Source organism: Allobrachymonas sp. (assembly GCF_041912815.1).
Lineage (GTDB): Bacteria > Pseudomonadota > Gammaproteobacteria > Burkholderiales > Burkholderiaceae_C > Brachymonas.
The window spans coordinates 1-115,017 of record NZ_JAYRLV010000009.1 but is presented as its reverse complement, the minus strand read 5'-3'; the positions used below and the strand labels follow the sequence as shown (position 1 = coordinate 115,017).

The window sequence follows — 115,017 nt, the reverse complement described above, 5'->3', positions numbered from 1 at the left end:
GGCTTCTTCTGCCTTGCTTGTCCAATAGAACCCCCTGTGCTTGCACAAGTGGTAAATCACACGTGCCCATTCGATGGACGATAGCAGACGATCCAGTCCTTGTCGACGCAGCTCCCACGTACTGATGACTGATTCTTTTCCTGTGCCGTCTGTACTGGTGAAGGATGGTGTGTTTAAAAAAAGTTGGGCATCATCAATCAGACCCTCCCGCTTGAGCAAACGTGCCAGCTTGGTCAACCGCCATGCACGTCGGTAAAGCCGACGTCGCATAAGGCGTGCTTGCCGACGTACGAGGTTGAGGGGATCTCCTTTTTTGGCCGTCTCTGCCTTGTCAAAACAGCGAACACCAAGATCTACCAGATGTGTGTCACCTAGCACAGCCCATCCAACGGATGCAATCCCAATGTCAAGTCCCAGCACATAGGCGGCCATAAAAATCTCCTGTATACTTCCTCGTAGATTGTAGTTATCCGGGGTGAGAGCCGTTGCTGCAATAAGGAGGAATTGAAAAATTCCGTCCGAACCCAAAACCCAGCCGGTCACACTGGCTGGGTTTTATTTTTTCATCTTCCTTGCAACAAAAAACCCGCATAGCAACCAGGTCGCCATGCGGGTGTGAATCATGCAATGGGGGCTGTGCCCCTTGTGGTGTAGTTAGGCATGCATGGTGCCTGTCTCCTCGAAACGCTGGTGCCACGAGAGGGCCTCGGGCAGGAGGTGGGGGGTGTGCTTGCCGTGGGAATCACGGAGCGCACGCTCGTAGTAGTCGCTGATCTGGTCGCGGTAGCTGGGGTGGGCGCACTTGTCGATGATGAGGCGGGCGCGTGCCTTGGGGGCGAGGCCGCGCAGGTCGGCAAGGCCCTGTTCGGTGACGAGCACCTGCACGTCGTGCTCGGTGTGGTCCACGTGGCTGACCATGGGGACGATGCAGGAGATGGTGCCACCCTTGGCGGTGGAAGGGGTCATGAACGCGGAGATGTAGGCGTTGCGGGCAAAGTCGCCGGAGCCGCCGATGCCGTTCATGATGCGGGTGCCCATGACGTGGGTGGAGTTGACGTTGCCGTAGATGTCGGCCTCGATCATGCCGTTCATGGCGAGCACGCCGAGGCGACGGATGATTTCGGGGTGGTTGCTGATTTCCTGCGGGCGCAGCATGATCTTGCTGCGCAGTTCTTCGAGGTGTTCCTTGAAGTACTGGAACTTGGGCCCGCTCAGGCTCACGGCGGTGGCCGAGGCAAAGGCGAGCTTGCCGCTGACGATCATGTCGAGCATGCCGTCCTGCAGCACCTCGGTGTAGGAGGTCATGTTGTTGAAGGGGCCCTTGTTGAGCCCGGCGAGCACGGCGTTGGCGATGTTGCCCACGCCGGACTGCAGCGGCAGCAGGCTGGGGGGCAGGCGGCCGACCTTGACTTCGTGCTGGAAGAAGTCGAGCAGGTGCTCGGCGATGCGCTCGGAGTCGGCATCGGGCTCGGAGAAGGCGGTGTTGCGGTCGCTGGCGTCGGTTTCGACCACGGCCACGACCTTGGCAGGATCGACGCGCAGGTAGGCGTCGCCGATGCGGTCGCTGGCGCGCGTCATCATGATGGGCTGGCGGTTGGGCGGAACCTGCGTGCCGTAGTAGATGTCGTGCATGCCCTGGAGCGCGAGGCTCTGGTGGCTGTTGACTTCGAGGATGACCTTGTCGGCCTGGTCGAGCCAGGTTTTGTTGTTGCCGATGGAGGTGGAGGGCACGAGTGAGCCGTCTTCCAGCACGGCGGCCACTTCGACCACGGCGACGTTGAGCTTGCCGTAGAAGCCGAACCACACATACTGCGCGACGTGCGACAGGTGGATGTCGGCGTACTGCATGGTGCCTTCGTTGATCTTGTGGCGGCAGATGGGGTCGGACTGGTAGGGCAGCCGCATCTCGATGCCGTTGACCTTGGCGAGGGCGCCGTCGAGTTCGGGGGCGGTGGAGGCCCCGGTCCAGACGCTGATGCGGAAGGGTTCGCCGCGTGCGTGGGCGCCTTCGATGCGGCGGGCGAGTTCCAGCGGAACGAGCTTGGGCGCACCGGAGCCGGTGAAGCCGCTCATGCCGACGTTGTCTCCGGGCATGATGTGGGCGGCTGCCGCTTCGGCGGACATGATTTTTTGACGGAACGCAGGGTGCAGGACGCGCGAGGAAGCTGTCATGGCATGGAACTCGGTTGCGAGAGAGAGCCGGCGACCAGAATCAGGAAGGATTGCAAGGCTGGCCAGCCGGTGCGGTGCTTGAATCTCCTAGGGGTTTCCCTCTTCGTGGAAACCCTCAAAGCCAGAAAATTCTAGGCAGGCAATCCTACCCTCTGCTTACAGATTGAACGCAACTGGACGCAAATTCCATGCGGAATTACCCCTCATCTGGCGGCATTTTTATGCTGCGATGCAGCATCTGCGCTTATCTTGCACTGCAGCACGCAAGAAAAAACCGCCGGCAAGCGGCGGTTGAGAGGGGTGGGGCGGAGGAGGTGAACCGGGCCGCCCCGGGAGAAGCGCAGGGCTTGCTCAGGCAGCGGCCACCGTGTCGCCATCGACGGCGGAGAGCCAGTACTGCGCGTTGAAGGGGCTGCTCATGCGCAGCGCCATGGGGGTGACGTCCACGATCTTGTCGGTGGGCATCTTTTCCTCGGATTCTGCTGCCTCGACTTCGGCAGCTTCTTCATGTTCGGCGTGGGCCAGGTGCGCCCGTTCTGCTTGGCCAGCGTGTGCAGAACGGGCTACTGAAAAGAATAGAAGCACCTGAAGGGGACCTTGCGGTCCGACCAGTAGTCGGCGGCATCACGGAAGATGTCGAGCAGCTGCTCGCGGCTTTCCTTGTCGAACTTGGCGTTGGTGGGGATCTGTTCGAGCACCACGATGAAGCCGGGCTGGGGGCCGGACTTGTGCAGGGGGTCGGTGATGCAGTCGTAGAGGGCGTCGAAGTTCTTGCCGTAGTGGGCAGGCAGGTTGAACTGTTCTCCGAGCAGGTCGAGCACGTCCTGCTTGGTGTGGGCCTCTCCGAGGTTGGCGTACAGGAAGTGCTGACCCAGGCGGGCCGCGGTGGCCTGCAGGTCGGGCACCCGGAATGCCCGGATGGACTGGACGATGTTGCTGCGCACATTGCCCAGGAGGTTGTCGTGCATGGTTGCTTCTGGATTCACGGTGATTTCGGGCGACCGGGTAAGAGGCCGCCCCCTTGGTTACGTTATGGCTCTATCTTCTGGAAACTCGCGTAGTGGTCGGCGCTGTAGTAGCACGCGTCCGGCTGCTGTCTGGGGCCACCGCACACGATGCGGCGCGGGCCCCGGTTGCGGGCATCGGGTTCGGCCACGGTGTATTCGCGGTAATAGCCACGCGGGTGGGCGGGCAGAATGCGTTCGCGGTTGGCAAAGATGACGCCGTCCTTGTCGAAGGCGTAGGGGCCTCCGCCAAGGATGGCGGCATAGACCTGCTGGCCGCGCGGCGGCAGCTGGGCCAGGGCGATGGTGGAGCCACCGGAGGGCAGCAGCGCACGCGCTGCAGGTGCAGCCCAGCGGCCGCGCGATGCGGCAGCGGCAGGCGCGGTGGCGTGCGCCACAGAAGAGGAAACGGGAGAGGAGGGTGCCTGCTGCTCGCGTGGAGAGCAGCCCGCCCACAGCACGGACAGGGCCGCGAGGAACGGGAGCACGAGGGCAAGGGAGACCCGGAAGCGTCCCTGCTGCGTTCTGCTGCTGCCCGGAGCCTGGCGCGGCGCGCGGCAGCCTGTGGGCAGTTCGGCAGTCTTCGGGGCGGTGGGAGCCATGGGCAGGGAGTAACGCAAAACCTGTGCAGATGACCATGGCGGCATCTGCGGATTGTTCTTTTGGAAGGCCCGCATCCGGCCCGTGAAAAGGCGGGGCGGGGCAGGTGTTTCGGGGCGCAAGTTTGCCCCAAACGTCTCGAAAGATCAATACTTTCGCTGCATTGTGGGGGCCTGTGCATGGGTTACGGCAAAAGCTTGCAGGGGGCAGGGGGATGTGCTATTGCGCCGCATCATGGCGGCCCGATCTGCAGCATGGAACGACGGGAGACACGGCCAGCGGCCGGTCTGCCGGGTGTCCGGCAAGGGCCGGGGGTGGATGGAAGGCGGAGGGTGGGCACATACTATGCACATGGCTTCCTTTTTCGTGCGGCATGGCCGCAATCTCCGGGGCACGGATTATGCGGTGGGGGATATTCACGGCTCCTTCACGGCGCTGGCCGCGATGCTGGATCGGGTCGGGTTCGATCCGGCACGCGACCGGCTGTTTTCGCTCGGCGATCTGGTCAACCGCGGACCGGATTCGGCACGGGTGCTGGAGTGGCTGGACAAGCCGTGGTTCCATGCGGTGAGCGGCAACCACGATTTCATGGTCTGGCGCGATGCGGCGGGTGATCCCTACCCCTATGTGGATCACCGCGAGCATGGCGGAGGCTGGTTCGCGCGGCTGCCGGCGAGCGAGCGCCGGCTCATTGGCCAGCGGCTGCGCGCGCTGCCGCTGGCAGCCGAGGTGGAGACGCCCGACGGGCCGGTGGGGCTGCTGCATGCCCAGTGCCCGACGGATGACTGGGACGATGTGCGCGAGGGCCGCCTCTCGCCCGAGCAGTGGCACACCTGTCTGTGGGCGCGCACGCGCTACCGGGCGCAGGACCCGGCCGTGATTGCCCATGTGCGGGCCGTGGCGCACGGCCACACCACCATTGCCGAGGCCCGCCGGCTGGGCAATCGCCACTATCTGGACACGGGGGGCTGGATGCCGGGGCAGGGGCATTTCACGCTGCTGAACTTGCACACGCTGGAGACGGTGAAGGAGCCGGATGCACCGTCCCTGAAATAAGAAGCGGGGGGGTGCGCAGGACCAAGGACAGCCCCTGTCCCGGGACGACCCGAGACGGATCAACACCAGACGAGACAGGGCCCCTGACTCCCGGAAGGTTCCGGAAGGGCAGGGGCCCTGCAAATCCGGCAACCTGTGACTGCCCGACGCCCACGATGGACGCCGGCCAGCGATCACGCTGCCGGAGGGACTGAAGCGACTCAGAGGCCGTCGGCGTAGGCGCTCACGGGCACGCAGCTGCAGAACAGGTGGCGGTCGCCGTAGACGTTGTCGATGCGTCCCACGGGCGGCCAGTACTTGGCCTGGGCGCCGACGCTGCCGGTGTGGCGTGCCGCCGCGATGTCGCGCGGGTAGGCATGGGGCCAGTCTCCGGCCAGGAGGCTGTCGGCGGTGTGCGGGGAGTGCTTGAGCGGGTTGTCGTCCTGCGGCCATTCGCCCTGTTCGACGCGGCGGATTTCGTCACGGATGGCGAGCATGGCGTCGATGAAGCGGTCCAGCTCCTCGCGGGTTTCGCTCTCGGTGGGCTCGACCATGAGGGTGTTGGGCACCGGGAAGGACAGGGTGGGGGCATGGAAGCCGTAGTCCATGAGCCGCTTGGCCACGTCCTCGGCCATGACGCCGCTGGTGTCCTTGAGCGCGCGCAGGTCCAGGATGCACTCGTGTGCCACATGGCCACTGGCGCTGGCGTACAGCGTGGGGTAGGCGTCGGCCAGCCGGGTGCTGATGTAGTTGGCACTCAGGATGGCGGCCTCGGTGGCATGGCGCAGGCCGTCGGCGCCCATCATGCGGATGTACATCCAGGAGATGGGCAGCACGGAGGCGTTGCCGTAGGGAGCGGCACTCACGGCACCACCCTGACTGGGTACGCCGCCGGTGCGATGGCCGGGCAGGTAGGGAGCCAGATCGGCCACGCAGCACACGGGACCCACGCCGGGACCGCCACCGCCGTGGGGGATGCAGAAGGTCTTGTGCAGGTTGAGGTGGCTCACGTCGCCGCCGAATTCGCCGGGAGCGGCCACGCCGACGAGTGCGTTCATGTTGGCGCCGTCGACATAGACGCGACCACCGTGGCGGTGCACCAGCTCGCACAGCTCCTTGACCTGGGTCTCGAACACGCCGTGGGTGCTGGGGTAGGTGATCATGACGCACGCAAGGCGGTCGGCGTACTCGGCGCACTTGGCGGCCAGGTCGGCCATGTCCACGTTGCCCTGGGCGTCGCACGCGACCACCACCACGTCGAGCCCTGCCATGTGCGCGCTGGCGGGGTTGGTGCCGTGGGCGCTGCTGGGAATGAGGCAGATGGTGCGGTGTGCATCGCCACGCGCGGCGTGGTAGCCACGGATGGCCAGCAGTCCGGCGTACTCGCCCTGCGAACCGGCGTTGGGCTGCAGGCTCACGGCGGCATAGCCGGTGGTCTGGGCCAGCCAGGTGCAGAGCTGGTCATTGAGCTCGGCATAGCCTGCCAGCTGGTCGGCCGGGGCGTAGGGGTGAAGGTTGGCGAACTCGGGCCAGGTGATGGGAATCATCTCGCTGGTGGCGTTGAGCTTCATGGTGCAGGAGCCGAGCGGGATCATGCTGCGGTCGAGCGCCAGGTCCTTGTCGGAGAGCATGCGCAGGTAGCGCAGCATGCCGGTCTCGGAGTGGTAGCGGTGGAACACCGGATGCGCCAGATAGCCGCTGGTGCGCAGGAGGCCTTCGGGCACGAGGGCCGGAGCGCTGGCGTCGAGGGCGTCGATGTCCGGCAGGGCGGCACCGTCCTGCCCGAAGATGCGCCACAGCAGGGCGAGGTCGTCACGGGTGGTGGTTTCGTCGAGCGACACGGCGACCAGATCGGCGGCCACGCGGCGCAGGTTGGCGCCCAGGGTCACGGCACGCGCCTGCAGGCGGTCGGCCTCGGCAGCGCCCACGCGCAGGCAGAGGGTGTCGAAGGCGCTGTCGTGGTGGTAGGCGGTCCAGCCCAGGCTCACCAGGCCGGCCTTGAGGATGGCGGTATAGCGGGCCACGCGGCTGGCGATGCGGCGCAGCCCGTCGGGGCCGTGGTAGACCGCGTACATGCTGGCAATGACGGCAGGCAGCACCTGCGCCGTGCAGATGTTGCTGGTGGCCTTTTCGCGGCGGATGTGCTGCTCGCGGGTCTGCAGGGCCAGCCGGTAGGCGGGATTGCCGTGCACGTCCTTGCTCACGCCGACCAGACGGCCCGGCATGGAGCGCTTGTAGGCATCCCGGCAGGCCAGATAGCCTGCGTGGGGGCCACCGGCGCCCATGGGCATGCCGAAGCGCTGGGTGGTGCCCACGACGATGTCGGCTCCCATCTCGCCCGGCGCCTTGAGCACGGCAAGGGCCAGCAGGTCGGCCGCGAGGATGAACGCTGCGCCCTTGGCATGGATGGCCTCGGCCGAGGCGCTCCAGTCGGCCAGCCAGCCGGTGCTGGAGGGGTACTGCTGCAGAGCTGCGAAATAATCGTCCCCGGCCAGGGCCTGCCACCATTCCTCCTGGCTGTGCAGAAGGCGCAGGGTGAGGCCCAGCGGCGCAGCGCGGGTCTGCAGCACCTCGATGGTCTGGGGATGGCAGTCGGCCGACACCAGCAGCACCTGCCCCTTGGCCTTGACGGAGCGGCGCGCCAGGGTCATGGCCTCGGCGGCGGCGGTGGCCTCGTCGAGCATGGAGGCGTTGGCGATCGGCATGGCGGTGAGATCGCTGATCATGGTCTGGAAGTTGACCAGCGCTTCCATGCGGCCCTGGCTGATTTCAGCCTGATAGGGCGTGTAGGCGGTGTACCAGGCGGGATTTTCCAGAATGTTGCGCAGGATCACGCCGGGCAGGAAGGTGCCGTAGTAGCCCTGTCCGATGAAGCTGCGGAGAACCTGGTTGCGGGCTGCGATGGTCTTGAGCTCGGCCAGGGCGGCGGCCTCGGTCGTGGCAGGCGGCAGGCCCATGGGGGCGGCACGGCGGATGGTCGCCGGCACGATGGCGTCCATCAGCGCGGCACGGCTGGCCACGCCCACGGCGGAGAGCATGTGGGACTCGTCGGTGGCGCTCAGGCCGATGTGGCGGGCGACGAATTCGGAGGGATTTTCAAGAGCGGCAAGCGTGGGGGAGGTCATGTGCGCACCGGAGAAAGGGAAGGGGCAGAGAGCGCCCCGGCACCAGGCGGGGACGTCAGGAAGAAACGGCCGTGCAGCCACAGGCCCTCCCGCAGCGGCGGAAGGAGCAGCACCTCACGGCAGGGCACAGCCAGCCGGCACCCGCGCAGGATGCCGGCGAAGGGCCCGGGAGCTGCCTCAGGCAGCGTCTGCGAGGCGGGTGTAGGCGGTGGCGTCGAGCAGGGCGTCGAGCTGGGACGGATCGGCAAGGCGCACCTTGAAGAACCAGCCGGCTTCCATGGGGTCGCTGTTGGCCAGGGAGGGGTCGTCACGCAGGGCCTCGTTGACCTCGGTGATCTCGCCGGACACCGGCATGTAGACATCGGCGGCAGCCTTGACGGACTCGACCACGCCAGCCACGGCCTTCTGGTCGTAGGACGTGCCGACTTCAGGCAGCTCGACGAACACCACGTCGCCAAGCGCATCCTGCGCGTGGTGGGTAATGCCGACGGTGGCGATATCGCCGTCGACCTTGATCCATTCGTGGTCGGGGGTGTATTTGATGGTCATGTGTAGTCTCCGCAAGACGAGGACAGGAAGAAAGGAAGAGAAGGAAGGAAAGAAAAAATTCCAAGGGGGGCCGCAACCGCAGTGGGGCTCGCAGCCCCTCCCTGCCTGTGCCGGCACGCGCGCCATGCGCCGGGCGGACACGAGGCAGGAGAGTCGGAGCGCTGGCCCAGCCGGCGCCCCTGCGGCCATCAGCCGCGGTAGTACCGGGTGGGCACGAAGGGCATGGAAGCCACCACCATGGGCACCGGCTTGCCACGCACGATGGCCAGCACCTCGGTGCCAATGGCGGCAGAGCCAGCCTGTACATATCCCATGGCAACGGGCTGGTTGAGGCTGGGGCTCAGCAGCCCGCTCGTGACATGGCCGATGGGGGTGCCGTCTGCCGCCTGCAGCGGGGCGGGCTCGCGCACCGGCACGCGCTCACGCGCCACCAGCCCCACGCGCACGCGCTCGGGCGGAATGCGGCCATCGAGCTGGTCGAGCACGATGCCGGCACCGGGGAACCCGCCTGCACGCGCGCCACCGGTGCGACGCACCTTCTGGATGGCCCAGGTCAGGGCAGCTTCCACCGGCGTGGTGGTGGTGTCGATGTCGTTGCCGTACAGGCACAGGCCCGCTTCGAGGCGCAGGCTGTTGCGGGCGCCCAGACCGGCGGGGCGCACTTCGGGCTCGGCCAGCAGCGCACGGGCAAAGGCCTCGGCCTGTTCGCCGGGCACGGAAATCTCGAATCCGTCCTCGCCGGTATACCCGCTGCGGGTGACGAACAGATCGACCACGCCCCAGCGGAAGCGCCCGCCCGTCATGAACACCAGCGATTCAACCCCGGGCACCAGGCGCGACAGGGCCGCGACGGCCTGCGGTCCCTGCAGCGCAAGCAGGGCCTGAGTGGGCAGGGGCACCACTGCGCAGCGCGCGCCGATGCGGTCCTGGATATGGGCGATGTCACCGGCCTTGCAGGCGCCGTTGACGATGACGAACAGATCCTCGCCCGTGTTGACGAACATCAGGTCGTCGATGATGCCGCCTGCATCGTTGAGCAGAAGACCATAGCGCTGGCGCCCCGGAGCCAGACCGACCACATCGACGGGCATGAGGGTTTCGAACGCGGCAGCCGCATCCGGCCCCACAAGGCGCAGCTGTCCCATGTGGGACACATCGAAGAGACTGGCCGCCTGGCGGGTGTGCTGGTGCTCGGCCAGCAGGCCGGCGGGATACTGCACCGGCATGGAATAGCCGGCAAAGGGCACCATGCGGGCACCGAGTTCGAGGTGCAGGGCATGGAGAGGGGTGAGGAGCAGGTCGGTCGAGGGAGCAGACATGGGAGATCTCCGGTGGGGACTGCGGAATCCGTCGTTGAAGGGGGCGGCCGATCCGTTGCGCCATGCAACGGCGTGCGGCAAGCCGCTCACCCCGCTGTCCACTTTACCTGAGAGATTCGCCGGCACGATGATCGGCTTGCTCCTTCGGTGGCGGTGGGGTGTCGCTCCCCACGCGCGCTCTCCAGCGAAGAACATTCCCGCCTGGGAATGGCTGCCAGTCCTGGTGCCTGAGCGTTGCTGTGCGCCTTCGGCGGCCCGGCTGATCGATGTACGCTCCCGGACGCTCTCCTGACAGGGCCCGATTATAGGGGGAGGCGCCCCTGCGGCGGCCAGCAATCTGCAGGCGGCCGTGGCGCGCCCGCCGCAGTCGCGGCCCCATCGGCCGCCCATGCCCCCACAGAATTTGTGAACGAGTGCGACGCATGTCACAGAAAGATCGTCCCCGGGGCTTGACGACAGACAGCACAGGCCACTCCACCCCACAATTTGTAGCAATCCTGCCGGCGCCCCCGGCGCGGAACTTTTACCATGGAGGCGTCTGCGATACGGGAGGACTGTCAGGAGCCTGCGTCGCAGGTTCCTGCTAGGTCTATATCCCTTTTCCAAGGAGAACGATGATGAAAAAATGGATCGCCCTGCTGGCCGTGGCCAGCCTGTCTACCCTGGCCACCGGTTGTTCCACGTGGAACGGCATGAGCCGCTCCGACAAGGGTGCCGTGATCGGTGCCGGTGCTGGCGCCGTGGTGGGTTCCAACCTGGGTGACGGCAGCCTGCTCAACACCGTCGGCGGTGCCGCAGTCGGTGGCCTGATCGGTCACGAAGTGGCCAAGTAAGCCGACTGCTGCCGCGCACGCACAGCCGGTGCCCAGATGCACCGCACAAGGCGAATCCACACGGGTTCGCCTTTTTTCATGCGCGCAGGCTGCTGTTTCTCGGCACAGAGAGGTCTTTCCCTGACACAAGATATTGTCACTTGGCGTTGCATCGGAGGGGCGAAGAAGCACCACGTACTACACCGATTGATCCATTGAATGGCGGTACTGAATCAGCTCTACCCGTCTTCCGAAGATATCTCAGGCTTAGGTGCCAGGCTCACGGACCAATTGCCACCTTCCTCTTGATGAGGAGTGAGCAGATCATAGGTTCTGACCATGTTCAGCAGTCCTGAATGCCCATAGGTTTGAGGAGAGAAAGCTGGGTCTGTACGCTTGAGATATTGCCCCAGAACACCCAGGCCAACCTTGCCTTCGGACGTATCGCTGGCCAGCAGAGAAACGGCTTCCACCAGAAACCTCGGCCTGCGCTTGACCGCTGGCTTGGACTGTTCCAGCTTTGTGGTATCCGACTTCACGGCCTCTGCCTTGGCCGCCTTTGGGAGAGTATGAGCAACAGGTTCGGCAGAGGGCTCTGGCCGCATCCATTCAAAGAACTGATCGCTGGCGTTGCGCAGTGCATCGGGAGTTTTGGGTTCTCCTACGATGCACACCGTTGCACCGCGCTCGCGCAATTTGCGACAGAGATACGAAAAGTCCGAGTCACTGGTGACGAGGCAAAACGTGTCGGCACGATGATCGAACAGCGCCTCCAATGCATCGAGCGCCAGCGCAATATCGGCGGTGTTCTTGCCAGCAGCGTACTGGTACTGAAGGCATGGAGTGAAAGCCAGACGTACCAGGGCTTCCTGCCACTTGTGAGCCAGCGTACTCTGATTGCCATACCCCCTGCGCAAAACAACACGGCCGAACTGCGCCACCATGCGCAAGGCATGTTCGAGTATTTCGGGGGACACGTTGTCGCAATCGACCAGTACGGCCACGCGAGTTTCTGGAATAAGGGACGTCGTATTGTTCACTGGACTGTGAGTTTTATGATCGATCGATGGACAACCTGTCCTTGCCGCTTCCGGTCGTATCTGGACTGCCCGTATTTTTCAGACGGCTATCCAGTTTGCCCGAACAATGGCCCGCCCTTCAAACCGTCGTTGATCAGGATAGGGCTGAGACAGTTTAGCGGAGGGGCAACAGCCGAGTTACAGAACCATTTGGGACAATTGCACCCATCTGTACCCATTCCTGTCCAGGCCAGAGAAACGGGGGGCCGACTATGCTCCTCAGCCCGCAAGCAGGCGGGCGGCCCATTCGTGGGGGAGGCCCCAGAGGAGCAGGCTGGTCATGAGCACGTAGCGCACGAACTTGCCGAGGGCCATCCAGCCCATGCAGGGCCAGCCCGGCATGCGCAGCCAGCCGGCCACGGCGCACAGGGGGTCGCCGATGACCGGGAGCCAGGCCAGAAAGCAGGCCTTGGGGCCCAGGCGATGCATCCATGCGAGTGCCCGCAGGTGCACCCGGCCATGCCGGGCTTTTTCGGCGAGCTCGTTGGCGCCCAGGCCCATCCACCAGGTGAGCATGCCACCCAGGGTGTTGCCCAGGGTTGCGACGCCGATGGCGGGCCAGAACAGGTGCGGATTGAGTGCCACCAGCCCATAGACCGCGGGTTCCGATCCCATGGGCAGCAGGGTGGCGGAAACGAATGCCACCACAAACACGGTGCTGAGACCGTACTGGGGCATGGCGAGCGCGTGCAGCAGCGACGTGAAGAAGGCGTCCATGCCGCCGGAGTATACGGGGCACGGCAGTCCCGACAGACTCGGCAGCGGAGTGCCGCGCCGGTCAGTCGGGTGTATGCCGCAGCTTGATTGCGTAAAAAACAAGCAGTACAATCGATCCCCTTTCTCCCCCGCTCGCGCCGTTCGCGCGCGTCGCTCTCCCCCGCCTTTTCCTGTTCATGCAACTCGCCCAGTTCACCCTGCCGAATCGGCTGTTTGTCGCCCCCATGGCGGGCGTGACGGACCGACCGTTCCGCCAGCTGTGCCGGCGCTTCGGCGCCGGGCATGCCGTGAGCGAAATGGTGACCTCGCGCAAGGAGCTGTGGCACAGCCTCAAGACTTCGCGCCGTGCGGACCATGACGGCGAGCCAGGCCCGGTGGCTGTGCAGATCGCCGGCGTGGATGCAGCAGAGATGGCCGAGGCCGCACGCTACAACATCGACCGGGGCGCCCAGATCATCGACATCAACATGGGTTGCCCGGCCAAGAAGGTGTGCAACAAGTGGGCCGGCTCGGCCCTGATGCAGAACGAGGCGCTTGCGCTCTCCCTCATCGAGGCGGTGGTGGCAGCCTGCGCGCCGCACGACGTGCCCGTGACGCTCAAGATGCGCACGGGCTGGCGCCATGACCAGCGCAATGCGCCCCGCCTCGCACGACTGGCGCAGGAGGCAGGGGTGGCGCTCGTGACGGTGCATGGCCGCACCCGCGAGCAGGGCTACGGTGGCGAAGCCGAATACGCCACCATCGCCGCGATCAAGTCGGCGCTGCGCATTCCGGTGGTGGCCAATGGCGACATCGACTCGCCCCGCAAGGCCGCTGCGGTGCTGCGCGCCACAGGCGCCGATGCGCTGATGATCGGTCGTGCGGCCATGGGCCAGCCCTGGATCTTCCGCGACATCGACCATTACCTTGCCACGGGCACCCTGCGGGAGCCGCCCACGGTGCGCGAGGTGGGCTCCGCACTGCTCGACCACCTGCGCGATCACTATGCGCTGCATGGCGACTGGGCCGGCGTGCGCAGTGCCCGCAAGCACATCGGCTGGTACGTGGCTGGCCTGCCCGGAGGCGATGCCCTGCGACAGACGGTGAATGCCCTGGAAGACGCCGAGGCGCAGTGGCAGGCCGTGCACGACTGGCTCGATGCCCTGGGAGAACACCACCTGCACTGGCCCTCGCCAGCCGCCGATGCCGCACGCACCGTGGAGAACTGGCGTCCCGCCACGCCGCGTGCTGCCGCCGGCCCCGATTCAAGAAATACGACAAAGGAAACCGCAATCCCATGGGACATGAACGTCTTGAAGAATGCGTGCGCAGCAACCTGCTGACGTACCTGGATGACCTGCAGGGGCAGGAACCGAGCAACATGTACGACATGCTGCTGCGCGTGGTCGAGAAGCCGCTCCTGGAGCTGGTGATGGAACAGGCACGCAACAACCAGAGCCGGGCCGCGCAATGGCTCGGCCTCAACCGCAACACCCTGCGCAAGAAGCTCGTCGAGCACGGCCTCCTGCCTACCACCGACAAGGATTGACGCCATGGAGCCCCAAGTTCCCGTTCGCCCGCATCCGCTGCCCGTGCCGGGCCCCGCCCCCGATCCGGCCCCGGAGCCCACTCCCGCACCGGACGTGCCCGATCCTGCGGCCCCGCCGGCCTGAGTGGGCGGGAATCCGTTCCGCCCTGGCCTTTTTTTCCTGGCCCTTTTTTCTGTCCGTCTGATTTTTTTCGTTGATTCGTTTCTGGAACCTGAAACATGACCCAACTGACTGCCCTGCTGTCCGTGTCCGACAAGACCGGCATCGTCGACCTCGCCCGTGAGCTGCATGCTCTGGGCATCAAGCTGCTGTCCACCGGCGGCACCGCCCGCCTGCTCGCCGACAGCGGCCTGCCCGTGACCGAGGTGGCCGATCACACCGGCTTCCCCGAGATGCTCGACGGCCGCGTCAAGACCCTGCATCCCAAGATCCACGGCGGCCTGCTGGCCCGCCGTGACCTGCCCGAGCACATGGCTGCGCTGGCCGCACACGACATCCCCACCATCGACCTGCTGGTGGTGAACCTCTACCCGTTCGAGGCCACCGTGGCCAAGACGGGCTGCACGCTGGCCGACGCCATCGAGAACATCGACATCGGCGGCCCGGCCATGGTGCGCAGTGCCGCCAAGAACTGGAAGGACGTGGCCGTGCTGACCGACGCCAACCAGTACGCAGGCGTGATCGCCGAGCTGCGCGACGCCGGCCAGGTGAGCCTGGCCACGCGCTTTGCACTGTCGGTGGCTGCGTTCAACCGCATTGCCCAGTACGACGGCGCAATCAGCAACTACCTCTCCTCGGTTGCGTTCGACGCTGCCGGCATCGAGGGTACGCCCGTGCGTGGCGAGTTCCCCGGCCAGGTCAACCTCGAATTCGCCAAGGTGCAGGACCTGCGCTATGGCGAAAACAGCCACCAGCATGCCGCGCTGTACCGCGAACCGCAGCCGCCGGTGGGCTCCATCGTCACGGCCGAGCAGCTGCAGGGCAAGGAGCTGAGCTACAACAACATCGCCGATGCCGATGCCGCCTGGGAATGCGTCAAGCAGTTCGACGTGCCCGCCTGCGTGATCGTCAAGCACGCCAACCCCTGCGGCGTGGCCATGGGCAAGGATGCCGCCGACGCCTATGCCAAGGCCTTCCAGACTGATCCCACGAGCGCCTTCGGGGGCATCATCGCTCTCAACCGCCCGCTCGACCGCGCGGCAGCCGAGCACATCGTCAAGCAGTTCGTCGAAGTGCTGATGGCCCCGGACTTCACGCCCGAAGCCCTGGAAGTCTTCAAGCCCAAGACCAATGTGCGCCTGCTGCGCATCGCGCTGCCCGCCGGCACCTCCGCCACGGCCAACGCCCACGACTACAAGCGCGTGGGCGGCGGCCTGCTGGTGCAGACCTCCGACAGCCATGAGCTCCACCTCTCCGACCTCAAGGTCGTCACCCAGCTCCAGCCCACCGAGCAGCAGCTCCAGGATCTGCTGTTTGCCTGGAAGGTGGCCAAGTTCGTCAAGAGCAACGCCATCGTCTTCTGCAAGGACGGCATGACCATGGGCGTGGGCGCCGGCCAGATGAGCCGCCTCGACTCGGCTCGCATCGCCAGCATCAAGGCCCAGGCTGCGGGCCTGAGCCTGGCCGGCACGGCCGTGGCGAGCGATGCCTTCTTCCCGTTCCGCGACGGGCTCGACGTGGTGATCGACCACGGTGCCACCTGCGTAATCCAGCCGGGCGGCTCCATGCGCGACCAGGAAGTGATCGACGCCGCCAACGAGCGCGGCGTGGCGATGGTCTTCAGCGGCGTGCGCCACTTCCGCCACTGATCTCCCTGACCGGTCCCGCTGGGCCGTGCCTTCCGGCCGGCCCTGCGGCCCTGGCCCATGCACAAAGCCGGCAGTTCCCCCTCGGGAGCTGCCGGCTTCTTTCATGGGCACACCGCCCGGACACCCCGGGCAGCACAGTGCTGCCCCGGGAACACCCTTACCGCATGGCGCGGGCCAGCAGCTGCACGTTGTGGCGCACCAGCTGCAGGTAGGTCGGGGCGGGTCCGCCTGCGCGGCTCAGGGCGTCGGAATACAGCTCGCCCTGCACCTGCACACCCGCCTCGCGACCGAGCTGCTGCACGAGACGCGGGTCCTTGATGTTTTCGACGAACACGGCCTTGATGTGCTCGCGCCGCACCTGCTGCACGATCATCGCCACCGTGCGGGCGGAGGCCTCGCTCTCGGTGCTCACCCCCTGCGGCGCGATGAAGCGCAGCTGGTAGCGGCGCGCGAAATACCCGAACGCATCATGCCCCGTGAGCACTTTGCGCTGGGCCACCGGAATCGGCGCGAACTGCTGGCGCACCCACTGGTCGAGCGCCCTGAGCTGCCCCTCGTAGGCCGTGAGGCGCTGGGCATAGTAGGCACGGCCCGCCGGATCGGTGCGCATGAGCGCAGCCGCCACATTGCGTGCATAGGTCTGCATGAGCACCGGATCGTTCCACACGTGCGGATCGAACACCGCATGTCCGTGCTCGTCGGTCATGCGCGTCGGGGTGATGCCCTGCGAGGCCACGGCCACCGGAATGTGGCTGGAGGCAAAGGCGCGCTGCATCCCCGCGCCCTCGAAACCCAGGCCGCTCAGGAGCCCGAGACGGGCAGCGCGCAGCTTGCGGATGTCGGCCGGGGTCATCTGGTAGACGTGCCCGTCCTGATCGGGACCCACGAGCGTCTGCACACTCACCCGGCTGCCCCCCACCTCGCGCGCCACATCGCCGAGAATGCTGAAGCTCGCCACCACCGGCATCGGCGCCGCCCAGGCGGCGGCCGCCCACAGACCACAGGCTGCCAGCAGCCCCTTGAACCAACTCGTTTTCTTCATGTCCATTCTCCTCGGTGACAGGGAAGACCGGAATCGCGCAGACCTGCATCCGATCCGTTTCATCGCACAATAGATGAAAATGGTTATCGTTTGCATTATCATCTGCAGCACCTCCCGATTTGTCTATAATTGCAACACAGTTGCGATAATAGCACCGTTTGTCTTTTCATTTACGACTCTGCAAGGCTCCCCATGTCCCTGACATCCCTCCGCTCGCTGTCCCGTGCACTCCTGGTTCCGCTCGCCCTTGGCGGGGCGGGGCTGGCCGCTTCGCTGCCCGCACAGGCCGCCCATCCGCTCATCACCGATGACACCGGCACCCAGGGCACCGGCCACTGGCAGTTCGAGCTCAACACCGACCAGACCCGTGTGCGCGACGAGGACGGGACTTCCACCCACACCCAGGCCGTCAATGCCACCCTGACGCGCGGCATCACCGACACCCTGGATCTGGCCATGAACCTGCCCTACCAGCACCTCCGCACGGATGGGGACGACGCGGTCAGCGGCGTGGGAGACATCACGGCCCAGGCCAAGTGGCGCTTCCACGAGGCCGGCAACTGGTCATTCGCCCTCAAGCCGGCCGTCACCCTGCCCAGCGGCAATGCCTCGAAGGGGCTCGGCACCGGCCGCAGCACCCAGGCGCTCAGCCTCATCGGCCAGTACCAGAACGGCCCCTGGACCTGGCTCACCAATGCCGGCGCCACCCACTACGACAACAACCAGGGTCTGCGCACCGGCCTGTGGAGCGCCTCTACCGCCGTGCTCTATGCCCCCAGCGAGCGCTGGAGCTTTGCTGCCGACGTCGGCGCAAGCCGCAACCCGGATGCGACCGGCCCCTCCACGCTGTCCTATGCCCTTGCCGGCGCCATCTACCACTGGGGCAAGAACGTGGACCTCGATGTGGGCTACCGCCAGAGTCTGCAGAGCGGCCCCATCGAGCGCACCCTCGGCGCCGGCGTGACCATGCGCTGGTAAGCAGCGCACGGGAACGGATACGGCCCCGCCTGCACACAAGCGCGCTGCCAGTGGCGACGCCCGGGGCCTTGGTGTAGAGTGGGGGTGATGTCTGCGATTTCCTCCGTTCCTTCCCGTTCTTCCGCTCCCGTCCTGGCGCCCGTGCCGGATGCAGGGCATGACCATGGGTGGGCCCACGTGCTGCGCGAACGCGGACTGCGCGCCACGCGGGCAGGTGTGCGGGTGCTGGAGATCGTGCACGAGGCACGCGTCCCGCTGAGCCACGACGACCTCATGCAGGCCCTGCAGGCCAGTGGCGGACAGGATTCGGTCACCGTTCCCAACAAGGTGACGCTCTACCGCCTGCTCGACCGCTTCGTGCACGCAGGGCTGCTGCGCAAACTCCAGGGCAGCGACCGCACGTGGCGTTTTGCCATGGCCGAGCTCGCGGGCGCTGGGCTGTTCGAGTGTGACAAGTGCCACCAGATTTCGGCCCTGCCCGACACCCCCGAGCTGCCCGCGCTTCTGTCCCGCATCCAGAACGTGCTGCGGCAAGAGGGGCTGGCCGGCAACGATCTTGCCCTCACCGTGCACGGACTGTGCAGGGACTGCAATCACTGACCTCTTCCCGCTGGGGGCCCTGTGCCACGGCAGGGGCAATGTGGTCCAATTCTTCCTGACGGAGACAGAGGTGCCGATGGCCTGGCTTGCCCGGGCGGTGCACGGTGCGCCTGTCTCCTCCACCGGCAGCCCCGTGTCCGGGGACTGTCTCACAGGAGATTGCCATGAAAGTCCTGCTCGCCGTCGACGGCAGCCCCTACACCAAGAAAATGCTGGCCTATCTCGTGGAAAACCGCGAGATGTTCATGTCCGGCCGCAACGACTATGTTCTGCTGACCGTCGTGCCCCAGCTGCCCAACCGGGCCACCAGCGCCATCAGCAAGGAAGTCCTGCTGCAGTACTACGCCGAGGAATCCGCCAAGGTGACGGACCCGGTGGTCAAGTTCCTGGCCATGCATGACATCCACCCACGCGTCGTGGGCAAGGTCGGCACCCCCGGATCGATCATCGCGCAGGTCGCCCAGGAAGGCGACTTCCACCTCGTGGTGATGGGCTCGCACGGCTACGGGGCGCTCGGCAGCCTGGTCATGGGCTCGGTCGCCACCAAGGTGCTAGCGGAGTGCACGGTGCCCGTGCTGCTGGTGCGCTGAGTCTTTCTGCGGCGCCTCTTCCTCATTCTGCAGCTCCTCCGTGCCCTGCGCCAGCCCCTGCCAAGCGGGGCGGGGCAGGGACGCAGAGGGGCTCGCTTGCTTGTTCAGGAGTATTCGGATGTCCTTTGTGCAATGGACGGAAAAGACCACGGCGGTGCTGCGCAACGGTGGCGTGATCGGGCCGGAGGAACGGCTCTCGTGGCCCCAGACCGGGCTGATGGGCATGCAGCACGTGGTGGCCATGTTCGGCTCCACGGTGCTGGCCCCCATCCTGATGGGCTTCGATCCCAACCTCGCCATTCTGATGAGCGGAATCGGCACGCTGATCTTCTTTGTGCTCACGGCCGGCCGCGTGCCGAGCTATCTGGGCAGCAGCTTTGCCTTCATCGGCGTGGTGATCGCCGCCACCGGCTATTCCGGCAAGGGCCCCAACACGGGCATCGCGGTGGCGCTCGGGGGCATCATCGCGTGCGGACTTGCGTATGCCCTCATCGGGGCGGTGGTGCAGGCCATCGGCACACGCTGGATCGAGACCCTGATGCCGCCGGTGGTCACCGGCGCGGTCGTGGCCGTGATCGGGCTCAACCTCGCCTCCATCCCCGTCAAGAACATGGCCCACGGCAACTTCGACAGCTGGATGCAGGCCGTCACCTTCCTGTGTGTGGCACTGGTGGCCGTGATGACGCGCGGCATGCTGCAGCGGCTGCTGATCCTGCTGGGGCTGCTGGTGGCGACAGCCGTGTATGTGCTGCTCACCAACGGATTCGGCCTCGGCACCCCCATGGATTTCTCCGGCATCGCGCGGGCCGCCTGGCTGGGCACGCCGACCTTTGCCCACCCTGTGTTCCACAGCGACGCCATGCTGCTCATCGTGCCGGTGGTGTTCATTCTGGTGGCCGAGAATCTGGGCCACATCAAGGCCGTCACGGCCATGACGGGCCGCAAGCTCGATGCCTACATGGGGCGCGCCTTCATCGGCGACGGTCTGGCCACCATGGTGAGCGGAGCCGCCGGCGGGCCCGGGGTGACCACCTATGCCGAAAACATCGGCGTGATGGCTGCCACCCGCATCTATTCCACCGCCGTGTTCGTGGCCGCAGCCTGCATTGCCATCGTGCTCGGGTTCAGCCCCAAGTTCGGGGCGGTGATCCAGGCCATTCCGCTGCCGGTGATGGGCGGTGTGAGTATCGTGGTGTTCGGCCTGATCGCCGTGTCGGGGGCCAACATCTGGGTGCGCAACCACGTGGATTTTGGCGATACCGGAAACCTCATGGTGGCAGCCATCACGCTGGTGCTGGGCACCGGGGACTTCACACTGGCGTTCGGCAACTTCCGGCTCGGCGGCATTGGCACTGCCACGTTCGGCGCCATCCTGCTGCACCAGATGCTGCGCCTGCGACGCGCAGCGGAGTGATGCATCCCCGCTCCCCCGCAGGCCAAGGCCGGCTCCTGCAGTCAGGAGCCGGCACGGTGGAGTTCAGGGCTGGACCGCCTGCTGGCGTGGGTAGACGAGGCGGTCGGTGTCGAAGCCCGCTGCCCGTGCCTGCAGCAGCAGAAGATCGAGCTCTCCTGCGGGCAGCGTGGGCGTGCGCGACAGCACCCACAGATACGACCGGTCTGCCCCGCTCACCAGGGCATAGCGGTACTGCGGATCGAGCACGAACACGCCGTAGGCCCCATAGAACGGGCCAAAGAACGAGACCTTGAGATGGGCCACATCCGGCCCCTGCACGAACCGGGCCTTGCCGGTGGCCTGCTTCCAGCTCCCGGCGCGGGGATCGAAGCCCCGGTTGACCACCTGCACGCTGCCATCGGGCTGGAGGCTGTAGGTGGCAGTGGTCTGCTCCAGCCCGCGCTCGAACGAGTGGTCGAGCCGGGCGATCTCGTACCAGGTGCCCAGATAGCGGTCGAGGGCAAAGTGGCGCACGGGCTCGATGCCCGCAGGCAGGCGGGTGGCGCAGCCCTGCAGGGCCACGGCCCCCGCCACTGCACCAGCCACGCCCAGGGCTCCCCAGGCCAGACGGCGGGCACGCATGTCAGTCCTCCAGCCAGTCGGAAAGCTCCTCGGCGTGTTCCTCTTCCTGTTCGAGGATGCCTTCGAGCATGCGCTTGGTGGTGGGGTCCTTGTCGGCCACGAGCTGGATGATCTGGCGGTAGGTTTCCACCGCGACGCGCTCGGCCACCAGGTTGGCCCGGATCATGGCCTTGAGGTCGGTGCTGTCGTCGTAGTCGGCATGGCTGCGCTTGGACAGGGTATCGGGGTTGAGATCGGGCGAACCGCCCAGCTGCACGATGCGCTCGGCCAGAAGGTCGGCATGGGCCAGCTCCTCGTTGGCATGCACCAGAAACTCCTCGGCGATCTTGGGAGAGGCCAGTCCCTTGGCGGTGCAGGCATGGCGGCGATAGCGCAGCACGCAGACCCACTCGGTCGCGAGCGAAGCATTGAGCAGCGCACAGATGTCTGCGGCCCACGGCGCAATGCTGGGGGTGACGGCACCGTCATCCAGGCTTTTCTTGGACTTCTCGATGGCCGACTGATCCAGCTTGAGGGAAGAATGACTCGTCATGACAGATTCCTTTACAAGAATTGAAAATGAAAAGATCCAACTGCCCTGAAAATATAGCGCCAAGGCACTCAGTGGAGAACGGATTGCTGCAGTTGCTGGCGTCTCTTACAAAATGACAATCCTGCCGCTGTGCCGGCAGCGGCAGAGAAGGCTGAGCCAGCAATCCCCGGACACAGGCCACGCCACACAGGCCCCGAAAGTCCCCTGCAAGGGGCATCGTCCAGGATGGGGGGAGGAGAAAGCAGGGAGGGGAAGGAGAGTGGAAGCAGCCGGGGCAGCCCTGCAGGGCGCCCGGTGCAGACGGGTATGCACCCGAGTCCCTCGTGAGGAGCTGGCCGCCTGTGGGCTCCCTCTCGTGAAGGGGGTACAGGGTGGATGCTGCCGTGTCGTGTGTCACACGGAGTGGCCGGTGGGCGATCCCTTTGGCATCGTGCGGCAGAAGCCGGAGCGGTTGCCGATGCGATATCCAATGTGTGTATGGTAGGCCGCATGCTGCGCAATATGCTGGCGTTGTGCGGGCAGATTCGCCAAAATGAGGCAGATAATTTCTCTTTTCATCGAAAGTGAGCAATTTCATGGAAATGGACCGTTACGACCGCAAGATCCTCGCCGTGCTGCAGGAGCATGGACGCCTGAGCAACCAGGAGCTCGCCGAGCAGGTGGGACTGTCTCCTTCGCCCTGTCTGCGGCGTGTGCGGGCGCTGGAGGAAAGCGGCCTGATCGCAGGCTACCGGGCCATGCTCGATGCCCACAAGATGGGGTTCACGCTCATGGCTCTGATCGGCATTTCCATGGACAAGCACACGCCCGAGCGGTTTGCCCACTTCGAGACGCTGGTGCAGGACATCCCGGAAGTGCTGGAGTGCCTGCTCATCACCGGACAGCAGTCCGACTACCAGATCAAGGTGGTGGTGCGCGACATGAAGGACTTCCAGCAGCTGCTGCTCGGCAAACTCACCCGCATCGAGGGGGTGACGGGGGTGCACACCAGCTTCGTGCTGCGTCCGGTGTTCATGCGCACCTCGCTGCCGGTGGACTGAAGAGCCTCCGTCTGCCTGAATCCGTCAGGGACGGGCTCGAACGTGGCACGCGAACCGCAACACGATCTGCAGATTTCGTGACGCAGGTCATGCACCACCGCAGAATCTGTGGCGGCCCCGTGGGAGAGGGAAGGAGCCGGCGCAAAGCCGCGTGACAGCAAAAATCCCCTCACGTATACTGCCTTGCATTCATTTGCAGTTCTCTTTCCCTCACCGTGCACATTACCCAGCATACGGATTACGCGTTGCGTGTCCTGATCTATCTGCAGGCCAATGGCCACCGGCTGGTGACCATCCAGGAAATCTCCGATCGCTTCGGCATTTCCCGCAGCCATCTCATGAAAGTCGTCAACCAGCTCATCCGCGCCGGCTACGTGGATGGCCTGCGGGGCAAGGGAGGGGGCCTGCGGCTGGCGCGGGAGGCCAGCAAGATCGTCATCGGCGATGTGGTGCGCCACATGGAGCGGGACTTCCATCTGGTCGAATGCTTTGCGGACGGCAGCCAGTGCCTGCTCACCGGCAGCTGTCACCTGCGCGAGGTGCTGGGCAAGGCCCTGCATGCCTTTCTGGTCGTGCTTGACCAGGTCACGCTGGAAAGCATCATGTCCGAGCGCGAACAGCGCATTCTGTTCATGCCCTCGATGGGCACGGGCCTGCGCAAGCCCGTGGATGCCGAGGATCCCCTCATGGCCTGTCGGCGGGTACCTGTCTCTGCCTCGCTCGACGCAGCCAACGACGTCGACGACGCCCTTTCCGGCACCTGAGGACGCGGCACCAGCCGCCTTCGTCTCCCGCCGCCGTCACACGGCGCAGCGCTCTCCTGCGGGTGGCGCCTGTGCCTATTCCATTTCGCCGATGGTCTTGCGCAGCCGGACGTTGGCGATCCAGAAGAAGACCGATCCCGTCACGCAGATGGCCAGGAGCGAGGGCCAGATGGTCTCGATCCCGGCGCCCCGGAACAGCACGCCCTGTGCGAAGCTCACGAAGTGGATGGTGGGCGTCGCCGACATGAGCAGGCGCACGGCCTCGGGCATGCTTTCGAGCGGCGTGATGGCCCCCGAGAGCACGATGAGTGGCAGCAGCACCAGGATGGCCAGCAGGCCGAACTGCGGCATGCTGCGCGCGAGCGTGCCGAGAAAGATGCCGAGCGAGGTGGTGGAGAACAGGTAGATGAGCGTGCCGAGGGCGAACAGCGCCACCGAGCCGTTGACCTGCACGCCGAGCACCCCCCGCACGATGACGGTGAGCGCCAGCAGCGCTCCCCCGAGCACCACCACGCTCATGCTCCAGACCTTGGAGAGCATGATCTCCAGCGAGGTGACGGGCATGACCAGCAGGTGCTCGATGGTGCCGTGCTCGCGCTCGCGGATGAGCGCCGCCCCTGCGAGCACGATCGACAGCAGGGTGAGGTTGTTGATGATGCTGGTCAGCCCCCCGAACCACGAGCCGTAGAGGTTGGGGTTGTACTTGACGCGCACCACCAGATCGGTGGGCAGGGGCAGATCGGCACTGCGGTGGTTCTGGGCCCAGGCGAGCACTTCCTCGACCAGGATGGTCTCGACGTAGCCGGGGCCGGAGAGGGCCTGGCTCTGCCGGGTGGCATCGACGTTGAGCTGCAGGGCCGGATGCCGCCCTGCCACCAGATCGCGCTGGAAGTTGGGCGGGATGTCGAGCACGAAGGTGTCCTCGCCCATGTCCATGACGCGGTCCATCTGCTCCCGGCCTATGAGACGCGGGGGCATGAAGTAGGGGGGACGCAGCGCGTCAATGAGCCGCTGCGAGAGGGCGGACTGGTCCTCGTCGACGACGGCGATGGCCGCGTTGCTCAGGGTGTCGGGCTTGGCGCGTGCATCGGCGAGCACGGCCCCGGTGAACATGAAGACGATCACGCCCATCATGGCCCAGTCGCGCAGCAGGCTGAAGAATTCCTTGATTCCCAGGAAGTAGATGTTCTGCAGGCTGCGCCGCACGCTGGCGCGCGCGGCCTGCAGGCGGATGGCGGTGCGGTCGTCGTCGGACATGTCAGTCGGCCTGTTTCTTGAGAAAGCGCACAGACAGCAGGGTCAGCACGGGCACCATGAGCAGCAGGGGCCACAGGGCGCTGGCGAGTTCGCCAAAGCCCAGCGCCTTGGAAAAGGCCCCCCGGCTGATGGTGAGGTAGTAGGAGGTGGGATAGATCATGCCGATGAAGCGTCCCAGCCCCTGCAGCGAGCTGACCGGGTCGATCAGCCCTGAGTACTGGATGGCCGGGATCATCGAGGCAATGGCCGTGCCGGCAATGGCAGCCACCTGGCTGCGGGTGAGCGAGGAGGCCAGCAGCCCCAGCCCCGTGGTGGCCGTGACATACACCAGCGTGCTCAGCACATAGGCCGGCAGGCTGCCGGTGAAGGCCACCCCGAACTGCAGCAGGGCCTGCAGGAACACGAGCAGGAAGCTCATCATGGCAAGGGCGATGTAGGGCAGCTGCTTGCCGAGCAGGAACTCCACCCGCGTGACCGGGGTGGTGTACATGTTCATGATGGAGCCCAGCTCCTTCTCGCGCACCACTCCGAGTGCCATGAGCATCGAGGGGATGAAGACGAGCAGGATGGGGATCATGGCGGGCACCATGGCCACAAGGCTCTGCATATCCGGGTTGTAGCGGTAGCGGGTATCGACCGACAGCGGCACCTGCATCGACTGCCCGGTGAACTCCCGGGCCCAGGTCTGCAGCGTCTGCAGATGCATGGCCTGCAGGTAGCCGGACACGGTCTCGCCACGCAGCGGCATGGAGCCGTCCACCCAGGCCCCGATCTGCGGACGGGCACCACGTTCCAGATCGCGCCCGAATCCCGGCGGGATCTGCAGCGCCAGCGCCAGCTCGCCGGTCTTCATGCGTGCATCCAGCTCCTGCAGGCTGTGCAGGGCAGGGCGCTGCCGAAAGTAGCGCGAGCCCGCGATTTGCAAGGTGTAGTCCTGGCTCAGACGGCTCTGGTCCTGGTCGAGGACGGCGTAGTTGAGGTTTTCCACATCGAGCCGGATGCCGTAGCCAAGCACCATCATCAGCAGCACGCTGCCGAGCAGCGCCATGGCGAGGCGGATGGGATCGCGGCGCAGTTCGAGCGTTTCGCGGGCGCTGTAGCTCAGCAGCCGCGCCAGGCTCCAGCGCGGCGGGGCCGCCACCGCAGCAGGCCGTGCTGCGGGCACCGGGGACGAGGCCGGGGAGGGCGGGGCTGGCACAGCTGCCTGTGCCGCTTCTTCCGGCAGGGCGGCCTCGCCGCTGCGGCCCATGGCGTCTTCCAGGTAGTCGATGAAGGCCGCCTCCAGCGTGGGCGCTCCGCGCGCGGCCACCAGCGCGGCGGGGGTGTCGCAGGCCAGCACATGGCCGGCATGCATGAGCGAGATGCGGTCGCAGCGCGCCGCCTCGTTCATGAAGTGGGTGGAGATGAAGATGGTGACCCCGTCCCGGCGGGACAGGTCGATCATGAGGGACCAGAATTCGTCGCGGGCGATCGGATCGACCCCCGAGGTCGGCTCGTCGAGGATCAGCACATCCGGATGGTGCAGGACGGCCACGGCGAGCTGCAGCCGCTGCCGCATGCCGAGCGGCAGGGCATCGGGCTGCTGGTCGAGCACGTCGTCGAGGCCAAATCGCTCGGTGAGCTCGCGCATGCGCGGCGCGATCCGCTCGGCCGGCAGGTGGAACAGCCGGGCGTGCAGCAGCAGGTTCTGCCGCACCGACAGCTCCGAATACAGCGAGAACCCCTGCGACATATAGCCCACCCGGCTGCGGGTGGCCATGTTGTCGGCGTCCATGCGCTCGCCGAACAGCAGGGCTTCTCCCCGGGTCGGCGGCAGCAGGCCGGTGAGCATCTTCATGGTGGTGGACTTGCCGCAGCCGTTGGAGCCGAGAAAGCCGAAGATCTCGCCCCGGCGCACCTGCAGCGTCACGTCATCCACAGCCACGAAGTCGCCGAAGGCCTTGCGCAGCCCCTTGGCGTCGATCACCACCGGAGCCTGTGCCACGTCGAGCGGTGGAATGACCAGGGCCTCGTGCCCCTGCAGGCGCTCGGGGGGGAGCAGGTGCAGAAAGGCCTCCTCCAGGGTGGCCGTGCCGGTGCGTGCCCTGAGCTCCCCGGGCGTGCCGGTGGCCAGCACCCGCCCGGCATCCATGGCCACGAGCCAGTCGTACTGCTCGGCTTCTTCCATGTAGGCGGTGGCAACGAGCACGCTCATCTGCGGCCGTCCCCGGCGGATGCGGTCGATGAGTTCCCAGAACTGGCGCCGCGAGAGCGGGTCGACCCCCGTGGTGGGCTCGTCGAGGATGAGCAGATCGGGATCGTGGATGAGCGCACAGCACAGCCCGAGCTTCTGCTTCATGCCCCCCGAGAGCTTCTGGGCAGGGCGATCGGCAAAGGGCGACATGCCGGTGGCCGCCAGCAGCTCGGCGATACGGCGCCGGCGCTCGGCCCGTGTCTGCCCGAACAGGCGCCCGAAGAAGTCGATGTTCTCGAACACCGACAGGGTGGGGTAGAGATTCTTGCCGAGTCCCTGCGGCATGTAGGCGATGCGTCCGCAGCTCACACGGCGGTGCTCGGCATCGGCCATGTCGCCACCGAGCACGTGCACCTGTCCTTCCTGGATCCGGCGGGCGCCCGCAATGAGCCCCAGCAGAGTGGACTTGCCCACCCCGTCTGGCCCGATCAGGCCCACCATGCACCCGGCCGGCAGGTCGAGGTCGATGTGGTCGTTGGCCCGCGTGGCGCCGTAGCGGTGGGTCACTCCGCGCAGGCTGGCCACGGACGGAGCCGCAGGCGCCCCGTCCGGAGTCGCGGGAGCAGAAGAAGCGCTCCCCACGGCAAGAGGGGCGTCGGAGGCAGCGGTCATGGCAGATGGACTTGCAGGTTCTGCGGCCAGTCATGGCGCGCATCGAGCCGCACGTGGGCCACGCCGGTCATGCCGGACTTGACCTGGTTCTGGTACTTCTGGAGCAGTGCCGGGTCCACCCGCGCCTTGACGCGGAACATGAGCTTCTGGCGCTCGTTCCGGGTCTCCACCGCCTTGGGCGTGAACTGCGCCACACCCGCCACATAGCTCACCGTGGCCGGAATCACGAACCCGGGCGCGGCATCGAGCACGATGCGCACCTCGTTGCCGAGTCCGACCTGCCCTGCCACCTCGTCGGGCAGGAAGAAGGTCATGTAGACATCGTGCAGATCGAGCATGCTGAGCACACGCCCCCCTGCACCCACCACCTCGCCGGGCTGCACCACACGGTACTGGATGCGGCCGCTGCGGGGCGCCTTGAGATCGGTGTCGTCGAGCTCGCTGCGAATGCGGGCCACCCCCGCCTGGGCCGCATCAATGCCGGCCTGCGCCTGCCGCACCTGGGCCTGGGCCACCTGCAGCCCTTCCTTGACGGCCTGAATCTGGGCACGTGCCACCGACACGGCCGATTCGGTGCTGTTCACGCGTGTGCGGTCCTCGTCGACCTGCTGCTGCGAAATGGCCCGATCGGCCAGCAGCGACTGGGTACGTCCGAGCGTGGTGCGCGCCATGCCGCGCTCTCCCTCACGCTGGCGCAGCACGGCCTCGGCGGTGACAAGGTCGGCACGGGTCTTGGACACCAGCGCCAGGGCCGACACCTTCTTGCTCTGCGCATCAAGCAGCTGGGCCTCGGCCTGGTGCAGCACCGCCTGCATGGAGGTGTTGTCCATGTGGGCCACCACCTGCCCCACCTTCACCGGATCGCCCTCATTGACCAGAATGTCTTGCACCCGTCCGGCGCCCTTGGCGGCAATATCCACCTCGGTGGCCTCAATGCGGCCGTTGCCCGACGCAAAGCCCTCTGGATCGCGGCCAGCCTGCTGGTGCTGCCAGTACCACCAGCCCCCGGCGACCACGGCGACTGTCGCCGCTGCAGCTGCCAGCCATTGTTGCTTGCGAGTGAATGTCACGGTTGGATTCCTTCCTGAACGGTGGCCGCCGGTGCGGCGGCACGCATGGATGCCGATGCAGCTGATGCAGTCAGCGCAGACGGTGCAGCGCCTGCGGGCTCCGTGGATACGAACGCAATGGCCGCATCACCGCCGAGCGCCTTGTACAGCCCCACCAGACTGCTCAGGCGGGCGCGGTGCAGCTGCACCAGCCCCTGTTCGGCCGCAAAGCGGGAACGCTCGGCATCGAGCACTTCGAAATAGCTGTTATAGCCACGGTCATAGCGCTTCAAGGCAATGCGCTCGCGATCGCCCTGCGCCGCCACCAGCTCCCGGACGTCCTTTTCCTGCTCGGCCAGCCAGTGCCGAGCCGCCATCAGCTCGGACACTTCTCGAAACGCCCCACGGATGCTGCTCTCGTACTGCGCCACCAGCTCGTTACGCCGGGCTTCGGCCAGATCGAGATGCGCCTGGGTGCGTCCGCCGTCGAACAGCGGCATGTGAATGCTCGGCACAAACAGCCACGCCCCGTAGGCATGGTCGAACAGATTGGAGAAGGAATCGCTGATGGCGCCCCCCGCCCCCGTGAGCGTGACGCTGGGCAGAAATGCAGCCCGGGCTGCCGCCACATTGGCCCGCGCGGCGCGCAGCTGCCATTCGGCCGCACGGATGTCCGGTCGCCGCGTCAGCAGCGTGGAAGGCAGCCCCGCTGGCAGCGGGCGGTCTGCCAGCCGGGTGAGCGGATGCTCGCCCTGTGCCTTGGGGGGATCGGGCAGGTGCGTGAGCTGGGTGAGCAGGGCGCGGTTCTGTGCCAGACTGCGTTCGAGTGCCGCCACATCGGCGCGGGTGCTCGCCACCAGACTCTCGGTCTGGCGCACCTCCATGTCCGAAATCAGTCCCACCGCTGCCCGGCGCCGCATGATGCGGTGGCTTTCCTCGTTGGCCGCCAGCGTGCGGTGCGCCAGCGCCAGCCGCTCCTGCAGCTCCAGCCCCTGCAGCCAGGTGTCGGTGACCAGCGCCATCAGGCTGGTGCGGAATGCCTGCTGCGCCTCGGCGCTGGCCAGATAGGTATCGCGCGCGGCCTGATTGAGCTGGCGGATCTTGCCCCAGAAGTCGATTTCATAGGGCGTGAGCACCACCCCGGCTTGGTAGGTGGAAAGAATCTGTGTGCGATCGACCGATTGCAGCATCGCCGCCCATGGCTGCGGCAGCGCCCCCGAGGGCACCTGATCGATGGGCAGATCGACCCGGCTGCGGATGCCCTGCGCTCCCATGCCGATGGCGGGCAGCGAATTGGCCCGCTGCAGCCCGGCCGAGGCGCGCGCCTCCTCCACACGGGCGACGGAAGCCCGCAGGTCGCTGTTGTAATCGAGCGCCGCCTGCAACAGCCGGTGCAGGTCCGGATCGGGAAAAAGATCGTCCCAGCGCAGCACCGTCGCAGCCGCTTCCTGCTGTTCCTGGGCTCGCACGGCCACCGGATAGGAAGAGGGCAGGGCCGCCACCGGTGGCTCGGGCCGGGGAGCGGATGCACACCCCAGAAGCCCCAGGGCCACCATGGTCCCCGCCATGATCGTGCGCAACGGACAGAAAGAATGCTCGGGCAAGTTCATGACACCTCATCATCTCAGGCCACAATACCCGCAAAGATCCCGGGCAGCCTGCAGGACACAGCCCTGCTCCGGCGCGAGGCACCACGGCAGAGGCAGGTCATGGAATCATTATGGGAGGAAACCGGGGACCCGTCTGTCAGGCGGCAGACCACAGGTCCACACCTCTTTCCACATGCACCAGCGCGCCACAGCATCTTGCACCGCAGCCCCGGACCTCCGATGATCCGCATTGTAACTCAACACATGTTGAATAAATGAGTCCGACATCCTTCCGAGCCGTTTTGCCATGACCGACGTCCTTGCTTCCTCGCCCCCTCGCACCACCCGGCGCCCGGGTCGACCGGCTGCTTCGCAGACCCCCTGTGCGGACGGCCGATCCCGGCTGCTGGAAGTGGCTGTCACCATCTTCGGCCAGCACGGATTCGATGGCGCCAGCCTGCGCACCATTGCCGAAGGTGCTGGACTCGACCCGGCCATGGTGAGTCACCACTTCGGCTCCAAGGCGCGACTCTGGCAGGCGGCCCTCGGCGCCATTGTCGAACGGCAGGAGGAGCATGCCCCCACCCTGCGCGCCATCATCGGCGGGGCAGAACCGCTCGTGGCCCGCATGCATGCCGCCATCGATTTCTTCATCGGCCTGGCCGCGCAGCGGCGCGAGGTCTTTCTCTTCTTCAGCCGCGAGCTGCACTCCCCGGGCTGGCGGCTTGATGCGCTCAACACCAGCCTGGCAGAACCTTTCTACCGCATCTGTGAACCCCTGTGGCAGGAGGCCATCGACGCCGGCATCGTGCAGAGCCAGCACCCGGCCGTCTTCCATACGCTGGTGCTGGGGGCCATCTGCATCACGCTCGATTCCAGCCCCACCATCACCCACCTGGCCGGCCAGGAGATCGACCGTCCCGCCATCACCCGGGCGCTGCGGGCCATTCTGCAGGGGCACTTTCCGGCCGCACCGGACGCGGACGGCTCTGCCATCTGACTCCTGTCCACGCCTACCGGAAGGCCGGACCTCTCCCCATGCGGGCATCGAGCGCCGTGCACAGCCGCTCCCATCCGGCCTCTCCCGGCTCCGTGTTGTCGAACATCAGCAGCTCGGGATACTCGGCCGGCTCCGGCCGAAAGAGGCGCGGATGGTACTGGTCCCAGTGGGCCAGCTTCCAGGCATCGCTGGGATGGGCACGCTGCTCGATGCGACGCCGGGCCTCCGCTTCCGCAAGCTGCACCCACACAATGCTGATCTGCACCTCGGGCCCCACCCCCAGCCATGCCCGGTCGGCAAGCCGGTGCGCCCGCACCTCGCGCGACAGCGGCCCGACCACCACCACATTCCCTCCTGTGGCCAGGTTGTCACGTGCCGTGTCCAACAGCCCCCGGTACTCGGGATCACGCAGATGCTGCAGATACACAGGGCTGTCCCGGTCGTTCGGGTCGCCCGTGAGCAGGCCCATCACCTCGGCACTGTAGGCGCCATAGAGCGTGTCCTTGTCGAGCAGGCACCACGCTCCCGCCGCCGGCTGCGCATGCCAGTGGCGCACCAGACGTCTGGCCAGCGTGGTCTTGCCCGTACCGGCATGGCCACAGAAAAAGAGAAGTTGCGACATGGGAAACGTCCTCCTGCAGGCAGGGCCACCATGGCCTGCCCGGGTGATCGGGAAACTCGACTATCCAGCCCCGAAGCATAGGCCATGGCAGCAACCGGCCCCGCTCCCAGCCTGTTCCCGCACACGGAGCCCAGGGCATACTCGGGACATCCTCCCTTTCCTGCACCTCCGCATCCTCCGGAACAGACCTGCCATGGACCTTTCTCCTCTCTCTCGGGACGCCTCGGCAGCCTCCCGCACCGATCCCCGCACCCCCTGGCTGGTGGCGGGGGGACTCCTCCTGCTGTGCATCATGATCGCCACCTGCTGGCAGACCGCCGACCGGCTCACCTGGTTCCTCGAAACCTTTCCGGTGATGGTGGTGGTGCCGCTGCTGGTGGCCACCCACAGGCGCTATCCCCTCACCACCATGCTCTACGCCCTGATCTTCGTGCATGCGCTGGTGCTGATCCACGGTGGGCTCTACACCTACGCCAAGGCTCCCCTGGGCTTCTTCATGGAACACTGGCTGGGCACCTCGCGCAACCCCTACGACAAGGTCGGGCACTTTTTCCAGGGACTGGTGCCGGCCCTGGCGGCACGCGAGATTCTGGTGCGGGCGCGCTATGGCCTGGGGCCGCGCATGCTGGCCTTTCTGTGCGTGTGCATCGTGATGGCCGTGAGCGCCTGCTATGAACTCGTCGAATGGGGCGTGGCCGAAGCCTCGGGCCAGGCGGCCGATGCCTTTCTCGGCACCCAGGGCGATCCGTGGGACACCCAGTCGGACATGGCCTTCGCACTCATCGGGGGCCTGTGCGCCATGCTGTTTCTGCGCCAGCTGCATGACCGGCAGCTCGCGCAGCTGCCCGGTGCATGCCCTGAGCGCGTGGCATCCGAGGTCTGAATCCGGGGCACGGAGGCCCCTCCTCGGCCTCAGAGCAGGTGGCGGGATTCGATCACGTATTCGATCAGCAGCTTGGCCACAAAACCGGTAAAGCCAAGGCCCAGAGCCAGAAAGAGCCAGAACGTCCCCGCCTTGCCGGCCTTGGACTTCCAGGCCAGATTGGCAATGATGAAGATCATGTAGAGCATGAAGGCACCGACCCCGAAGGTCAGGCCGAATTGGGAAATCTGGGCTTCAGTCAGTCCGAACATGGGTCAGGGTCATCCAGCAGGTCAGGGAGCGGATCAGGGGCGGTCGACAGCATAGCCGCAATCCCGGCACCCCACATCCGCGGTTGCGCCAAGTCCTTGCCCCGACACGGGAAATCACGGCGCCTCCGAGCGCACGCTGCGGCACAGTCGGCTGCCGCAGGCATGAAAAATCCGCCTCGTGGGCGGATCGGGTGCAGGCATGCCATGCACACCACCCGGTGACACCACCGGGCGGGAGGCAGATGCTTACTTGTGCTTCTTGCCCTTGGCAGGCGCAGCCGGCTGGTTGCTGGCCACGGGGGTAGCAGTCATCATGTCGAACTGCTTCTTCTGTTCGTCGTTGAGCTGGCCATAGAGCGCCACGGAAGCGTCATAGCGCTTGTTGATGAAGGCGGTTTCCTCGCCGCGCAGGCTCTTGAGGAAATCGACGCGCTGGGGAGTCTTCCAGCTGTTGAATTCCTGGGGAGAGGGGTTGCGGCTCGGCACGAAGCGGTTGGAATAGGCCGCCACGAAGTTGTTCCAGGCTCCTTCCTGCGAGGAGGAGATCTTCAGTGCGGACTTGAGCTGCATCATGGGATTGGCCTGCTTCTGGGCAGCCGGAGCAGCCTTTTCTGCAGCGAATGCGGCACCGCCGAGCAGGCCGAACATGGAAGCAGCGATCAGGGACCGCGTGAACAGTTTTTGAACAGACATGGTAATCCTCGGGTTGTCTAGCAATGCGGCGGTGCCTTTGTGGCCTGGGCCGCCTCGCGCACAGTATGCCCTGAAAGTTTGCCTCCCGACTACCCGGGGCGGTACGTTTGTAACAGAATCGCGGATTCGGCGCCTCTGGCTGCGGATCCGTTACATTCTGCCGCCCTCGCAGCAAGCAGGCTCCTGCGCGCTGCCCAGCGAATCGAGAATCGCACACTCGGGACGCTGGTCGCCATGGCAGGCATGCACCAGCGTCTCGAGTGTGGCCTGCATGGCCTGCAGGTCGGCGATGCGGCGCTCCAGGCGTTCGACCTGCGCCTGCGCAAGCGCCTTGACCTGCGCACTGCTGCGCGTGGGGTTGCGCCACAGATCGAGCAGGCTGGCCGTCTGCTCCATGTCGAATCCCACGGCACGGCTGCGCCGGATGAAGCACAGGGCCTGCACCTCCGACTGGCCATAGAGCCGGTATCCCCCCTCGCTGCGGGCAATGTCGCCCAGCAGCCCCAGACTCTCGTAGTACCGCACCATCTTCGGGCTGAGGCCCGCGAGACGCGCAGCCTGGCCGACATTCACCGGCCAGCTCACCGAAGCCAGGGAGGGGAGGGGGGCTACCGGATGGCTCACTTCTGCACGGCCTCGATCTGCGTGATGAGGTGCACGGAAGTGGGCATGCCCATCTTCACGAGGTAGTCCATGCCCCACTGGGTACGGTCGATGGTGGTCTCGAAGTCGCCGCCGCAGACTTCACGGCCATTGAACATCGGGCTCTTGTAGCAGTTGAAGTGCACAGCCTTGAGCGTGACCGGATGGGTCTTGCCCAGCAGGGTGAGCTGGCCCGGAACCGACACGAGCTTGTCGCCCTGGAACACGAAGCGGTCCGACACGAAGCGGATGGTCGGATAGCGTGCGCTGTCGAACAGGTCGGCGCTCTTGAGATGGGCATCGAAATGCTCGGTGCCGGAGCTGATGGTGTCGGTGTGGATGGAGACATCGACACGGCCGCGATGGTGGGCACGGTCGAGCTCGATGGAGCCCGTGGTCTTGTCGAAGCGCGCACGGTTGGTGGAAGTCCCGAAGTGGCCGATCTCGAACGTGGTGTGCGTATGGGCGGGATCGATTTCATAGCTGGCGGCCTGCGCCGCTGTGGCGCCCAGGGCCAGGGTGGCCGCCACGGCCATCAGGGAAAGACGAACTGTCTGCATGTCATTGCTCCTTGCATGGGGGGCAGCCCTGTCTGCATCCCCATGATGTGGACAAGGCTGTGTATAAAGTGTGCATCAGGACGGGATAACCGCCTGCCATACGGGGACAAGCCAAACTGCTCTATAGGAGAAGGGCGCATCCCCTTGCCGAATCAGGCCTGGGGCGCAGCCTGGTAGCCCTCTTCGGTGATGGCGGCACACAGGGCCTGCGGATCGGCCGAGGTCTTGACCTCGACCAGATTGGCGGCCCGGTCGATATGGACTTCGGCCTGGGCATCGAGCTGGTGAATGGCACGGGTCACGGCTTTCTCGCAGTGGCCACAGGTCATGCCGGTGACCGTCAGACGAAGGGCTTCGCTCATGGATATCTCCTCAACAGAAAACGACGAAAAATGAAAACCACGCATCAGTCTCCACCTTGCCACCATGGCAAGGTCAAGACACAGCCCGCCTCCGGGCAGGGGAGATGCCATCGGGTTGACCTTTCCCTCATGGCAAGGTCTAGCCTCTGCGCTGTCGGGGCTCGTCCCACGCCAGGAACCGGGCTTCCATTCTCCCCTTTCCGGCCGGACCCCCTCCCGCTTCCTCTTTTTCCCCCTGCATCGCCATGAACAGTTCCTCTCGTCCTCCCACCCCCGCTCCCGTCCCTGCACCGACCTCTCCAACCCACTCCCCCGACGGCGCGGCCCAGTGCACCCTGGACATCGGCATCGACGGCATGACCTGTGCCTCCTGCGTGGCCCGCGTCGAACGGGCCCTCAAGAAGGTCGACGGCGTGGCGGATGCCAATGTCAATCTCGCCACCGAAACGGCCCGGGTCACGCTCACGCCCGCCCTCGCGCATACAGCCTCCTCGCCCACGCAGGCCCCGGCCGCGCTGCTGCGGGCCATCCGCAACGCCGGCTATGTGCCCCGCGCCCACGCCGGGCTCCAGCCGCTGTCGCAGGAGCGGGTACTCGGCATTCCACGCGATTTTCTGCCTGTGCTCGCAGGCCTGATCCTGTGCATCCCGCTGGTGGCCCCCATGCTGGCCATTCCCTGGCTGGGCAGCGAGCGCGCCCACATGCTGGTCCCCGTGTGGCTGCAGTTCCTCCTCGCCACCCTGGTGCAGTTCACTCTGGGCCTGCGCTTCTACCGCGCCGCATGGCATGCCCTCCAGCAGCGCACCGGCAACATGGAACTCCTGGTTGCCCTGGGCACTTCCGCAGCCTGGCTCCTGTCCGTCTGGCTGTGGATGCGCCACGGCATCACGATGCCTGTGCACGGCGACATGCCCATGGCATCCGGCGGCCCTGCCACGGAGACGGCCCCCCATGTGTACTTCGAGAGCTCCGCCGTGGTCATCACGCTGGTACAGCTCGGCAAGTGGATGGAAGGCCGCGCCAAGCGCCAGACCACGCAGGCCATTGCAGCGCTGCAGTCGCTGCGCCCGGATGTCGCCCACTGGCTCTCGCCGCTCGACGGCGAACAGGACGTTCCCGTCGCCGAGCTCATGCTGGGCGACACCATCGTCGTCAAGCCCGGCGAACGCATCCCGGCAGACGGCCTCGTCCGAAACGGCGCAAGCCAGGTCGATGCCAGCATGCTCACGGGAGAACCGCTCCCCGTCGAGGTGTCTGCCGGAGACCGCGTGACCGGAGGCACCCTCAACGGCGATGGCGTGCTGCAGGTGGATGTCCGGGCCACCGCCTCCGAAAGCGTGCTCGCCCACATCATCCGGCTCGTCGAGGACGCACAGGCCGCCAAGCCTCCGATTCAGAAACTCGTCGACAGGGTGGCGGCCGTGTTCGTGCCCACCGTGCTTGCAGTGGCCACCATCACCTTCGTGGGCTGGCTGCTGGCAGGGTTGCCCATGGAACCGGCTCTGCTGCGTGCCGTCGCCGTGCTGGTCATCGCCTGTCCCTGCGCGCTCGGCCTGGCCACGCCCGTCGCCATCATGGCCGGCACCGGAGTCGCCGCACGCGCCGGCATTCTCATCAAGGACAGCATTGCACTCGAACGCGCCCACCAGGTCCGTATCGTCGCCTTCGACAAGACCGGCACCCTCACGGTCGGCGAGCCCCGGCTCGCCGCCACGCTGGATCTGCACGCCACTGCGCCCTCGTCCGCACCTTCCATCCTTGCCATCGCTGCGGCACTGCAGGCTGGCAGCACCCATCCTCTGGCACATGCCATCCTGCTCGAAGCCCAGAAACAGGCGGTGACGGCGGCAGAAGGAGCGCATGCGCTCCAGACCACACCGGGTCGCGGCATCGAAGGCCGCATCGGCGACACCCTCTGGCTGCTCGGCAGCCTGCGCTGGATGCAGGAACTCGGTGCAGCGCTCGATGCTCCTGCCTGCAGGGACTTCATTGCGCACTGGCAGAGCAAGGGCGCCACACTGTCTGCCCTGGCGCTGCGCTCCCATCCCGATGCTCCCGTGCAGCTGGCGGCACTCTGGGCCTTTGCCGATCACCCGAAACCCGAAGCTGCCAGCGCCGTGCACACTCTGCAGTCCCGCGGCATCCGCACGGTGCTCATCAGCGGCGACAACCGGGCCGCTGCCCTGGCATTGGCACAGCAGGTCGGCATTCCATCCGACGCGGTCCATGCCGACGTTCTTCCCGGCGACAAGGCCCACACCATTGCGCACCTGCAGCAACCTGCACGCACTGGCGATGCACCGCAGGTCGTCGCCATGGTGGGCGATGGCATCAACGACGCTCCTGCCCTTGCACAGGCAGATGTCGGAATGGCCATGGCCAATCCACAGGGAGGTACCGACGTTGCCCTCCATGCGGCCGATGTCACCCTGATGCGTGGAGATGTACGGCTCGTGGCCGCAGCACTCGATGTTTCCAGAGTCACCGTCCGCAAGATCCGCCAGAACCTGTTCTGGGCCTTTGCCTACAACGTGGTCGGCATTCCACTCGCGGCTTTCGGCTACCTCAACCCCATGCTCGCCGGTGCCGCCATGGCACTCAGTTCCGTTTCCGTTGTCAGCAATGCGCTCCTGCTTCGTCGATGGAAGCCGTTCTGACAGCCCGTTTTCTTTCAGACTCCTTCCCGAACCGGACCGAGAGGTCCGGTTTTTTTTTGCTCTCTGCTCCCGACCGTCTGCTGCGAGCGTTCTGCCTGCTCAAACGCCGTTTTTTGCCCTGAGCCCATTGTAGGCAGTCCGTTCCTTGCGGTCAGCCCCCTCGTCCTGCAGGCAGCCGGGAAAGTTGTCCAAGGTCTTTTTCTGTATTTTGATATATCAGTAGTGGTAGTAAATAGAAGCCCGACCGTTTCTGTGGATAACTTCATTTTTCTCAATTTCTGCGCGCAGTTGGAGAAAAAAAATCCCTGTGCAGCTCCGCCGTCGCGCCCTGTGCACGAACAGACCACAACCTGAGCACGTCCCCGCTTTCGGTGCACAACTCCTCATTTGCCCGCAAATTGCCCACAAGGTTGTGCCTGCACATTTTTTTGGATGTCCTGTTGTTCCTGTGGCGTGCCGGCATCGAAATGCCACAGCGAAGGGGGCGGTGCTTCCCAAGAGGTTCCCCGATCGCCCATGCGGGCAGCAGCAGGAGGGCGCGACAGGAGCAGAGGGGGCCGATAGAATCGGAAGCCTTGGGCAGGCCGTGGAACAGCCTGGGTTCTGCCGTTGTCTGTGATCCAGTGGGCAGGGGTTGTCTGATCCCTGAAGTGAGCGAAAAAACCGGTCCTGCATGGCAGGCTGTTCTGGGAACTCTGTGTGCTCTGGTCAGGAAAGGGCACTGCAGCTTTCCCGTGCCGTCATGCGCGCATTCGGCCGGCGGAACGCCAGGCGAGGCTGTGAACCAGTCCATCACATTCATATTTCGTATTGTGAAATATAAATGTGATTTTTCCACGTCTTTTCTGGATTGCCATAGCGCGCGATTGCACGCTGGGCGCTCAAGCGCGTGCATAACGCCATTTCTTTGAATTTCTTTGAATCTGTGGGAACCATGGCTTCCGGAGCCAGGTTCCCGATGCCGTTCCCGATGCCCTGTCTGTCAGGGATGCATCGCACGGCGTGAAGGGGAGTCATCCGTGATCTATCCGGAGCAATTTGACGTCATCGTGGTCGGTGGAGGCCATGCGGGGACCGAAGCGGCCCTGGCCTCGGCGCGCATGGGGTGCCGCACCCTGCTGCTGACCCACAACATCGAGACGCTGGGGCAGATGAGCTGCAATCCCAGCATCGGTGGCATCGGCAAGGGACATCTGGTCAAGGAGGTGGATGCACTGGGTGGGGCCATGGCTCTGGCCACGGACGAAGCCGGCATCCAGTTCCGCATTCTCAACAGCAGCAAGGGGCCCGCCGTGCGTGCGACCCGTGCGCAGGCAGACCGCCTGCTGTACAAGGCCGCCATTCGCCGCATGCTGGAAAACCAGCCCCATCTGCAGCTCTTTCAGCAGGCAGTCACTGATCTGGTGGTCGAAGGCGACCGGGTGACAGGCGCCGTCACCCAGGTGGGCATTACCTTCCGTGCCCGGGCGGTGGTGCTGACTGCCGGCACCTTTCTGGATGGGCGCATTCATGTGGGGCTCGACAACTACCAGGCTGGACGGGCAGGGGACCCACCGGCCGTGGCACTGTCGGCCAGGCTTAAGGAACTTCAGTTGCCCCAGGGGCGGCTCAAGACCGGCACGCCTCCGCGCATCGATGGCCGGACCATCGACTTCAGCCGCTGTGAAGAACAGCCCGGTGACGGCATGCCCGGCAGCCCCAATCCCCATATGCCTGTCTTCAGCTTCATGGGCCGGGCGCGCATGCATCCTCGGCAGCTGCCATGCTGGATCACCCACACCGACGCGCGCACCCACGAAATCATCCGCAGCGGGTTCGACCGCAGCCCGATGTTCACAGGACGCATCGAAGGGGTGGGCCCCCGGTACTGCCCGAGCATCGAGGACAAGATCAACCGTTTCGCGGACAAGGACAGTCACCAGATCTTTCTGGAGCCCGAGGGGCTGACCACCCATGAGTTCTATCCCAACGGCATTAGCACCAGCCTGCCATTCGACATTCAGCTGGCGCTGGTGCGCAGCCTGCCGGGTCTGGAACAGGCCCATATTCTGCGTCCGGGCTATGCCATCGAGTACGACTATTTCGATCCGCGCAGTCTGACCGACAGCTTCGAAACCCGCCAGATCAAGGGCCTGTTCTTTGCCGGGCAGATCAACGGGACCACAGGCTATGAAGAGGCCGCGGCCCAGGGATTGTTTGCCGGACTGAATGCCGCCCTGCAGTGCAAGGGGGAGCCGGCCTGGCTGCCGCGTCGGGATGAAGCCTATCTGGGTGTGCTGGTCGACGACCTGATCACCAAGGGAGTGACCGAACCCTATCGCATGTTCACGAGCCGCGCGGAGTTCCGTCTGCAGCTTCGTGAAGACAATGCCGACATGCGTCTCACCGAGACCGGGCGCCGGCTTGGACTGGTGGACGATGCGCGCTGGGATGCCTTCAACCGCAAGCGCGATGCGGTTTCACGTGAAACACAACGGCTTCGGTCGACCTGGGTGCATCCGCAGACCCTGCCGGCGCACGAGGCGGAAGGGGTGCTGGGCAAGGCCATCGAACGCGAATACAACCTGGCCGATTTGCTTCGTCGCCCTGAAGTCGGTTACGCTGACCTGATGCGCATGCAGGGCGGACGTCATGCGAATCCTGAGATTCCTGTCAATGTTCCACGTGAAACAGAAGAGGGGGAAGCCCTTTCCCAGCTCATCGAACAGGTGGAAATCGGCATCAAGTATGCCGGCTATATCGATCGGCAACGGACCGAGGTCGAGCGGGCTGCCAGCTACGAAACGCTGGAGCTGCCCCGTGATTTCGACTACATGCAGGTGCCAGCCCTGAGCATCGAAGTGCGGCAGAAACTCAATCGCCACCAGCCTGCCACTCTGGGGCAGGCATCCCGCATCAGTGGGGTGACGCCAGCAGCCATTTCGCTGCTGCTGATCCATCTGCGCAAGTCGCGCAAGGATTTTGGAGTCCAGGCATGACATCTCCTGTTTCGCGGAATGGTGCAGTCGTCTCTGCTTCGCAGCTCGATGCCCGGCTGCGGGCGGGGCTGGATGCCATGGGCCTCTCGCTGGAAGAGGGGGGGGTCGAACGGCTGCTCGCTTATCTGGATCTGATGGGCAAGTGGAACCGGGTCTACAACCTCACGGCTGTGCGGGACCCGCTGGAAATGCTCACCCACCACGTGCTCGACAGCCTGAGCGCAGTGCAGCCTCTTCGGCGTCATCTGGGACAGACGCAAGGTCAGACCCAGTTGCTGGATGTCGGTTCGGGCGGGGGCTTGCCAGGAGTGGTGTTTGCTGTCTGTCAGCCCGACCTGCGGGTTGACTGCGTGGACGCCGTGGGCAAGAAGGCTGCCTTTGTGCGGCAAGTGGCGTCTGCGCTGCAGTTGCGCAATCTGCGCGGTCTGCATGCACGGGTCGAGCAGGTGCGTGAGGTCTATGACGTGGTCAGCAGCAGGGCGTTTGCATCGCTGGCGGACTTCACGGCCTGGTCGCAGCAGACCGTGGCTCCTCAGGGTGTCTGGCTTGCCATGAAGGGGCGGCGACCCGACGAGGAAATGGCTGCATTGCCGCCCACGGTCGAGGTGTTTCACGTGGAACCATTGCAGGTGCCACAGCTCGATGCCGAACGCTGCATCGTCTGGATGCGCAAGAAATCCTGAAGCCGATGGCAGTCGGCAGGCGGACTGCCGGTTCCGGCATGGAGACGTGCTGGCTACAATTTCGATTTGTTTTGTGAGCGAGCAAGCATATGGCCAGAATTTTCTGTGTGGCGAATCAGAAGGGCGGAGTGGGCAAGACCACCACCGCGGTCAATCTGGCCGCCGGCTTGTCCAAGATCGGTCAGCGTGTCCTGTTGGTGGACCTGGATCCGCAGGGCAATGCCACCATGGGGTCGAGTGTCGACAAGCGCACCCTGCAGCCCAGCGTGTACGACGTGTTGCTGGAAGAGTGCAGCGTGAGCGAGGCCCGTGTGCATCCCGAGCGCTGCGGCTATGACGTGCTCGGAGCCAATCGGGAGCTGGCCGGAGCGGAAGTGGAACTGGTCGATCAGGATCGTCGCGATCGTCGTCTCAAGACAGCCCTGGAGGCTGTCGATGCCGATTACGACTTTGTGATCGTCGACTGCCCTCCGGCGCTGAGTCTGCTCACCCTCAATGGCCTGTGTGCAGCCGACGGGGTCATCGTGCCGATGCAGTGCGAATACTTTGCCCTGGAAGGGCTGACCGACCTGGTCAATACCATCAAGCAGATCCACGCCAATCTCAATCCCAAGCTCAAGGTCATTGGCCTGCTGCGGGTCATGTTCGATCCGCGCATCACCCTGCAGCAGCAGGTGAGCGAGCAGCTCTCCGAGCACTTCGGTGACAAGGTCTTTCATACCGTCATCCCTCGCAATGTGCGGCTGGCCGAGGCGCCCAGCTATGGAGTTCCGGGCGTGGTGTTCGATCCCTCGGCCAAGGGCAGCAAGGCCTTCATCGCCTTTGCCGATGAAATGGTCGAGCGCGTCCGCGCCCTCTGAAATCGGGAGCGACGGACATGCACGATACAGACTCCCCGGCCTTCCGGGTGCTGACCCTGCCAGGGTGGCAGGGCAGTGGGCCGGAGCACTGGCAGAGCCGGTGGGAACGGCTGCATGGCTGCGTGCGCGTGGCCCAGCACGATTGGCAGCATCCCCTGCGGGGTGACTGGATGATCCAGCTGGAAGAGGCCGTGCTGGCATCTCCTGTTCCGGTGGTGCTGGCAGCCCACAGTCTGGGTTGCATTCTGGTGGCGGCATGGGCCGCCCACAGCCAGCAGGTGGCGCGGGTTCGGGCGGCTCTGCTGGTGGCTCCGGGCGATGTCGAGCAGCCAGCCCTCAGCTTCCTGCATCCGAGCTGGCGTCCCATCAGTCGGCAGCGGCTGCCTTTTGCCAGTGTGCTGGTGTCGAGCCAGGATGATCCCTACTGCAGTCCTGCCCGTGCCCAGGAACTGGCGCAGGGCTGGGGCAGCCGATGGGTGGATGTGGGCGCGCGCGGACACATCAACGCCGAGAGCGGCCTGGGCGACTGGCCCGAAGGATATGCCTGGCTGCAGTGGCTCATGGGGCAGGGGCAGGAGCCCCACCCGATCAACAAGGAGTAAGCCCTCGATGGCAACGAGCAAACGCAAGAGTGGGCTGGGGCGTGGACTGGAGGCCCTGCTGGGCCCCAAGGTCATGGACACCCCGGTGAGCGAAGATTCCCATGCCACGGCCGATGCCGTGCAGCCGCCGACCGTGCTTGCGCTCGACCGGATGGTGCCCGGGCAGTATCAGCCGCGCACGCGCATGGATGAAGGCGCTCTGTACGAGCTGGCCGAGAGCATCAAGGCCCAGGGCATCATGCAGCCCATTCTGGTGCGGCAGCTGGTTCAGGGCGACATGGCAGGATGCTACGAGATCATTGCCGGGGAACGCCGGTTCCGTGCTGCCCGTCTGGCAGGGCTGGCCGAGGTGCCGGTGCTGGTGCGCGATGTGCCCGACGAAGCTGCCGCCGCCATGGCACTGATCGAGAACATCCAGCGTGAGGATCTGAATCCGCTGGAAGAGGCGCAGGGGCTGCAGCGTCTGGTGGGCGAATTCGGCCTGACCCATGAGCAGGCAGCCCAGGCTGTGGGCCGCAGCCGCAGCGCTGCCAGCAATCTGCTGCGTCTTCTGCAGCTCGCCGAACCGGTGCAGACCATGCTGATGGCTGGCGATCTGGACATGGGGCATGCACGGGCGCTTCTGAGCCTGGACAAGGCCGAGCAGATCACGGCTGCGCACCAGATTGCAGGCAAGAAGCTTTCCGTGCGAGAGGCGGAAAACCTCGTGCGCCGCATGGGCAGCATGCAGGGCGATGCTCCGGCCCGGACTGCGCCCGAAAAATCCGGTGATGTGCGCAGGGTCGAGGAGGAGTTGTCCGACCTGCTGGCGGCGCAGGTCGAGATACGCATCAGGAAGCAGGTGCGCCGCGGAGGAAAGAGCGACCAGGCCGGAGAGCTGACCATCCAGTTCGGCTCCATCGACTCGCTCAACGGGCTGATCGACCGGCTGCGCCTGCTGGCTCAGGATGCCGCCGATTGATTCATTTGAAACAAAATGTAATCAAGCGGTGAGTGAACCCATTGGCCGGTGCCTTCGAGGGGCAAGGGCTGCAGGCTGCATGGAGGGCGACCCTGCGCAGGGGGAGCTACGGCATAATCTGGAACCATTGTCTTTCCCACCGTGGTATCGCCATGCACGTTTCGGATTCTTCCGCGGGTTCTGTCAGCACTCCGCCCGGTTCTTCACGCAACGCCGCCTTTCTCGCGGCGTTTTTCTTGATCTGCGCATGCGTGCCCTGGCTCAATCCGTTTGCGGGAGGGGCCATGACGCCTGCCATTCCGCTGCTCACGGGCTGGATCTGCATTGCGATGCTGTTCACCGTGTTTCCGGCCCGGCGCTGGACGCCGGGCGCTGCGGTGCTGGCAGCAGTGCTGGTGGTGCTGTGCGCAGTCGGTGTTGCGGCGGATCAGCCCTGGCAGCTGCTGGCTTTCGGGTGCACGGCCATGGCCGCTTCCGCCGTGGTGGGGGCCCGCATGGCGCAGGATGCGGACAGCGTCCTGGATCTGCCGGAGGCGGGGGAACTGTTCATGCGCCACGGCATCACCCTGATTGCCTGGAGCTGGCTGCTTGCCGGCCTGGCCAATGCGGCCATCGGATTGCTGCAGTATTTCCAGAACACGGCCTGGCTCGGTGACTGGGTGAACCATGCGCCGCGCGGGCAGGTGTACGGCAACATCCGGCAGCGCAACCAGTACGCCACGCTGATGAACATCGCGCTCTGGGCGCTCTGGTTCGTGTGGCGGGAAGGCAGTCTGCAGCGCCTCGTGGCCCGGTGCCTGCCCCGCACTGCGCAGCAAGGCACTGCCGCTCTGGGCGCAGGGGTGCTGGCCTGGCTGTGCATGGTGCCGCTGGGCATCTGTCTGGCCCTCACGCTGTCGCGCACCGGGTTCATGCAGCTGCTGTTCCTTGCGGTGCTGCTCGCGGGCTGGACGTGGCGCTTCGATCGCGCGCGCATGGCGCGTGTCGGGTGGTGGCTGGCTGGCCTGATGGCTGTCTACGCCCTGGCCGGATATGTCATGCCGATGCTGGCGGGCATGACGGACATCTGGGTGCGCCTCGAAGGCAAGGACAGCCGCGCCTGCATCAGCCGCACGGTGCTGTGGGGCAACGTGCTGCAGCTGGTGGCGCAGAAGCCGCTGACCGGCTGGGGCTGGGGCGAGCTCGATTACGCCCATTACTATGCCGACTATCCCGGCATGCGCTTCTGCGAAATGCTCGACAACGCCCATGATCTGCCCTTGCATCTGGCCGTCGAACTGGGCGTGCCGGCCGCCCTGGCTTTCTGTGCGCTGGTGGTCTGGGGAGTGGTGCGCAACCGTCCATGGAGCGAGGCCCGGCCCGAGCGGCAGCTGATGTGGGGGGTGCTGGGAGCGATTGCCATCCACAGCCTGCTCGAATACCCCCTGTGGTACGCGCCCTTCCAGCTGGCCTGCGGACTGGCCCTGGGGGTGCTGTGGACCACGCGCAGTGCATCGCCCCGGGCGTCTGCAGCTGCCGGGGAAGCATTCTTGCTGCGGACGCGCGCCCTGCCGCAGGGACCTGTGCTCATGGCTCAGCTGCTCGTGGCATGCGCCATGACGGTGGCATTGATCTATGCCTGCTTTGATTTCGTCCGCGTCACCCAGCTCTATACCGACGCGGAAGAACGCATGCCGCCCTTCCGCCAGAACACTCTGGCCCAGGCCAGTCGCACCGTGCTGTACCAGAACGCCGTGCATTTTGCCCAGCTCACCACCGAGCCGCTCACGCCCGAGAATGCCGCCGTGCAGCTCGCACGTGCCCAGGATCTGATGCACTACAGTCCCGAGGCACGGGTGGCCGAGCGCATTGTGGAGTCCCTGCGCATGCTGGGCCGCGATGCGCAGGCCGATGCTGCCGAACGCCATCTGGCACAGGTGTACCCGCAGGAATATGCCCACTGGAAGAAGAAGATGGAGGGCGATGCAGCCGAAGAGGCATCGGGCGACGAAGGAGAGGCCCTGACCGATGACGCCAGCGCAGCGACACAGGAGTCTGGCGGCGCTTCCGGAGCGCAGGAGTAAGACGGGGCACCGGCTGCGGGAGCTCGTGGCGGCGTGCGCAGGCGTTCCGCGCGCCTGTTTCCTTGCCTTCGCTCCCACCCCTTACAATAGATTTTCTGCATGCGGGAGATACCGGCGGCACGGCACGTGTCTGGCTCGGGCTTTCGCATTGTGATGTTCACTACAGGAGTATGTCCGTGTTTCTGATTTCCGACGCGTATGCGCAGGCAGCCGCGCCTGCCGGAGCCGCTGCTGGCCCGATGGGGTCGATCATGTCGTTCCTTCCTCTCGTTGCCATGTTTGCGGTGCTGTACTTCATCATGGTGCGCCCGCAGATCAAGCAGAACAAGGAACGCCGCTCCATGATCGATGCCCTGGCGCCCGGCGATGAGGTGGCTACCCAGGGCGGTCTGATGGGTCGTGTCACCAAGGTGCGCGACGACCAGGTGGATCTGCTGCTGGCACAGAATGTCACGGTGCATGTGCAGAAGCATGCCGTCGTGCAGCTGCTGCCCAAGGGCACGCTGAGTCTGTGAGTGGTGCCGCCCCGTTTCCGGGGCGGCAGTCACATGGAGATGCCCCGTGGCCTGGTTCTCCGTGTCCGGAGGTGCGTTCGCCTGGAGGTGGATGCGCTGCAGGGGGCGGGACCATCTTCACGGTATGGTGGCCGCGCAGCGGGTGCAGAACCCATGCGCGGCATTTGTGTTTGACGGACAGGCTCGACGGGGAGGCGTCTTCTGCGGAAGCGCTCTCCGGGCCGGCCACCGTCAGTTGTTGGAAAGACGCTTGCCATGAACCGTTATCCGGTCTGGAAATACGCCATCATGCTGGTGGCGCTGCTGGTGGGGCTGATCTACACCCTGCCCAACTTCTTCGGCGAGGCGCCGGCGGTGCAGGTGTCGCCGGCCAAGTCGGTGGTCAAGGTGGATCCGTCCGTGCAGGACAAGGTGAAGGCGGCCCTGGCGGCTGCCCAGCTCAGTCCGGACATGACCACGGTCGAGGCCGATTCGATGCGGGTGCGCTTCACCTCCACCGATGCGCAGATCAAGGCGCGCGACGTGATCGAGAAGACGCTCAACACCGATCCCACCGATCCCTCCTACGTGGTGGCACTCAATCTGGTGTCCCGGTCGCCTGCCTGGCTGACGGCGCTGCATGCAGCGCCGATGTATCTGGGGCTGGACCTGCGGGGGGGCGTGCACTTCATGCTCCAGGTGGACATGAAGACTGCAGTGTCCAAGCGGCTCGACACCATTGCCGGCGACGTGAAGGCGCTGCTGCGCGACAAGAGCCTGCGCTATGACGCCGTGGCCCGTGCGGGAGACACCGTGCAGGTGAACTTCGCCGATGCCACTGCGGCCGAAAGTGCCAGGAACGCCATCGAAGACGCGATGCCCGACATGCAGGTGACGCAGGGGACGGCTCCGACCGGACAGGTGCAGCTCGTGGTGGGCTACAAGCCGCCGGCACTCGTCAAGTTCGAGGAGCAGGCTCTCAAGCAGAACATCATGACCCTGCACAACCGGATCAACGAGCTGGGCGTGGCCGAGCCGGTGATCCAGCAGCAGGGGCTCGACCGTGTGGTCGTGCAGCTGCCGGGCGTGCAGGACACGGCCAAGGCCAAGGAAATCCTCGGACGCACCGCGACCCTTGAGGTGCGCATGGTCGACGAAAGCACCGAAGGCCATGCTGCAGAAGCCGGCAGCGGACCGGTGCCCTTCGGCAGCGAGAAGTTCAATGACCGCAGCGGCCACCCGGTGATCGTCAAGAGCCAGGTGCTGCTGACGGGTGAGAACCTGACCGACGCGCAGCCCGGCTTCGACAGCCAGACGCAGGAACCCACCGTCAATCTCACGCTCGACAGCAAGGGGTCGACCATCTTCCGCAACGTCACGCGCGACAACGTGGGCAAGCGCATGGCCATTCTGCTGTTCGAGAAGGGCAAGGGCGAAGTGGTGACTGCGCCCGTGATCCGTACCGAGATCGGCGGCGGACGCGTGCAGATCAGCGGGCGCATGAGCACGCAGGAAGCAGCCGATACCTCGCTGCTGCTGCGTGCCGGTTCGCTGGCCGCTCCCATGGACATCGTCGAGGAACGGACCATCGGCCCGAGCCTTGGGGCTGACAACATCAGCAAGGGTTTCCACAGCGTGGCCTGGGGCTTCCTGGCCGTGGTGGTGTTCATGATCCTGTACTACCACCTGTTCGGGCTGTTCTCGGCGCTGTCGCTGGCCATGAACCTGCTGCTGCTCGTGGCCATCCTGTCGATGCTGCAGGCCACGCTCACGCTGCCCGGCATGGCGGCCATGGCGCTAGCGCTGGGCATGGCCATCGACTCGAACGTGCTCATCAATGAGCGCATCCGCGAGGAGCTGCGCAACGGCGTGTCGCCGCAGGGGGCCATCCAGGCCGGCTACCAGCATGCCTGGGCGACGATTCTGGACTCGAACGTCACTTCGCTCATCGCGGGTCTGGCTCTGCTGACCTGGGGCACGGGGCCGGTGCGCGGCTTTGCCGTGGTGCACTGCCTGGGCATCGTGACGTCGATGTTCTCCTCGGTGTTCTTCTCGCGCGGTCTCGTCAATCTCTGGTATGGACGCAAGCGCAAGCTCAAGAGCCTGTCGATCGGTACGGTGTGGAAGCCTGCGGCCTCGCATACCGATTCGCTGGCTGCCCTGGCCGACAAGCGCGTGGACAAGGAGTAAGCGCCATGGAATTCTTCCGCATTCACAAAGACATCCCCTTCATGCGCCATGCGCTGGTGTTCAACCTCGTCTCGGCGGTCACCTTTGCGCTGGCGGTGTTCTTCCTGGTCACCAAGGGACTGCACCTGTCGGTGGAATTCACCGGCGGGACGGTGGTCGAGGTGGCCTACAGCCAGCCCGCGCAGATCGACAAGGTGCGCGGAGCCGTGGAAAAGCTCGGCTACAAGGACGTGCTGGTGCAGAACTTCGGCTCGTCGCGTGACGTGATGATCCGCCTGCCGCTGCAGAAGGGCGTGAGCTCCTCGCAGCAGAGTGGCAACCTCATGGCAGCCCTCAAGGCGCAGTCGCCCGACGTGGCCCTGCGGCGCGTGGAGTTCGTGGGCCCGCAGGTGGGCGAGGAGCTCATGGGCAATGGCCTCAAGGCGCTTGGCTTCGTGGTGCTCGGCATCATCATCTATCTGGCCGTGCGCTTCGAGTGGAAGTACGCCGTGTCGGCCATCATCGCCAACCTGCACGACGTGGTGATCATCCTGGGCTTCTTCGCCTTCTTCCAGTGGGAGTTCTCGCTGGCGGTGCTGGCGGCGGTGCTGGCCGTGCTCGGCTATTCGGTCAACGAGTCGGTGGTGATTTTCGACCGGATCCGCGAGGCCTTCCGACGCTATCGCAAGATGAACACGGTGCAGGTCATCAACCATGCCATCACCAGCACGATCAGCCGGACCATCATCACCCACGGGTCCACGCAGATCATGGTGCTGTCCATGCTGGTGTTCGGGGGCGAGACGCTGCACTACTTTGCCATGGCCCTGACCATCGGCATTCTGTTCGGCATCTATTCGTCGGTGTTCGTGGCGGCGGCCATCGCCATGTGGCTCGGCATCCGGCGCGAGGATCTGGTCAAGGGCAATTCCCGCAAGGATGGCGGAGCCTCCAGTGACCCGAACGCCGGCGCGGTGGTCTGACGGAGCCTGCTGCAGAGAGGGGCTGCCCGGCGCCTTGTCGGGCGCTGTCTCTGCCTGAGGGGTCCCGCCGCCCGGGGAGGCGGCAGGGACTCCTGTCTTTTTGTCCTGCATCCCCGAAGGCATCATCATGGATTGGCTGCTGGTCGTGACTGCTTCGCTGTTTGCGGGCTTCGTCGATGCGATTGTGGGGGGTGGGGGACTGATTCTGGTGCCGGCGCTGTTTGCCACCTTTCATCAGATGGCGCCGGCCACCCTGCTCGGGACCAACAAGTCGGCCTCGGTGTGGGGCACGGGTTTCGCGGCCTGGCAGTTCCACCGCCGGGTGCAGATGCGCCGTGCCGCCATGCTGCCGGCCGTGGCGGGAGGATTTTTGGGATCGCTGGTCGGGGCGTGGCTGGTGACGCAGATCGATCCCGGCTATCTGCGTCGGGCCCTGCCGTTCGTGCTCACGGCCATTCTGATCTACACGGTGCTGCGCAAGGATCTGGGACAGCATCATGCACCCCGATGGCAGGGGAGGCAGGAAACCGCCATCCTGACTGGGATCGGGGTGGTCATCGGCACCTATGACGGCTTCTTCGGGCCCGGCACCGGCAGTTTCCTGGTGTTTCTGCTCGTGCGGGTGCTGGGATACGACTTCCTGCATGCCTCGCTGGGAGCCAAGCTCATCAACGTCGCCACCAATCTGGCTGCCATTGTGCTGTTCGCAAGCCAGGGCCATGTGTGGTGGCAGCTGGGGGCGGCCATGGCCGTGGCCAATGTGATGGGCAGCGTGCTGGGAGCCCGCATGGCCCTGCGGCACGGGGCGGGCTTTGTGCGGGTGATGTTCATTCTGGTGGTGGCGGCGCTGATTGCCAAGACCGGTTATGACGCCTTCCTGCGCGTCTGAAGAAGGTTCCTGCAGGTGCGCATCGGGCGGATGCGCTCACGCTCTGGCACTCCCGGGTGTCAGAGCCGCCCGGCGAGTTTCCAGTAGGGGATGAGGCGGGCGTGCTCCTCGTCGAACCGCCGGTTGGTGTTTGCCAGGGCCTGCTGCTGCTGGGCCATGTAGCGCAGGACCATCTGCTGGCTGTCGGTGTTGGCCTGGATGCGGGCCCGCAGCGAGGCGGGGGCCCGGTCCGGCTGACGGCGATAGAACGCCATTTCCTGGTCCAGCTGAACCCGTTCCTGCCGTATGCCGTTGAGGCGTCGCTGGGCATCGGCAATGAGCGTGGCGATTTCGTCTCCGGCCCGCTTGCGGGCGGCCAGGTGGCTGGCTGGAGTGGGGTAGCGCTGCAGGAGCGCCGTGCGTTCGCGGGTCTGCAGGGCCTCGTGCTCGCGGGCCGCCTGTTCCGCGCGCTGGCGCTGGGCCAGCGCGGCGCGTTCTTCGCCGGTATAGCTCGGGGGAATGATGCGCCGCAGGGTCCCGTTGCTGCCGAGCTGCCGCTGCTCGCGGTCGATGCAGGCCGCGATGGGGCGATCCGAGGTGATGCGCTTGCCGTAGCGGTCCGTGCAGGTGTAGATGCCGCCCTTGCCTTCGGCCATGACCTGTCCTGCCACAGCCAGCAGGCCCGCCAGCAGCAGGGTGGTGCGCAGTCTTCGGGCTGGAAGCTGCTGTGCGCAGCTTCTCTGAAGGGGGGATCGATCCTCGCGGTTCATGTACATGGCGGGAGAAAAGGCAAGTTCCGGGCCATCGTGTCCAGCCGTTTCCGGTCTGCCTCAGGGAGCGGCCAGGACAGGAGAATGCAGGCTCGGCCCGCTCCCTGTTGAGGGAGCATGCCACAAATCGTCACCATGTCGACAAAAATTGGCAGTCTGGCGCGGGCGGGGGGTCAGCGGGCGGTGGTGTCTCCGGCAGTCTGGGACACGCCATAGCGTTCGCGGTAGGCGAGGACCTGCGCCTTGTGGCTGGCCAGGGCGTTGTCCTGCGCAGCGGCCGGGCTGGAGAGGTAGCCCAGCAGGTCATCGAGGGTGGCAATGGCACACACGTCCATGCCCAGCTGCTGCCGCACGTACTGCACGGCGCTGTAGGGCACGTCATGGCCGTCCTCTGTGGCCATTTCCTGGCGGTCGAGTGCGACGGCCACGGCCGACGGAGTGGCACCGGCCGCACGGATGAGGGCAATGGACTCGCGCACGGCGGTGCCGGCGGACATCACGTCGTCCACGATCAGCACGCGTCCCTGCAGCGGCGCGCCGACCAGACTGCCGCCTTCGCCATGGTCCTTGGCTTCCTTGCGGTTGTAGGCAAAGGGCAGGTTGTGGCCGAGGCGGGCGAGTTCGATCGCCACGGCAGCCACCAGCGGAATGCCCTTGTAGGCGGGGCCGAAGAGCATGTCGAAGGAGGTACCGCTCGCCAGAATGCGCTGCGCATAGAATTGGGCGAGCCGGCCGAGCATGGCTCCGTCCTGGAACAGGCCGGCATTGAAGAAATAGGGCGACTGGCGGCCAGCCTTGGTGGTGAAGCTGCCGAAGCGCAGTACGCCGCAGTCGACGGCAAAAGCCACAAAATCCTGGGCGAGGGTGTCGGGGGAGGTGGTGCTCATGGAAAACGTAAGGGAGAAACAGCAGTGTTCCGGTTGACCAGCCTCAATCTCAACGGCATCCGCTCGGCCACGGCCAAGGGGCTGGAGCCATGGCTGGCCGCGCATGCCCCTGATTGTATGTGCGTGCAGGAAGTCAAGGCGCAGCAGGCCGACGTGGTGAACCGCTTCGAGGAGCTGGCAGGGCTGCGGGGCTATTTCCACTTTGCCGAGAAGAAGGGCTATTCCGGCGTGGGTGTCTACACGCGGCATGCCCCGAGCGATGTGCGGGTGGGCTTCGGATCGGCCGAGTTCGACCGCGAGGGGCGTTATCTGGAGCTGCGCTTCGATACGCCCGCGCGCAGGTTCTCGGTCATCAGCTGCTATTTTCCGAGCGGGTCCTCCGGAGAGGAGCGCCAGCAGGCCAAGTACCGGTTTCTCGGCGAGATGGCTCCGTGGCTGCAGGAGCTGCGGCAGGAGCGCGAATACATTCTGTGCGGGGACGTGAACATTGCCCATCAGGAGATCGATCTCCGCAACTGGAAGGGCAACCGCAAGAACAGTGGCTTTCTGCCCGAGGAGCGCGACTGGATGACGCAGCTGCTGACCGCAGGAGGGCTGGTCGACGTATACCGTCTCCTGCAGCCCGATGCCACCGATGCCTGCTATACCTGGTGGAGCAACAGGGGTCAGGCCTATGCCAAGAACGTGGGATGGCGCATCGACTACCATCTCGCCACGCCGGTCATGGCCCGGCATGCGCGAACCGAATCCGTCTACAAGGGCGAGAAGTTCTCCGACCATGCCCCGCTGACCGTCGATTACGACTTTGCTCTCTGAAAGGCTGCCCCGCATGCTGCGCTACCACACGATTCCCGTCACGCCGTTCCAGCAGAACTGTTCCATCGTCTGGTGCGATGCCACCATGGAGGGAGCGGTGATCGATCCGGGGGGCGATACCACGCGCCTGCAGGAGCATGCGCATGCCCACGGCATCACCCTGCGGCAGATTCTGGTCACGCATGGCCATGTGGACCACTGTGCCGGGGCGGCCACGCTGGCCGAGGCGCTGCAGATTCCCATCGTGGGCCCGCACGAGGCCGATCTGTACTGGATCGAGGCGCTGCCTGCCACGGCGGCCCGCTACGGTTTTCCACCGGCCCGGAGCTTTGTGCCGGATCGCTGGCTGCAGGACCAGGATACCGTGCAGGTGGGACAGGTGGTGCTGCAGGTGCGCCATTGCCCGGGACACACCCCTGGGCATGTCGTGTTCCATGCAGCCGAGGCGCAGCGTGCGTTCGTGGGCGATGTGCTGTTTGCGGGATCGATCGGCCGTACCGATTTTCCAGGTGGCGACCATGACCAGCTCATCGACAGCATCGTCCAGCGCCTGTGGCCCATGGGGGACGACACGGTGTTCATTCCCGGTCACGGGCCGGAAAGCACCTTTGGCCGCGAACGCCGCACCAACCCCTACGTGCGCGGGACCTGACAGCCGGGCAGGGCGCAGCTGCGGCTGTATCCTGCGGTAATCCCCCTGCCGATGGGCGGGGGTGGGTCGATAATGCACCGATGCCCGGAGCTCCTGCAGCCGGGTGCCGGGATGCGGGCCCTTGCTGCAGCAAAGGTCCGCCTTCCCTGCCTTGTTCGGGCGGATCGGTATCCTGACTGACGATCGCCCCTGATGGATGTACCCGTGACCGACACCCCCACCGAATCCCGCCCCTCTTCCGCTGCCCCCTCGTGGGCGCAGTCCATGCGCGTCTATCTGGAACCTGCGAGCGTGCGCATGCTGTTTCTGGGATTTTCCTCGGGGCTGCCCCTGCTGCTGGTGCTGGGGACGCTGGCCTTCCGGCTGCGTGAGGCGGGCATTGACCGCACCACCATTGGGCACATGTCCTGGGTGGGGTTGATGTACGGCTTCAAGTGGGTGTGGTCGCCGCTGGTGGATCGCATGCCCATTCCCCTCTTCACCCGCTGGCTGGGCCGGCGCCGGAGCTGGCTGCTTCTGGCCCAGTGCGGGCTGGTGGCAGGGCTGGTGGCCATGGCCCTCGTCGATCCCCGCCAGGGGCTGGAGCCCCTGACCTGGGCGGCGCTGCTGGTGGCCTTCTGTTCGGCCACCCAGGACATCGCGCTCGATGCCTACCGCATCGAATCGGCGTCATCCGACCGGCAGGCTGCGCTTGCCGCCACCTACCAGACCGGTTACCGGCTGGCCATGCTCTGGGCGGGAGCAGGGGTGCTGTGGCTGGCGGCCGGCGCCGAGAGCCAGGGTGCGGCGGCCATCTACCAGAACGGAGCCTGGCGTTTCGCCTATCTGACCATGGCGGCATCCATGCTGGTGGGGATGGTGACGGTGCTGCTGGCGCCCGAACCCGATCCGCGTCCCCTGCCACCGGCACGCAATGCACGCGAATGGCTCCGGGGGGCACTGATCGACCCGTTCATGGATTTCTTCGAGCGCTACAAGTGGCATGCCCTGCTTATTCTGGCCCTGATCGGCCTGTACCGCATCAGCGACATCGTGCTCGGCATCATGGCCAATCCCTTCTATGTCGACATGCACTACACCAAGACCCAGGTGGCGCTCGTGACCAAGGTGTGGGGGGTGATTTTCACGCTGGCGGGGACCTTCATCGGCGGCGTGCTGGCGGTGCGCCTGGGTGTGATGCGGGTGCTGATGCTCGGCACCACCCTGTCTGCCGGCACGCATCTGCTGTTTGCCTGGCTGAGCACCTTCATCCAGGTGCAGGGTGACTGGTGGCCGGTGACCGTGGCTGGCCATGCCTTCATGCTGCACAAGATGGTGGCGCTGACGCTCGTCATCATCGCCGACAACCTCGCCAGCGGCATCACCTCGGCGGCTTTCATCGCCTTTCTCTCCGGGCTCACCAGCGTGAGCTACTCGGCCACGCAGTACGCCCTGTTCAGCTCCCTGATGCTGCTCCTGCCCAAGTATGTGGCCGGGTACGGGGGCGCGTTTGTCGACCACTTCGGCTACACCACGTTCTTCCTCTGTGCCTCGCTGCTCGTGGTGCCGGTGCTGGCACTGGTGTGGGTGGCGGGCAGGGTGCTGGGCGTGCAGGGACAGGCGCCCCGGCCGGCCTGAACGGCTGCGTCGTCGTGACCAGCAGCCGCCGTGCTGCGGGTGGCGAGAACGGCGATCAGGAAGAAGTACAGGGCAATGGGGCCGTTGTTCCAGAACAGAATGGCCTCCGTCAAGCCGAAAATGCCGTAGGCCAGCGGGATCAGCATTCCCAGCAGCGCGAGGGTGCGCGACAGGGAATCGGGTGCGGCCCGACGCCACTGGCGTGCGAAGTAGGCCAGTGGCATGCCATAGACCAGCAGCAGAAACAGGATGCCGACCACGCCGCTTTTGGCGGCTTCGTTCAGGAACTCGTTGTGCGGGTGGTGGAACTGCTCCATCATCGGATCGACGCGCTTTTGCCGCACGGTAATGTCGCGCTGGGCCTCATACCCCTGCTGGTTCCAGCCCAGCCAGGGCTTCTCGCAGAACAGCTCCCACGCAAACTGCCACATCTGCAGCCGTGCACCTACCGAGGTGGAGGCCACCTCTCTGGTTTCGTAGAGGGTGACTTCATGCTGCGCGGCGGCAATGCGCTCATAGACCTTGTGCGTGATGCCGGAGGGGCTGAGGACCGTCAGTGCCCCGATCAATGCGGCCATGCCGGCCAGCATTTTCAACGAGGGGCGGTAGCCCCCCCGCAGCATCACGGCGGGCACGAGCAGCAGAAGCAGCCAGGCTCCCCGCGTCATCGACAGCACCGAGGCCCCCGCAAAGGCCAGCGCACTGGCCCAGGCAAGCAGCTGCAGGCGGCGCGAGGCGGGCATGCGCAGCCCGGCTACCCACAGCAGCAGGGCGAACAGGGCCGACAGATCACCGAAGTGGATATAGAAGAAATCTCCCCCCTCTGCCCGGCGGTTCAGGTGCAAGAACTGGTAGGCGGCCTCACCCAGGGCCACGGGGGCCGCGATGCAGGCGGCCAGGACCATGGGTCGCAGGGAGGGAAGGGGGTGGCGCCACGTCCAGACCAGCAGGGGCAGGGCGGCCAGGGGCAGATACAGGCGGAATGAATTGATGTACACCGGCGCACTGGCTTCCCGCTGCCACCACCAGTACAGAGTGGCCAGCAGGCACAGGCCCGCCAGGAGGGCGCGCTCCCTGAACGAGGCGCGGACAGGGGCCCATGCCAGAGCGGGAATGGACACCAGCAGGCCGATGTCCATCAGCAGGCGGTAGCCGTTGGGAATGCTCACGGCGCCGAAGATCAGCAGGAACAGACCCAGGTAGAAGGCTTCCAGGTGGCGGGAATAGAACGAATCCATGGGCGATGCAGGGGAGAGGCGGTGGCCGCAGGCAAGGGGTGCGACCGGACGGGAGATTCTCCCCCATCCCGGTTCCGGGGATCGCCGGGGACACGAATTGTCACCAGAGTGCGGCAGCAGGCCGCATGCAGGGCCTGCTGGTGGGTCAGGTCAGGTAGCGGGCCACGAAGCTGTGGGGAGCATGGCGGTGTGCTTCCAGGTCCTCGTCGAAATGGCGCCGGTCTGCGCCGCGCAGCTTGACCAGGGAGGGAACCCCTGCCGAACAATCGCCCCGGAACAGCAGCCGGTGCAGCCTTCTGCGTTTCCAGTGGGCCAGCACATGGTAGAAGTAGGGGCCATCCTCGACACGCTGCAGGGTGAGGCGATAGTGCCCCTGCGTCTGCAGGATCTGCTGGAAGGCCAGGTGCATGCTCAAGTAGTCGAGATAGAGGATCTTCTGCCGGATGCGGTCGAAGTGCCCCTGCTGCTCCAGGTGCCGGACATAGGCCGCGCCACTGTCCACGATGGCATGGCGGGTGAATTCCTCCTGCCATTCCTCGATGAGCGGGCTGTGGGCCGGTGCGGCCAGAAACCAGTTTTCCACCACCGGATAGCGGGGCAGGGAGGTGAATCCCTCCAGGTAGAACCCCACGAAGTCGCTCTGCTGTGCCTCCTGCAGCGCATGCACCCAGTCCAGCGTGCGGGTCAGAACGATGGAGGCATCCAGCCAGATGCCGCCATGGCGGCGCAGCAGTTCCAGTCGGATCCAGTCGGCCCGCTTGGCGGGAATGAGCTGCTCGACTGCGGCAGGCAGGTGGGGAATGTAGCGGGAGAGCTCCGCATCGGAGAGCACACGGATGTCGTGCTCCGGGTGCAGCCGCTTCCATCCGGCGATGCAGCGCTGTACCAGCAGGGGCGGGGTACCGCCGGTCCAGTAGGACCAGATCGTGGCGGGGATGGCTTGGGTCTGCGGCCGGGAGCCAGGGTAGTCGTAGAGCGTGAAGACCGGTTCGGGGGGAGCCGGAAGACGCGGCGAAAACGGCAGGGGGAGCCCCAGTGCTGCCGGCAGATGGGGGAGGCGATGGGAAAAGGAGGACAGCAAAGACATGATGGCGTTCAGCCTTGGGCCAGAAAGGCCAGCCAGCGGCGGAAGCGCCGGTAGCGCCCCCACCATCCCCTGCACAGACAGGCCTTGAGCCATGCGGCTGGGGCGAGGGGTGAAATGGCCTCGAAATCCTGTTCTGCACGCTGGGCCAGAGCCCGGATGTCGGAGGCCGGAAGGCTGCCATCCGTGCGGCGCTGGCGCAGGAAGGACAGGATGCCCTGCACATTGCGGGCTGCCGCCTGCGCCAGGGCCAGCCGGACCGCAGGGGTGTGGGCCCAGGGGCTGGCATCGAGCTCGGTGCGGAACGTGCGCAGGGCCCGGGACCAGTCCTGCACCTTCTGCGCGGACATGGTGGCCAGAATGCTGGAGGGATGCTGGCGGTAGGCAATCCAGGCCGAGGGCTCGTAGTAGAAGGAACGGGCGATCAGTGCCAGTCGGGGGCTGGTGGCCATGTCCTCGAAGTAGCAGCCTTCGGGAAACTGCAGCCCCTGGGTCTGCCACAGGCTGCGGCGTGCGATCTTGGACCAGACGTGGGTTTCACCTGCCTGCAGCATGCCTTGCAGCAGCCGCGCCCTGTCGCTGGACAGGGTGCGCACAGGCCCTCCCCGGAAGGTGTGGACCTGGCTTCTGCCCCCGATGCGGCGCGGTACCGGGAGGGGGCCTTCCTTCCAGGAGAGATAGTCGCACAGCACCAGATCGGGCACTTGCTGCGTGACGATGCGGTGCAGGGCCGCCATGGCGCCGGGCATGAGGCAGTCATCTGCATCCAGAAACCACAGATAGTCGCCTTGGGCCTGGTCTATGAGCGTGTTGCGGGTGGCGCCGGGCCCCCTGTTGCGGGAGTGGGTGCCGATGCGAATGCGTTGCGGATGGCGGTCGGCATAGCGCTGCAGCAGCGCCAGCGAGTCATCCGTGGAACAGTCGTCCATGGCGATCAGTTCCCAGCCATCGGTCTGCTGATTGAGCACGGAGTCGAGACAGGCCTCCAGATGCGGGGCCGAATTGAAGACCGGCACGAGGATGCTCAGCCAGGGAGAGGAGTGCTGCATGGGGCGGTGCGCTTCAGCGCAGGCTGAAATGGCGGTGAAACTTGAGCCCCCGCAGCCACCAGCCGCGCGTCACATAGGCCCGTTCGAGCTGAGCGGGAGACAGGGGCGACTGCTGCAGAAAATCATCCCGGCAGCGGGCCATGGCAGTGGTCCATTCGGCAGGCGGCATCTGCGTGCGGCAGCGCGCCAGATGGCCTGCAGCTCCGATGAAGTTGCGGGCCGCCACGTGTGCGACCGCAAACCGCACTGCCGGCTCCGCGTCCCACTCTGTGCCCTGCAGGGCATGGCGAAAAGTCGTCAGGGCGCCCGACAGGTCACGGGCCTTGGCCGGCGTCATCTGCGACAGGATGCTGCTGCCCCGCTGCCGGTAGGCGACCCATGGCAGGGGTTCGTACCAGAGGGTGCGTGCGCGCAGCGCCAGACGCGGCATGGTGGCCATGTCCTCGAAGTACGCGCCTTCGGGAAACCGCAGGTCTGCGCTCCACAGCGCACGGCGCGAAATCTTGGACCACGCGTGCAGCTGGCCCGGCAGCAGCAGGTCGGCCAGAAAGCGGGCAGGCCCGGTAAGCAGTGTGCGCGCCGGTCCCGCAAACGAGCGGCGGTGCCGTTCGCCTCGCAGCCGGTGCTTGAGACGCGGAGACTCCCGCCAGACCGCAAAGTCACACACCACCATGTCGGGATGCTGCTGCCCGACGATGCGCTGCAGTGCCGGAATGGCGCCGGGCAGCAGTTTGTCGTCGGAGTCGAGAAACCACAGATAGTCGCCGTGTGCCGCCTCGATCAGGGTATTGCGCGCGGCGCTCAGTCCCCGGTTGCGGGTGTGCTGCAGCAGCTGCAGGCGTCCCGGCCAGCGGGCTGCCAGCGCGCGCATGCGTGCGGGAGAGGCATCGGTGGAGCAGTCGTCGAGCAGGAGCACTTCCACGCCCGGGTCGGCCTGTGCCATGACCGATTCCACGCATTCGGCGAGATACGCCTCGACGTTGTAGACCGGGATGAGCACGCTCAGCCAGGGGGCCGGAGCGGAAGCGGGAGCAGGAGAGGAGGAGGAAGAAGAAGACATGGGCCGTGGGTCAGTCTTCGGGCAGGATGTCGGGGGCTTCATCGTGCTGCACCCGCATCAACAGATGGGCATACCGCCGCTGCATGAGCCTGATGTCGAAGGCGCGCAGGGCTTCCTGTCGCGCAGCCTGTGCCAGGCGGCGGGCCTCGTCAGGATGCGCGAGCAGGCGCTCCAGCGCATCGGCGAGGGCCTGGGCATCGTTCTCGGGCACCAGCAGACCGGTCTGGTCTGGCCGGATCACCTCGCGGACGCCGACCACGTTGGTACCGATGCAGGCGCAGCCGGCCGCCATGCCCTCGACGAGCGACAGCGGCATGCCCTCGTAGTGGGTGGACAGCACACAGATGCGGCTGTGCATCAGCAGATTCGGTACATCGGACACCTGCCCCAGAAAATGCACCTGCCCGGCGATGCCCAGCCTGGCAGCCAGAGCGCGATTGCGCGCGAGTAGCCTGGACTTGCCCAGGCCGGCCAGCTGCAGGGCAGGATGCCACCCCCGCTCCCCCAGCAGGGCCACGGCGCGGATCAGTGTGGCGTGATCCTTCTGGCGCGCAAAGCGGGCCGCCATGACGATGGAGACCTCCCGGTCTTCCCAGGGAACGAGGGACGCCTGCGGAAAGCGGCCGGTGTCGATGCCGTTGGGAATGGCCACGCACTGCGCGGCAGGGAATCCCAGGTCGACCAGATGGCCCCGCACCCCTTCGGACACACCGACACTCACGGCCGTCCGGCGTTCGAGCCACAGGGCCTGTCTGAGCCGCCAGGGGGTGTAGCGTTCGCGCGAATTGTGCTCCACGTGCACCATGTGCGGCACCCCTGCGAGCCATCCCGCATAGCGTCCCCACAGATGCTCGCTGAAGCCGTGCGCCACCAGAATGTCCGGTTTCCACTCCAGGGCCAGGCGGCGGACGGCCAGCACGGTGGCCAGATGGTTCCATCCCGGCACGAGACGGACATCCAGCCCCCGGGCACGGAGCGCCTCGACGCGCCGCATGTCCGTGTGGCGCTTGCGGCGCAGCACCAGCAGCACCTCCATGGAACCCGATCGCCGGGCTTCGAGGCAGAGATCCACCGCCACCTGCGTGGCGCCGGAGAACCCTCCGGTGACGAAATGCAGGACGCGCATCGGCCCGGCGGCGCGGGGGAAACCGGACGGCACCCGCTCAGTGCCCGTGCGCCACGACCTCACCCGCCGCCAGGCGGTAGACGGTGCCGCAGTAGGGGCAGCGGGCCTCGCCAGTGGCGGCCACCTGCAGGAAGACACGCGGGTGGCCGTTCCACAGCTCCATGTGAGCCAGGGGGCTGGGGCAGGCGATTTTACCCTGTTCGGTCAGGTCGCTGGCCTTGACCTCGACGGGGGCGGAGGAATGGGAGGTGCTCATGTCTGGAAACTCCGGAGAGAGGGGTGGGGGCGGGCAGGCACGCGGCGGTGCCGGTCAGACCGCATCCAACCAGTGGGCATAGCGGGGGTTCTTGCCCTGCACGATGTCGAAGAAGGCCTTCTGGATGCGTTCGGTGACCGGGCCACGGTGGCCTGCGCCGATCTGCACCCGATCATATTCGCGGATGGGGGTCACTTCGGCAGCGGTGCCGGTAAAGAACATCTCGTCGGCGATGTAGCACTCGTCGCGCGTGATGCGCTTCTGCACCAGCTCGATGCCCAGATCCTTGCAGACGTACTGGATGGTGTTGCGGGTGATGCCGTTGAGCGCACCTGCCGACAGGTCGGGGGTGTAGACCACGCCATCCTTGACGATGAAGACGTTCTCGCCGGAGCCTTCGCTCACGAATCCGGCGCTGTCGAGCAGCACGGCTTCGTCGTAGCCGTCATTGGTGGCTTCCATGTTGGCAAGGATCGAGTTGGTGTAGTTGCTCACCGCCTTGGCCTGCGTCATGGTGATGTTCACATGGTGGCGCGCATAGCTGCTGGTGCGCACGCGGATGCCGCGCGACATGCCGTCCTCGCCCAGGTAGGCGCCCCAGCCCCAGGCGGCGACCATCACGTGGGTCTTGGTGCCCTTGGGGGAGACGCCGAGCTTTTCGGAGCCGAGCCACACCAGCGGGCGCAGGTAGCAGCTTTCCAGCCCGTTGGCGCGCACGACCTCCTTCTGGGCCTCCATGACCTCTTCCTTGGTGAAAGGCATGGGAATGCGCAGGATCTTGGCGCTGTTGAACAGACGGTCGGTGTGGTCCTTGAGACGGAAAACGGCCGTGCCCTTCTCGGTCTGGTAGGCGCGCACGCCCTCGAACACCCCGCAGCCGTAGTGCAGGGTATGGGTCAGGACGTGGACCTTGGCATCGCGCCATTCCACGAGCTGGCCATCCATCCAGATTTTCCCGTCGCGGTCGGAAAGGTCGTTGGCGGCATTCATGATTTTTTCTTCCTTTGGTGTTGACGTCGGCACCTGGCGGCACGAAAGTGCCCGTCATGCCTGACGGATAACTGTCAAGTTTACGCCGTTTTCCCCGGGGCGGGGGGAGATTGGCGGCAGATGGGCACAGTTGCGCCCCGTTCGTGCCAGACGCCGTTTTGCCCTGGCCCTTCTTTCTCCCTTGTCCCTGCAGGGGGCGGAGCCGGTCAGCTCCCCTGCAGCTGGCGCACCAGATCGAGGGCCTGCTCCACGCGGTCCACGGCATGGATGGTCAGCCCCTCGACCTCCCTGCCCAGCTTGCGGGGCACGTTGGCGCGCGGAACGATGGCCGTGGTGAACCCCAGCTTGGCGGCTTCCCTGAGGCGTTCCTGTCCCCGTGTGGCCGGACGCACCTCGCCCGCGAGCCCCACTTCGCCGAACGCGAAGAAGCCCTTGGGCAGGGCCTTGCCGCGCAGGCTGCTGGCAATGGCAAGCAGCACAGCCAGATCGGCCGCCGGTTCGCTGATGCGCACGCCCCCCACCGCGTTGACGAACACGTCCTGATCTCCCGTGGCCACGCCTCCGTGGCGGTGCAGCACGGCCAGCAGCATGGCCAGCCGGTCGCGCTCCAGCCCCACGCTCAGGCGGCGGGGGTTGGCTCCCGAGCCGTCGACCAGGGCCTGGATCTCCACCAGCAGCGGGCGGCTGCCTTCGAGCGTGACCAGCACGCAGCTGCCCGGCACAGGGTCGCCGTGCGTGCTCAGGAAGATGGCACTCGGGTTGCTCACGCCCTTGAGCCCCTTGTCCGTCATGGCGAACACGCCCATCTCGTTGACGGCGCCGAAACGGTTCTTGAACGCGCGCACCAGCCGGTAGGCGCTGTGGGTATCGCCCTCGAAATAAAGCACCGTGTCCACGATGTGCTCCAGCACCCGGGGGCCGGCCAGCTGCCCGTCCTTGGTCACATGCCCCACGAGCACCACCGACGTGCCCTGGGCCTTGGCAAAGCGGGTGAGGTGTGCGGCGCACTCGCGCACCTGGGCCACGCTGCCGGGCGCGCTCGTGAGGGCGTCGCTGTACACCGTCTGGATCGAGTCGATCACGGCCACCTGGGGCCGCTCGGCCTGCAGGGTGGCCAGAATCTTTTCGAGCTGGATCTCGGCGAGCACGCGCACCTGCGAGCCCTCCAGCCCCAGCCGGCGCGACCGCAGCGCCACCTGGGAGGCACTTTCCTCGCCGGTCACGTACAGCGTGTGCAGGCCCTGCAGCTGGAGGGCATCGAGTGCCTGCAGCAGCAGGGTCGACTTGCCGATGCCGGGATCGCCGCCGATGAGCACCACGCCGCCTTCGACCATGCCGCCCCCCAGCACGCGGTCCAGCTCGGTCAGGGTGGTGGGAGTGCGCGCCACGTCCTCGGCCCGGATGTCGGCCAGCGTGGCCACTTCCGAGGCCCCTGCGAGGGACTGGTGCCCGCCGCTGAGCCGGTTCTTGCCCACCACGCCCTGGGCGGGGTTGAGGATGGTTTCCTCCAGACTGTTCCAGGTGCCGCAGGACGGGCACTTGCCCAGCCAGCGGGGACTGACGGCACCACAGGCGGTGCAGGTGTATTGGGATTTGGGGGCGGCCATGCGGGCATTGTAGGGAAGACGCCGCATCGCTCCGCGCGTGTCTCGGGGGGCAGCAGGGCCATGCAGACAGGCATCTCCGGGCACCGCCTGCAGGGTCGAGGGGGTTTGGGCCTATACAATCATTGCAATACTCCATGGGCGCATGGGGCCATGCCCTGCCCATGGAGAAATAGGCATCAACCCCTCTGTGCGATCTGAGACAATCGAACGATGTCGCCATTTCTCCTCAAACTTCTCATGCAGAAGAAAAGTCTTTGCCTTGCAGCCGTGGCGCTCCTCCTCGGGGGATGTGCCATTCCGGGGTCCCACCTCTCCCTTGCCAACAAGCATGTGGTGCCTCCGCCGGAAGCCCAGGCCGGTGGCACTCCCTTCGATCTCGACCGCCTCTTCGACGTGCACCTGCTCACTCCCGGCGTGATCGAGCAGCTGCAGGGAGAGCGCACCGCGCGGGACGACACCCCGGGCAGAGCAGGGGGCGCTGCACGCTACGAATATCGCGTGGGCCCCGGCGACATTCTCAATGTCGTGGTCTGGGATCACCCCGAGCTGGGCAGCCCCATGATCACCAATCCCACCCTGCCTTCGCAGGTGCTGAATGGCCAGAGCACGGCCACCGGAAATGAAACCGCCCGCACCGGCACCTGGGTGGACGCGCAGGGCAGCATCTTCTTCCCCTACGCGGGCAGACTGCAGGTGGCGGGGCGTACCCTGCCCGAGATCCGCTCGGCACTGGCGCGGCGGCTGGCCAAGTACATCCGCAATCCGCAGGTGGACGTGACCGTCATGGCCTTCCGGTCCCAGCGCGTCAACGTGAGCGGCGCCGTCGAAAAACCCGCCCAGCTGGCTCTCACCACCGTGCCCCTGACGCTCATGGACGCCATCAGCCAGGCCGGCGGATTCAGCAAGAATGCCGACACCACCCACGTGCGCTGGACCCATCGCGGGGTCGACCACGTGGTGTCGGTGTACGACTACATGAACCGTGGCGATGCCCGCAAGAATCCGGTCCTGGGCCCCGACGACGTGGTCTTCGTCCCGAACGGCGACCAGATGAAGGTCTACGTCATGGGCGAGGTCAAGAAGCAGAATGCCCTGCGCATGAGCGAAGGAGGCATGAGCCTGACCGATGCCCTGGCCCAGGCCGAAGGCATGAACCAGGAAATGGCCGATGCCAGCGGCGTGTTCGTCATCCGGGCACGTGCTCATGCACAGGCGGGCCAGAAGGTGGCTGACATCTACCAGCTCAATCTGCGCGACGCCTCGGCCTTTGCGCTTGGCAACCAGTTCAAGCTCGAACCCAGCGACATCGTGTACGTCACGGTGGCGCCCATGGCCAAGTGGAACCGCGTGATCAACCAGATCCTGCCGAGTCTGACCAGCGTGGGCTGGGTGGCCACCATCTACAGTTCCGTCAAGTAACCCGGGGTGCCCCGAGCCCCGCAGGGGCGAGGGGAGCCTTTCCTTCCTTCTTTCCTCGCTTCTTCCGCTTACCCATGTTCAACAGGATTCTGGTGGTCTGTATCGGCAACATCTGCCGCTCGCCCCTGGCCGAGGCGGCTCTGCGCCAGCTGGCGCCGGTCGGGGTCAGCGTGCAGTCGGCAGGGCTGGGGGCTCTGGTGGGGCAACCCGCCGATCCCGAGTCGCTGCGCCAGGGGCAGCTCCATGGGCTGGACCTGAGCCAGCACGTCGCCCGGCAGCTCACGCCTGCCCTTTGCGCCGAGAGCGACCTCATCCTGGTCATGGAAGATGAACATGTCGATGCGGTCTGTCGGCTCAGCCCCAGCGCACGCGGCAAGGTCATGCTGCTGGGCCGCTGGGAAAGCGGCAAGCAGATACCCGATCCCTACCGCAAGAGTGCCGAAGTCTTCGCCCATACCTACCAACTGATTGCAGCTTCCTCCGAGCAATGGGCCCGGAAGATGCAGTGGATCTGATTTCTCCAAGATTCCTTCCCTATGTCCTCCACGACGCATACCGCATCCCGCACGCAGGAAACCGATGACGAAATCGATCTGCGCAAGCTCTTCCACGCCATTCTGATCAACCGGTTCTGGATCGTCCTGAGCCTTCTGGTGGGGCTGGTGCTGGGCGTGATCTACGCCTTTGCCACCACGCCGGTCTACCAGGCCAATGCGCTGCTGCAGATCGAGCCCAAGAACAAGAACTCCCTGCTCGGCGATCTCAAGAATCTGCCTCTGGGTGGCGACACCAAGGGCGACGCCGATGCGGAAATCCAGATCATCCGTTCCCGCCTCGTGCTGGGCAACACGGTCTCGGGGCTGCATCTGGCTACGGAGCCGGTGTATGTGCCGCCGCCCTTCTACACGCGCATGTTTGCCGATTCCGCACCCCGGCAACCCCGGCTGGGGCTGGAGCAGTTCGTGGCGCCAGCGGCCCTGCACCATGAAAAGTTCAGCATCGTGTTCAAGGATGCGGCGGGACACTACCAGCTGACTTTGCCGTCCGGCAAGGAATACACCGGCAGCACCGGCAATGTGCTCTCCACCCCCGAAGGCGTGGTCGTGCTGCTGGCGCCCTCGGCCGTGCAGACGGGCGATGTCTTCGAGGTGCGCCCCGTGAGCGAACAGGAAGCGCTGGAGCGCCTGTCCAAGAACCTGATGGTGGGCGAAAACGGCAAGAACACCAACATCCTGGGCCTGCAGCTCAACGATTACAGCCCCGACAATGCCCGCCGCGTGCTCGACACCATCGTCGACCTCTACGTCAAGCAGAACAGGGAATATGCCGCCCAGGTGGACGGCGCCAGCCTCGGATTCCTGGAGCAGCAGCTGCCCAAGACCCGCGAGGCCCTGGACCGTGCCGAAAACGCCTACAACGCCTACCGCCACAAGAACGCCACCGTGGACGTCACCGTGGAATCCAAGGGGCTCATCGAAGGGCTCAACCAGCTCGAAATGCAGCTCACGGACCTGAAGGTCAAGGAAACCGAAGTCACCCGGCTCTACACGCCCGACCACCCCATGGCGCAGGCCATTGCCGAGAAGAAGCAGATCCTGGAGAAGGCCCGCAAGCAGCTCCTGTCCAAGATCGAGGGCATGCCCGGCACCCAGCAGGACGTCATCCGCCTCAAGCGCAATGTCGACATCCAGCAGGCCATCTATCTCCAGCTGCTCAACAAGCAGCAGGAACTGGGCATTTCCCAGGCCAGCAAGATCGGCAACGTCCGCGTCATCGACCGTGCCCAGACCCTGGACAAGCCCGTCAAGCCGCAGAAGGCTCTTGTCATTCTGGCAGCGACCCTTGGCCTTGGCTTTCTGGCCGTGCTGGTCGTGATCATGCGCACGCTCTTCCGCCAGGGCATCGACGATGCCGAGGATCTGGAGAGCATCGGCATTCCGGTGCTGGCTTCTGTGCCCTTCTCCGAGATTCAGCGCAAGCGCGACAAGATTCTCAAGTACCTGCGCAAGCGCAACAAGAATGTCCGCTCGGACTTCCTGCTGGCTGCGAGCAAGCCCGACGACATTGCCGTGGAAGCCCTGCGGGCGCTGCGCACCAGCCTGTACTTCTCCATGATGGAGGCACGCAACAACATCCTGATGGTGACCGGGGCCACCCCCAAGGTGGGCAAGACCTTCATCAGTGCCAACCTGGCCACGGTGATGGCGCAGTCCGGCAAGCGCGTGGTGCTGGTCGATGCCGACATGCGCAAGGGCTACCTCCACGAGCTCCTGCGCATGGATGTCGAGGACGGGCTGGCGGACTATCTGGCGCAGAGCGGGGAAGGCAAGCCCCACGTGCGCGCCACTGAGGTGGCCAACCTGTCGTTCCTTTCGCAGGGCCATCTCAAGGACGGCAACAATCCGGCCGAGCTGCTGGGCCATGCCCGCATACAGACCCTGCTGGAACAGCTGGCCGCAGAGTTCGACTACGTGATCCTCGACGCACCGCCCGCCATTGCCGTGGCCGATGCCAACATCCTGGGGCAGCATGCCGGAACGGTGATCGGCGTCACGCGCTTCGAGATGACCACCCTCAAGGAAGTCGAGATGATGCTCAGTCGTCTCTCCAACAACAACATCGCGCTCACGGGCACGATCCTCAACGGCATCCAGCGCACTGCCGCGACCTACCACACCTACAAGGCCTACACCCACTACAAGAAGGACGAGGCCTGAGGCGGAAGCGCCCCCATGGCAAGGCCCAGCCGAAGGGCCACCCCGCAAAGGGGCCCGCATGCGGGCCCCTTTGTCGTTCTGTCAGCCCGCGGGAATGAGGCAGGTGCCTCTCACACCATGGGGGGCAGGGCCTCGCCGCCCAGCTCCGTGGCCAGAAAGTCGATGAGCAGGCGCACCTTGGGGGCGAGGTGGCGGCGGCTGGCGTAGACGGCGTCGATGCCCAGCATGTGGTGGGTGTCGTCGGCACAGAGGGGCACCAGGGTGCCGGCCTGCAGCGCACGTTCCACGATGAAGTCCGGCTCGTAGAGAATGCCTTCGCCAGCGACGGCCATGGCCACGCAGGTGTCCCCGTTGTTGCTCCGGAAAGCCGGAGCCACGCGCACCGTCAGCGGGGCTGCGCGTGCCTCCTGGCGGCGGAACACCCATTCGTCCCGTGCGGCTCCCACCAGGTGTCCCAGCAGGCGGTGGTGCGGCAGCTCTACCGGCGATGCCGGGGTGCCTGCGCGGGCCAGGTAGGCCGGCGAGGCGCACAGCCGCATGCGGGCCTGCCCGAGGCGGCGGGCGATCAGGTGCGGGCCCGGCTGGTGGGAGATGCGGATGGCCAGATCGAGCCCCTCGTGGGCCAGGTCGGCAAACAGGTCCGAGAGCGTCACTTCCAGCTGCACCTGGGGATGCAGGGCGGCAAAGCGGGGCCACAGCGGCGCCAGCCGGCACAGGCCGTAGCTCACCGGCACACTCACGCGCAGCACGCCCATGGCCTTGCCGTGGTGTGCGCTCAGCTCGGCCTCGGCGGCGTCGAGTTCGGCCAGCAGGGTCCTGCAGCGGGCATGGAAGCGCTCGCCGTCGGCCGTGAGGGAGAGCCGGCGGGTGGTGCGGTGCAGCAGGCGCACGCCGAGCCGGGCCTCCAGCTCTGCCACCTGCCGCGACACGGCGGCCTTGGAACTGTCCAGCGCCTCGGCGGCCGCGACAAAGCTGCCGCTGTCCACCACCTGCACAAAGGCCCGCATCTGTTGGAATCTGTCGCTCATCGTTCGCATTATCGGAACAATGTGTTGAAGATTTCCATCTTTATCTCTCCTGCTGCTGCCAATACATTCAAGCCATCGCGCACCGTGCGCTGCGCCCATGCCCCCATCAAGGCGAAGGCGTCCCACGGGCATCCGTTCTGATCTCTGGAGTGATTGCCATGTCTGCTTCTTCCGTCTCTGCCCCCGTGGCTCCGGCTGCTGCCGGCACGCGCCTGCCGGTGTTCTACATTTCCCATGGCGGCGGCCCCTGGCCGTGGATGGCGGGCATGGTCCAGGGGCCCTATGCGCGGCTGGCCCAGTCGCTGGCGCGTCTGCCTGCCGATGCCGGTGGGGCGCCGCGTGCCATTCTGATGGTGTCGGCACACTGGGAGGAGCCTGCCTTCACGGTGCAGGCCCATCCGCACCCGCCCATGGTCTATGACTACTACGGCTTTCCGCAGGATACGTATGCGATCGAGTACCCCGCGCCGGGCGATGCGGCCCTGACGCGGCGCGTGGTGGAACTGCTGCAGACGGCCGGGCTGCCCGTGGCGGTCGATGCCGAGCGCGGCTTCGACCACGGCATGTTCGCCCCCATGGCCGTGGCCTATCCGCGCGCCGACATGCCCGTGGTGCAGCTCTCCCTGCGCACGGGGCTCGATTCCGCCGAGCACCTGGCGCTGGGCCGGGCGCTGGCGCCGCTGCGTGACGAGGGCATCCTCATCATCGGCAGCGGGCTGAGCTACCACAACCTGCGCGCCTTCGGGCCGGCGGCGCTGGGGGCGTCGGGTGCGTTCGACCAGTGGCTGCGTACCACCATGGCGCTGCCTGCCGCAGAGCGCGAGGCGGCCCTGCGCCACTGGGAGCAGGCCCCGGCGGCCCGGCTGGCCCATCCGCGCGAGGAGCATCTGCTGCCGCTCATGGTCGCGGCCGGAGCCGCCCCCGACGAGGTGGGCGAGCTGGTCTATCACGAAGACCGCTTCATGGGCGGCGTCACGGCGTCGAGCTTCCGGCTGGGAGCACCCGCCCGGCAGGCACCTGCCGCAGCCTGATCGGCTCCTCCCGCAGGGCACCCCGGCATCGGCGCAGTGGGGCGGGGAGGGGAGGGGCGGAAAGGTGCAGGCCCGGGCGGGACACAAATTCCGCCGCAGCCGCTCCCCCGGCCCCGCCATGTGCGGCAATGGAAATTAAGATGCATGCATCCGGCCACACCCCTGTGGCCGCCTTGCCATTTTTCCTTTTCCTTTCATTCCGCTCACGGGCCCCATGCTCGACGACATCAAGAAAACCCTCTGGGCCACCGCCGACAAGCTGCGCGCCAACATGGACGCTGCAGAGTACAAGCATCTGGTGCTTGGCCTCATCTTCGTCAAATACATCTCTGACACCTTTGCCGCCCGCCAGGCCGAGCTGCGCACCCGCCTCACCGACCCCGACGACGAATACTTCTACGGCAACGCTGCCCCCGAAGACATCGACGCCGAGCTCGAAGACCGCGACTACTACCGCGAAGTCAACGTGTTCTGGGTGCCCGAGGCCGCCCGCTGGGAAACCCTGCGCGCCGCCGCCAAGCAGCCCGCCATCGGCCTGCGCATCGACGAGGCCCTGGACCTGATCGAGACCGAAAACCCCCGGCTCAAGGGCATCCTCGACAAGCGCTACGCCCGCGCCCAGCTGCCCGACGGCAAGCTCGGCGAGCTGGTCGACCTCGTCTCCACCATCGGCTTCGGCCAAACCCCCGGCACCGCCCGCGACGTGCTCGGGCAGGTGTACGAATACTTCCTCGGCATGTTCGCCAGTGCCGAAGGCAAGCGCGGCGGGCAGTTCTACACCCCCGCCAGCATCGTTCGGACCCTTGTGGCCGTGCTCGCCCCGCATCGCGGCCAGGTGTACGACCCCTGCTGCGGCTCGGGCGGCATGTTCGTGCAGAGCGAGAAATTCATCGAAGCCCACGGCGGCCGCATGGGCGACGTGTCCATCTACGGGCAGGAAGCCAACCCCACCACCTGGCGCCTCGCCGCCATGAACCTCGCCATCCGGGGCATCGACTTCAACCTGGGCCGAGAGCCCGCCGACACCTTCACCCACGACCAGCACCCCGACCTGCGGGCCGACTACATCCTGGCCAACCCGCCCTTCAACATCAGCGACTGGTGGCACGGCAGCCTCGAAGGCGACCCCCGCTGGCAGTACGGCACCCCGCCGCAGGGCAACGCCAACTACGCCTGGCTGCAGCACATGCTCCACCACCTCAAGCCCACCGGCCGCGCTGGCATCGTGCTCGCCAACGGCAGCATGAGCAGCAGCCAGAACAGCGAGGGCGCCATCCGCGCCGCCATGGTCGACGCCGACGTCGTCGAAGTCATGGTCGCCCTGCCGGGGCAGCTCTTCTTCAACACCCAGATCCCCGCCTGCCTGTGGTTTCTGGCCAAACAGAAGCAGCGCAGGGGCGAAGTGCTGTTCATCGACGCCCGCAAGCTGGGCAAGATGATCTCCCGCGTGCAGGCCGAACTCGACGATGCCGCCATCGCCCGCATTGCCGACACCGTCGCCGCCTGGCGCGGCGAAGCCCGCCCCGGCGCAGCCCGCCCCGGCGCAGAAATGGCCGCCTATGCGGACGTGCCCGGCTTCTGCCGCAGCGTCCCCCTGGCCGAAATCGCCCAGCACGGCCACGTCCTCACTCCCGGCCGCTATGTGGGCGCTGAAGAGGTGGAAGACGACGACGAAGCCTTTGCCGAGAAGATGCAGCAGCTCACCACCCGGCTGGGTGAGCAGATGACCAAGGGCGCGGAGCTGGATGCGCTGATTCGGGAGAAACTGGGGGGGCTGGGGTATGAAGTCTGAGTGGCAGAAAACCACGCTGGGAGCGATATGTAATACTCAAGGCGGTGCAATTCAAACTGGCCCTTTTGGTAGCCAACTTCACACCTCCGACTACAAGGAGATCGGTATACCTGTAGTCATGCCGACAAACATCGGCGATGGCGGCATCGCTACTGATGCCATCGCTAGAATTAGCCAAGAAGATGTCGAACGGCTTCAGCAGCACAAGTTGCAAATCGACGATATAGTTTTTAGTCGTCGTGGTGATGTGACTAAGAATGCTTTGATTCGGCCTCATGAGGTAGGTTGGTTGTGCGGTACCGGTTGCCTCAAGGTTCGTTTGGGCAAACAGAGTCTTGCTAACGCAAAGTTTATCTCCTACTATTTGAGATTGCCTGCAGCCAAGGATTGGCTGATTCGGCATGCCGTCGGGGCAACAATGCCCAATTTGAATACGGCGATTCTTTCTGCGATACCGATCACATTGCCGCCGCTTACTGCGCAAAAGGAAATCGCTGCAGCCCTTGGTGCGCTCGACGACCGCATCACCCTCCTGCGCGAAACCAACGCCACCCTCGAAGCCATCGCCCAGGCGCTGTTCAAGTCGTGGTTCGTCGATTTCGACCCCGTGCGCGCCAAAATGGCCGGCCACCCCCCCGAAGGCATGGACGCCGCCACCGCCGCCCTGTTCCCCGATACGCTGGAAGAATCAGAGCTGGGGCTGGTGCCGAAGGGGTGGATGGTCATGCCTATTGGTGAAGCCGTGGAAACAGTGGGAGGCGCAACGCCTGACACCAAAAATGCAGCTTTCTGGAACCCGTCCTTGCATTCCTGGACCTCCCCCAAAGATTTATCTGGGGCCAGCGTACCTGTTTTGCTGCACACTGAGCGGCGCATTAGCAATCTGGGGCTGAAGCGAATCAGCTCTGGTTTGCTGCCGATCGGCACCTTGTTGATGTCGTCCAGGGCGCCTATTGGCTACTTGGCGATTACGCAAATACCAGTCGCCATCAATCAAGGATACATTGGGCTCTTGCCGGGTGGAAAGTTATCGCCTCTGTTCATGTTATTCTGGTGTCGCCACAACATGGATGCCATCAGAGGACGAGCCAATGGGTCGACCTTCATGGAGATCAGTAAAAAGGCCTTTCGACCCATTCCTGCATTGGTGCCGACACCTGAGCTGCTTGAGCGCTTCGACAACGTGGCCGGTGCCTTGTTTGCACGGCTTATTGAGAATGAGCATCAGGCAACGAGTTTGGCCGAGATCCGTGACACTTCGCTCCCCCGCCTCATCTCCGGCCAGCTCCGCCTGCCAGACGCAGAACAAACAACTGAATATCAGTAAGTACCATGAGTGACGAAAAAAAATCGACAAACACAGCGGCCAACACGCGGTGGTGGGAGTCATACCTGGTTCGCTACTTGTCCGGCGCTATCGTCGGAGCAATTTGCCTAATGACGATATTATTGTACGCAGATTGGCGGTTGTACGACAGTGCGCATATTAGTCTTTTGACCAGCAAACAACCCCTAGCGGCGCCTACAAAAATAGGTGCTGTTAATGAGATATCCTCCTCCATTTCTGGGTCATTGTCGGCGTCATTTCTGGCGTTTGTGTTGATAGCCGGAGGGTTTATGTATTCTTACATCATCAGCGCCCCCATCACGGTTATTCATTTCGGGCGTTCTGGGCGGTCAGGGCTGGAGAGGCACGTCCGTTACTTTTGGCTGGGCTGGGTCCTCACGCTGTTCGCTTTGCAACTGATTCCAGTAACCGTTGGGCTACCTGTCAGTACCGGCAGTTTGGTGATTTTTCTGATGTTATCCACGGTGTCACTGATTTATCTAATCGCGTCTTCCAAGTATGAGAGGTTCCGTGGCGCTTTGTGCAGCCAAGGACGGGCAGTCCCTGGGAGGCGCAAAACGCAGCGATCCAAAGAAGCTTGGCGCAATCGCCTCAGTCCTATTGCTTGGAGCTGCCTGTTGTTGTCGATGGTGATGCTCGCTTCACGAAGTCTTGGACTACAAGGGCGACCGGCGGTGGTGTCTCTCATGACGTTTGCCTTGCCTACCTTGTTTGTGGGCGGAATGCAGTATGTCACGCTGTTTCGAATATTTGAAACCGAGATTGCGTTGCACCGCTTCTATAGGTTGCTAACGAGAGCACGAACCTTGGAAAACTCGGGAGATGTGCGCGAAACCTACACGCACCTGCGTGAGCATTCAAACGCAATATTTATCGTCTTGCTTGAGTTGTGTTTCTCCGCCTTCTTGATTTTATGTATTGAGGTTTTTGCTGGGCATTCTGCTGGTGGTAATTCACTGGGTACCAGTGGCGTGGTGAGTGATGGCATGGTTAATGCGGTTCTCCTGCTCATCGCGTTTTGGATGGTCCCCAATCTTTTCATGTGGTCCAGGGCCAATGAACTGGAAAAGGATTTCGCTAATAGGCCGCTGCTTTACGCTGCGCGTGCGAGATTTCCGCCGGAAGTTAAGCGAGAAGCACGGATAACTGTGTCTAGGAGGATGCGTTGATGGTTGACCTCAAAACGCTTGAAGATCTGGACTCGATGCGTGAATCCTACGAACTTGAATGCAAGCTGGCCCACGGCCAGAACGGGCAAGGCGAGGTTCCCAAGGACTTCTGGCCCACGTATTCAGCCATGGCCAACGCTCACGGCGGCATTGTGCTGCTGGGTGTGCGAGAAAAAGATGGCCTATTTACTGTGGCTGGGCTACCTAACGCCGACAAGGTGCGTTCAGAGCTGTTCAACAACCTGAACAACCCCGGCAAGGTCAGTGCCAACTTGTTGACCGATGCAGAAGTCCAAAACGTGGTGATAGATGGTAAGGTGATCCTCTGCATCCAGATCCCGCAAGCCACGCGAAAACAGCGTCCTGTGTTTCTGAATGGCCATCCGCTGGGGCACACCTACAAACGATTGAACGATGGTGATCGCCTCTGCGATCAGGAAATGGTCAAGCGGATGCTAGCTGAGCAGGTGGAGGATGAGCGGGATGCCCGCATCCTTAAGGGCTTCAGCATGTTAGACATCGACATGGATAGCTTACGTATCTATCGTCAGATGCTCAAGGATGAAAAACCTAGCCACCCCTATCTGGAGCAAGACGACTTTGCATTTTTGACGAGCCTACGGGGCTGGCGCCGCGACCGTATCACGGGCGAGGAAGGCTTGACTTTGGCTGGGCTGCTCATGTTCGGGCGCTGGTCGGCCATTCAGGAGGCTGTGCCGCACTATGTCCTGGACTACCAGGAACGGCCTGAAGCCAAGACCGAATTGCGATGGGTCGACCGGCTGGTGCCAGACGGCACATGGACGGGCAATCTGTTCGAGTTTTATCGGCGGGTCTACCGCAAGCTGGTGGCCGATCTGAAAGTGCAGTTTTCGCTCAAGGGAGGACAGCGACAAGACGACACGCCGGTGCACGTGGCCTTGCGCGAAGCCTTGGTCAACACCTTGGTCCACGCAGATTACACGGGGCGCATCTCGGTATTGGTTGTGAAGCGGCCCGATATGTTTGGCTTTCGCAACCCCGGTGGATTGCGCCTGCCACTGGAACAGGTCATTCGTGGAGGGGAGAGTGATTGTCGCAATCGCATCCTCCATCAGATGTTCTTGTTGATCGGCCTGGGGGAACGGGGCGGGTCGGGTATGCCCAAGATCTACAGTGGCTGGCAGAGTCGCCACTGGCGCCAACCTCTGCTTAGGGAGAAAGCCCAGCCCGAGCAAACCCTGCTGGAATTGCACATGCTGGATTTGCTGCCCCCGGCCGTGCTGGAGGCGCTACGGGAGCGATTCGGCGCATCGTTTGATCATGTGGATTCGCTTGACCGGATGATCTTGGCCACGGCCATGATTGAGGGCGTGGTCAACCATGCTCGCATGACAGAAATATGTGTGGATCACCCGCATGACCTGAGCCTGGCGCTGGCACGGCTGGAACGCGACGGGATGCTGTTGTCTCAGGGGCAATCCCGAGGCAAGGTTTACCACCTACCGGGCGCTGCGCCCGTTTCCCCGGAGCAGGTGTTTCCGTCCGCGTTCAGCTCCGGTAGTAACGGGGCCAGCTCCGGTAGTAGCGCTATCAGCTCCGGTAGTAGCGCTATCAGCTCCGGTAGTGGCAATGGGACGCCGCTGGCTCAGCCCGTGCCGGTTGCCGTTGAGGTCGTAGGAGAGCCCACCAGCCGGGACGAGCACGGGTGCTTGCTCTCCCCATTGCTTGACGCCCCCATTTTGGACGATCTGGCTACCTTGTCCGAGGCGCTGAGGTCCGAGTTGCTGGAGCGCGCGGCCCTTCCCAGAGCCAAGGCCCGACTGGAGCGTCAGGCTATGGTCGAAGTCATTTTGGCCGTTTGCGAAGGTAGGTATGTCCGGCTGAGCGTGTTGGCCGAATTGTTGAACCGAGACCCGGATGGTTTGCGCAAGGGCTATTTAGACGCCTTGGTCAAGGAACACCGAATTCGTCGTGCGTTCCCTGGCACGCCGACCCACGAGTTGCAGTCCTACAAGAAAGCTGAAGAGGCATGAGCAATGCCTCAAAAGCGAAAAGCCCCGGTGACCCAACCGAGGCTGCAGCGCCAACCAGGAACCCTCGATCCATTTAGACTTTCAGTTTGACGGATAACCAAAATAGACCAATCAAGTAGGGGGCAGGCCATGACCGAAGACCAACTCGAACAGGAGGCCCTGGGGTGGCTGGAGGATGTGGGCTATACCGTGCGGAGCGGCTATGACATGGCTCCGGATGGGCCTGCGCCCGAGCGGGAGAGCTTTCGCCAGGCGCTGCTGCCGGAGCGCCTGCGCGATGCCATTGCCCGCCTGAATCCGCACATTCCGCCTGCGGCGCGGGAGGATGCCTTCCGGCAGGTGCAGGATCTGGGCATGCCGGCACTGCTGTCGGCCAACCGGCGTTTTCACCATCTGCTGGTGGGCGGGGTGCCGGTGCAGTACCAGAAGGACGGCGAAACGCGGGGCGACCTTGTGCGGCTGGTGGACTGGGAGCATCCGCAGGCCAATGTCTGGTGGGCGGTGAACCAGTTCTCGCTCAGGGGCCCGCACCACACCCGCCGGCCCGACATCGTGCTGTTCCTCAACGGTCTGCCCGTGGTGCTGCTGGAGCTGAAGAACCCGGCCGACGAGAACGCCGATGTCTGGAAGGCCTACGAGCAGATCCAGACCTACAAGGAGCAGATTCCCGACGTGTTCCAGTACAACGAGGTGCTGGTGGTGTCGGACGGCTCCGAGGCCCTGATGGGCGCGCTGTCGAGCACGGCCGAGCGCTACATGGCCTGGCGCACCATCGACGGCGTGACGCTCGATCCGCTGGGCGCGTTCAACGGGCTGGAGACGCTGGTGCGCGGGCTGCTGGCGCCGGCGAGCCTGCTGGAATACCTGCGCTACTTCGTGCTGTTCGAGGATGACGGCGGGCTGGTCAAGAAGATTGCGGGCTACCACCAGTTTCATGCGGTGCGTGCAGCCATCGAGCATGTGGTGGCGGCCTCCCGTCCGGGCGGCTCGCACAAGGGGGGCGTGGTGTGGCACACCCAGGGCAGCGGCAAGAGCATCACCATGACCTGCTTTGCGGCTCGGGTGATGCAGGAGCCGGCCATGCAGAACCCCACCATCGTGGTGCTCACGGATCGCAACGATCTGGACGGCCAGCTCTTTGGCGTGTTCAGTCTGGCGCAGGATCTGCTGCGCGAGCAGCCGGTGCAGGCGCACACCCGGCAGGACCTGCGCGCCAGGCTGGCCAACCGTCCTTCGGGCGGCATTGTGTTTGCCACCATCCAGAAGTTCATGCCGGGGGAGGACGAGGACACCTTCCCGCTGCTCTCGGACCGCAGCAACATCGTGGTGATTGCCGACGAGGCGCACCGCACGCAGTACGGCTTCGAGGCCCGGTTCAAGACCCTGCGGCCCCGGGCGGCTGTGGCGTCGGCCGCAGCCGATGGCCGCACGCCTGCCCTGACGACCGGCCACAGGCGCGGAGCCGGGGAGGCGCTGGCAGCCCGTCTGGCGCCGCCCGCCGCGTATGGCGTGACGCCTGTGGCAGCGCCCGAGGTGCACAGGTACCAGGCCGGCTATGCCCAGCACCTGCGCGATGCGCTGCCCCATGCGACCTTCGTGGCGTTCACCGGCACGCCCGTGTCCAGCGCGGACCGCGACACGCGGGCGGTGTTTGGCGACTACATCCATGTCTACGATATGCAGCAGGCCAAGGAAGATGGCGCCACGGTGGCCATCTACTACGAGAGCCGTCTGGCCAGGCTCAGCCTGAAGGAGGACGAGCTGCCCCATCTCGACGAGGAGGTGGACGAGCTCACCGAGGACGAGGAGGAAAGCACCCAGGCCCGCCTCAAGACCCGCTGGGCTGCGCTGGAAAAGGTGGTGGGGGCCGAGCCCCGCGTGGCGGCGGTGGCGGCCGATCTGGTCAGCCACTTCGAGGAACGCAACCGGGCGCAGAGCGGCAAGGCCATGGTCGTGGCCATGAGCCGCGACATCTGCGTGCACCTGTACGACGCCATCGTCCGGCTGCGCCCCGACTGGCACGACCCCGACCCCGCCCGGGGTGCCATCAAGATCGTGATGACGGGATCGGCCAGCGACAAGGCGCTGCTGCGCCCGCACATCTACAGCGCCCAGGTCAGAAAGCTGCTGGAACGGCGCTTCAAGGACCCGGCCGACCCGCTGCGTATGGTGATCGTGCGCGACATGTGGCTGACCGGCTTTGACGCCCCCTGCGTGCACACCCTGTATGTCGACAAGCCCATGAAGGGCCACACCCTCATGCAGGCCATTGCCCGCGTGAACCGCGTGTTCCGCGACAAGCAGGGCGGCCTGGTGGTGGACTACATCGGCATCGGCAACGAGCTGAAGGCCGCGATGAAGGAGTACACCGCCAGCCAGGGCCGTGGCAAGCCCACGCTCGATGCCCACGAAGCCTACGCCGTGCTCGAAGAAAAGCTCGACGTGCTGCGCAGCATGCTGCATGGTTTCGACTACAGCGGCTTTCTCACGGGCGGACACCGCGTGCTGGCTGGCGCGGCCAACCACATTCTGGGGCTCCGGGGAGACGGCCCGCGCGACGGCAGAAAGCGCTTTGCCGACGCGGCGCTGGCCCTGGGCAAGGCCTTCACGCTGTGCTGCACGCTCGATGAAGCCCGTGCCGTGCGCGAGGAAGTGGCCTTCATGCAGGCCGTGAAGGTGATCCTGACCAAGAAGGACACGACCCGGCAGCGCAAGACCGACGAGCAGCGCGAGCTCGCGATTCGCCAGATCATCGGCTCGGCCGTGGTCTCGGACAGCGTGGTGGACATCTTCGATGCCGTGGGGCTGGACAAGCCCGACATCGGCCTGCTCGACGACGACTTTCTGGCCCAGGTGCAGAACCTGCCGGAACGCAATCTGGCTGCGGACCTGCTGGAGCGCCTGCTGGAGGGCGAGATCAGGAGCCGGTTTGCCACCAACCTGGTGCAGGAGCGCCGGTTCTCGGAGCTGCTGGGCAACGTCATCCGGCGCTACCAGAACCGCTCCATCGAAACCGCGCAGGTTATGGAAGAGCTGGTCGACATGGCCCGCAAGTTCCGCGAGGCCGCATCACGCGGCGAGCGCCTGGGACTGAGCGAGGACGAGGTGAAGTTCTACGATGCGCTGCTCGCCAACGAGTCCGCCGTGCGCGAGATGAGCGACGAAACGCTCAAGAAGATCGCCCACGAGCTGACCCACAACCTGCGGCAGAACATCAGCGTGGACTGGGCACAGCGCGAGAGCGTGCGGGCCAAGCTGCGGCTCATGGTCAAGCGCATCCTGCGCAAGTACAAGTACCCGCCCGACCTGGCCGATGCGGCAGTGGAGCTGGTGCTGGAGCAGGCCGAGACCATTGGGGACGAGTGGATGCCCGCCTGAGAGCGCAGGGCCTGCGCCCGCCTGCCCGCCCGCACGGCAAAAAGCCCGCGTCCTTGCGGGAGCGCGGGCTTGCAGCATGTGGCCGGGAGGCGGGGCGATCAGAACGGGATGTCGTCGTCCATGTCGCCGAATCCGCCTGCGTCGGCTGCCGGGGCCGGAGCGGCGGGGGCTGCTGCGGGGCGGGGAGCCGGTGCGCGGGGGGCGGCAGCGGCGCGGGCCGGGGCGCTGTAGCCGCCGGCGGACTGGCCGCCGTAGCTGTCGTCCTCGCCATAGCCGGAGCCGCCGCCCTGGCCGCCCATGCCTTCGCGGCGGCCGAGCATCTGCATCTGGTCGACGCGGATTTCGGTGGCGTAGCGGTCCTGGCCGGTGGCCTGATCCTGCCACTTGCGGGTGCGGATGCTGCCTTCGACGTAGATCTGCGAGCCCTTGCGCAGGTACTGGCCGGCGATTTCGGCCAGGCGGCCATTGAAGACGAGGCGGTGCCACTCGGTGTGCTCGCGGCGCTCGCCGGTCTGCTTGTCCTTCCACTGGTCGGTGGTGGCCAGGGTGACGTTGGCGATCTGGTCGCCGCTGGGGAAGCTGCGCATTTCGGGGTCGCGCCCGAGGTTGCCCACCAGAATGACTTTGTTGACGGATGCCATGGAATTCGTTCCTTCCTAGTCCCTTGCCTGTCAGCCGGAGGGAGGCAAGGGGGTGATGAAAAAATAAGGACACATTCCCGCCGCAGGCGGCCGGTGCGCATGCCTGCGGGAGACGCATGGCATTGTGCAGGATGCGGAAGCCCTTGCCAATTCCCCGGACGGCGGGGGCATGGGGTGGCAGGAAAGGACCGGGATGATACCGCGTGCGGAATGCGGATCACGCCGGCGATGCCGGAAAGGAGGCTGCGGGCGTCGCCGTGGCCTCGGGCGATGCCGGGAGCAGGCGGGCGAGCAGGGCGCGGGCGGTGGGGCGGTCGAGGTAGCGGGGAATGCCGTAGGTGCCGTGGGCCTCGGCAAAGGCGCGGTCGATGAGCAGGTCGACATCCTGCGCCCGCAGCGCCTGCACGGTGGAGGGAATGCCCATGGCGGCGTTGAGCTGGCGGATGTGGGCGATGAAGGCCGTGGCGGCATCGGCATCGGCATCGGCATCGGCATCGGCATCGGCATCGGCATCGGCATCGGCGTCGGCGTCGGGCAGGGAGGCCTGGGCCACACCGGCGCAGCGGGCCAGATCGGCCAGCCGGTGCGTGCAGGCCGGCAGGGCGTGGGCGAGCACTTCGGGCAGGACGATGGCGTTGGCCAGCCCGTGCGGCACGCCATAGAGCCCGCCGAGCTGGTGGGCGAAGGCGTGCACATACCCCACGCCGGCCCGGGTGAAGGCCAGACCCGCCATGCTGGAGGCCAGAAGCATGTCCTCGCGGGCGGTCAGGTCATGCCCGTTGCGGAAGACCTGCGGCAGCGTGCGCACGAGGGTGGCGCAGGCGGTGCGGGCGAGGGTGTCCGTATCGGGCCGGGCCAGCGTGGAGAGGTAGGCCTCGATGGCGTGGGTGAGGGCATCCATGCCGGTGCAGGCGGTCAGAAAGGGCGGCAGCCCGAGCGTGAGCAGCGGGTCGAGCGCCACCATGTCGGGGGTGAGTCTGGGGTCGATCAGGGCGATCTTGGTGTGGCTGTCGCGGTCGGCGATGACGGCCGCAATGGTCACCTCGGAGCCGGTGCCTGCCGTGGTGGGCACGGCAAAGAGCGGCAGCCCCCGGCGGCGGGGGCGCGCATACAGCCACAGCCCGCGCAGCTCCGCCGGGGGGCGGTGGTTGGCATGGCACAGCACCATGGCCTTGGCGCAGTCGATGGAGGAGCCACCGCCGACCGCCAGCACGGCATCGGCGCCGGTCTGGCGCAGCCGTGCCACGCCGCGCAGCACCAGCGCATCGTCGGGATCGGGCTGCACCTCGTCGAACAGGTTCACACGGACGCCGGCATCCTCCAGCGCATGGCGCAGCGGATCGACCAGACCGAGCTGCACCAGCGGCGCATCGGTGACGAGCAGCACCTGCCGGGCACCGCTGCGGGCGATGGTGCGGCACAGGCTCAGGGCCGCATGCGGCCCGACCAGGGACAGCGGCCGGGGAAAGACGAGAAAGGGCAGGACGGCGCGGTTGATGGCCACGCGCAGGCGGCTTGCGAGGTACATGCAGGAGCTCCCGGAAGAGGGCCATCTTCGCATGGGGAGCTTCTTTTTCCGCACGGTCGTGCAGAAAACCGGGTTTTCCCCGGATGTCCGGCTTTTCGGCTTTTCGCAGGCCCCGGCGGGCCTGCTGGGGCCGAGGCCGGGATGCGGGGGCCTCAGGCCGTGCGGGCCGCTGGACGGGGCGGGCGGGCCGGCGGGCGCAGGCCCCACACGGTCACGAGCCACAGCACGGTCAGGGCCGCGCTGCCCAGGAACAGGGCCTGGGCCCCGGCCACCTTGAGCAGCACGCCGCCGAGCGCACCACCCGTGAACAGGCCGAGCGACTGCATGGTGTTGTAGACGCCCAGGGCCATGCCACGGGTCTGCGGCGTGGCCAGGCGCGACATGATGCTGGGCTGGGAGGCTTCGAGCATGTTGAAGCCGCTGAAGAACACCAGCAGCGCCAGCGCGATGCTCCACATCGAGGGTGCGATGCCGCTGGCCTGGCGGCCGGCGAGCCACCACAGCGCGAGCTGCACCAGCCCCACGAGCACGATGGAGGTCAGGAACACCTCGCGCAGCCGGCCCTGGCGCTCCATGCGGAACAGCACGCCGCCCATGACCACGAAGGAGCCGATCACGGCCGGGAGGTACACCTCCCAGTGGTGGTTCTTGTCGAGCCCGGCCTGCACCAGCAGCATGGGCACCACCATCCACATGGCCAGCTGCACGGCATGCAGCACGAACACGCTGACGTTGAGCCGCAGCATGTCGGGGTGGCGCAGCACGGCCGCGAGCGAGCCGCCGACGGCGTGGCCCTTGTGCAGCGGGGGTTCGTCCGGCACGATCAGGTACAGGCCGGCGATGGCCAGCAGGGCGAGCACGGCCACGAGCCAGAACATGCCCGACAGGCCCATGAGCGCGTCGAGCAGCGGGGAGAGGATCAGCGCCACCGAGAACACCAGGCCGATGCTGCCGCCGATGATGGCCATGGCCTTGGTGCGCACCGCATCGCGGGTGAGGTCGGCGAGCAGGGCGGTCACGGCGGCCGACACGGCTCCCGCTCCCTGCAGGGCACGGCCCCAGAGCAGGCCGTCGAGCGAAGTGGCCAGCGCAGCCACTGCGCTGCCGATGGCAAAGACCACCAGCCCCAGCGTGATCATGCGCTTGCGCCCGAAGCGGTCGGACGCCATGCCGAAGGGCAGCTGCAGCACCGCCTGGGTGAGGCCGTATACGCCCATGGCCAGGCCGATGCTCGCCGGATTGGCGCCGGGGTAGTGGCTCGCCTCGATCTCGAAGACCGGCACGACCAGAAACAGGCCCAGCATGCGCAGGGCGAAGATGAGCGCCAGGCCCAGACTGGCGTGGCGCTCGGAGGGATTCATCTTGCTGGAGGAGTCCGCGTCGCCAGTGGCGGGGACGGAGGAGGCAGGGGTGTTCACGAAGGCGGTCCTTGCAACGGAAGTGCCGCCCGGCAGCCGTCCTTCGCGGGGGGAGGGGCTGGCGTGGCGGCAGGAGCTGTGCGTGTCGCAGGACAGGGCGGCACGCAGGGCGCTGAAAACGCCATTTTCAGGGATTTTACGGATATCGGAGCACAAAGGCCCTGATCGTGCCGTGGGGGTGGCGTCAGCGGCAGCCGTGGTAGTTCTTGCGGCCGGAGGGCGTCAGGGTATAGCGACCGCCGCGTTTGCCCACCAGGCAGGGGCGCGCCTCGCCGCGTGTGCTGCGGCGGTGGGTGGTCACGCGCGTGACCTTCTGGCGGCCCGAGGCACAGGCCGACTGCTGCATGGAAGTGCGGCCGTCGGGCGTCTGGCAGTGGTAGACGTACATCTCGGTGGGGGCCGAGGGCGCGGCGGAAGCTGCCAGGGGGGCCATCAGCAGGCCAAGCACGGCAGCCAGCAGGCATCGGAACGGACGGGACGGGAGCAGGGCATGCATGTCAGAACGGAGCGGGTGAGAGAAAGGGAAGGAGGCAGGGCGCCCCCGCATGAGCGGCAGGAGGTTCAGATTTCCACCTTGGAGCCGAGTTCGACCACCGCGTTGCTCGGCAGGTGCAGGAAGTCGGCGGCGCCGCTGGCGTTGTGGTGCATCTGGGCAAAGAGCTTTTCGCGCCAGGGTGCCATGCCGTCGCCCACCGTGGGCACCACGCTGTCGCGCGAGAGGAAGTAGCTCGTGAGCATGGGGTCGAGCTGGCAGCCGTGGGCCGTGAGCACGGACAGCGCCTGGGGCAGGTTGGGCTCGTCCATGTAGCCGTAGTTCACCACCACCTGCCAGCAGTCATGCCCGAGCGACTCCACCGTCACGCGCTCGGCCGGGTCGATCCAGGGCGACTCGTGGTTGCAGACGGTCACGAAGATGTTCTGCTCGTGCAGCACCTTGTTGTGCTTGAGGTTGTGCAGCAGGGCGTTGGGCACGTTCATGCGGTTGGCGGTCAGGAACACGGCGGTGCCGGCCACGCGCGTGGGCGGGGCCATGAAGACCGCATCCAGAAAGGGCTTGAGCTCCATGCCTTCCGAGACGAGCTTGCGGTTGAGCAGAGCCCGGCCGTCGCGCCAGGTCACCATGAGGGCGAACACCGACCCCGCAATGAGCAGCGGAAACCAGCCCCCGTGGGCGAGCTTGAGCAGGTTGGAGCCCCAGAACGCCAGATCCACCACCAGAAAGAAGCTCGTGGCCAGCAGGGCCGGCAGCATGCGCATGTGCCAGCCGTAGTGGATCACCACAAAGGTGAGCAGCGTGGTGATGAGCATGTCGGTCGTCACCGCAATGCCGTAGGCGGCCGCCAGGTGGCTCGACGAGCGGAACAGCATCACGGCGAGCACGATCATCACGAACAGGCTCCAGTTCACCAGTGGCACGTAGATCTGGCCCGCCTCGCGCGCGCTGGTGTGCAGCACCTGCAGACGGGGCAGGAAGCCGAGCTGCACCACCTGCTTGGTGACGCTGAAGGCGCCCGAGATGAGTGCCTGCGAGGCGATGACCGTGGCGGCGGTGGCCAGCACCACGAGCGGCACCAGGCCCCAGGCCGGCGCGAGCAGGAAGAAGGGGTTCTTCACGGCCGAGGGGTGGGCCAGCAGCAGGGCGCCCTGCCCGAAATAGTTGAGCGTGAGCGCGGGCATGACCATGAAGTACCAGGCCAGCCGGATCGGCCGCTTGCCGAAGTGGCCCATGTCGGCGTACAGCGCCTCGCCGCCGGTGACGCACAGCACCACGGCCCCCAGGATGATGAAGGTCACCTTGGGCTGGCTCCAGATGAAGTGCAGGGCGTAGGTGGGGCTGATGGCCTTGAGGATTTCCGGGTGGCCGGCGATGTGCCAGATGCCGAGCGCGGCGATCACCAGGAACCACAGCGACATGACCGGCCCGAAGAAGCGCCCGATGCCGGCCGTGCCGTGCTTCTGCACCCAGAACAGCACCAGCAGCACGACGAGGGTGATGGGGATCACGTACTCCTGAAAGGTCGGGGAGACGACTTCGAGCCCCTCGACCGCCGAGAGCACCGAGATGGCCGGGGTGATGACCCCGTCGCCGTAGAAGAGGCAGGTGCCGAAGATGCCCACCAGCAGCATCCAGTGACGCAGCCGGGGCCGGTCCTGCACCGCCTGCGAGGCGAGCGTGAGCATGGCGACCAGCCCCCCCTCGCCGTTGTTGTCGGCGCGCAGCACGAGCGTTACGTACTTGAGCGTGACGATGACCGTGAGCGTCCAGAAGAAGATCGAGAGAATGCCGTAGACGTTGGTGGGCGTGAAGGGCACATGGCCCGACCCGAACACTTCCTTGACCGCGTAGAGCACGCTGGTGCCGATGTCGCCGTAGACGATGCCCATGGCACCGAGGATGAGCATGGGCAGGGAGGTGGGGGCGTGGTGTTCCTGATTCTGCAAGGGCGATGCGTGTGCCAGGGGCCCTGACCCGTGCAGGACGGTCCACGGGCCATGGCACACGTCCATGAAAGGGGAAAAGGCTCGGGGTCCCGTGGGCACACGTCTTGCAGGCGCAGGCCGGGGACCGGCGTGTGATCAAGTGTACCGAATTGTGAACGGCACTCCCACCCTGCGTTTCCCCCGCGCGTGCCCGCCCCTCCGTGGTGCGGGCACAGCGGGAGCCGCAGGCTCAGATTTCGACCTTGGAGCCGAGTTCCACCACGCCGTTGCTGGGCAGGCGCAGGAAGTCGGCCACCGAGCTGGCGTTGTGGTGCATCTGGGCAAAGAGCTTTTCGCGCCAGGGCGCCATGCCCTCGCCCAGCGTGGGCACCACGTTGTCGCGCGAGATGAAGTAGCTCGTCTTCATGGGATCGAGCGGGCAGCCCTGCTCCTGCAGGGGCTGGATGGCCAGTGGCAGGTTGGGTTCGTCCATGAAGCCGTAGTTGAGGCAGACCTGCCAGCAGTCGTGCCCCAGGGGGGTGACGGTCAGGCGGTCTTCGGGGGCGATCCACGGCACCTCGTGGTTGCGCACGTTCACGAACAGGTTGTAGCGGTGCAGCACCATGTTGTGCTTGAGGTTGTGCAGGAGCGCGTTGGGCACGGTGCCCGGGTTGGCGCTCAGGAACACCGCCGTGCCGTTGACGCGCACCGGCGGCTCCAGAAAGAGCGCGTCCAGAAACTCCGACAGCCCCAGGCTGTCGCGCCGCAGCTTGCTCGTGAGCAGCGTGCGCCCCTGCTTCCAGGTCAGCATCAGGATGAACAGCGCCCCGGCGATGAGCAGCGGGAACCAGCCGCCTTCGATGAGCTTGAGCAGGTTCGACGACCAGAAGGCGAAGTCGATCAGCATGAAAAAGGACGTGGCCCCCAGCGCCACCGGCAGCGGGTAGTGCCACACATGGCGCACCACGAAGTAGGTCATGAAGGTGGTGATGATCATGTTGGTCGTTACCGCGATGCCGTAGGCTCCCGCGAGGTTGGCCGAGGAGCGGAACAGCACCACCGCCAGCACGATGGCCACGAACAGCGCCCAGTTCACGAAGGGCAGGTAGATCTGGCCGGTTTCCTGGGCGTTGGTGTGCAGCACCTGCAGGCGCGGCAGAAAGCCGAGCTGGATGATCTGCTTGGTGGCGCTGTAGGCCCCCGAGATCAGCGCCTGCGAGGCGATGACCGTGGCGGCGGTGGCCAGCCCCACCAGCGGCAGCGTGAGCCAGGCCGGAGCCATGAGGAAGAAGGGGTTCTTCATGGCGGCCGGATGGGCGAGCAGCAGCGCGCCCTGCCCGAAGTAGTTGATCGTGAGTGCGGGCATCACCAGCGCATACCATGCGATCTGGATCGGGCGGCGGCCGAAGTGGCCCATGTCGGCATACAGGGCCTCGCCGCCGGTGACGCACAGCACCACGGCACCGAGCGTCACGAAGGTGACGAGCGGCTGGCGGGCGATGAAGCGCAGGGCAAACAGGGGGTTGATGGCACGCAGGATGTCGGGGTGTCCGGCGATCTGCACTGCGCCCATGACCGCGATCACGATGAACCACAGCACCATCACGGGCCCAAACAGTCGCCCGATGCCGGCCGTGCCGTGCTTCTGCACCAGAAACAGTCCCAGCAGGATCACCAGCGTGAGCGGAATCACCCAGGGCTTGAAGGCGTGCGAGACCACCTCCAGCCCTTCGACCGCCGAGAGCACCGAGATGGCCGGGGTGATGACCCCGTCGCCATAGAACAGGCAGGCCCCGAAGATGCCCAGCAGCAGCAGCAGGTTGCGCGTGCGCGGGCGGTCATGCACCGCCTGGGTGGCCAGGGCCAGCAGGGCCACGAGGCCGCCTTCGCCGTGGTTGTCGGCACGCAGCACCAGCGTCACGTACTTGAGCGAGACGATGAGGGTGAGCGTCCAGAAGAAGAGCGACAGTATCCCGTACACATTGGCCGGAGTGGGGCTGATCTGCCCCACGTCGAATACCGTCTGGACGGCATACAGCACACTGGTGCCGATGTCGCCGTAGACCACGCCGATGGCGCCCAGGATGGCGGCGCCCATGGCCGTCTTTGCGTTGTCATGGTGTTGCATGCATGTGCCACGCACCGTCGGAGGGGCCGGTCTGCGCGCACCGTGCAGGCACGGCGGCAGCAGCGGGTGGCCCGCTCCTCTCCTGCCGCACAGGGGCAGCAGGTAACCTGCACCCATTTCCGGCAGGCCGGGAATGGACAAGGCGGTGATAGATCGCGTCCTTGAAACAAGATGTGTGCATTGTGCCGTTTCGCATGCAAATGGCAACAGGATGATGCATGGATTTTCTGTGCCCCAGGCAGGGGGCTGCTGCGCGGTGTGTGGCGTGCGATCGACAGAAATGCTGCCCTGCAGCATGCTTTTGCACTGGAGGGCGGCGCTGCGTGCGCAGTTCCTGCAAGCGGAAGTATGCAGCGCGGTCCCTGCGGGAGCTGGAGTGGAGGGACACGGGATGCCCTACGGATTTTTCGGAGCCCGGCCCGGCATGCATGCCGGAAGACACGGCACGGCCTGGCGTGGCAGGGGTGCTGCGCGGCAGATGCGGTGGAGGGGATGCCATGTCGGGCGATGGCCGGCGGCGGCCTCGTCCCGTGGGCTTTACGCGGCAGGGGCGGGCGGGACGGGAGGATCGTCCGCTGCGCTTCCCACGGCTGGCGTCGTGGGAGCTGGTGTCGGCGTGGCGTCAGGCCTTTCCGCCAGGGGGGCGGTGGGCAAAGGTGCAGGAGCAGCCGGGGACGGCGCACGTCCCGGCGGGTCGATGGATTCGAAGCGCACCGAGAACAGGGCGCCACGGCGGGTGGCGCGGGGCTGGGCGTCTTCCAGCGTGATGGTGGCACCGTGGCGGCGGGCGATCTCGCGCACGATGGGCAGGCCCAGCCCGGACCCGTCCGCCCCGTTGCCCAGCGTGCGGTAGAAGGGCTTGAACACCTCCTCGCGCTCGCTCGGGGCGATGCCGGGGCCATTGTCTTCCACCTGCACCATCAGCACCCGGCCGTAGGGGTCGGAGAGCACGCGCGCCGTGACCATGCCGGGCAGGCTTTCGTCGTCGGCAGGGGTGTAGTTGATGGCGTTGTCCACCAGATTGCGCACCAGTTCCTGCAGCAGCACGGGGTTGCCTTCGACCCAGGCGCCTTCGTCGCCGGGGCCGATGCCCTCGTAGCCGAGGTCGATGTGCTTGTCGAGGGCGCGCGGCAGGCAGTCCTGCACCACCTCGCGGATCAGCCGGGGCATGTTGCAGGGCAGGCGTTCGAGCGTGCCGTTCTCGGCGCGCGACATGGCCAGCAGCTGGTTGACCGAGTGCGTGGCGCGCATGCTGGAGCGGCCGATCTGTTCGAGCGTGTGCTTGAGCTCCTCGGCGCTGGTGCCGGTGCGCAGCGCCAGGTCGGCCTGCATGCGCAGACCTGCCAGCGGCGTCTTGAGCTGGTGGGCCGCATCGGCCAGAAAGCGCTTCTGGTTGGCGGCCAGCTGCTTCTGGCGGTCGATGAGCTCGTTGACCGAGCCCACGAGAGGCGATACCTCGATGGGCACCGACCGCGCATCGAGCGGGCTCAGGTCGTCCGGCGAGCGGGCGCGGATGCGCTCCTGCAGCTCCCCGAGGGGCCGTATGCCGCGCGACAGCGCGAGCCAGATCAGCACCAGCGTGATGGGCAGGATGATGAACTGCGGCAGCATCACGCCCTTGATGATCTCGGTGGCCAGCAGCGAGCGCTTCTCGCGCGTTTCGGCCACCTGGATGGTGATGGTGTGGTCGGCGATCTCGCCCCGGGAGGCATAGGGGGCGAGGGCCGTCTCGCCGGCCAGCACGCGCAGCTCCACGATGCGCACGTCGAGCGACTGCCCCTGCCCGGTGTGCATCACGCCGTCGCGCAGCTGCACCTGGCCGATGGGGGGCTCGGGCAGGTCGGAGTCGGGCGGCGGAAAGCCGCTCTCGCCGCCCATGAGCTCCCCGCGCGGGCCCCGGATCTGGAAGAACACCTGGTCGGTGCCGTCGGCGCGCAGCAGGTCGCTCGCCTGGGGCGGGAGCGAGAACGAGGGGTGTCCCTGGGCATCCATGCCCACGAGCTGGGTAAGGGCCTGGGCGCTGTTGATGAGGGCGCGGTCGAAGGGCTTGTTGGCGATGTTCTGCGCCACCAGCCACGTCAGGCCCAGGCTGATCGGCCACAGGAGCAGCAGCGGCGTGAGCATCCAGTCGAGAATCTCGCCGAACAGCGAGCGTTGCTCGCGGCGGAACAGTCTCCAGCGCACGCGGGCCGCTCCGGTCAGGGGGCGATCTTTTCGAGACAGTAGCCCAGTCCGCGCACCGTGGCGATGCGGATGGGCCCCTTCTCGATCTTCTTGCGCAGGCGGTGGATGTACACCTCGATGGCGTTGTTGCTCACCTCCTCGCCCCACTCGCACAGGCGCTCGACGAGCTGGTCCTTGCTGACCAGTCGCCCGCTGCGCTGCAGCAGCACTTCCAGCAGGCCCAGTTCACGCGCCGAGAGATCGATCATCTTGCCGTCGATGGTGGCCACGCGGCCGGTCTGGTCGTAGACGAGCGGGCCGTGGCGGATGATGGACGATGCTCCACCCATGCCACGCCGCACCAGCGCACGCACCCGGGCTTCGAGCTCCTGCAGGCTGAAGGGCTTGGCCATGTAGTCGTCGGCACCGTAGTCGAGCCCCTTGACGCGCTCTTCCACGCTGTCGGCGGCGGTCAGGATGAGCACGGGCATGTGCGAGCCGCGGGAGCGGAGGTTGCGCAGCACCTCCAGCCCGTGCATCTTGGGCAGACCGAGGTCGAGGATCAGGAGGTCGAATTCCTGGCTCGTGAGCAGCGCCGCCTCGGCCTCGCTGCCCGTGCTGACATGGTCCACGGCCGCACCGGCGCTGCGCAGGCTGCGCATCAGGCCATCAGCCAGCACCTGGTCATCTTCGGCGATCAGAATTCGCATGTCATCTCCTGCTCTCGTGGCGTGCGGCGCCTTGTCTCTGGGCGTTTTATCGAATTGTAAAACGGTCTTTCAACGCCCGAGGACAAGGCCCCTGATGCGGACCGGCCACAGGGGCCGGCGCACGCGGGACATGCAGGAAACGGCAGGGGCTGTTCCGCCCCGCTTCACGCTCGCTTGATGAGGCGCAGCACCACGATGAGGATCACGGCGCCGAGCGTGGCCACCAGGATGCGGCCCAGCAGCCCACCGCCCGAGCCGCCGAAGATGAAGCCGCCGATGAGGGCACCGAGCACCCCCACAGCCATGTCTCCGGCCATGCCAAAACCGCCACCCCGCATCAGCGTGCCTGCCAGCCAGCCTGCCACGAGACCCACGAGAAGAAGATAAAGGATTCCCATGATCCATGACTCCCATCTCCGCACTTCGGGGCATTCCGGGTGGAATGCGCCTTCCGAGTCCGGTGCAACCAGTCTAATGCGGGCATGGCTGCGCCTTATGGAACATGGCGTAAATGTCTGTTTCGGTCACTACGATCCGTGGGTGGACAGGTGTTCTGCCGTTATCGGAATGGATCGGCGGTCATCTTGTGGTGATTTTTCAGGGCGCACCATGGATCTCGGCGTCTGGGGGAGCGGGCTGGAGGGGGCAATCGGCCCGGCCACCCGGGAGCGGGCCACCCGGTTCAGGGGCTCTGGAAGTGCTGGAGCCAGTGGTTGATCTCGTGGGCCTGCAGGGCCTGATCGTCGGGCGAGCCCAGAGGCGTGTCCATGAAGGAGGCTATCCGGGCCATGTCGATGTGCGCCCCGGCAGGGTCTGTGCCATCGAGCACCAGCACGCGCCGCGCATCGAAGCCGGGCTCCTGGCGGGCCAGAGGGCTGGTGGTGATGATTTTCCTGTGGAAGAACAGCGCTTCCACGCCGCGCATGGTGCTGCCGAACTGGTTGTGCTGCACGATTTCCAGCAGGCAGCGCGAGCGGGCGACGTACTCCAGATTTTCGGCATAGGTGAGCGATGCGTGGCTGAGGAAGGTGCGTTCCTCGGCGGAGTACACGCCCCCTCTGTCCGGCACGATGCGAAAGAAGCACCGGTAGCCGTTCTGTTCTGCCAGTGTCTTGAAGCGCATCAGAAAAGGCAGGCGCCCCTTGTCCATGCCGATGAAGCAGAAATCGTAGTCCATCGCGGCAGACGCCGTGGCGGGCAGGGCGACATGGCGAAATGGCTGGGGCAGCAGCGTGAATCCGTACGTCTGCGCATCCTGGGCATCGAAGGTGGTGACGTGGTCCGAGACCTTCCGTATGGCGCGCAACCGCTGTGCGATCCTGAACTTCTTGCCCCTGAATTCCACGACCGGATTCCACAGGAATGAAAAAATCCGGCCGCGGCCCACGTATTTGTGGAGCAGGCGCAGATCCTTGGCATTCATGACGGAAAAAAGAATCACCACGTCCTGCGGTGTGATGTCCTTGGCCAGTTGCATGAGATCGGCCGAGCCATACAGGTTCAGCGGAACCACCGGAAAGAAGGATTCCAGCCAGCGCCGGATTTTCTGCGCCAGTCCCTTTGTCTTGGAGCTGTACTGCACCAGACGCACATCGGTGCGGTGCAGCCCTTCAAAAATGAAGCGGGTCAGGTCTGAGCTGAAGTCGGCAATGACGTAGATCATGGTGAGTTTCTGCGTCCCCGGTGGCGCATGGTGCTGTGGTTTTCGGAGCGCAGCGCAGTGCAATCTGCCACCCTGAGGTGGCAGGCAGGCGCGTGCCTTGCCCGTCCACCGCCTTGAGGGGCGTGAAATCAGCCTGCGCAGGCCTGGCGCTGGGCCTGCTGCAGCAGGGTGCGCGTGCGCAGGGCCTCGGCGCGGGCGGCGGCAGCATAGTCCTCGCCTTCGGAGGCGTACAGAATGGCCCGGGACGAGTTGACGATGGCGAAGGCCGTGCTGCGGGCGCTGCCGTCGGCGGCCAGGCTGCCGCGCCAGCCGGCCGCGATGGTGGCATGGGCGTCTCCGCCCTGCGCGCCCACGCCGGGAATGAGGAGCGGCAGATCGGGGGCAAGCTCGCGCACGCGGGCGATTTCGTCGGGGTAGGTGGCGCCGGTGACCAGACCCAGCTGGCCGTTGCGGTTCCACGGGCCCTGGGCGAGGCTGGCAATGTGCTCGAACACGCGGGGCTGGCCTTCCACCGAGGCGAGACGCTGGAACTGCAGGTCGTCTCCGCCGGGGTTGGAGGTGCGGCACAGCAGAAAGGCGCCCTTGCCATGGCGGCGCAGGTAGGGCTCGACCGAATCGAAGCCCATGAAGGGCGAGAGCGTCACGGCGTCGCAGCCGTAGCGCTCGAACGCCTCGATGGCGTACTGCTCGGCCGTGCTGCCGATGTCGCCGCGCTTGCTGTCGAGGATGACGGGCACGTGCGGGGCCACTGCGCGGATGTGGGCCACGAGCTGTTCGAGCTGGGCCTCGGCACGGTGGGCGGCAAAGTAGGCGATCTGCGGCTTGTAGGCCAGCGTCAGGTCGGCGGTGGCGTCCACGATGGCGGCGCAGAAGTCGAAGATGCGTCGCACATTGCCGCGCAGTGCGGCGGGAAAACGCTTCGGGTCGGGATCGAGTCCCACGCACAGCGAGGACTGGTTGCGCTGTTCTGCCGCGCCAAGCATCTCGAGGAAGGTCGGGGTCATGCGCGCCATTCTAGAGCCAGTCAGGGGGCTGCGCGGGAGGGTTTTGAGGGACCGGCCCGGTGATCGGGAGACGGCGGGCGCTGGGGGCGCTGCAGACGGGCAAAGGCGCTGAATTCCCAGGCGCGCATGGTCAGCAGCAGGGTGTAGCCCTCGCGGTCGCGGGCGGCCACCTTCTGGTCGGCCAGATGCTGCTGGCTGAAGTCGGCCGCGAGCTTCTGCATGCGTTCCACGAACAGCGGGGCGTCGGCGCGGGTGATGCTGCCGTGCACGAACAGCAGGCATTCGTCCTCGCCCGCGAACGGGCCGCCGAAGTATTCGAGCAGCGCGTGCTCGCGGAAGTAGGTCATCACCGGCCCGTTCGGCCGCCAGCGGAAGCCCTTGGCGATGCGCAGGCGGTAGCGGTTGAGCGGGCGCAGCTCCAGGATGCCGAGGTGGTCGAGCTGCACCAGCAGCGCCGTGCATTCGGCCTCGCCAAGGCGGTAGTGCGCCACCATCTGCTCGAAGGTCCAGTGGCTCAGGGCGCAGATGGCCACGAGCAGGAGGCGCTCGTCGGCCACCACGGCGTGCTCCTGTTCGGCGGTGAGTTCGATGAGTTCGGGCTGGTGCTCGACCACGCGGCGAGCCAGGTCGGCAAAGTCGAGGTGCAGCACGCGGCAGATGGCGTCGATGCGGGTCAGGGGCATGTCGGCGCGGGCGAACATGCGCTTGACGCTCGATTCGGCCAGCCCGAGCTGGCGGGCCAGACCCGCATAGGTCACACCGGCCTGACGGAGTTCGGCCTTGAGGGCGGCAATCAGGTCGGCGGTGCTGGACATGGCGGCAGAGAAGGTCGGGAGTGTGTGTGGGACGGCCACAGGCGGGCAGAGCGGCCTGCGCGGGCATTGTGGCATGTTCGTGCCGTGCACAGGCCTGCGCGCATCGCGTGGATGCCACGTGGATGCCGGCCTGGTGCCACGCGGGTGCCATGACCAGCCCCTAGAATGGAATGGCCCTCATTCCCCTTTCTTCTTCGCGCATCGTGCGCGTTCCTGCGAGCTGTCTGCCATGTCTTCCGCCTCCCTCTATGCTCCCCGCCTGCCGGCCGACGATGCCCTGCGGCACGTCGTGCACAACGAGGTGCACACCCGTCCCACGGCCCTCATCGAGATGCCGGCGCGCGTGCTCTACATTGCCGTGCTCAACCGGGGGGTGGACAAGGCGCAGGAGCTGGCCCACCTGCAGGCGCTGCCCGGCCATGCCGGCCTGACGCTGCGCGACCTGGACACCAGCTTTGCGCGCTTCACCGTGGCCGACCCCGCCGATCCCGCACGCACCGTGACGCTGCAGTGGGAGCGCCACACCGAGTTCACCCGCTATGCGGTGCTGGTGCCCCTGCCCGAGGCGTCGGAGGAGGACTGCATCCCCGCCCCCGCTCCGGCCGATGCTGCACCGCTGCCGCCGGACTGGATCGCGGGCATTCCCGGAGCCACCTTCGCCGCCATCGACCTCTGGATGTGGCACGACGAGCTGGTGCCCGAGCACAAGGCCGCCCGCATGACCGAGGCGCGCCGCTGGTTTGCCCGCATGCACGGCGACGACGGCCGCAAGGTGCGCCTCTTTGGCTCGCAGATGGGCAACGGGCACTCCTGGGGGCTGAGCGATTTCCGCATCGGGGCCGACGGTTTCGAGCGCCTGCTGGTGCTCGCCCCCTCGGACACCAGCGACGAGCGCGCCGGCCGCATTGCCCAGCGGCTGCTGGAGCTCGAAACCTACCGCCTCATGGCCCTGCGCGGTCTGCCCACGGCCAAGAAGCTGGCGTCCTTTCTGGCCCAGTCCGAGCAGGAGCTGGTGCAGATTACGGGGCTGATGGAAGAAGGGCGGCAGATCTCGGAGCAGGTGCTCATGGACCGCCTGACCGCTCTGGCCGGCGCCGTGGAGCGCGCCACGGCCGAGCATGACTGGCGCTATTCGGCCAGCCGGGCGTACTTTGCGCTGGTGCATGCCCGCATGGACGAGCTGCGCGAGAAGCCCATCACCGGCACCCAGACCATGCGCGACTTCATCCAGCGCCGCACCTCGCCTGCCATGGCCACCGTGGCTGCCTCGGAGCGGCGGCTCGCCACCCTGGCCGAGCGCATCGGGCGGGCCAGCGCACTGCTGCGCACCCGCATCGACATTGCCGCCGAGCAGCAGAACCGCGAGCTGCTCGAACAGCTCACCAAGGGCCAGACCCTGCAGCTCAGCCTGCAGTCCACGGTGGAGGGGCTGTCCATTGCGGCCATCTCGTACTACATGGTGAGCCTGGTGCTCTATGCCGGCAAGGCGGCCAAGGATCTGGGCTGGCTGCCCGTGGCGCCCGAGCTGGTGGCGGGGCTGTCCATTCCGCTCATTCTGTTCGGGGTGTGGTGGATCACCCGCCGCATCCATGACCGACTGCACCATGCGCTCGGCGAGCATTGAGCCGCCGCCTCGGCCGTTGCTCTGTCTCCTGTCGCTGCGGTCGTTTCTGCCGCTCTTGGGGCCTGTCCGGTGTGGCGGGGGCCGCAGGGACTGCAGGGGGAGTGGGCGGGAGGCGCGTGTCTGGTATCGCCCTGTGCTCCTGGGTGGGGCGCAGTATCGTGCTGTGATGTTTCGGGCGCTGCCGCAGCGCTCAGGGGCGGCAGCATGAATGCACCTTCCGCACCGTCGGGCGTGGGGGCTGCCCCAGGTTCGCAGCCGTCCGTGCGACCGGAGCAGGCGTCCGCGTCGGAGCCTGCATTGTCCTGTTTCCCTTCCTGTTCCATGCCGCCCATGTCCTCTCTGCCGTCTTCTTCCTCATCCTCCGCTTCTTCCCTTGCTGCGGCCGCAGTTCCGGCCGCGTGCAGCGACATGGGCGCAGGCCCAGATGCCGCTGCCGGGCTGCCCGCGCCTGACGGCCGGGGCGCTGCCCCTGCGGCGGCGGGGCATGCGAGCCAGTTTGCCCTGCTGCGCGAGCGGCGCTTTGCGCCCTTCTTTCTCACGCAGTTCCTGGGGGCGGCCAATGACAATCTCTTCAAGTTCGCCCTCACGGTGCTCGTCACCTACGAGCTGCAGCTGGCATGGCTGCCGCCCGCCACGGCCGGGCTGGTGATCGGGGCGCTGTTCATCCTGCCGTTTCTGCTGTTTTCGGCCACCAGTGGCCAGCTCACCGACCGCTACGCCAAGGACCGCATGATCCGCGCCGTCAAGACGCTGGAGGTCGGCATCATGGGGCTGGCGGCGGTGGGCTTCGTCACCGCCAACGTGCCGGTGCTGCTGGCCTGCGTGTGCCTCATGGGCGTGCACTCGACCCTGTTCGGGCCGGTCAAGTACGCGCTGCTGCCCCAGGTGCTGCAGGAGCGCGAGCTCACGGGGGGCAATGGTCTGGTGGAGACCGGCACCTTTGTCGCCATCCTGCTCGGCAACATGGCAGGGGGACTGCTGGTGGCTGTGCCCGGCGTGGGGCCGAGCCTGGTGGCGGGCGTCTGCCTGACGCTGGCCGTGGCCGGGTGGCTGGCCGCCCGTGCCGTGCCGCCCGCGCCGTCGGCCCAGCCCGACCTGCGCATCAACCCCAACCCGCTGAGCGAGACCTGGTGCAATCTGGCCGTGGCACGCGCGCATCCGGCCGTGTTCCGCTCGCTGCTCGGCATCAGCTGGATGTGGTTTGTGGGCGCCGTGTTCCTGGCCCAGTTCCCGGCGCTTGCGCGCGAGGTGCTGCATGGCAACGAGCAGGTGGCATCGCTGCTGCTCATGACCTTCTCGGTCGGCATCGGGGCCGGATCGCTCCTGTGCGAGAAGCTCTCGCGCGGCCATGTCGAAATCGGCCTCGTGCCGCTCGGTGCGCTGGGCATGACGCTGGCCATGCTCGACCTGTATCTGGCCCTGCAGCCTGTGCTCGGTGCGCCGGCGCCTGCCGCATCGCTCACCGTGCGCAGCTTCGTGGCCCAGCCCGGCCACCTGCGCATTCTGGCCGACCTGCTCGTGCTGGCCCTGTCTGCGGGCGTCTACAGCGTGCCCATGTATGCGCTGGTGCAGCTGCGCAGCCCCGCCACGCACCGCGCCCGCATCATCGCCACCAACAACATCCTCGGCGCCCTGTTCATGATCGCCAGCGCCCTGCTCGTGGGGGCCCTGCTGCACGCCGGCTGGAACTTTGCCCACGTCGTGCTGCTGCTCGCGCTGCTCAATGTGGCCGTGACGCTCTACGTGTTCGTGCTGGTGCCGGAATACTGGCTGCGCTTTGTGGCGTGGTTCCTCACCTTCTGCGTGTACCGCTTCCGCATTCGGGGCAGCGCGCACATTCCGTCCGAGGGCCCTGCCATCGTGGCCTGCAACCATGTGAGCTTTGCCGACGCCGTGCTGCTCATGAGCGCCAGCCCTCGGCCCATCCACTTCCTCATGGACCACCGCATCTTCCGCACGCCGGTGCTGGGCTTCATCTTCCGCATGGCGCGCGCCATTCCCATCTGCAGCCCGCGCGAGGACGAGGCCATCTACCACGCCGCCATGCAGCGCGCCGCCCAGGTCCTGGCCGAGGGCGACCTGCTCGGCATCTTCCCCGAAGGCCGCCTCACCCCCGACGGCCAGCTCGGCGAATTCAAGGGCGGCATCATGAAGATCCTCGCCCAGCACCCCTGCCCCGTGGTGCCCATGGCCCTGTCCAACCTGTGGGGCTCCTTCTTCAGCCGCATCGAAGGCGGCCGCGCCATGGTCCGTCCCTTCCGCCGAGGCCCATGGACCCGCGTCACCCTCACCATCGGCACTCCCATGCCCTCCGATACTGTCACCCCCGCCACGCTGCGGGCGCGAGTAGCGGGGTTGTTGGGGGAGGGAATAGATGCTGGATCATGAGTGGCCGGAATCGAGGAGTCGATGGGGCAGGTGATCCATGAGGATGCGCAGTTTGGCAGGTACATAGCGTGTCGGGGTGTACAGCAGCCATAGGGCGCCCGTATGGAGGTAACGAATCGCCATTCGGGCATTACCTGCACGATGTCCCCCCGCGTCAAGGCATCGAGCGCCGTGAATCGCGGGAGGCTTCCGATGCCGATGCCGATGCCGATGCCGATGCCGATGCCGATGCCGATGCCGATGCCGATGCCATGAAGCACGGCATCCAGGCGCACGCGGGTGTTGTTGGCTGTGTAGCGTCCCCGCACTTCGACTGAAACGGCCTTGCCATCCCTGAGAAATTTCCAGCGCGCATCGCTTGGGTTTTCTCCCAAGGCAATGCAGCTATGTGCAGACAGGTCTTCGGGGATGGTGGGGGCGGCATGCCGTGCCAGATAGGAAAGGGATGCACAGATCACGTGCTCAATGCCCATTACTCATCCGGCCGATGAGCCCCACTGGGGGGCTATCGGTCACTCTGACGGCCAGATCGATGTTGTGATCCACAGGGCTTTGTGCAACAAAGCCACCAGGAACTGCTCAGAAAATAAGCAAGTACCTGCGGTTGAAATAAAGCGTGCTTTAGTCCATGAGAAAGTTCAGTAAGCCTTGACATTTTCTTGATGCGCACAGCTTCAATCTTGGCGACACGTTGACACCGCTGTTTCTAGCATTCCTGCATCTGCATAAAGGGCTGGTCCCGTTGACCGGAATAAGGCAGGCGGAGGAATCAAGATGGCTTTTCTCTCATTGATCTATTGGCTGGCTGGCGCCGGGGCATTAGGTCTATTCTTATACCTGGGCTATGCGCTGCTACGCCCCGAGAAGTTCTGAAGGAGGCACCATGCAAGACCTGATCTTCGTGGGCCTATCTAGCCTCTTTTTTGCCGCCACGGTGTGGGCATTGCTCGCGCTGCGGCGCATGTAAGGAGCCTCACATGGGACTCAAAACTCTCGAATACGTCGTGACGTTGTCGTTGATGACGGCCCTGGCCATCGTCATGGGTCGTTGGATAGCGCGAACCTTCACCGACGAGAAGCATTGGACCATGGAGCGCCTGAGCTACCGCGTGCTGGGTATCGATCCGGCGGAGCGTATGGGGTGGGTGAGATACGGCCTGGCGCTCCTGTTGTCAAATGCGGTCATGATGGCGCTGGGCTATCTGGTGCTGCGCGCACAGGGCTGGTTGCCCTGGAACGAAATGGGCAACCCCGCACAGGCGCCCGACCTGGCCTTCAACACTGCCGCCTCTTTCATCACCAACACCAACTGGCAGGCATATGCGGGCGAATCCAGCCTGTCGAATGCCACGCAGATGCTCGCCATCACCTTCCTGATGTTCTGCGGCGCCACCACGGGCGTGGCAGCGGCGGGCGGCTTCATCCGTGGTCTGGCACGAGCCAGCAGTCAGGAGGTCGGCAACTACTGGGTTGATTTCATGCGCGTTCTGTGGCGCGTGATGCTGCCGCTGTGCTTTGTCATTGCTCTGGTCTATGTATGGCAAGGCATGCCGCAGACGCTAGCCAGCCAGACCGTCGCGACGACGTTGGAAGGCGCGCGTCAAAAAATCGTATTCGGCCCGGTGGCCAGCCTCGAGAGCATCAAGCACATTGGCACCAACGGTGGCGGATTTTTTAGCATGAACGCCGCACATCCATTCGAAAACCCGACGCCGCTGACCAACCTGCTGCACATCCTGTCGATGCTTTTGATCCCGTCAGCGCTGACCGTGACCTTCGGAACCATGCTGGCGAAGAAAAAGCAGGGCTGGGTGTTCTTCGGCGCCTTCCTGATTATGTTCATCGGCTTTCTAGCTATGGTCTACGGCGCCGAGCAATCCGGTAATCCGTTGCTGACTCAGGCTGGCGCTGACCAGCGTCTGACGGCCATGCAACCGGGCGGCAACATGGAGGGCAAGGAGATGCGCTTCGGCATCGCCGACACGGCACTGTTCGTTGCCACCACCACGGCAGCGACGACCGGCTCGGTCAACGCCATGCACGACTCGCTCACCCCGCTGGGTGGTGCCGTGCCGCTGGCGCAGATGATGCTCAACTGTGTGTTCGGTGGCGACGGAGTGGGCTTCATCAATCTGATCCAGTACGCCATCCTCACTGTGTTTCTAGCTGGCATGATGATCGGACGTACTCCTGAGTTCCTGGGCAAGAAGATCGAGGCAGGCGATATCAAGCTGGTGATGCTCTCGGTATTGGCACATCCGGCGGCTATCCTGGGTTTCACCGCGCTCGCCACGCTGTGGCCGGACACCGGCACCAGCCTGTCGAACCACGGGCCGCACGGCTTCTCGCAGGTACTGTACGCCTACACCTCCGGCACAGCCAACAACGGCTCAGCTTTCGCCGGCTTCAACGCCAATACGCCGTTCTTCAACACCACCATTGGCCTGGCGATGCTGATCGGTCGTTTCTTCACGCTGCTGCCGCTGCTGGCGGTGGCCGGTTCGCTGGCAGCCAAAAAGACTGTGGTCGCTGGCCCGGGTACCTTCCCCACGGCCACGCCGCTGTTTATGGGCCTCCTGGTGTTCGTGGTGCTGGTGGTTGGCGGACTCACCTTCCTGCCGGCGCTGGCACTTGGGCCGCTCGTGGAGCAGTTGCAGATGCTCTCGGGCCATGTTTATCCCTGATGCGAGACCAGTCATGAACACCTTCAACACCCCCGCCTCAGAAGCGGAATCGAACAAATCACTACTCGCAGGTTTGCTGGGCCCCTGCGTGCGCGGCGCGGTCTTCACGATGCTGGTCACAGGTCTGGCTTATCCGCTGGCAACTACCGGCGTTGCTCAATTCCTGTTGCCGCAAGCGGCCAATGGTAGTCTGATTCGCCAGGGCGATACCGTGGTCGGCTCAGCTGTCATCGGTCAGTCTTTCAGTGAGGCGCGCTATTTCCACCCACGCCCCAGCGCTACCACTGCACCCGATCCCAAGGACGCCAGGAAGACTGTCGATGCCCCATACAACGCTGGCGCTTCGGCGGGCAGCAACCAGGGGCCAACCAGCCAGACACTGATAGATACCGTTAAACAGCGCGCGGTCAACTACCGCGCGGCTAACGGTCTGGCTCCAGACGCGCCGGTACCGGTCGACGCCATTACGGCCTCGGCTTCGGGACTGGACCCCCATATCTCGCTGGCCAACGCTGAGGCTCAGTTGCCTCGTGTGGCGAAGGCGCGCGGCCTTGACCCGATCCAAGTACGACACCTGTTGGAAACAAGCATCGAGGATCGGGTGCTGGGCCTGCTGGGCGAGCCACGTGTCAATGTGCTCAAGCTCAATCTGGCATTGAATGGGCTGCTTGTCGGCGCAGACAAAGCACAACCAGCAACTAAATAAACAGCATTTCGGAGCATTCCATCATGTCCGACAAAAAGACTCTGGCGCTGTTCGACCGCGCCCTCGCCGGCCAGGCGCTGCGCGATGCCTTTGCCAAGCTGGCCCCTCAAACCCAGTGGCGCAACCCGGTGATGTTCGTGGTCTATCTGGGATCGATCCTCACCACCGTCCTGTTCTTCCAGGCACTGATCGGCCATGGCGAGGCACCGGCCGGTTTCATTCTGGCGATTTCTTTGTGGCTATGGTTTACCGTGCTGTTCGCCAACTTTGCGGAGGCGCTGGCCGAAGGGCGCAGCAAGGCGCAAGCCGCATCCCTGCGCGGCCTGAAAAAGAAGACCTGGGCCAAGAAGCTGCAAAGCGGCGCGTACGACCGCTCGCACCAGCGCAGCGAACTGACTTGGATTCCAATCGAGGCCAATAACCTGCGTAAGGGAGACATTGTGCTCGCCGAGGCCGGCGACGTAATTCCCGCTGACGCCGAAGTGATCGACGGCGTGGCCTCGGTGGACGAGTCAGCTATCACTGGGGAATCGGCGCCCGTAATCCGCGAATCAGGCGGTGACTTTTCCGCCGTGACCGGCGGCACGCGGGTGCTGTCGGACTGGATCGTGGCGCGCGTGGCGGTGAACCCGGGGGAGACCTTTGTTGACCGCATGATCGCCATGGTTGAGAACGCCAGCCGCAAGAAAACGCCTAACGAGATAGCCCTGACCATCCTGCTAGTGGGCCTGACGCTGGTATTCTTGATGGTCATTGTCACACTGCGACCGTATTCCGCCTTCGCCGTGGCGCAAACCGGTAGCGGCACCGTAGTCAGCGTCACCGTACTGGTTGCGCTGTTGGTGTGCCTCATCCCAACCACCATCGGTGGACTGCTTAGCGCCATTGGCGTGGCCGGCATGAGCCGCATGATGCAGGCCAACGTCATTGCGACCTCGGGCCGTGCGGTGGAGGCGGCAGGTGATGTGGACGTGCTGCTGCTCGACAAGACCGGTACCATCACGCTCGGCAACCGGCAGGCGAGCAGCTTCATTCCCGCGCAAGGCGTCACCGAGGAGCAACTGGCCGATGCGGCACAGCTCGCCTCGCTGGCAGACGAAACCCCCGAGGGCCGCAGTATCGTGGTGCTGGCCAAGCAGAAGTTCAATCTACGCGAGCGCGACGTGGAAAAACTCGGCGCACAGTTCGTCCACTTCACTGCACAGACGCGTATGAGCGGCGTGGATCTGGCGGGCAACGCCGGCGAGCCTCGCGCCATACGTAAAGGCGCCGCCGACACTGTGCGTCGACATATCGAAGCGCTGGGTGGCCAGTTCCCCGCCGAACTACAACAGGCCGTTGATGACGTGTCGCGTCGTGGCAGCACGCCGCTGGTGGTGGCCGACGGCGCACAAGCTCTGGGTGTTGTCGAGCTCAAGGACATTGTCAAGGGTGGCATCAAGGAGCGCTTTGCCGAGCTTCGCCGCATGGGCATCAAAACGGTGATGATTACCGGCGACAACCGCCTGACGGCCGCCGCCATCGCCGCTGAAGCTGGTGTGGACGACTTTCTGGCCGAAGCCACGCCCGAAGCCAAGTTAGCCCTCATCCGGGAACACCAGGCCAAGGGCCAGCTCGTCGCCATGACAGGAGACGGAACCAACGATGCGCCCGCACTGGCGCAGGCCGACGTTGCGGTGGCCATGAACACAGGCACCCAGGCTGCCAAGGAAGCCGGAAACATGGTCGATCTGGACAGCAACCCCACAAAGCTGATTGAGATCGTCGAGACCGGGAAGCAGATGCTGATGACGCGTGGCTCACTCACCACCTTCAGCATCGCCAATGATGTGGCCAAATACTTCGCCATCATTCCAGCGGCCTTCGTCAGCACCTACCCACAACTGGGTGCTCTAAACGTAATGGGTTTGGCCAGCCCGTCCTCGGCCATCTTGTCTGCGGTTATCTTCAATGCGCTGATCATCGTGTTCCTGATCCCGCTGGCTCTTAAGGGAGTGAAGTACCGCGCCGCCCCGGCCGCCGCGCTGCTACGTCGAAACCTGCTCATCTACGGTATCGGCGGAGTCGTTGTGCCCTTCATCGGCATCAAGCTCATCGATGTATTGATTGCGACGCTGGGTGTCGCATGACAAGCGCAAGCGACCTGCCGACCTTGAACTGCACATCGGCAAACGTTCTGACAGCGCCCTAGAATTCGCCATGCCGACCGATCCCAACCAAAACGATGGCCGCCCCGATCCAGATGCGCTGCTGCAGCAGGTGCAGCATGAGGAAGCCCTAGCACAGCGCGGCCGGCTGAAGGTCTTCTTCGGTGCCTCGGCCGGCGTGGGCAAGACCTACGCCATGCTGTCGGCCGCACGTGCGGCGCTGGTCCAAGGCGTTCCGCTGGTTGTCGGCCTGGTCGAGACGCACGGCCGCGCCGAGACCGAGGCGCTGGTCGCTGGCCTGCCTCTGCTGCCACTGCAAGACGTGTCCTACCGCGAGCATGTGCTTAAGGAATTCAACCTGGACGCGGCACTGGCCTTTGGCGCCGCGCACTCTGGAGGCGTGACGCCACCACTGGTGCTGCTGGACGAGCTGGCGCACAGCAACGCGCCCGGCTCGCGTCATCCGAAGCGCTGGCAGGACGTTCAGGAGCTGCTGGCCGCTGGCATCGACGTATGGACTACCTTGAACGTCCAGCACCTCGAAAGTCTGAACGACATTGTCGGCGGCATCACGGGCATTCGTGTGTGGGAGACCGTTCCCGACACACTGTTCGACGCCGCCGACGAGGTGGTCGCGGTCGATTTGCCGCCCGACGAACTGCTGGCGCGCCTGAAGGCCGGGAAGGTGTACGTGCCGCACCAGGCCGAACGCGCGGCGGCCAACTTTTTTCGCAAGGGCAATCTGATCGCACTGCGCGAACTTGCACTGCGCCGCACGGCCGATCGGGTGGACACGCAGATGCAGCACTGGCGCCGCGTAAGCGGTGGTCCCGCGGCCAGCCAGCGTGCGTGGCCTACGCGCGACGCGGTTCTGGCCTGCGTTGGACCAGGGGCCGGGGGTGACGCGGTAGTTCGACGCGCCGCGCGCCTTGCGGCACAGACTGATCAACCCTGGCACGCGGTGTTCATCGACGCGCCGGCTCATCAGCGGGTGGAAGACACGGCGCGCACACAAGCGCTTGGGGCGCTCAAGCTGGCGCAGGAGTTGGGTGCCACCATTGCGACACCAACTGGCGCTGAGGTGGAAGACGCGTTAGTGTGCTATGCGCGCGAACACAACCTGTCGCGCCTGGTGGTGGGCCGGCCTCTCGAGCGCCGCCGCTGGCCTGGATGCCGCACACTGATTGACCATCTGGCGCAACTGGCTCCGGAGATGGATGCACTGCAGGTTCCGCTTCAGAGGGAAGATCGTTTTCCACAACCCGCAGCTGCGCCAACATACGACTCAACGAGCGGCAGCCGTTGGCTCAACTACCCCATCGCCGCCGCTGCCTGTGTGGTCGTGGCACTGGCAACCACGCCACTGACAGGAATTCTGGAGCTCAGTAATATCGTTATGCTGTTTCTGCTGGCAGTGGTAGGTATCGCTCTGCGCCTGGGGCGAGGTCCGGCAGTACTGGCGGCATTTCTGGGTGTGGCGCTGTTCGACTGGTTTTTTGTGCCGCCGCGCTTCTCGTTGGCGGTCAGCGACGTGCAGTACCTGATCACCTTCGCCGTCATGTTGATGGTGGCGCTTGTGGTTGGTCAGCTCACGGCCGGTCTGCGGGCGCAGGCTCGTGCTGCCACAGAGCGCGAGCGACGCGTGCGCGGCCTGTACCAGATGTCGCGCGATCTGTCGGCGGCCCTGCTACCGCAACAAGTCGCCGAAATCGGCGCACGCTTTTTGTCCACCGAGTTCGGTGCCCAGTCAGCCCTCCTAGTGGCCGATGATGCGGGCCGGCTACAGGTGCAGGGAGGCGCGAGCGCTGAGGTCGATCCCGCGGTGGCTCAATGGAGTTTCGACCACGCGGAGCCTGCCGGCCGCACTACCAACACCTTGCCGGCGAGTGCCAGCCTGATGTTGCCCCTGAGAGCGCCGATGCGCTTGCGAGGCATTCTGGCCGTGCAGCCCGCACAGACTACATTGTGGACGCCCGAGCAACGTCAGTTGCTCGACACTTGCGCCTCGCTGCTGGCGATCTCTCTGGAGCGCATTCACTATATCGAGGTCGCACAGGCCAGCACGGTGCAAATCGAATCGGAGCGCCTGCGCAACTCGCTGCTGTCGGCCATCTCACACGACCTGCGCACGCCGCTGGCTGCGCTGGTGGGCTTGTCGGACACGCTAGGCATGACACCGCCGCCACTGAGCGCAGCGCAGGCTGAGGTCGCTGGCGCCATCCGAACCTCGGCTCTGCGCATGAACGCATTGATGGGCAATCTGCTCGATATGGCACGGCTCGAATCCGGCGCCGTGCGATTGCGACGCGAATGGCAGCCGCTGGAAGAGGCGGTTGGCAGCGCACTGGCGGCCACTTCGGCAATGCTCGCCACTCATCCAGTGGATGTTCGCCTGCCGTCCGACCTGCCTCTGCTGCACCTGGACGCCGCGATGATCGAGCGCGTTCTGGTCAATCTGCTGGAAAACGCCTGCAAGTACACGCCGTCTCACACCCCGATCCGCATCAGCGCTTCGGTATCCGGCGACAAGGTCCGCGTCACAGTTGAAGACGATGGACCAGGTCTGCCGACAGGCCGGGAAGAGGCGGTGTTCGAGAAATTCGAGCGAGGGCACAAGGAAGACGCAATTCCTGGTGTAGGCCTGGGCTTGGCGATTTGCCGTGCTATCGTGGAGGCACACGGTGGCTCAATCCATGGTGAAAACTGCGTTGAAAACGACCGCGTCACAGGGACACGCTTCGTTATCGAACTGCCGTGCGGAACCCCACCCTCTAACGACGGCAGTGAAGCCGCGCCGCTCCCTGAAAACTCCCCTGCATGAACGCCGCACGCATTCTGATCGTCGAGGACGAAGCTGAAATCCGCCGCTTCGTACGCCTGGCACTGCAAGGTGAAGGGCATGAAGTGTTCGAGGCTACGGGGCTAACTCGTGGACTGATCGAGGCCGGGACTCGACGCCCAGACTTGGTCGTGCTGGACCTGGGACTACCCGACGGCGATGGGTGCGATCTCATCCGGGACCTTCGCACTTGGTCGGCCGTACCGGTCATGGTTCTATCCGCTCGCAGAGATGAGGCTGACAAGATCGATGCGTTGGACGCTGGCGCCGACGATTATCTGGTGAAGCCTTTTGGTGCTGGCGAGTTGCTCGCGCGCGTACGCGCACAACTGCGTCGTCATCGTGACCAAACGCCAGCCGGGGAGCCTGCGATTTCCTTTGGTGATGTTCGTGTCGATCTGGTCGCGCGCATCGTCAGCCGGGCCGGCGACGACTTGCACCTGACACCGATTGAATACCGACTGCTCACCCATCTGGCCAGCAACCCAGGGCGTGTGCTGACCCACAAGCAACTGCTGCAGGCTGTGTGGGGTCCCGGTCACGCCGAAGATACACATTACGTGCGCGTCCACATGGCCAACCTGCGCAAGAAGATTGAACAGGACCCCTCGCGCCCCCAGCACTTGGTGACGGAAGCAGGAGTCGGCTACCGCTTTGTGGCTTGACTGAAGCGGTTTCTTACGGGGAATTGGTGTCGAGCGCCTGACCAGTCAGCAGCGTTGTTAGCTCGGGCCTGACTAGCCCCGCGCGCCACCAAAGACACCCTAGTCCAAGGCCGAGCGAGGCGAGTGGTCACCCGCCCCTGTTTGCGCCGATGATAGCCACTCCACGTCTTCCAGATCCGACGCCCCAGGCGCTTGCAAGCCAGCATCGCTTCGTTGCGCACCTTTGCCCCCAGCTGATTGCGACTTCCACAGTGGGGCATTCTTGCGTGGCGGGATGACCGCCGCAGCACCTCGCTGCGCAATGGCCTCATGGCTCTTGTCTTGTTCCATCAGCTCAGCTACCACCTGGTCACAGGGCTTTGTGCAACAAAGCCCATTGCGAGAACAAGGATGGAAATTCAGTTTTGACTTCCTTTTTCGTCTTGTTGGGTTTCATGTGTGGCAGGCGGTCTTTATGGATTTGCCAAGAGCTTGTCAGTTGAGAATTACGCCCCAAACACCACCCCCCACAGCGCCATCCCCGCTTGGGCTTCGGGGGGTGGGGTGTCGGCGGGGAGGTCGGGTGTTTCTTCGTTGAGGCGGGCGCGGTGCTGGAGGCGGCGGAGCTCGCGGTAGGCGGCGGCGGCGGCGTGGCCGATGCCGGGGGGGAGGATGCCGAGGTCGTCAGCGCGTTCGAGCAGGCGGATGTTGCCCCGGTTCTCGGTCATGGCGGGGTAGTGGCGGCTGTGCAGGAGTACGAGGTACTGGGTGGCGAATTCGATGTCGATCATGCCGCCGGGGCTGTGCTTGAGGTCGAACCGGCCGGGGCGCACGGGGTGGGCGCGGCGCATGCGCTCGCGCATGGCGGTGATGTCGTGCGCCAGGGCGGCGGGGTCGCGCGGGGCGGTGAGGACGGCGCAGCGGATGCGCTCGAAGTGGGCGCGCAGGGCTTCGCTGCCAAAGGCGCAGCGGGCGCGGGTCATGGCCTGGTGTTCCCACACCCAGGCGGTGTTGCTGCCGCGCTGGAGTTGGTAGTCGTCGTAGGCGGCCAGGGTGGTGCAGAGCAGGCCGGAGTTGCCGTTGGGGCGCAGTGCGGTGTCGATTTCGTAGAGGTCGCCTTCGCCGGTTTTGACGGTGAGGCTGGTGATGAGTTTGCGCACGAGGCCAGCGTAGATTTCACCGGCGCGTTCGCAGGGGTCCTGGTAGACGAAGACGATGTCCAGGTCGCTGCCATAGCCGAGTTCGAGTCCACCGAGCTTACCGTAGGCGATGACGGCGAAGCGCTGGGAGATGTCTTCGTCGTCCGCGCCTTCCCAGCCGAGGTGGCGGGCGCGGGGGAGGTAGCGCCGCCAGCACCAGCGGGTGGCGATGTCGAGCACGGCGTCGGCGAGGCTGCTGAGGTCGTCGGCGACTTGTTCGACGGTGAGACGGTTGTCGAGATCGCGGGCGAGGGTGCGGAAGGTTTCGGCGTGCATGGCGCGGCGCAGCAGGTCGAGGAGTTCTTCCTCGTTGTCTTCGCCGGTGGATTGCAGGGAGGCCAGGCGCTGGCAGAGGTCCTGCCGGAAGGCGGCGGCGTCGAAGCGTCCGCCGAGCAGGGTTTCGCTGGTGAGTTCGTCGATGACGCCAGGGTGCTGGATGAGGTAGCGCGCCGGCCACCGCGCCACGCCCAGGAGGCGCAGGAGGCGCTCGTGCACGACGGGGCGTTCGAGCAGCAGGGCGAGGTAGCTTTCGCGGCGCAGGAGGGTTTCGATCCAGTCGATGAAGCGCAGCAGGCCTTCGGCGGTGACGCCCTGGTGCGGGCCGTCGGTGTGGAGCCATTCGACGCTGCGCTGCATCAGGCGCATGAGGCGGGCGCGGGTGTCGGGGCGCAGGGCCTGCACGCGGGGGTGGTCGCGCCACAGGCCGATGCGGCGGGCGAGTTCGGGCGGGTCGCTGGCGAGCAGCTGGATGAGGGCACCGATGTCGTCGCAGGACTGGGCGATGTCGGCGGGCGGGCTGCCGTGCGCGGCGGGGTCGGTGGCGGGCTGTGCGGCGCCGCCCAGGAGGATGTCGAATTCGCGCTCGACGATGGCGCGGTGGTGGGCGAGTTCGGCAAGGAAGGCGGGCAGGTCGGGGCTGCCCATGGTGCGGGCGATCCAGGCGAGGTCGGCTTCTGCGGTGGGCAGGACGTGGGTCTGGGCGTCGTCGAGGTACTGGATGCGGTGTTCGACGCGGCGCAGGAAGATGTAGGCCTCGGTGAGCTGGCGGGCGATGTCGGGGGCCATGAGGCCGGCGGCGGCCACGCGCTGGAGTGCACCCAGGGTGTTGCGGGTGCGTAGCTCGGGGAAGGTGCCGCCGCGCACGACCTGCAGGAGCTGGACGGTGAATTCGATTTCGCGGATGCCGCCACGGCCGAGCTTGACGTCGTTGGCGCGCTCGGGGCGGCCTGCGCTGCGACGGTTGGCATGGTCGCGGATCTGGCGGTGCAGCACGCGCAGGCTTTCGAAGACGCCGTAGTCGAGGTAGCGCCGGAAGACGAAGGGCAGCACGATGTCGCGCAGCCGGCGGGCCGAGCCGTTGACGATACTCGCGCGCGGGGCGACGACGCGGCTTTTCATCCAGGCAAAGCGTTCCCATTCGCGGCCCTGCACGACGAAGTATTCCTCCAGTGCGTCGAGCGAGCAGACGATGGGGCCGGAGTTGCCGTTGGGGCGCAGGGCCAGGTCGACGCGGAAGACGAAGCCGTGCTCGGTGACGTCGCCGATGAGGGTATGGAGCAGGCGCGCGGCGCGGCTGAAGTATTCCTGGAACGTGGTGGCGCCGGCGCCGCTGGGGGTGCCGTCGGGCTGGGGGCGGCCGCCGGTGTCGCCGTCGCATTCGTAGAGGTAGATGAGGTCGATGTCGCTGGAGACGTTGAGCTCGCGCGCGCCGAGCTTGCCCATGCCGACGATCCAGAAGTTGCAGCGCTCGCCGTCGGGCTTGAGGGGGGCGCCGTGGCGGGCGTCGAGCTGGGCGAAGGCGTCGATGCAGGCGAGGTCGAGGGTGACTTCGGCGAGCCGGGAGACGGCGAGGGTGATGTCCTGCACGGGGGCGCCGCCGTCGCAGTCGAGCACGGCCAGGCGCTCCATGACGAGCTGGCGCAGCACGCGCAGGGCGGCGCCGGCGTCGAGGCCGCGTGCGCGCAGGGCGGCATAAGTGGCGCGCAGGGTGTCGCGGTCGGGCACGCCGGGCGGGAGCAGGGCCAGTGCGTCGCCGTAGCGGCGGTGGATGCGCTGCACGAAGCGCGAGTGCAGGGCCTCGTGCGCCACGAGCGGGGCCGGGGGCGCTGCAGGGGCGGGCGTGGCCGCGGCTGCCGATGCTCCGTCTGCGGTAACAGGGCGTTGCCGCTCGGTGAGGGCGGAAGCGGAAGGTGATAATGAGGCCGGGTTGCCGTGCGTGTGTGTCATCGCGGCGTGCTCTCCATCTGTCGTGTGTGCCATAGCCTCGTCGTCCATGCAGGAAGAAAAAACGTCCCACCCCCGCACGCCGCCCTGCCGGTGGTGTCCGCTGGTGCGGCGCGTGGCGCGCGGACTGTGCCTGCTGCTCGCCGTGGGCGTGATGCTCGTGGGGCTGGCGGCGGTGGTGCTGTACGGAATCATTTTGCCCCGGATTGACGATTTCCGGCCCGCGCTGGCCCAGCTCGCGAGCCGTACCATGGGCCGTGCCGTGACCATCGGCCGGCTGGAGGTGACGCGCTACGGCTGGGAGCCGCAGATCGAGATGCACGACGTGGCGCTGGCCGATGGGCACGGGCATCCGGGCCTGCAGATTCGCAGCGTGGAGGCGGTGGTGTCGCTGCCGGCGGCGCTGCGGCGCGGCTTCGAGCGGCTCACGGTGATCGCCCCCCGGCTGGAGGCGCGGCGCAATGCCGACGGCAGCATCGAGATGGCGGGCAACCGGCTCGAAGAGGGGCGGCGGGGCGATTCGGGGCCCATTCTGGGGTGGCTGCTGTCGCAGCCGGAGCTCTCGATCCGCGATGGCAGCGTGCGCTGGACCGATGCGCGCAGGCAGGTGCCGCCGCTCGAACTCACGGCCGTGCAGGCCACGCTGCGCAATGGCCGCTTCACCCACCATGCCCTGACGCTCAGTGCCACGCCGCCGCAGGGCTGGGGGCAGCCGATCCGGCTGCTGAGCGAGTGGGACCACCCGCTGTTCCGCGACCGCACGCTGTGGCGCAACTGGGACGGTGCGGCCTATGCCGACATGCCGCAGCTCGATGTGTCGCAGCTGCGGCGCTATGTGGACCTGGGGGCAGGCTTCGACCTGCGCAAGGGACGCGGGAGCGTGCGGCTGTGGGGGGATTTTCGCCATCTGCGCAACAGCACGCTGACGGTGCAGCTGCACCTCGACGAGGTGGACGTGGTGCTGGGACGCCGGCTGCCGCCTCTGGCGCTGCGGCAGCTCGACAGCATGGCGAGCGTGCAGTACGACGAGCCCGATGCCCACACCCGCACGGTGCGCTTTGCCACGCAGCAGCTCGATTTCACCACCTACAGCAACCGCCGCTGGCCCGGGGGCAATGTGCAGCTGGAGGTGACCAACGGCACCGGCAGCACCGACAGCTCGGGGCGGCTGCAGGGGGCGAACTGGGATCTGGGCATCATCGGCGAGCTGGCCGGACGGCTGCCGCTGGGCGATGCGCTGCTGCGTGCCCTGTACCGCTACCGGCCCGGCGGCACCATGCAGGCGCTGGAGATGGGCTGGAGCGGCAACCTCAACCAGCCGGCCACCTGGTATGCGCGCGGCAAGGCCACGCAGCTGCAGTGGTCGGCCCAGGCCGGGCCCTACAACCGCCAGCATGGCCGCCAGGACCCGGGAGTGCCGGGGGTGGAGGGTGCGGCGGTGGACTTCTACGCCGGGCAGGCGGGCGGACGCATGCATATCGCCCTGCATGACGGGGCCGTGGTGCTGCCGGGGGTGTTCGAGGAGCCCCGGGTGCTCTTTGACCGCTTTCAGGCCGAGGTGCGCTGGACGGTGAAGCCGGGGGGCGCGATCGAGGCGCGGATGCCGAGCGTGCGCTTTGCCAATGCCGATGCCAGCGGCGCGCTCGCGATCGGCTGGCACACCCGGCCGCTGGCACCGGGCGAGGCACCGGCGGCGCGCTTTCCGGGCTTCATCGATCTCTCCGCCACGCTGGACCGTGCCCGGGCGGACCGGGTGCACCGCTACCTGCCGCTGTCGCTGGGCGAGGTGGCCCGCACGTATGTGCGCGACGCCGTGCGCGATGGCGACATCCGCCATGCCACGGTGCGGGTCAAGGGCGATCTGGCGCAGGTGCCGTTTGCCCACCAGCCGCCGGGGGCGGGCATCTTCCGCTTCGAGGTGCCGCTGCACGATGCGCACTACCAGTTCGTGCCGCCGAGCCTGCAGCATGCGGGCGATCTGCCGTGGCCGGCGCTCACGCATCTGGACGGGCGGCTCGTCATCGACCGGCTGCAGCTGCGTGTGGTCGATGCCACGGGGCGGTTCAGCACGGCGCCCGACATGCGGGTGCGCAATCTGGCCGCCGTCATCCCGGATCTGTCGCACGGGCTGACGGTGGGGGTGTCGGCCACCATGGAGGGGCCGCTCGCGCAGGCGCTGCATCTGGCGACGACCTCGCCACTCGGGGGCATGTCCCACCATGCGCTCGACCATGCCATCGCCACCGGCCAGACCCGGGTGCAGCTGGCGCTGGGGCTGCCGATCCACGCCATGCGGCACGCGGTGGTGCGTGGCGAAGTGGCGCTGCAGGGCAACGATGTGCGCATCACGCCGGGGTCGCCGCTGCTGGCGGCCAGCCATGGCACGGTGGCCTTCACCGAGACGGGCTTTCTGCTGCGCGAGGTGCGGGCCCGCATGCTCGGGGGCGAGTCCCGCATCGAGGGCGGCATGGCCTCGACCTTTGCGCCCGGCGCCTCGCACGAGGTGCGGTTCACGGCCGAGGGGCAGCTGACGGCCGAGGGGCTGCACCAGGATCGCAGCATCGCGCTGGTGTCGGCGCTGGCGCCTCACATGCGCGGCACCAGCCGCTACCGGGCCACGCTGCACTTTGCACAGGGCATGCCGGAGCTGGTCATCGACAGCGACCTGCAGGGCATGGCGCTCGACCTGCCGGTGCCACTGGCCAAGGCGGCCGGCGCGCGGCTGCCGCTGCATGTCGAGAACGTGCTGGCCCATGCGGAGGGCACGTCGTCCACCCCGCAGCAGGACCGTCTGGCCATTCGGCTGGGCGACGTGGCGGCGGTGCACTACCTGCGCGACATCGCGCACGGCACGCCCCGGGTGCTGCGCGGCACCATTGCGGTGGGCCGCGAGGCGGTGCAGGACCCGCCCCCCATGCCCGCTTCGGGCGTGCAGGCGCTGCTCAAGGTGGACACCATCGACGTGAGCCAGTGGCAGCGCACCATCGACACCATTGCCGCCCGCATGGGCGCGCGCACGGATACGAATACGGACACGCAGGCAGGCAAGGCGGCGGACAAGCCGGCGGACGCGGCCGCAGGGACACGCGACGGCATCTCCTCTCCTGCCTCCGCCTCTGCTGCTTCCCCGGCCGGGGCCACGGCATCCGGCTCGGCAGCCGGGCAGGGCGGCTCTGCAGCGGACTACCTGCCGACCATCGTCGGCATCGAGGCGCGCGCCCTCATGCTGGCCGACCGGCGCATCGACAACCTGGTGGCTGGCGGCACGCGCGAAGGCCAGCTCTGGCGCATCACGCTCGATGCCCGCCAGCTCAGCGGCTACCTCGAATACCTGCAGCCCACCGGCGACAACGCGGGCAGCCTCAAGGCGCGGCTCGACCGGCTGGTCATCGAGCCGGCGACGGTGCAGGACGTGCGCCGCATCGTGCAGGACACCCGCGACCCCGAGCGCCTGCCCGCGCTCGACATCGACGCGGCCCATGTGGACGTGCTCGGCTACCGCTTCGACCGCATCACCCTGCTGGCCAGCAACCGTGCCAAGGCGCAGGAAGCCGGGGCCACGCTGACCGACGAGGGCAATGTGCCCGTCACGGCGGCATGGCGCATCCACGATCTGGTGGCCACCACGCCGCACGGCCGTCTGCAGGGCAGCGGCCTGTGGGGTACGCCGGGCGGCGCACGGGCGGCTGCTGCCCGCACGGCGCAGGACGGAGAGGAAGCCCAGCGCAAGCGCGTGGCGCTGCGCGTGCGCGTCGAGACCGACGACCTGGGCGCACTGCTCGCACACTTCGGCCTGCCCGATCTGGTGTCGGGCGGGGCGGGGGTGGTGGCGGGCACCGTGCGCTGGCGCGGCTCGCCCATTGCGGTGGACTGGAACACGGTGGGCGGCACCATGCGGCTCGACGTGCGGCACGGCAGCATCACGCGGGTCGACCCGGGTGCGGCCCGCTTCATCGGGCTGCTGAGCGTGAACGCGCTCGCCCGGCTGGGGCAGATGGGGAGCAAGGGCCTGGCCTTCGACCGGGTGGACGGTACCCTGCAGGCCCGGGGCGGCGAGGTGCACAGCGACGACCTGGAGGTCACCGGGCCGCTGGCGGATGTGCAGGCGGTGGGCGACTTCCAGCTCCCGACGCAGACCATGCACGTCGATCTCATGGCGCGGCCGCGCATCGACCTGGGCGGGGCCGCGCTGGTGGCCACGGCGCTCAATCCGGTGGTGGGGCTGGGCAGCTATGTGGCGCAGCTGGTGCTCAGCGAGCAGATCCGCTCGGCCACCACGCAGGTCATGCGCGTGACGGGGCCCTGGCAGTCGCCGCAGGTGCAGCATCTGGCCGGGGACGAGGCGCACGCCGTGGCGCTGCGCATTCTCTCGGGCCACGCGCATCCGCAGCCCGTGGACCGGCTGTGGAACTGGCAACCCGTCACCCATCCGCAGACCGATGCAGCGGTGCGGAGCCGGAGTCCGGCCGCCGGGGCGGCACCGTCGGCATCGGCTGCAGCGGCTGCAGCGGCTTCTGCGGCTTCTGCGGCTTCTGCGGCTTCTGCGGCTTCTGCGGCTTCTGCGGCTTCTGCGGCTTCTGCGGCTTCTGCGGCTTCTGCGGCTTCTGCGGCTTCTGCGGCTT

General features: G+C 65.9%; 93 protein-coding genes, 2 pseudogenes and 2 riboswitches (1 of these 97 only partly in view). Of the genes and pseudogenes, 46 read left to right on the top strand and 49 right to left on the bottom strand.

Features of this window, described 5'->3' with window-relative positions:
• The 4 genes from cas9 to ACE3P9_RS08600 all read right to left on the bottom strand — a co-directional run.
• Nucleotides 1-543, bottom strand: partial view of a type II CRISPR RNA-guided endonuclease Cas9 gene (gene cas9, locus ACE3P9_RS08615; RefSeq protein ID WP_374493355.1) — the 5' portion only. The gene continues 2,967 nt to the left of window position 1, outside the view; the window shows 543 of its 3,510 coding nt (coding positions 1-543); the start codon lies at nt 541-543; its stop codon lies off the left edge, out of view.
• A gap of 111 nt (nt 544-654) precedes the next feature.
• A complete protein-coding gene (locus tag ACE3P9_RS08610) occupies nt 655-2,172 on the bottom strand; it encodes an acetyl-CoA hydrolase/transferase family protein (RefSeq protein WP_374493353.1) in 1,518 nt (505 codons plus the stop codon).
• A 563-nt stretch (nt 2,173-2,735) separates the two neighbouring features.
• Nucleotides 2,736-3,140: a barstar family protein gene (locus tag ACE3P9_RS08605; RefSeq protein WP_374493351.1), complete on the bottom strand. Its 405-nt coding sequence runs from the start codon at nt 3,138-3,140 to the stop codon at nt 2,736-2,738.
• A 62-nt stretch (nt 3,141-3,202) separates the two neighbouring features.
• Nucleotides 3,203-3,505 carry a ribonuclease domain-containing protein gene (locus ACE3P9_RS08600; RefSeq protein WP_374493368.1) on the bottom strand — a complete coding sequence of 101 codons (303 nt, stop codon included), beginning with the start codon at nt 3,503-3,505 and terminating at the stop codon, nt 3,203-3,205.
• A 622-nt stretch (nt 3,506-4,127) separates the two neighbouring features.
• On the opposite strand from ACE3P9_RS08600, the gene ACE3P9_RS08595 reads away from it, so the two are divergent.
• Nucleotides 4,128-4,832, top strand: coding sequence for a metallophosphoesterase (locus ACE3P9_RS08595; RefSeq protein ID WP_374493349.1), 705 nt, complete (start codon nt 4,128-4,130; stop codon nt 4,830-4,832).
• A 200-nt stretch (nt 4,833-5,032) separates the two neighbouring features.
• Here ACE3P9_RS08595 and gcvP read toward each other — a convergent pair whose 3' ends face one another.
• From gcvP to gcvT, 3 genes are all read right to left on the bottom strand, one after another.
• On the bottom strand, nt 5,033-7,936 hold the full coding sequence (gene gcvP, locus ACE3P9_RS08590) for an aminomethyl-transferring glycine dehydrogenase (RefSeq protein ID WP_374493347.1): 2,904 nt from the start codon (nt 7,934-7,936) through the stop codon (nt 5,033-5,035).
• 177 nt (nt 7,937-8,113) lie between these two features.
• Nucleotides 8,114-8,485, bottom strand: coding sequence for a glycine cleavage system protein GcvH (gcvH, locus tag ACE3P9_RS08585; protein WP_374493345.1), 372 nt, complete (start codon nt 8,483-8,485; stop codon nt 8,114-8,116).
• 188 nt (nt 8,486-8,673) lie between these two features.
• Nucleotides 8,674-9,804, bottom strand: a complete 1,131-nt coding sequence (gene gcvT, locus ACE3P9_RS08580; protein ID WP_374493343.1) for a glycine cleavage system aminomethyltransferase GcvT — start codon at nt 9,802-9,804, stop codon at nt 8,674-8,676.
• Nucleotides 9,805-9,888: 84 nt separating this feature from the next.
• Nucleotides 9,889-9,999, bottom strand: a riboswitch (glycine riboswitch).
• 10 nt (nt 10,000-10,009) lie between these two features.
• Nucleotides 10,010-10,105, bottom strand: a riboswitch (glycine riboswitch).
• A gap of 316 nt (nt 10,106-10,421) precedes the next feature.
• Here gcvT and ACE3P9_RS08575 point away from each other — a divergent pair.
• Entirely contained in the window at nt 10,422-10,637 is a 216-nt protein-coding gene (locus tag ACE3P9_RS08575; protein WP_374493341.1) for a glycine zipper 2TM domain-containing protein, read from the top strand.
• Between the two features lie 218 nt (nt 10,638-10,855).
• On the opposite strand, the gene ACE3P9_RS08570 is transcribed toward ACE3P9_RS08575, so the two are convergent.
• Both ACE3P9_RS08570 and ACE3P9_RS08565 read right to left on the bottom strand, forming a co-directional pair.
• Nucleotides 10,856-11,620: an NYN domain-containing protein gene (locus ACE3P9_RS08570; RefSeq protein ID WP_374493339.1), complete on the bottom strand. Its 765-nt coding sequence runs from the start codon at nt 11,618-11,620 to the stop codon at nt 10,856-10,858.
• 294 nt (nt 11,621-11,914) lie between these two features.
• Nucleotides 11,915-12,412 (bottom strand): YqaA family protein, encoded by a 498-nt coding sequence (locus tag ACE3P9_RS08565; RefSeq protein WP_374493337.1) that lies wholly within the window; start codon nt 12,410-12,412, stop codon nt 11,915-11,917.
• 176 nt (nt 12,413-12,588) lie between these two features.
• Here ACE3P9_RS08565 and dusB point away from each other — a divergent pair, with 176 nt between their 5' ends.
• The 3 genes from dusB to purH all read left to right on the top strand — a co-directional run bounded on the left by dusB (nt 12,589) and on the right by purH (nt 15,749).
• Complete coding sequence (gene dusB / locus ACE3P9_RS08560; RefSeq protein ID WP_374493335.1) at nt 12,589-13,734, top strand: tRNA dihydrouridine synthase DusB; 1,146 nt, start codon at nt 12,589-12,591, stop codon at nt 13,732-13,734.
• Nucleotides 13,689-13,940 (top strand): helix-turn-helix domain-containing protein, encoded by a 252-nt coding sequence (locus ACE3P9_RS08555; RefSeq protein WP_374493334.1) that lies wholly within the window; start codon nt 13,689-13,691, stop codon nt 13,938-13,940. Before dusB ends, ACE3P9_RS08555 begins: the two co-directional genes overlap by 46 nt.
• A gap of 219 nt (nt 13,941-14,159) precedes the next feature.
• Nucleotides 14,160-15,749, top strand: coding sequence for a bifunctional phosphoribosylaminoimidazolecarboxamide formyltransferase/IMP cyclohydrolase (purH, locus tag ACE3P9_RS08550; protein WP_374493332.1), 1,590 nt, complete (start codon nt 14,160-14,162; stop codon nt 15,747-15,749).
• A 157-nt stretch (nt 15,750-15,906) separates the two neighbouring features.
• Here purH and ACE3P9_RS08545 read toward each other — a convergent pair whose 3' ends face one another.
• Nucleotides 15,907-16,791, bottom strand: coding sequence for a metal ABC transporter substrate-binding protein (locus ACE3P9_RS08545; RefSeq protein ID WP_374493331.1), 885 nt, complete (start codon nt 16,789-16,791; stop codon nt 15,907-15,909).
• Between the two features lie 192 nt (nt 16,792-16,983).
• Here ACE3P9_RS08545 and ACE3P9_RS08540 point away from each other — a divergent pair, with 192 nt between their 5' ends.
• The 4 genes from ACE3P9_RS08540 (at nt 16,984) to ACE3P9_RS08525 (ending at nt 20,373) form a co-directional block, all read left to right on the top strand.
• Nucleotides 16,984-17,769: a transporter gene (locus ACE3P9_RS08540; protein ID WP_374493329.1), complete on the top strand. Its 786-nt coding sequence runs from the start codon at nt 16,984-16,986 to the stop codon at nt 17,767-17,769.
• A gap of 87 nt (nt 17,770-17,856) precedes the next feature.
• A complete protein-coding gene (locus tag ACE3P9_RS08535; RefSeq protein ID WP_374493328.1) occupies nt 17,857-18,369 on the top strand; it encodes a Fur family transcriptional regulator in 513 nt (170 codons plus the stop codon).
• A gap of 164 nt (nt 18,370-18,533) precedes the next feature.
• A complete protein-coding gene (locus ACE3P9_RS08530; protein WP_374493326.1) occupies nt 18,534-18,959 on the top strand; it encodes a universal stress protein in 426 nt (141 codons plus the stop codon).
• 118 nt (nt 18,960-19,077) lie between these two features.
• On the top strand, nt 19,078-20,373 hold the full coding sequence (locus tag ACE3P9_RS08525) for a solute carrier family 23 protein (protein ID WP_374493325.1): 1,296 nt from the start codon (nt 19,078-19,080) through the stop codon (nt 20,371-20,373).
• Between the two features lie 63 nt (nt 20,374-20,436).
• Here ACE3P9_RS08525 and ACE3P9_RS08520 read toward each other — a convergent pair whose 3' ends face one another.
• Together ACE3P9_RS08520 and ACE3P9_RS08515 are read right to left on the bottom strand one after the other, a co-directional pair.
• Nucleotides 20,437-20,994 carry a lipocalin family protein gene (locus tag ACE3P9_RS08520; protein ID WP_374493322.1) on the bottom strand — a complete coding sequence of 186 codons (558 nt, stop codon included), beginning with the start codon at nt 20,992-20,994 and terminating at the stop codon, nt 20,437-20,439.
• Between the two features lies 1 nt (nt 20,995).
• The gene (locus tag ACE3P9_RS08515; protein ID WP_374493321.1) at nt 20,996-21,526 is read right to left on the bottom strand and encodes a ferritin-like domain-containing protein; all 531 of its coding nucleotides are present in this window, start codon (nt 21,524-21,526) and stop codon (nt 20,996-20,998) included.
• Nucleotides 21,527-22,101: 575 nt separating this feature from the next.
• Here ACE3P9_RS08515 and ACE3P9_RS08510 point away from each other — a divergent pair.
• Nucleotides 22,102-22,566 carry an Lrp/AsnC family transcriptional regulator gene (locus ACE3P9_RS08510; RefSeq protein ID WP_374493319.1) on the top strand — a complete coding sequence of 155 codons (465 nt, stop codon included), beginning with the start codon at nt 22,102-22,104 and terminating at the stop codon, nt 22,564-22,566.
• 215 nt (nt 22,567-22,781) lie between these two features.
• A complete protein-coding gene (locus ACE3P9_RS08505) occupies nt 22,782-23,330 on the top strand; it encodes an Rrf2 family transcriptional regulator (protein WP_374493318.1) in 549 nt (182 codons plus the stop codon).
• Nucleotides 23,331-23,405: 75 nt separating this feature from the next.
• Here ACE3P9_RS08505 and ACE3P9_RS08500 read toward each other — a convergent pair whose 3' ends face one another.
• The 4 genes from ACE3P9_RS08500 to ACE3P9_RS08485 are packed head-to-tail and all read right to left on the bottom strand — an operon-like array spanning nt 23,406 to nt 30,091.
• Nucleotides 23,406-24,587 carry an ABC transporter permease gene (locus ACE3P9_RS08500; protein WP_374493316.1) on the bottom strand — a complete coding sequence of 394 codons (1,182 nt, stop codon included), beginning with the start codon at nt 24,585-24,587 and terminating at the stop codon, nt 23,406-23,408.
• Between the two features lies 1 nt (nt 24,588).
• Nucleotides 24,589-27,432: a ribosome-associated ATPase/putative transporter RbbA gene (gene rbbA, locus ACE3P9_RS08495; protein WP_374493314.1), complete on the bottom strand. Its 2,844-nt coding sequence runs from the start codon at nt 27,430-27,432 to the stop codon at nt 24,589-24,591.
• Nucleotides 27,429-28,502, bottom strand: a complete 1,074-nt coding sequence (locus ACE3P9_RS08490; protein ID WP_374493313.1) for an HlyD family secretion protein — start codon at nt 28,500-28,502, stop codon at nt 27,429-27,431. The genes rbbA and ACE3P9_RS08490 overlap by 4 nt, the downstream gene beginning before the upstream one ends.
• Nucleotides 28,499-30,091: an efflux transporter outer membrane subunit gene (locus tag ACE3P9_RS08485; RefSeq protein WP_374493312.1), complete on the bottom strand. Its 1,593-nt coding sequence runs from the start codon at nt 30,089-30,091 to the stop codon at nt 28,499-28,501. The genes ACE3P9_RS08490 and ACE3P9_RS08485 overlap by 4 nt, the downstream gene beginning before the upstream one ends.
• A gap of 286 nt (nt 30,092-30,377) precedes the next feature.
• On the opposite strand from ACE3P9_RS08485, the gene ACE3P9_RS08480 reads away from it, so the two are divergent.
• Nucleotides 30,378-31,070, top strand: coding sequence for a TetR/AcrR family transcriptional regulator (locus ACE3P9_RS08480; RefSeq protein WP_374493310.1), 693 nt, complete (start codon nt 30,378-30,380; stop codon nt 31,068-31,070).
• Between the two features lie 13 nt (nt 31,071-31,083).
• Here ACE3P9_RS08480 and ACE3P9_RS08475 read toward each other — a convergent pair whose 3' ends face one another.
• Nucleotides 31,084-31,692: an AAA family ATPase gene (locus tag ACE3P9_RS08475; protein ID WP_374493307.1), complete on the bottom strand. Its 609-nt coding sequence runs from the start codon at nt 31,690-31,692 to the stop codon at nt 31,084-31,086.
• Nucleotides 31,693-31,885: 193 nt separating this feature from the next.
• Between ACE3P9_RS08475 and ACE3P9_RS08470 the strand changes: the two genes are divergently transcribed.
• Nucleotides 31,886-32,575 (top strand): DUF2238 domain-containing protein, encoded by a 690-nt coding sequence (locus tag ACE3P9_RS08470; protein ID WP_374493305.1) that lies wholly within the window; start codon nt 31,886-31,888, stop codon nt 32,573-32,575.
• Between the two features lie 29 nt (nt 32,576-32,604).
• Here ACE3P9_RS08470 and ACE3P9_RS08465 read toward each other — a convergent pair whose 3' ends face one another.
• The 5 genes from ACE3P9_RS08465 to ACE3P9_RS08445 form a co-directional block, all read right to left on the bottom strand.
• The gene (locus ACE3P9_RS08465) at nt 32,605-32,826 is read right to left on the bottom strand and encodes a DUF2788 domain-containing protein (RefSeq protein ID WP_374493303.1); all 222 of its coding nucleotides are present in this window, start codon (nt 32,824-32,826) and stop codon (nt 32,605-32,607) included.
• Between the two features lie 246 nt (nt 32,827-33,072).
• Nucleotides 33,073-33,519, bottom strand: coding sequence for a Spy/CpxP family protein refolding chaperone (locus tag ACE3P9_RS08460; RefSeq protein WP_374493302.1), 447 nt, complete (start codon nt 33,517-33,519; stop codon nt 33,073-33,075).
• A 150-nt stretch (nt 33,520-33,669) separates the two neighbouring features.
• Nucleotides 33,670-34,143, bottom strand: coding sequence for a Cu(I)-responsive transcriptional regulator (cueR, locus tag ACE3P9_RS08455; RefSeq protein WP_374493301.1), 474 nt, complete (start codon nt 34,141-34,143; stop codon nt 33,670-33,672).
• The gene (locus ACE3P9_RS08450) at nt 34,140-34,721 is read right to left on the bottom strand and encodes a YceI family protein (RefSeq protein WP_374493299.1); all 582 of its coding nucleotides are present in this window, start codon (nt 34,719-34,721) and stop codon (nt 34,140-34,142) included. Before ACE3P9_RS08450 ends, cueR begins: the two co-directional genes overlap by 4 nt.
• 152 nt (nt 34,722-34,873) lie before the next feature.
• Nucleotides 34,874-35,083, bottom strand: coding sequence for a heavy-metal-associated domain-containing protein (locus tag ACE3P9_RS08445; RefSeq protein ID WP_374493297.1), 210 nt, complete (start codon nt 35,081-35,083; stop codon nt 34,874-34,876).
• A gap of 245 nt (nt 35,084-35,328) precedes the next feature.
• On the opposite strand from ACE3P9_RS08445, the gene ACE3P9_RS08440 reads away from it, so the two are divergent.
• On the top strand, nt 35,329-37,740 hold the full coding sequence (locus ACE3P9_RS08440; RefSeq protein WP_374493295.1) for a heavy metal translocating P-type ATPase: 2,412 nt from the start codon (nt 35,329-35,331) through the stop codon (nt 37,738-37,740).
• Nucleotides 37,741-38,538: 798 nt separating this feature from the next.
• On the opposite strand, the gene ACE3P9_RS08435 is transcribed toward ACE3P9_RS08440, so the two are convergent.
• Complete coding sequence (locus ACE3P9_RS08435; RefSeq protein WP_374493293.1) at nt 38,539-38,757, bottom strand: hypothetical protein; 219 nt, start codon at nt 38,755-38,757, stop codon at nt 38,539-38,541.
• 2 nt (nt 38,758-38,759) lie between these two features.
• Here ACE3P9_RS08435 and mnmG point away from each other — a divergent pair, with 2 nt between their 5' ends.
• The 10 genes from mnmG (at nt 38,760) to ACE3P9_RS08385 (ending at nt 50,422) form a co-directional block, all read left to right on the top strand.
• Nucleotides 38,760-40,718 carry a tRNA uridine-5-carboxymethylaminomethyl(34) synthesis enzyme MnmG gene (mnmG, locus tag ACE3P9_RS08430; protein WP_374493292.1) on the top strand — a complete coding sequence of 653 codons (1,959 nt, stop codon included), beginning with the start codon at nt 38,760-38,762 and terminating at the stop codon, nt 40,716-40,718.
• Nucleotides 40,715-41,401, top strand: a complete 687-nt coding sequence (gene rsmG / locus ACE3P9_RS08425; RefSeq protein WP_374493290.1) for a 16S rRNA (guanine(527)-N(7))-methyltransferase RsmG — start codon at nt 40,715-40,717, stop codon at nt 41,399-41,401. Before mnmG ends, rsmG begins: the two co-directional genes overlap by 4 nt.
• Nucleotides 41,402-41,490: 89 nt before the next feature.
• Entirely contained in the window at nt 41,491-42,261 is a 771-nt protein-coding gene (locus ACE3P9_RS08420; RefSeq protein ID WP_374493288.1) for a ParA family protein, read from the top strand.
• 17 nt (nt 42,262-42,278) lie between these two features.
• On the top strand, nt 42,279-42,863 hold the full coding sequence (locus ACE3P9_RS08415; RefSeq protein ID WP_374493286.1) for an RBBP9/YdeN family alpha/beta hydrolase: 585 nt from the start codon (nt 42,279-42,281) through the stop codon (nt 42,861-42,863).
• 7 nt (nt 42,864-42,870) lie between these two features.
• Nucleotides 42,871-43,824, top strand: coding sequence for a ParB/RepB/Spo0J family partition protein (locus ACE3P9_RS08410; RefSeq protein WP_374493284.1), 954 nt, complete (start codon nt 42,871-42,873; stop codon nt 43,822-43,824).
• 284 nt (nt 43,825-44,108) lie between these two features.
• Nucleotides 44,109-45,887 (top strand): Wzy polymerase domain-containing protein, encoded by a 1,779-nt coding sequence (locus ACE3P9_RS08405; RefSeq protein WP_374493283.1) that lies wholly within the window; start codon nt 44,109-44,111, stop codon nt 45,885-45,887.
• Nucleotides 45,888-46,063: 176 nt separating this feature from the next.
• Nucleotides 46,064-46,402, top strand: coding sequence for a preprotein translocase subunit YajC (yajC, locus tag ACE3P9_RS08400; RefSeq protein ID WP_374493281.1), 339 nt, complete (start codon nt 46,064-46,066; stop codon nt 46,400-46,402).
• Between the two features lie 255 nt (nt 46,403-46,657).
• Nucleotides 46,658-48,571 (top strand): protein translocase subunit SecD, encoded by a 1,914-nt coding sequence (gene secD / locus ACE3P9_RS08395; RefSeq protein WP_374493279.1) that lies wholly within the window; start codon nt 46,658-46,660, stop codon nt 48,569-48,571.
• Between the two features lie 5 nt (nt 48,572-48,576).
• Nucleotides 48,577-49,533, top strand: a complete 957-nt coding sequence (secF, locus tag ACE3P9_RS08390; protein ID WP_374493277.1) for a protein translocase subunit SecF — start codon at nt 48,577-48,579, stop codon at nt 49,531-49,533.
• A 127-nt stretch (nt 49,534-49,660) separates the two neighbouring features.
• The gene (locus ACE3P9_RS08385; protein ID WP_374493275.1) at nt 49,661-50,422 is read left to right on the top strand and encodes a sulfite exporter TauE/SafE family protein; all 762 of its coding nucleotides are present in this window, start codon (nt 49,661-49,663) and stop codon (nt 50,420-50,422) included.
• Nucleotides 50,423-50,481: 59 nt separating this feature from the next.
• Here ACE3P9_RS08385 and ACE3P9_RS08380 read toward each other — a convergent pair whose 3' ends face one another.
• Together ACE3P9_RS08380 and pyrE are read right to left on the bottom strand one after the other, a co-directional pair.
• Nucleotides 50,482-51,177, bottom strand: coding sequence for a DUF4124 domain-containing protein (locus tag ACE3P9_RS08380; protein WP_374493273.1), 696 nt, complete (start codon nt 51,175-51,177; stop codon nt 50,482-50,484).
• Between the two features lie 167 nt (nt 51,178-51,344).
• A complete protein-coding gene (gene pyrE, locus ACE3P9_RS08375) occupies nt 51,345-52,058 on the bottom strand; it encodes an orotate phosphoribosyltransferase (protein WP_374493271.1) in 714 nt (237 codons plus the stop codon).
• Nucleotides 52,059-52,082: 24 nt separating this feature from the next.
• Between pyrE and ACE3P9_RS08370 the strand changes: the two genes are divergently transcribed.
• From ACE3P9_RS08370 to ACE3P9_RS08360, 3 genes are all read left to right on the top strand, one after another.
• The gene (locus ACE3P9_RS08370) at nt 52,083-52,874 is read left to right on the top strand and encodes an exodeoxyribonuclease III (RefSeq protein WP_374493270.1); all 792 of its coding nucleotides are present in this window, start codon (nt 52,083-52,085) and stop codon (nt 52,872-52,874) included.
• Nucleotides 52,875-52,887: 13 nt separating this feature from the next.
• Entirely contained in the window at nt 52,888-53,526 is a 639-nt protein-coding gene (locus ACE3P9_RS08365) for an MBL fold metallo-hydrolase (RefSeq protein ID WP_374493268.1), read from the top strand.
• Nucleotides 53,527-53,718: 192 nt separating this feature from the next.
• Nucleotides 53,719-55,143, top strand: a complete 1,425-nt coding sequence (locus ACE3P9_RS08360; protein WP_374493266.1) for an MFS transporter — start codon at nt 53,719-53,721, stop codon at nt 55,141-55,143.
• Here the strand turns inward: ACE3P9_RS08360 and ACE3P9_RS08355 are convergent.
• The 8 genes from ACE3P9_RS08355 to radA form a co-directional block, all read right to left on the bottom strand.
• Nucleotides 55,032-56,381 (bottom strand): O-antigen ligase family protein, encoded by a 1,350-nt coding sequence (locus tag ACE3P9_RS08355; protein WP_374493264.1) that lies wholly within the window; start codon nt 56,379-56,381, stop codon nt 55,032-55,034. The two genes, ACE3P9_RS08360 and ACE3P9_RS08355, sit on opposite strands and share 112 nt — an antisense overlap.
• 145 nt (nt 56,382-56,526) lie before the next feature.
• Nucleotides 56,527-57,468: a glycosyltransferase family 32 protein gene (locus tag ACE3P9_RS08350; RefSeq protein WP_374493262.1), complete on the bottom strand. Its 942-nt coding sequence runs from the start codon at nt 57,466-57,468 to the stop codon at nt 56,527-56,529.
• 8 nt (nt 57,469-57,476) lie between these two features.
• Nucleotides 57,477-58,514, bottom strand: coding sequence for a glycosyltransferase family 2 protein (locus ACE3P9_RS08345; RefSeq protein ID WP_374493261.1), 1,038 nt, complete (start codon nt 58,512-58,514; stop codon nt 57,477-57,479).
• A 13-nt stretch (nt 58,515-58,527) separates the two neighbouring features.
• On the bottom strand, nt 58,528-59,574 hold the full coding sequence (locus tag ACE3P9_RS08340; RefSeq protein ID WP_374493259.1) for a glycosyltransferase family 2 protein: 1,047 nt from the start codon (nt 59,572-59,574) through the stop codon (nt 58,528-58,530).
• 10 nt (nt 59,575-59,584) lie between these two features.
• Nucleotides 59,585-60,700: a glycosyltransferase gene (locus ACE3P9_RS08335; protein ID WP_374493257.1), complete on the bottom strand. Its 1,116-nt coding sequence runs from the start codon at nt 60,698-60,700 to the stop codon at nt 59,585-59,587.
• Nucleotides 60,701-60,737: 37 nt separating this feature from the next.
• Entirely contained in the window at nt 60,738-60,956 is a 219-nt protein-coding gene (locus ACE3P9_RS08330; protein ID WP_374493254.1) for a zinc-finger domain-containing protein, read from the bottom strand.
• A 54-nt stretch (nt 60,957-61,010) separates the two neighbouring features.
• Nucleotides 61,011-61,946 (bottom strand): branched-chain amino acid transaminase, encoded by a 936-nt coding sequence (locus ACE3P9_RS08325; protein WP_374493252.1) that lies wholly within the window; start codon nt 61,944-61,946, stop codon nt 61,011-61,013.
• A gap of 206 nt (nt 61,947-62,152) precedes the next feature.
• Nucleotides 62,153-63,553 (bottom strand): DNA repair protein RadA, encoded by a 1,401-nt coding sequence (radA, locus tag ACE3P9_RS08320; RefSeq protein ID WP_374493250.1) that lies wholly within the window; start codon nt 63,551-63,553, stop codon nt 62,153-62,155.
• A 210-nt stretch (nt 63,554-63,763) separates the two neighbouring features.
• On the opposite strand from radA, the gene ACE3P9_RS08315 reads away from it, so the two are divergent.
• The 3 genes from ACE3P9_RS08315 to ACE3P9_RS08305 all read left to right on the top strand — a co-directional run bounded on the left by ACE3P9_RS08315 (nt 63,764) and on the right by ACE3P9_RS08305 (nt 67,689).
• Nucleotides 63,764-64,972, top strand: a complete 1,209-nt coding sequence (locus ACE3P9_RS08315) for a polysaccharide export protein (protein WP_374493248.1) — start codon at nt 63,764-63,766, stop codon at nt 64,970-64,972.
• A gap of 74 nt (nt 64,973-65,046) precedes the next feature.
• Entirely contained in the window at nt 65,047-65,487 is a 441-nt protein-coding gene (locus tag ACE3P9_RS08310) for a low molecular weight protein-tyrosine-phosphatase (protein ID WP_374493245.1), read from the top strand.
• A gap of 21 nt (nt 65,488-65,508) precedes the next feature.
• Entirely contained in the window at nt 65,509-67,689 is a 2,181-nt protein-coding gene (locus tag ACE3P9_RS08305; RefSeq protein ID WP_374493243.1) for a polysaccharide biosynthesis tyrosine autokinase, read from the top strand.
• Between the two features lie 110 nt (nt 67,690-67,799).
• On the opposite strand, the gene ACE3P9_RS08300 is transcribed toward ACE3P9_RS08305, so the two are convergent.
• Entirely contained in the window at nt 67,800-68,717 is a 918-nt protein-coding gene (locus ACE3P9_RS08300) for a LysR substrate-binding domain-containing protein (RefSeq protein ID WP_374493241.1), read from the bottom strand.
• A gap of 158 nt (nt 68,718-68,875) precedes the next feature.
• On the opposite strand from ACE3P9_RS08300, the gene ACE3P9_RS08295 reads away from it, so the two are divergent.
• From ACE3P9_RS08295 to ACE3P9_RS08270, 6 genes are all read left to right on the top strand, one after another.
• Nucleotides 68,876-69,748, top strand: coding sequence for a class III extradiol ring-cleavage dioxygenase (locus ACE3P9_RS08295; protein WP_374493238.1), 873 nt, complete (start codon nt 68,876-68,878; stop codon nt 69,746-69,748).
• Nucleotides 69,749-69,962: 214 nt separating this feature from the next.
• Entirely contained in the window at nt 69,963-71,540 is a 1,578-nt protein-coding gene (locus ACE3P9_RS08290; RefSeq protein WP_374493237.1) for a type I restriction-modification system subunit M, read from the top strand.
• Nucleotides 71,530-72,867, top strand: a complete 1,338-nt coding sequence (locus ACE3P9_RS08285; protein ID WP_374493235.1) for a restriction endonuclease subunit S — start codon at nt 71,530-71,532, stop codon at nt 72,865-72,867. The genes ACE3P9_RS08290 and ACE3P9_RS08285 overlap by 11 nt, the downstream gene beginning before the upstream one ends.
• 5 nt (nt 72,868-72,872) lie before the next feature.
• Nucleotides 72,873-74,057: a hypothetical protein gene (locus ACE3P9_RS08280; RefSeq protein WP_374493234.1), complete on the top strand. Its 1,185-nt coding sequence runs from the start codon at nt 72,873-72,875 to the stop codon at nt 74,055-74,057.
• Nucleotides 74,057-76,072: an RNA-binding domain-containing protein gene (locus ACE3P9_RS08275; protein WP_374493232.1), complete on the top strand. Its 2,016-nt coding sequence runs from the start codon at nt 74,057-74,059 to the stop codon at nt 76,070-76,072. The genes ACE3P9_RS08280 and ACE3P9_RS08275 overlap by 1 nt, the downstream gene beginning before the upstream one ends.
• 129 nt (nt 76,073-76,201) lie before the next feature.
• On the top strand, nt 76,202-79,450 hold the full coding sequence (locus tag ACE3P9_RS08270; RefSeq protein ID WP_374493230.1) for a type I restriction endonuclease subunit R: 3,249 nt from the start codon (nt 76,202-76,204) through the stop codon (nt 79,448-79,450).
• Between the two features lie 98 nt (nt 79,451-79,548).
• On the opposite strand, the gene ssb is transcribed toward ACE3P9_RS08270, so the two are convergent.
• From ssb to ACE3P9_RS08210, 12 genes are all read right to left on the bottom strand, one after another.
• Nucleotides 79,549-80,091, bottom strand: coding sequence for a single-stranded DNA-binding protein (ssb, locus tag ACE3P9_RS08265; protein WP_374493229.1), 543 nt, complete (start codon nt 80,089-80,091; stop codon nt 79,549-79,551).
• 217 nt (nt 80,092-80,308) lie between these two features.
• Complete coding sequence (locus ACE3P9_RS08260; RefSeq protein WP_374493227.1) at nt 80,309-81,619, bottom strand: iron-containing alcohol dehydrogenase; 1,311 nt, start codon at nt 81,617-81,619, stop codon at nt 80,309-80,311.
• A gap of 152 nt (nt 81,620-81,771) precedes the next feature.
• Entirely contained in the window at nt 81,772-82,980 is a 1,209-nt protein-coding gene (locus ACE3P9_RS08255) for an MFS transporter (protein WP_374493366.1), read from the bottom strand.
• Nucleotides 82,981-83,221: 241 nt separating this feature from the next.
• The gene (locus ACE3P9_RS08250; RefSeq protein ID WP_374493225.1) at nt 83,222-83,533 is read right to left on the bottom strand and encodes a hypothetical protein; all 312 of its coding nucleotides are present in this window, start codon (nt 83,531-83,533) and stop codon (nt 83,222-83,224) included.
• 65 nt (nt 83,534-83,598) lie between these two features.
• A complete protein-coding gene (locus ACE3P9_RS08245; protein WP_374493364.1) occupies nt 83,599-85,440 on the bottom strand; it encodes a potassium transporter Kup in 1,842 nt (613 codons plus the stop codon).
• Nucleotides 85,441-85,708: 268 nt separating this feature from the next.
• A complete protein-coding gene (locus tag ACE3P9_RS08240; RefSeq protein WP_374493224.1) occupies nt 85,709-87,586 on the bottom strand; it encodes a potassium transporter Kup in 1,878 nt (625 codons plus the stop codon).
• A 537-nt stretch (nt 87,587-88,123) separates the two neighbouring features.
• Nucleotides 88,124-89,710: a sensor histidine kinase N-terminal domain-containing protein gene (locus ACE3P9_RS08235; RefSeq protein WP_374493362.1), complete on the bottom strand. Its 1,587-nt coding sequence runs from the start codon at nt 89,708-89,710 to the stop codon at nt 88,124-88,126.
• 74 nt (nt 89,711-89,784) lie between these two features.
• Nucleotides 89,785-90,459 (bottom strand): response regulator, encoded by a 675-nt coding sequence (locus tag ACE3P9_RS08230; RefSeq protein ID WP_374493221.1) that lies wholly within the window; start codon nt 90,457-90,459, stop codon nt 89,785-89,787.
• 164 nt (nt 90,460-90,623) lie between these two features.
• A complete protein-coding gene (locus ACE3P9_RS08225; RefSeq protein ID WP_374493219.1) occupies nt 90,624-90,857 on the bottom strand; it encodes a GlsB/YeaQ/YmgE family stress response membrane protein in 234 nt (77 codons plus the stop codon).
• Between the two features lie 284 nt (nt 90,858-91,141).
• The gene (locus tag ACE3P9_RS08220; RefSeq protein WP_374493217.1) at nt 91,142-92,122 is read right to left on the bottom strand and encodes a hypothetical protein; all 981 of its coding nucleotides are present in this window, start codon (nt 92,120-92,122) and stop codon (nt 91,142-91,144) included.
• Nucleotides 92,123-92,250: 128 nt separating this feature from the next.
• On the bottom strand, nt 92,251-93,126 hold the full coding sequence (gene pyrF, locus ACE3P9_RS08215; protein ID WP_374493216.1) for an orotidine-5'-phosphate decarboxylase: 876 nt from the start codon (nt 93,124-93,126) through the stop codon (nt 92,251-92,253).
• Between the two features lie 20 nt (nt 93,127-93,146).
• Nucleotides 93,147-93,941, bottom strand: a complete 795-nt coding sequence (locus tag ACE3P9_RS08210) for a helix-turn-helix domain-containing protein (protein WP_374493214.1) — start codon at nt 93,939-93,941, stop codon at nt 93,147-93,149.
• Between the two features lie 229 nt (nt 93,942-94,170).
• Between ACE3P9_RS08210 and ACE3P9_RS08205 the strand changes: the two genes are divergently transcribed.
• From ACE3P9_RS08205 to ACE3P9_RS08195, 3 genes are all read left to right on the top strand, one after another.
• The gene (locus ACE3P9_RS08205; RefSeq protein WP_374493213.1) at nt 94,171-95,565 is read left to right on the top strand and encodes a DUF3422 family protein; all 1,395 of its coding nucleotides are present in this window, start codon (nt 94,171-94,173) and stop codon (nt 95,563-95,565) included.
• A 408-nt stretch (nt 95,566-95,973) separates the two neighbouring features.
• Nucleotides 95,974-97,953: an MFS transporter gene (locus tag ACE3P9_RS08200; RefSeq protein WP_374493360.1), complete on the top strand. Its 1,980-nt coding sequence runs from the start codon at nt 95,974-95,976 to the stop codon at nt 97,951-97,953.
• Nucleotides 97,954-98,021: 68 nt separating this feature from the next.
• Entirely contained in the window at nt 98,022-98,270 is a 249-nt protein-coding gene (locus tag ACE3P9_RS08195) for a hypothetical protein (RefSeq protein ID WP_374493211.1), read from the top strand.
• On the opposite strand, the pseudogene ACE3P9_RS08190 reads toward ACE3P9_RS08195, so the two are convergent.
• Nucleotides 98,247-98,426: pseudogene (locus tag ACE3P9_RS08190) on the bottom strand (transcriptional regulator); the annotation flags it as partial. The gene ACE3P9_RS08195 and the pseudogene ACE3P9_RS08190 overlap by 24 nt on opposite strands.
• Nucleotides 98,427-98,727: 301 nt before the next feature.
• Here ACE3P9_RS08190 and kdpF point away from each other — a divergent pair.
• From kdpF to kdpE, 6 genes are all read left to right on the top strand, one after another.
• Nucleotides 98,728-98,826, top strand: a complete 99-nt coding sequence (gene kdpF, locus ACE3P9_RS08185) for a K(+)-transporting ATPase subunit F (protein WP_374493209.1) — start codon at nt 98,728-98,730, stop codon at nt 98,824-98,826.
• A gap of 104 nt (nt 98,827-98,930) precedes the next feature.
• Nucleotides 98,931-100,637 carry a potassium-transporting ATPase subunit KdpA gene (gene kdpA, locus ACE3P9_RS08180; protein ID WP_374493207.1) on the top strand — a complete coding sequence of 569 codons (1,707 nt, stop codon included), beginning with the start codon at nt 98,931-98,933 and terminating at the stop codon, nt 100,635-100,637.
• A 13-nt stretch (nt 100,638-100,650) separates the two neighbouring features.
• Nucleotides 100,651-101,343, top strand: coding sequence for a potassium-transporting ATPase subunit KdpC (gene kdpC, locus ACE3P9_RS08175; protein WP_374493205.1), 693 nt, complete (start codon nt 100,651-100,653; stop codon nt 101,341-101,343).
• 23 nt (nt 101,344-101,366) lie between these two features.
• The gene (kdpB, locus tag ACE3P9_RS08170) at nt 101,367-103,472 is read left to right on the top strand and encodes a potassium-transporting ATPase subunit KdpB (protein ID WP_374493203.1); all 2,106 of its coding nucleotides are present in this window, start codon (nt 101,367-101,369) and stop codon (nt 103,470-103,472) included.
• A gap of 70 nt (nt 103,473-103,542) precedes the next feature.
• Entirely contained in the window at nt 103,543-106,311 is a 2,769-nt protein-coding gene (locus ACE3P9_RS08165; RefSeq protein WP_374493358.1) for a DUF4118 domain-containing protein, read from the top strand.
• Nucleotides 106,308-106,994 carry a two-component system response regulator KdpE gene (gene kdpE / locus ACE3P9_RS08160; protein ID WP_374493202.1) on the top strand — a complete coding sequence of 229 codons (687 nt, stop codon included), beginning with the start codon at nt 106,308-106,310 and terminating at the stop codon, nt 106,992-106,994. The genes ACE3P9_RS08165 and kdpE overlap by 4 nt, the downstream gene beginning before the upstream one ends.
• Nucleotides 106,995-107,137: 143 nt before the next feature.
• Here kdpE and ACE3P9_RS08155 read toward each other — a convergent pair.
• Nucleotides 107,138-107,312, bottom strand: a pseudogene (locus ACE3P9_RS08155) (IS5/IS1182 family transposase); the annotation flags it as partial.
• 167 nt (nt 107,313-107,479) lie between these two features.
• Nucleotides 107,480-110,398 (bottom strand): bifunctional [glutamate--ammonia ligase]-adenylyl-L-tyrosine phosphorylase/[glutamate--ammonia-ligase] adenylyltransferase, encoded by a 2,919-nt coding sequence (gene glnE, locus ACE3P9_RS08150; RefSeq protein WP_374493200.1) that lies wholly within the window; start codon nt 110,396-110,398, stop codon nt 107,480-107,482.
• Between the two features lie 46 nt (nt 110,399-110,444).
• Here glnE and ACE3P9_RS08145 point away from each other — a divergent pair.
• Nucleotides 110,445-115,017 (top strand): YhdP family protein (locus ACE3P9_RS08145; protein WP_374493197.1); only part of this gene is annotated, 4,573 nt, incomplete at its 3' end.

What these genes read in the sequence shown, in the direction of transcription:
- ACE3P9_RS08500 (WP_374493316.1), bottom strand. Translation starts at nt 24,587, where the DNA reads ATGTCCGACGACGACCGCACCGCCATCCGCCTGCAGGCCGCGCGCGCC.
- ACE3P9_RS08290 (WP_374493237.1), top strand. Translation starts at nt 69,963, where the DNA reads ATGCTCGACGACATCAAGAAAACCCTCTGGGCCACCGCCGACAAGCTG.
- ACE3P9_RS08200 (WP_374493360.1), top strand. Translation starts at nt 95,974, where the DNA reads ATGGGCGCAGGCCCAGATGCCGCTGCCGGGCTGCCCGCGCCTGACGGC.
- rbbA (WP_374493314.1), bottom strand. Translation starts at nt 27,432, where the DNA reads ATGACCGCTGCCTCCGACGCCCCTCTTGCCGTGGGGAGCGCTTCTTCT.
- gcvP (WP_374493347.1), bottom strand. Translation starts at nt 7,936, where the DNA reads ATGACCTCCCCCACGCTTGCCGCTCTTGAAAATCCCTCCGAATTCGTC.
- ACE3P9_RS08365 (WP_374493268.1), top strand. Translation starts at nt 52,888, where the DNA reads ATGCTGCGCTACCACACGATTCCCGTCACGCCGTTCCAGCAGAACTGT.
- ACE3P9_RS08535 (WP_374493328.1), top strand. Translation starts at nt 17,857, where the DNA reads ATGTCTGCGATTTCCTCCGTTCCTTCCCGTTCTTCCGCTCCCGTCCTG.
- ACE3P9_RS08225 (WP_374493219.1), bottom strand. Translation starts at nt 90,857, where the DNA reads ATGGGAATCCTTTATCTTCTTCTCGTGGGTCTCGTGGCAGGCTGGCTG.
- ACE3P9_RS08345 (WP_374493261.1), bottom strand. Translation starts at nt 58,514, where the DNA reads ATGCAGCACTCCTCTCCCTGGCTGAGCATCCTCGTGCCGGTCTTCAAT.
- ACE3P9_RS08435 (WP_374493293.1), bottom strand. Translation starts at nt 38,757, where the DNA reads ATGACTCCCCTTCACGCCGTGCGATGCATCCCTGACAGACAGGGCATC.
- dusB (WP_374493335.1), top strand. Translation starts at nt 12,589, where the DNA reads ATGCAACTCGCCCAGTTCACCCTGCCGAATCGGCTGTTTGTCGCCCCC.
- ACE3P9_RS08340 (WP_374493259.1), bottom strand. Translation starts at nt 59,574, where the DNA reads ATGTCTTCTTCTTCCTCCTCCTCTCCTGCTCCCGCTTCCGCTCCGGCC.
- kdpB (WP_374493203.1), top strand. Translation starts at nt 101,367, where the DNA reads ATGTCCGACAAAAAGACTCTGGCGCTGTTCGACCGCGCCCTCGCCGGC.
- glnE (WP_374493200.1), bottom strand. Translation starts at nt 110,398, where the DNA reads ATGACACACACGCACGGCAACCCGGCCTCATTATCACCTTCCGCTTCC.
- ACE3P9_RS08275 (WP_374493232.1), top strand. Translation starts at nt 74,057, where the DNA reads ATGGTTGACCTCAAAACGCTTGAAGATCTGGACTCGATGCGTGAATCC.
- pyrF (WP_374493216.1), bottom strand. Translation starts at nt 93,126, where the DNA reads ATGACCCCGACCTTCCTCGAGATGCTTGGCGCGGCAGAACAGCGCAAC.
- ACE3P9_RS08355 (WP_374493264.1), bottom strand. Translation starts at nt 56,381, where the DNA reads ATGGATTCGTTCTATTCCCGCCACCTGGAAGCCTTCTACCTGGGTCTG.
- ACE3P9_RS08610 (WP_374493353.1), bottom strand. Translation starts at nt 2,172, where the DNA reads ATGACAGCTTCCTCGCGCGTCCTGCACCCTGCGTTCCGTCAAAAAATC.
- ACE3P9_RS08545 (WP_374493331.1), bottom strand. Translation starts at nt 16,791, where the DNA reads ATGAAGAAAACGAGTTGGTTCAAGGGGCTGCTGGCAGCCTGTGGTCTG.
- ACE3P9_RS08220 (WP_374493217.1), bottom strand. Translation starts at nt 92,122, where the DNA reads ATGATCTACGTCATTGCCGACTTCAGCTCAGACCTGACCCGCTTCATT.
- ACE3P9_RS08245 (WP_374493364.1), bottom strand. Translation starts at nt 85,440, where the DNA reads ATGCTCATCCTCGGTGCCATGGGCATCGTCTACGGCGACATCGGCACC.
- ACE3P9_RS08385 (WP_374493275.1), top strand. Translation starts at nt 49,661, where the DNA reads ATGGATTGGCTGCTGGTCGTGACTGCTTCGCTGTTTGCGGGCTTCGTC.
- ACE3P9_RS08380 (WP_374493273.1), bottom strand. Translation starts at nt 51,177, where the DNA reads ATGTACATGAACCGCGAGGATCGATCCCCCCTTCAGAGAAGCTGCGCA.
- ACE3P9_RS08300 (WP_374493241.1), bottom strand. Translation starts at nt 68,717, where the DNA reads ATGAGCGACAGATTCCAACAGATGCGGGCCTTTGTGCAGGTGGTGGAC.
- purH (WP_374493332.1), top strand. Translation starts at nt 14,160, where the DNA reads ATGACCCAACTGACTGCCCTGCTGTCCGTGTCCGACAAGACCGGCATC.
- ACE3P9_RS08240 (WP_374493224.1), bottom strand. Translation starts at nt 87,586, where the DNA reads ATGCAACACCATGACAACGCAAAGACGGCCATGGGCGCCGCCATCCTG.
- ACE3P9_RS08475 (WP_374493307.1), bottom strand. Translation starts at nt 31,692, where the DNA reads ATGTCGCAACTTCTCTTTTTCTGTGGCCATGCCGGTACGGGCAAGACC.
- ssb (WP_374493229.1), bottom strand. Translation starts at nt 80,091, where the DNA reads ATGGCATCCGTCAACAAAGTCATTCTGGTGGGCAACCTCGGGCGCGAC.
- kdpA (WP_374493207.1), top strand. Translation starts at nt 98,931, where the DNA reads ATGGGACTCAAAACTCTCGAATACGTCGTGACGTTGTCGTTGATGACG.
- radA (WP_374493250.1), bottom strand. Translation starts at nt 63,553, where the DNA reads ATGGCCGCCCCCAAATCCCAATACACCTGCACCGCCTGTGGTGCCGTC.
- ACE3P9_RS08445 (WP_374493297.1), bottom strand. Translation starts at nt 35,083, where the DNA reads ATGAGCGAAGCCCTTCGTCTGACGGTCACCGGCATGACCTGTGGCCAC.
- ACE3P9_RS08285 (WP_374493235.1), top strand. Translation starts at nt 71,530, where the DNA reads ATGAAGTCTGAGTGGCAGAAAACCACGCTGGGAGCGATATGTAATACT.
- ACE3P9_RS08210 (WP_374493214.1), bottom strand. Translation starts at nt 93,941, where the DNA reads ATGTCCAGCACCGCCGACCTGATTGCCGCCCTCAAGGCCGAACTCCGT.
- ACE3P9_RS08410 (WP_374493284.1), top strand. Translation starts at nt 42,871, where the DNA reads ATGGCAACGAGCAAACGCAAGAGTGGGCTGGGGCGTGGACTGGAGGCC.
- ACE3P9_RS08260 (WP_374493227.1), bottom strand. Translation starts at nt 81,619, where the DNA reads ATGTACCTCGCAAGCCGCCTGCGCGTGGCCATCAACCGCGCCGTCCTG.
- ACE3P9_RS08465 (WP_374493303.1), bottom strand. Translation starts at nt 32,826, where the DNA reads ATGTTCGGACTGACTGAAGCCCAGATTTCCCAATTCGGCCTGACCTTC.
- ACE3P9_RS08270 (WP_374493230.1), top strand. Translation starts at nt 76,202, where the DNA reads ATGACCGAAGACCAACTCGAACAGGAGGCCCTGGGGTGGCTGGAGGAT.
- ACE3P9_RS08420 (WP_374493288.1), top strand. Translation starts at nt 41,491, where the DNA reads ATGGCCAGAATTTTCTGTGTGGCGAATCAGAAGGGCGGAGTGGGCAAG.
- ACE3P9_RS08235 (WP_374493362.1), bottom strand. Translation starts at nt 89,710, where the DNA reads ATGCTCACGCCGCTGCTGCTCCTGTGGCCGATCAGCCTGGGCCTGACG.
- kdpF (WP_374493209.1), top strand. Translation starts at nt 98,728, where the DNA reads ATGGCTTTTCTCTCATTGATCTATTGGCTGGCTGGCGCCGGGGCATTA.
- pyrE (WP_374493271.1), bottom strand. Translation starts at nt 52,058, where the DNA reads ATGAGCACCACCTCCCCCGACACCCTCGCCCAGGATTTTGTGGCTTTT.
- gcvH (WP_374493345.1), bottom strand. Translation starts at nt 8,485, where the DNA reads ATGACCATCAAATACACCCCCGACCACGAATGGATCAAGGTCGACGGC.
- ACE3P9_RS08555 (WP_374493334.1), top strand. Translation starts at nt 13,689, where the DNA reads ATGGGACATGAACGTCTTGAAGAATGCGTGCGCAGCAACCTGCTGACG.
- ACE3P9_RS08575 (WP_374493341.1), top strand. Translation starts at nt 10,422, where the DNA reads ATGAAAAAATGGATCGCCCTGCTGGCCGTGGCCAGCCTGTCTACCCTG.
- ACE3P9_RS08255 (WP_374493366.1), bottom strand. Translation starts at nt 82,980, where the DNA reads ATGAATCCCTCCGAGCGCCACGCCAGTCTGGGCCTGGCGCTCATCTTC.
- secF (WP_374493277.1), top strand. Translation starts at nt 48,577, where the DNA reads ATGGAATTCTTCCGCATTCACAAAGACATCCCCTTCATGCGCCATGCG.
- ACE3P9_RS08310 (WP_374493245.1), top strand. Translation starts at nt 65,047, where the DNA reads ATGTTCAACAGGATTCTGGTGGTCTGTATCGGCAACATCTGCCGCTCG.
- ACE3P9_RS08415 (WP_374493286.1), top strand. Translation starts at nt 42,279, where the DNA reads ATGCACGATACAGACTCCCCGGCCTTCCGGGTGCTGACCCTGCCAGGG.
- ACE3P9_RS08525 (WP_374493325.1), top strand. Translation starts at nt 19,078, where the DNA reads ATGTCCTTTGTGCAATGGACGGAAAAGACCACGGCGGTGCTGCGCAAC.
- ACE3P9_RS08330 (WP_374493254.1), bottom strand. Translation starts at nt 60,956, where the DNA reads ATGAGCACCTCCCATTCCTCCGCCCCCGTCGAGGTCAAGGCCAGCGAC.
- ACE3P9_RS08315 (WP_374493248.1), top strand. Translation starts at nt 63,764, where the DNA reads ATGTCGCCATTTCTCCTCAAACTTCTCATGCAGAAGAAAAGTCTTTGC.
- ACE3P9_RS08595 (WP_374493349.1), top strand. Translation starts at nt 4,128, where the DNA reads ATGGCTTCCTTTTTCGTGCGGCATGGCCGCAATCTCCGGGGCACGGAT.
- rsmG (WP_374493290.1), top strand. Translation starts at nt 40,715, where the DNA reads ATGACATCTCCTGTTTCGCGGAATGGTGCAGTCGTCTCTGCTTCGCAG.
- ACE3P9_RS08405 (WP_374493283.1), top strand. Translation starts at nt 44,109, where the DNA reads ATGACGCCTGCCATTCCGCTGCTCACGGGCTGGATCTGCATTGCGATG.
- ACE3P9_RS08450 (WP_374493299.1), bottom strand. Translation starts at nt 34,721, where the DNA reads ATGCAGACAGTTCGTCTTTCCCTGATGGCCGTGGCGGCCACCCTGGCC.
- ACE3P9_RS08335 (WP_374493257.1), bottom strand. Translation starts at nt 60,700, where the DNA reads ATGCGCGTCCTGCATTTCGTCACCGGAGGGTTCTCCGGCGCCACGCAG.
- ACE3P9_RS08295 (WP_374493238.1), top strand. Translation starts at nt 68,876, where the DNA reads ATGTCTGCTTCTTCCGTCTCTGCCCCCGTGGCTCCGGCTGCTGCCGGC.
- ACE3P9_RS08230 (WP_374493221.1), bottom strand. Translation starts at nt 90,459, where the DNA reads ATGCGAATTCTGATCGCCGAAGATGACCAGGTGCTGGCTGATGGCCTG.
- kdpC (WP_374493205.1), top strand. Translation starts at nt 100,651, where the DNA reads ATGAACACCTTCAACACCCCCGCCTCAGAAGCGGAATCGAACAAATCA.
- ACE3P9_RS08360 (WP_374493266.1), top strand. Translation starts at nt 53,719, where the DNA reads ATGGATGTACCCGTGACCGACACCCCCACCGAATCCCGCCCCTCTTCC.
- ACE3P9_RS08440 (WP_374493295.1), top strand. Translation starts at nt 35,329, where the DNA reads ATGAACAGTTCCTCTCGTCCTCCCACCCCCGCTCCCGTCCCTGCACCG.
- ACE3P9_RS08515 (WP_374493321.1), bottom strand. Translation starts at nt 21,526, where the DNA reads ATGACGAGTCATTCTTCCCTCAAGCTGGATCAGTCGGCCATCGAGAAG.
- ACE3P9_RS08510 (WP_374493319.1), top strand. Translation starts at nt 22,102, where the DNA reads ATGGAAATGGACCGTTACGACCGCAAGATCCTCGCCGTGCTGCAGGAG.
- ACE3P9_RS08165 (WP_374493358.1), top strand. Translation starts at nt 103,543, where the DNA reads ATGCCGACCGATCCCAACCAAAACGATGGCCGCCCCGATCCAGATGCG.
- ACE3P9_RS08305 (WP_374493243.1), top strand. Translation starts at nt 65,509, where the DNA reads ATGTCCTCCACGACGCATACCGCATCCCGCACGCAGGAAACCGATGAC.
- ACE3P9_RS08280 (WP_374493234.1), top strand. Translation starts at nt 72,873, where the DNA reads ATGAGTGACGAAAAAAAATCGACAAACACAGCGGCCAACACGCGGTGG.
- ACE3P9_RS08325 (WP_374493252.1), bottom strand. Translation starts at nt 61,946, where the DNA reads ATGAATGCCGCCAACGACCTTTCCGACCGCGACGGGAAAATCTGGATG.
- ACE3P9_RS08565 (WP_374493337.1), bottom strand. Translation starts at nt 12,412, where the DNA reads ATGGACGCCTTCTTCACGTCGCTGCTGCACGCGCTCGCCATGCCCCAG.
- ACE3P9_RS08460 (WP_374493302.1), bottom strand. Translation starts at nt 33,519, where the DNA reads ATGTCTGTTCAAAAACTGTTCACGCGGTCCCTGATCGCTGCTTCCATG.
- secD (WP_374493279.1), top strand. Translation starts at nt 46,658, where the DNA reads ATGAACCGTTATCCGGTCTGGAAATACGCCATCATGCTGGTGGCGCTG.
- ACE3P9_RS08480 (WP_374493310.1), top strand. Translation starts at nt 30,378, where the DNA reads ATGACCGACGTCCTTGCTTCCTCGCCCCCTCGCACCACCCGGCGCCCG.
- ACE3P9_RS08205 (WP_374493213.1), top strand. Translation starts at nt 94,171, where the DNA reads ATGTCTTCCGCCTCCCTCTATGCTCCCCGCCTGCCGGCCGACGATGCC.
- ACE3P9_RS08350 (WP_374493262.1), bottom strand. Translation starts at nt 57,468, where the DNA reads ATGTCTTTGCTGTCCTCCTTTTCCCATCGCCTCCCCCATCTGCCGGCA.
- ACE3P9_RS08605 (WP_374493351.1), bottom strand. Translation starts at nt 3,140, where the DNA reads ATGCACGACAACCTCCTGGGCAATGTGCGCAGCAACATCGTCCAGTCC.
- ACE3P9_RS08250 (WP_374493225.1), bottom strand. Translation starts at nt 83,533, where the DNA reads ATGCATGCCCTGCTCCCGTCCCGTCCGTTCCGATGCCTGCTGGCTGCC.
- gcvT (WP_374493343.1), bottom strand. Translation starts at nt 9,804, where the DNA reads ATGTCTGCTCCCTCGACCGACCTGCTCCTCACCCCTCTCCATGCCCTG.
- ACE3P9_RS08520 (WP_374493322.1), bottom strand. Translation starts at nt 20,994, where the DNA reads ATGCGTGCCCGCCGTCTGGCCTGGGGAGCCCTGGGCGTGGCTGGTGCA.
- ACE3P9_RS08530 (WP_374493326.1), top strand. Translation starts at nt 18,534, where the DNA reads ATGAAAGTCCTGCTCGCCGTCGACGGCAGCCCCTACACCAAGAAAATG.
- kdpE (WP_374493202.1), top strand. Translation starts at nt 106,308, where the DNA reads ATGAACGCCGCACGCATTCTGATCGTCGAGGACGAAGCTGAAATCCGC.
- ACE3P9_RS08470 (WP_374493305.1), top strand. Translation starts at nt 31,886, where the DNA reads ATGGACCTTTCTCCTCTCTCTCGGGACGCCTCGGCAGCCTCCCGCACC.
- ACE3P9_RS08485 (WP_374493312.1), bottom strand. Translation starts at nt 30,091, where the DNA reads ATGAACTTGCCCGAGCATTCTTTCTGTCCGTTGCGCACGATCATGGCG.
- ACE3P9_RS08540 (WP_374493329.1), top strand. Translation starts at nt 16,984, where the DNA reads ATGTCCCTGACATCCCTCCGCTCGCTGTCCCGTGCACTCCTGGTTCCG.